The sequence below is a fragment of the Providencia sp. PROV032 genome, assembly GCF_028484875.1.
GTDB lineage: Bacteria > Pseudomonadota > Gammaproteobacteria > Enterobacterales > Enterobacteriaceae > Providencia > Providencia rettgeri_E.
Genome location: NZ_JAMPSX010000015.1, coordinates 57,672 through 173,014, shown reverse-complemented (window position 1 = coordinate 173,014; position 115,343 = coordinate 57,672). Strand labels below are relative to the sequence as shown.

General features: G+C 42.4%; 112 protein-coding genes and 2 tRNA genes (1 of these 114 only partly in view). 46 read left to right on the top strand and 68 right to left on the bottom strand.

What is annotated here, in order from left to right:
- Positions 1 to 176 precede the first annotated feature (176 nt).
- Positions 177 to 1,400: a D-alanyl-D-alanine-carboxypeptidase/endopeptidase AmpH gene (gene ampH / locus PSF42_RS11675; protein ID WP_272680050.1), complete on the top strand. Its 1,224-nt coding sequence runs from the start codon at positions 177 to 179 to the stop codon at positions 1,398 to 1,400.
- Positions 1,401 to 1,603: 203 nt separating this feature from the next.
- Entirely contained in the window at positions 1,604 to 2,050 is a 447-nt protein-coding gene (locus PSF42_RS11670; RefSeq protein ID WP_213913346.1) for a hypothetical protein, read from the top strand.
- Positions 2,051 to 2,110: 60 nt separating this feature from the next.
- On the opposite strand, the gene lptG is transcribed toward PSF42_RS11670, so the two are convergent.
- Positions 2,111 to 3,187 carry an LPS export ABC transporter permease LptG gene (lptG, locus tag PSF42_RS11665; RefSeq protein WP_125890626.1) on the bottom strand — a complete coding sequence of 359 codons (1,077 nt, stop codon included), beginning with the start codon at positions 3,185 to 3,187 and terminating at the stop codon, positions 2,111 to 2,113.
- Positions 3,187 to 4,284: an LPS export ABC transporter permease LptF gene (gene lptF, locus PSF42_RS11660; RefSeq protein WP_125890627.1), complete on the bottom strand. Its 1,098-nt coding sequence runs from the start codon at positions 4,282 to 4,284 to the stop codon at positions 3,187 to 3,189. Before lptF ends, lptG begins: the two co-directional genes overlap by 1 nt.
- Positions 4,285 to 4,623: 339 nt before the next feature.
- On the opposite strand from lptF, the gene pepA reads away from it, so the two are divergent.
- From pepA to PSF42_RS11640, 4 genes are all read left to right on the top strand, one after another.
- The gene (gene pepA / locus PSF42_RS11655; protein WP_102138169.1) at positions 4,624 to 6,135 is read left to right on the top strand and encodes a leucyl aminopeptidase; all 1,512 of its coding nucleotides are present in this window, start codon (positions 4,624 to 4,626) and stop codon (positions 6,133 to 6,135) included.
- Positions 6,136 to 6,355: 220 nt separating this feature from the next.
- Positions 6,356 to 6,805, top strand: a complete 450-nt coding sequence (locus PSF42_RS11650) for a DNA polymerase III subunit chi (protein WP_125890628.1) — start codon at positions 6,356 to 6,358, stop codon at positions 6,803 to 6,805.
- 37 nt (positions 6,806 to 6,842) lie between these two features.
- Entirely contained in the window at positions 6,843 to 9,713 is a 2,871-nt protein-coding gene (locus PSF42_RS11645) for a valine--tRNA ligase (RefSeq protein WP_272680055.1), read from the top strand.
- A 158-nt stretch (positions 9,714 to 9,871) separates the two neighbouring features.
- A complete protein-coding gene (locus PSF42_RS11640; protein ID WP_125890630.1) occupies positions 9,872 to 10,366 on the top strand; it encodes a GNAT family N-acetyltransferase in 495 nt (164 codons plus the stop codon).
- 97 nt (positions 10,367 to 10,463) lie between these two features.
- Here PSF42_RS11640 and PSF42_RS11635 read toward each other — a convergent pair whose 3' ends face one another.
- A complete protein-coding gene (locus PSF42_RS11635) occupies positions 10,464 to 10,634 on the bottom strand; it encodes a hypothetical protein (RefSeq protein ID WP_185746833.1) in 171 nt (56 codons plus the stop codon).
- Positions 10,635 to 10,884: 250 nt separating this feature from the next.
- Here PSF42_RS11635 and PSF42_RS11630 point away from each other — a divergent pair, with 250 nt between their 5' ends.
- The gene (locus PSF42_RS11630; protein ID WP_272680049.1) at positions 10,885 to 12,726 is read left to right on the top strand and encodes a glycerophosphodiester phosphodiesterase family protein; all 1,842 of its coding nucleotides are present in this window, start codon (positions 10,885 to 10,887) and stop codon (positions 12,724 to 12,726) included.
- A gap of 42 nt (positions 12,727 to 12,768) precedes the next feature.
- Here the strand turns inward: PSF42_RS11630 and PSF42_RS11625 are convergent, their stop codons facing one another.
- Genes PSF42_RS11625 through PSF42_RS11615 form a run of 3 tightly spaced genes read right to left on the bottom strand, consistent with a single transcriptional unit; the run spans position 12,769 to position 15,576 of the window.
- Positions 12,769 to 13,479, bottom strand: coding sequence for an MgtC/SapB family protein (locus PSF42_RS11625; RefSeq protein WP_125890633.1), 711 nt, complete (start codon positions 13,477 to 13,479; stop codon positions 12,769 to 12,771).
- A gap of 14 nt (positions 13,480 to 13,493) precedes the next feature.
- Entirely contained in the window at positions 13,494 to 14,744 is a 1,251-nt protein-coding gene (locus tag PSF42_RS11620) for an MFS transporter (protein ID WP_272680048.1), read from the bottom strand.
- Positions 14,745 to 14,754: 10 nt separating this feature from the next.
- Positions 14,755 to 15,576 carry an MBL fold metallo-hydrolase gene (locus PSF42_RS11615; protein WP_125890635.1) on the bottom strand — a complete coding sequence of 274 codons (822 nt, stop codon included), beginning with the start codon at positions 15,574 to 15,576 and terminating at the stop codon, positions 14,755 to 14,757.
- A gap of 299 nt (positions 15,577 to 15,875) precedes the next feature.
- Here PSF42_RS11615 and PSF42_RS11610 point away from each other — a divergent pair, with 299 nt between their 5' ends.
- Complete coding sequence (locus tag PSF42_RS11610) at positions 15,876 to 18,056, top strand: extracellular solute-binding protein (protein ID WP_272680047.1); 2,181 nt, start codon at positions 15,876 to 15,878, stop codon at positions 18,054 to 18,056.
- A gap of 38 nt (positions 18,057 to 18,094) precedes the next feature.
- Here PSF42_RS11610 and PSF42_RS11605 read toward each other — a convergent pair whose 3' ends face one another.
- Positions 18,095 to 19,144, bottom strand: a complete 1,050-nt coding sequence (locus tag PSF42_RS11605) for a UDP-glucose--hexose-1-phosphate uridylyltransferase (protein WP_272680046.1) — start codon at positions 19,142 to 19,144, stop codon at positions 18,095 to 18,097.
- 8 nt (positions 19,145 to 19,152) lie between these two features.
- Entirely contained in the window at positions 19,153 to 20,190 is a 1,038-nt protein-coding gene (gene galE, locus PSF42_RS11600) for a UDP-glucose 4-epimerase GalE (RefSeq protein WP_272680045.1), read from the bottom strand.
- Between the two features lie 390 nt (positions 20,191 to 20,580).
- Between galE and PSF42_RS11595 the strand changes: the two genes are divergently transcribed.
- A complete protein-coding gene (locus PSF42_RS11595; RefSeq protein ID WP_272680044.1) occupies positions 20,581 to 22,149 on the top strand; it encodes an LprO protein in 1,569 nt (522 codons plus the stop codon).
- Between the two features lie 229 nt (positions 22,150 to 22,378).
- On the opposite strand, the gene rraB is transcribed toward PSF42_RS11595, so the two are convergent.
- Positions 22,379 to 22,792 (bottom strand): ribonuclease E inhibitor RraB, encoded by a 414-nt coding sequence (gene rraB, locus PSF42_RS11590; protein WP_125890640.1) that lies wholly within the window; start codon positions 22,790 to 22,792, stop codon positions 22,379 to 22,381.
- Positions 22,793 to 22,961: 169 nt separating this feature from the next.
- On the opposite strand from rraB, the gene argF reads away from it, so the two are divergent.
- Complete coding sequence (argF, locus tag PSF42_RS11585; RefSeq protein ID WP_272680043.1) at positions 22,962 to 23,987, top strand: ornithine carbamoyltransferase; 1,026 nt, start codon at positions 22,962 to 22,964, stop codon at positions 23,985 to 23,987.
- A 48-nt stretch (positions 23,988 to 24,035) separates the two neighbouring features.
- On the opposite strand, the gene phnX is transcribed toward argF, so the two are convergent.
- The gene (phnX, locus tag PSF42_RS11580; RefSeq protein ID WP_125890642.1) at positions 24,036 to 24,845 is read right to left on the bottom strand and encodes a phosphonoacetaldehyde hydrolase; all 810 of its coding nucleotides are present in this window, start codon (positions 24,843 to 24,845) and stop codon (positions 24,036 to 24,038) included.
- A 10-nt stretch (positions 24,846 to 24,855) separates the two neighbouring features.
- Complete coding sequence (gene phnW / locus PSF42_RS11575) at positions 24,856 to 25,959, bottom strand: 2-aminoethylphosphonate--pyruvate transaminase (RefSeq protein ID WP_272680042.1); 1,104 nt, start codon at positions 25,957 to 25,959, stop codon at positions 24,856 to 24,858.
- A 138-nt stretch (positions 25,960 to 26,097) separates the two neighbouring features.
- On the opposite strand from phnW, the gene phnR reads away from it, so the two are divergent.
- The 13 genes from phnR to nrdG all read left to right on the top strand — a co-directional run bounded on the left by phnR (position 26,098) and on the right by nrdG (position 37,605).
- Entirely contained in the window at positions 26,098 to 26,817 is a 720-nt protein-coding gene (gene phnR / locus PSF42_RS11570; protein WP_125890644.1) for a phosphonate utilization transcriptional regulator PhnR, read from the top strand.
- Between the two features lie 127 nt (positions 26,818 to 26,944).
- Positions 26,945 to 27,958, top strand: a complete 1,014-nt coding sequence (gene phnS / locus PSF42_RS11565; RefSeq protein WP_213913357.1) for a 2-aminoethylphosphonate ABC transporter substrate-binding protein — start codon at positions 26,945 to 26,947, stop codon at positions 27,956 to 27,958.
- A 6-nt stretch (positions 27,959 to 27,964) separates the two neighbouring features.
- Complete coding sequence (gene phnT / locus PSF42_RS11560) at positions 27,965 to 29,074, top strand: 2-aminoethylphosphonate ABC transport system ATP-binding subunit PhnT (protein ID WP_272680041.1); 1,110 nt, start codon at positions 27,965 to 27,967, stop codon at positions 29,072 to 29,074.
- A 1-nt stretch (position 29,075) separates the two neighbouring features.
- The gene (phnU, locus tag PSF42_RS11555; RefSeq protein WP_213913359.1) at positions 29,076 to 29,936 is read left to right on the top strand and encodes a 2-aminoethylphosphonate ABC transporter permease subunit; all 861 of its coding nucleotides are present in this window, start codon (positions 29,076 to 29,078) and stop codon (positions 29,934 to 29,936) included.
- Between the two features lie 2 nt (positions 29,937 to 29,938).
- Positions 29,939 to 30,736, top strand: a complete 798-nt coding sequence (gene phnV, locus PSF42_RS11550) for a 2-aminoethylphosphonate ABC transport system, membrane component PhnV (protein WP_125890648.1) — start codon at positions 29,939 to 29,941, stop codon at positions 30,734 to 30,736.
- A gap of 403 nt (positions 30,737 to 31,139) precedes the next feature.
- The gene (locus tag PSF42_RS11545; RefSeq protein WP_206276274.1) at positions 31,140 to 31,643 is read left to right on the top strand and encodes a fimbrial protein; all 504 of its coding nucleotides are present in this window, start codon (positions 31,140 to 31,142) and stop codon (positions 31,641 to 31,643) included.
- Positions 31,644 to 31,752: 109 nt separating this feature from the next.
- Positions 31,753 to 32,268 (top strand): hypothetical protein, encoded by a 516-nt coding sequence (locus tag PSF42_RS11540; RefSeq protein ID WP_125890650.1) that lies wholly within the window; start codon positions 31,753 to 31,755, stop codon positions 32,266 to 32,268.
- Positions 32,269 to 32,461: 193 nt separating this feature from the next.
- Complete coding sequence (locus PSF42_RS11535) at positions 32,462 to 32,593, top strand: hypothetical protein (protein WP_272664528.1); 132 nt, start codon at positions 32,462 to 32,464, stop codon at positions 32,591 to 32,593.
- Between the two features lie 34 nt (positions 32,594 to 32,627).
- Positions 32,628 to 33,563, top strand: coding sequence for an aspartate carbamoyltransferase (pyrB, locus tag PSF42_RS11530; protein ID WP_125890652.1), 936 nt, complete (start codon positions 32,628 to 32,630; stop codon positions 33,561 to 33,563).
- Positions 33,564 to 33,576: 13 nt separating this feature from the next.
- Entirely contained in the window at positions 33,577 to 34,041 is a 465-nt protein-coding gene (gene pyrI, locus PSF42_RS11525; RefSeq protein WP_102138191.1) for an aspartate carbamoyltransferase regulatory subunit, read from the top strand.
- A gap of 162 nt (positions 34,042 to 34,203) precedes the next feature.
- Complete coding sequence (gene ridA / locus PSF42_RS11520; RefSeq protein ID WP_213913362.1) at positions 34,204 to 34,590, top strand: RidA family protein; 387 nt, start codon at positions 34,204 to 34,206, stop codon at positions 34,588 to 34,590.
- Positions 34,591 to 34,997: 407 nt separating this feature from the next.
- Positions 34,998 to 37,136: an anaerobic ribonucleoside-triphosphate reductase gene (nrdD, locus tag PSF42_RS11515; protein WP_272680040.1), complete on the top strand. Its 2,139-nt coding sequence runs from the start codon at positions 34,998 to 35,000 to the stop codon at positions 37,134 to 37,136.
- A gap of 4 nt (positions 37,137 to 37,140) precedes the next feature.
- Complete coding sequence (gene nrdG, locus PSF42_RS11510) at positions 37,141 to 37,605, top strand: anaerobic ribonucleoside-triphosphate reductase-activating protein (RefSeq protein ID WP_272680039.1); 465 nt, start codon at positions 37,141 to 37,143, stop codon at positions 37,603 to 37,605.
- Here nrdG and PSF42_RS11505 read toward each other — a convergent pair.
- Positions 37,602 to 38,039: a YhbP family protein gene (locus PSF42_RS11505; RefSeq protein ID WP_272680038.1), complete on the bottom strand. Its 438-nt coding sequence runs from the start codon at positions 38,037 to 38,039 to the stop codon at positions 37,602 to 37,604. The genes nrdG and PSF42_RS11505 overlap by 4 nt on opposite strands.
- Positions 38,040 to 38,329: 290 nt before the next feature.
- On the bottom strand, positions 38,330 to 38,581 hold the full coding sequence (bhsA, locus tag PSF42_RS11500) for a multiple stress resistance protein BhsA (RefSeq protein WP_125890656.1): 252 nt from the start codon (positions 38,579 to 38,581) through the stop codon (positions 38,330 to 38,332).
- A gap of 270 nt (positions 38,582 to 38,851) precedes the next feature.
- On the opposite strand from bhsA, the gene PSF42_RS11495 reads away from it, so the two are divergent.
- Positions 38,852 to 39,190 (top strand): GIY-YIG nuclease family protein, encoded by a 339-nt coding sequence (locus PSF42_RS11495; RefSeq protein ID WP_272680037.1) that lies wholly within the window; start codon positions 38,852 to 38,854, stop codon positions 39,188 to 39,190.
- Here the strand turns inward: PSF42_RS11495 and PSF42_RS11490 are convergent.
- A complete protein-coding gene (locus PSF42_RS11490; RefSeq protein ID WP_272680036.1) occupies positions 39,163 to 39,666 on the bottom strand; it encodes a GNAT family N-acetyltransferase in 504 nt (167 codons plus the stop codon). The genes PSF42_RS11495 and PSF42_RS11490 overlap by 28 nt on opposite strands.
- Complete coding sequence (ubiT, locus tag PSF42_RS11485) at positions 39,660 to 40,184, bottom strand: ubiquinone anaerobic biosynthesis accessory factor UbiT (RefSeq protein ID WP_272680035.1); 525 nt, start codon at positions 40,182 to 40,184, stop codon at positions 39,660 to 39,662. Before ubiT ends, PSF42_RS11490 begins: the two co-directional genes overlap by 7 nt.
- Positions 40,185 to 40,697: 513 nt before the next feature.
- Here ubiT and ubiU point away from each other — a divergent pair.
- Both ubiU and PSF42_RS11475 read left to right on the top strand, forming a co-directional pair.
- Entirely contained in the window at positions 40,698 to 41,693 is a 996-nt protein-coding gene (gene ubiU / locus PSF42_RS11480; RefSeq protein ID WP_125890660.1) for a ubiquinone anaerobic biosynthesis protein UbiU, read from the top strand.
- Positions 41,694 to 41,710: 17 nt separating this feature from the next.
- Entirely contained in the window at positions 41,711 to 42,586 is an 876-nt protein-coding gene (locus PSF42_RS11475) for a U32 family peptidase (RefSeq protein ID WP_125890661.1), read from the top strand.
- Positions 42,587 to 42,625: 39 nt separating this feature from the next.
- Here PSF42_RS11475 and PSF42_RS11470 read toward each other — a convergent pair whose 3' ends face one another.
- The 5 genes from PSF42_RS11470 to PSF42_RS11450 form a co-directional block, all read right to left on the bottom strand.
- Positions 42,626 to 42,943, bottom strand: coding sequence for a type II toxin-antitoxin system YafQ family toxin (locus PSF42_RS11470; protein ID WP_125890662.1), 318 nt, complete (start codon positions 42,941 to 42,943; stop codon positions 42,626 to 42,628).
- Positions 42,924 to 43,217 (bottom strand): type II toxin-antitoxin system RelB/DinJ family antitoxin, encoded by a 294-nt coding sequence (locus tag PSF42_RS11465; RefSeq protein ID WP_125890663.1) that lies wholly within the window; start codon positions 43,215 to 43,217, stop codon positions 42,924 to 42,926. Before PSF42_RS11465 ends, PSF42_RS11470 begins: the two co-directional genes overlap by 20 nt.
- 129 nt (positions 43,218 to 43,346) lie before the next feature.
- On the bottom strand, positions 43,347 to 44,501 hold the full coding sequence (locus PSF42_RS11460; RefSeq protein ID WP_125890664.1) for an ABC transporter permease: 1,155 nt from the start codon (positions 44,499 to 44,501) through the stop codon (positions 43,347 to 43,349).
- Positions 44,501 to 45,646: an ABC transporter permease gene (locus PSF42_RS11455; protein ID WP_272680034.1), complete on the bottom strand. Its 1,146-nt coding sequence runs from the start codon at positions 45,644 to 45,646 to the stop codon at positions 44,501 to 44,503. Before PSF42_RS11455 ends, PSF42_RS11460 begins: the two co-directional genes overlap by 1 nt.
- A gap of 11 nt (positions 45,647 to 45,657) precedes the next feature.
- Positions 45,658 to 46,629 carry an HlyD family secretion protein gene (locus PSF42_RS11450; RefSeq protein WP_125890666.1) on the bottom strand — a complete coding sequence of 324 codons (972 nt, stop codon included), beginning with the start codon at positions 46,627 to 46,629 and terminating at the stop codon, positions 45,658 to 45,660.
- A gap of 515 nt (positions 46,630 to 47,144) precedes the next feature.
- Here PSF42_RS11450 and PSF42_RS11445 point away from each other — a divergent pair.
- On the top strand, positions 47,145 to 48,830 hold the full coding sequence (locus PSF42_RS11445; protein WP_125890726.1) for a sensor histidine kinase: 1,686 nt from the start codon (positions 47,145 to 47,147) through the stop codon (positions 48,828 to 48,830).
- A gap of 19 nt (positions 48,831 to 48,849) precedes the next feature.
- Positions 48,850 to 49,566 (top strand): two-component system response regulator BtsR, encoded by a 717-nt coding sequence (gene btsR / locus PSF42_RS11440; RefSeq protein WP_125890667.1) that lies wholly within the window; start codon positions 48,850 to 48,852, stop codon positions 49,564 to 49,566.
- A gap of 4 nt (positions 49,567 to 49,570) precedes the next feature.
- On the opposite strand, the gene PSF42_RS11435 is transcribed toward btsR, so the two are convergent.
- From PSF42_RS11435 to rlmE, 18 genes are all read right to left on the bottom strand, one after another.
- Entirely contained in the window at positions 49,571 to 49,900 is a 330-nt protein-coding gene (locus tag PSF42_RS11435) for a helix-turn-helix domain-containing protein (protein WP_004905885.1), read from the bottom strand.
- Positions 49,890 to 50,279 carry a type II toxin-antitoxin system RelE/ParE family toxin gene (locus tag PSF42_RS11430; protein WP_232062930.1) on the bottom strand — a complete coding sequence of 130 codons (390 nt, stop codon included), beginning with the start codon at positions 50,277 to 50,279 and terminating at the stop codon, positions 49,890 to 49,892. Before PSF42_RS11430 ends, PSF42_RS11435 begins: the two co-directional genes overlap by 11 nt.
- Before the next feature lie 153 nt (positions 50,280 to 50,432).
- Positions 50,433 to 52,352: a DEAD/DEAH family ATP-dependent RNA helicase gene (locus PSF42_RS11425; RefSeq protein WP_125890668.1), complete on the bottom strand. Its 1,920-nt coding sequence runs from the start codon at positions 52,350 to 52,352 to the stop codon at positions 50,433 to 50,435.
- Between the two features lie 170 nt (positions 52,353 to 52,522).
- Entirely contained in the window at positions 52,523 to 53,440 is a 918-nt protein-coding gene (gene nlpI, locus PSF42_RS11420; protein ID WP_254879849.1) for a lipoprotein NlpI, read from the bottom strand.
- 93 nt (positions 53,441 to 53,533) lie between these two features.
- Positions 53,534 to 55,657, bottom strand: a complete 2,124-nt coding sequence (pnp, locus tag PSF42_RS11415; RefSeq protein ID WP_125890669.1) for a polyribonucleotide nucleotidyltransferase — start codon at positions 55,655 to 55,657, stop codon at positions 53,534 to 53,536.
- Positions 55,658 to 55,937: 280 nt separating this feature from the next.
- Positions 55,938 to 56,207 carry a 30S ribosomal protein S15 gene (gene rpsO, locus PSF42_RS11410; protein WP_004905890.1) on the bottom strand — a complete coding sequence of 90 codons (270 nt, stop codon included), beginning with the start codon at positions 56,205 to 56,207 and terminating at the stop codon, positions 55,938 to 55,940.
- Between the two features lie 112 nt (positions 56,208 to 56,319).
- Entirely contained in the window at positions 56,320 to 57,273 is a 954-nt protein-coding gene (gene truB, locus PSF42_RS11405) for a tRNA pseudouridine(55) synthase TruB (RefSeq protein WP_125890670.1), read from the bottom strand.
- The gene (gene rbfA / locus PSF42_RS11400; protein WP_125890671.1) at positions 57,273 to 57,683 is read right to left on the bottom strand and encodes a 30S ribosome-binding factor RbfA; all 411 of its coding nucleotides are present in this window, start codon (positions 57,681 to 57,683) and stop codon (positions 57,273 to 57,275) included. The genes truB and rbfA overlap by 1 nt, the downstream gene beginning before the upstream one ends.
- An 86-nt stretch (positions 57,684 to 57,769) precedes the next feature.
- A complete protein-coding gene (gene infB, locus PSF42_RS11395; protein WP_125890672.1) occupies positions 57,770 to 60,508 on the bottom strand; it encodes a translation initiation factor IF-2 in 2,739 nt (912 codons plus the stop codon).
- 23 nt (positions 60,509 to 60,531) lie between these two features.
- Positions 60,532 to 62,040 (bottom strand): transcription termination factor NusA, encoded by a 1,509-nt coding sequence (nusA, locus tag PSF42_RS11390; RefSeq protein ID WP_125890673.1) that lies wholly within the window; start codon positions 62,038 to 62,040, stop codon positions 60,532 to 60,534.
- Positions 62,041 to 62,063: 23 nt separating this feature from the next.
- Entirely contained in the window at positions 62,064 to 62,516 is a 453-nt protein-coding gene (gene rimP, locus PSF42_RS11385; protein WP_125890674.1) for a ribosome maturation factor RimP, read from the bottom strand.
- A gap of 252 nt (positions 62,517 to 62,768) precedes the next feature.
- Positions 62,769 to 62,845 (bottom strand) — tRNA-Met (locus PSF42_RS11380).
- A gap of 59 nt (positions 62,846 to 62,904) precedes the next feature.
- Positions 62,905 to 62,994 (bottom strand) — tRNA-Leu (locus PSF42_RS11375).
- Between the two features lie 115 nt (positions 62,995 to 63,109).
- On the bottom strand, positions 63,110 to 63,454 hold the full coding sequence (gene secG, locus PSF42_RS11370; RefSeq protein WP_125890675.1) for a preprotein translocase subunit SecG: 345 nt from the start codon (positions 63,452 to 63,454) through the stop codon (positions 63,110 to 63,112).
- 219 nt (positions 63,455 to 63,673) lie between these two features.
- The gene (gene glmM, locus PSF42_RS11365; protein ID WP_125890676.1) at positions 63,674 to 65,011 is read right to left on the bottom strand and encodes a phosphoglucosamine mutase; all 1,338 of its coding nucleotides are present in this window, start codon (positions 65,009 to 65,011) and stop codon (positions 63,674 to 63,676) included.
- A 4-nt stretch (positions 65,012 to 65,015) separates the two neighbouring features.
- Positions 65,016 to 65,852 (bottom strand): dihydropteroate synthase, encoded by an 837-nt coding sequence (gene folP, locus PSF42_RS11360; protein ID WP_125890677.1) that lies wholly within the window; start codon positions 65,850 to 65,852, stop codon positions 65,016 to 65,018.
- Between the two features lie 67 nt (positions 65,853 to 65,919).
- Entirely contained in the window at positions 65,920 to 67,911 is a 1,992-nt protein-coding gene (gene ftsH, locus PSF42_RS11355) for an ATP-dependent zinc metalloprotease FtsH (protein WP_125890728.1), read from the bottom strand.
- Positions 67,912 to 67,968: 57 nt separating this feature from the next.
- Entirely contained in the window at positions 67,969 to 68,598 is a 630-nt protein-coding gene (gene rlmE / locus PSF42_RS11350) for a 23S rRNA (uridine(2552)-2'-O)-methyltransferase RlmE (RefSeq protein ID WP_102138213.1), read from the bottom strand.
- Positions 68,599 to 68,733: 135 nt separating this feature from the next.
- Here rlmE and yhbY point away from each other — a divergent pair, with 135 nt between their 5' ends.
- Complete coding sequence (yhbY, locus tag PSF42_RS11345) at positions 68,734 to 69,027, top strand: ribosome assembly RNA-binding protein YhbY (RefSeq protein ID WP_004905914.1); 294 nt, start codon at positions 68,734 to 68,736, stop codon at positions 69,025 to 69,027.
- Positions 69,028 to 69,145: 118 nt separating this feature from the next.
- Here the strand turns inward: yhbY and greA are convergent, their stop codons facing one another.
- Positions 69,146 to 69,622, bottom strand: coding sequence for a transcription elongation factor GreA (gene greA, locus PSF42_RS11340; protein WP_125890678.1), 477 nt, complete (start codon positions 69,620 to 69,622; stop codon positions 69,146 to 69,148).
- Between the two features lie 244 nt (positions 69,623 to 69,866).
- On the opposite strand from greA, the gene dacB reads away from it, so the two are divergent.
- Entirely contained in the window at positions 69,867 to 71,315 is a 1,449-nt protein-coding gene (gene dacB, locus PSF42_RS11335; protein WP_213913373.1) for a serine-type D-Ala-D-Ala carboxypeptidase, read from the top strand.
- A 60-nt stretch (positions 71,316 to 71,375) separates the two neighbouring features.
- Here the strand turns inward: dacB and cgtA are convergent, their stop codons facing one another.
- From cgtA to rplU, 3 genes are all read right to left on the bottom strand, one after another.
- Positions 71,376 to 72,551 carry an Obg family GTPase CgtA gene (gene cgtA, locus PSF42_RS11330; RefSeq protein ID WP_125890680.1) on the bottom strand — a complete coding sequence of 392 codons (1,176 nt, stop codon included), beginning with the start codon at positions 72,549 to 72,551 and terminating at the stop codon, positions 71,376 to 71,378.
- A 165-nt stretch (positions 72,552 to 72,716) separates the two neighbouring features.
- Entirely contained in the window at positions 72,717 to 72,974 is a 258-nt protein-coding gene (rpmA, locus tag PSF42_RS11325) for a 50S ribosomal protein L27 (RefSeq protein WP_004905922.1), read from the bottom strand.
- Between the two features lie 19 nt (positions 72,975 to 72,993).
- Positions 72,994 to 73,302, bottom strand: a complete 309-nt coding sequence (gene rplU / locus PSF42_RS11320) for a 50S ribosomal protein L21 (RefSeq protein ID WP_004905925.1) — start codon at positions 73,300 to 73,302, stop codon at positions 72,994 to 72,996.
- A 334-nt stretch (positions 73,303 to 73,636) separates the two neighbouring features.
- Here rplU and ispB point away from each other — a divergent pair, with 334 nt between their 5' ends.
- Complete coding sequence (gene ispB / locus PSF42_RS11315; protein WP_125890681.1) at positions 73,637 to 74,608, top strand: octaprenyl diphosphate synthase; 972 nt, start codon at positions 73,637 to 73,639, stop codon at positions 74,606 to 74,608.
- Between the two features lie 40 nt (positions 74,609 to 74,648).
- On the opposite strand, the gene PSF42_RS11310 is transcribed toward ispB, so the two are convergent.
- Complete coding sequence (locus PSF42_RS11310) at positions 74,649 to 75,011, bottom strand: DNA-binding protein (RefSeq protein ID WP_125890682.1); 363 nt, start codon at positions 75,009 to 75,011, stop codon at positions 74,649 to 74,651.
- 130 nt (positions 75,012 to 75,141) lie between these two features.
- Positions 75,142 to 75,489, bottom strand: a complete 348-nt coding sequence (locus PSF42_RS11305) for a DNA-binding protein (RefSeq protein ID WP_125890683.1) — start codon at positions 75,487 to 75,489, stop codon at positions 75,142 to 75,144.
- A gap of 516 nt (positions 75,490 to 76,005) precedes the next feature.
- Between PSF42_RS11305 and PSF42_RS11300 the strand changes: the two genes are divergently transcribed.
- Positions 76,006 to 76,278 carry a helix-turn-helix domain-containing protein gene (locus PSF42_RS11300; RefSeq protein WP_115168092.1) on the top strand — a complete coding sequence of 91 codons (273 nt, stop codon included), beginning with the start codon at positions 76,006 to 76,008 and terminating at the stop codon, positions 76,276 to 76,278.
- A gap of 142 nt (positions 76,279 to 76,420) precedes the next feature.
- On the opposite strand, the gene mdh is transcribed toward PSF42_RS11300, so the two are convergent.
- Positions 76,421 to 77,359 (bottom strand): malate dehydrogenase, encoded by a 939-nt coding sequence (gene mdh, locus PSF42_RS11295; protein WP_125890684.1) that lies wholly within the window; start codon positions 77,357 to 77,359, stop codon positions 76,421 to 76,423.
- Positions 77,360 to 77,852: 493 nt separating this feature from the next.
- On the opposite strand from mdh, the gene argR reads away from it, so the two are divergent.
- Both argR and PSF42_RS11285 read left to right on the top strand, forming a co-directional pair.
- Complete coding sequence (argR, locus tag PSF42_RS11290) at positions 77,853 to 78,323, top strand: transcriptional regulator ArgR (RefSeq protein ID WP_004907450.1); 471 nt, start codon at positions 77,853 to 77,855, stop codon at positions 78,321 to 78,323.
- Positions 78,324 to 78,408: 85 nt separating this feature from the next.
- Positions 78,409 to 78,870, top strand: coding sequence for a DUF6122 family protein (locus PSF42_RS11285; protein ID WP_272680033.1), 462 nt, complete (start codon positions 78,409 to 78,411; stop codon positions 78,868 to 78,870).
- Here the strand turns inward: PSF42_RS11285 and mpl are convergent.
- The gene (mpl, locus tag PSF42_RS11280) at positions 78,867 to 80,249 is read right to left on the bottom strand and encodes a UDP-N-acetylmuramate:L-alanyl-gamma-D-glutamyl-meso-diaminopimelate ligase (RefSeq protein ID WP_125890685.1); all 1,383 of its coding nucleotides are present in this window, start codon (positions 80,247 to 80,249) and stop codon (positions 78,867 to 78,869) included. The genes PSF42_RS11285 and mpl overlap by 4 nt on opposite strands.
- A gap of 163 nt (positions 80,250 to 80,412) precedes the next feature.
- Here mpl and fbp point away from each other — a divergent pair, with 163 nt between their 5' ends.
- On the top strand, positions 80,413 to 81,420 hold the full coding sequence (fbp, locus tag PSF42_RS11275; protein WP_004905947.1) for a class 1 fructose-bisphosphatase: 1,008 nt from the start codon (positions 80,413 to 80,415) through the stop codon (positions 81,418 to 81,420).
- Positions 81,421 to 81,607: 187 nt separating this feature from the next.
- Positions 81,608 to 82,138 carry an inorganic diphosphatase gene (gene ppa / locus PSF42_RS11270; RefSeq protein WP_102138224.1) on the top strand — a complete coding sequence of 177 codons (531 nt, stop codon included), beginning with the start codon at positions 81,608 to 81,610 and terminating at the stop codon, positions 82,136 to 82,138.
- A 146-nt stretch (positions 82,139 to 82,284) separates the two neighbouring features.
- On the opposite strand, the gene PSF42_RS11265 is transcribed toward ppa, so the two are convergent.
- Genes PSF42_RS11265 through tamA form a run of 3 tightly spaced genes read right to left on the bottom strand, consistent with a single transcriptional unit; the run spans position 82,285 to position 88,151 of the window.
- Positions 82,285 to 82,632 carry a gamma-glutamylcyclotransferase family protein gene (locus PSF42_RS11265; protein WP_004907442.1) on the bottom strand — a complete coding sequence of 116 codons (348 nt, stop codon included), beginning with the start codon at positions 82,630 to 82,632 and terminating at the stop codon, positions 82,285 to 82,287.
- Positions 82,633 to 82,635: 3 nt separating this feature from the next.
- Positions 82,636 to 86,412 carry an autotransporter assembly complex protein TamB gene (gene tamB / locus PSF42_RS11260; RefSeq protein ID WP_272680032.1) on the bottom strand — a complete coding sequence of 1,259 codons (3,777 nt, stop codon included), beginning with the start codon at positions 86,410 to 86,412 and terminating at the stop codon, positions 82,636 to 82,638.
- Positions 86,409 to 88,151: an autotransporter assembly complex protein TamA gene (gene tamA / locus PSF42_RS11255; RefSeq protein WP_125890687.1), complete on the bottom strand. Its 1,743-nt coding sequence runs from the start codon at positions 88,149 to 88,151 to the stop codon at positions 86,409 to 86,411. The genes tamB and tamA overlap by 4 nt, the downstream gene beginning before the upstream one ends.
- Positions 88,152 to 88,284: 133 nt before the next feature.
- Here tamA and msrA point away from each other — a divergent pair, with 133 nt between their 5' ends.
- Both msrA and PSF42_RS11245 read left to right on the top strand, forming a co-directional pair.
- A complete protein-coding gene (gene msrA / locus PSF42_RS11250; protein WP_213913376.1) occupies positions 88,285 to 88,926 on the top strand; it encodes a peptide-methionine (S)-S-oxide reductase MsrA in 642 nt (213 codons plus the stop codon).
- Positions 88,927 to 89,179: 253 nt separating this feature from the next.
- Positions 89,180 to 90,547: a hemolysin family protein gene (locus PSF42_RS11245; RefSeq protein WP_125890689.1), complete on the top strand. Its 1,368-nt coding sequence runs from the start codon at positions 89,180 to 89,182 to the stop codon at positions 90,545 to 90,547.
- Positions 90,548 to 90,622: 75 nt separating this feature from the next.
- On the opposite strand, the gene PSF42_RS11240 is transcribed toward PSF42_RS11245, so the two are convergent.
- The gene (locus PSF42_RS11240; RefSeq protein ID WP_004905964.1) at positions 90,623 to 90,829 is read right to left on the bottom strand and encodes a DUF1107 domain-containing protein; all 207 of its coding nucleotides are present in this window, start codon (positions 90,827 to 90,829) and stop codon (positions 90,623 to 90,625) included.
- Positions 90,830 to 91,119: 290 nt separating this feature from the next.
- Here PSF42_RS11240 and PSF42_RS11235 point away from each other — a divergent pair, with 290 nt between their 5' ends.
- Positions 91,120 to 91,680 (top strand): YtfJ family protein, encoded by a 561-nt coding sequence (locus tag PSF42_RS11235; RefSeq protein ID WP_272680031.1) that lies wholly within the window; start codon positions 91,120 to 91,122, stop codon positions 91,678 to 91,680.
- 169 nt (positions 91,681 to 91,849) lie between these two features.
- On the opposite strand, the gene qseC is transcribed toward PSF42_RS11235, so the two are convergent.
- Positions 91,850 to 93,211, bottom strand: coding sequence for a quorum sensing histidine kinase QseC (qseC, locus tag PSF42_RS11230; RefSeq protein WP_272680054.1), 1,362 nt, complete (start codon positions 93,209 to 93,211; stop codon positions 91,850 to 91,852).
- On the bottom strand, positions 93,211 to 93,873 hold the full coding sequence (gene qseB, locus PSF42_RS11225) for a quorum sensing response regulator transcription factor QseB (RefSeq protein WP_213913377.1): 663 nt from the start codon (positions 93,871 to 93,873) through the stop codon (positions 93,211 to 93,213). The genes qseC and qseB overlap by 1 nt, the downstream gene beginning before the upstream one ends.
- Positions 93,874 to 94,050: 177 nt before the next feature.
- Here qseB and PSF42_RS11220 point away from each other — a divergent pair, with 177 nt between their 5' ends.
- The 4 genes from PSF42_RS11220 to mqo all read left to right on the top strand — a co-directional run bounded on the left by PSF42_RS11220 (position 94,051) and on the right by mqo (position 97,368).
- Positions 94,051 to 94,455, top strand: a complete 405-nt coding sequence (locus tag PSF42_RS11220; RefSeq protein WP_213913421.1) for a YgiW/YdeI family stress tolerance OB fold protein — start codon at positions 94,051 to 94,053, stop codon at positions 94,453 to 94,455.
- A 115-nt stretch (positions 94,456 to 94,570) separates the two neighbouring features.
- Positions 94,571 to 95,161, top strand: coding sequence for a GDP-mannose pyrophosphatase NudK (nudK, locus tag PSF42_RS11215; protein WP_125890692.1), 591 nt, complete (start codon positions 94,571 to 94,573; stop codon positions 95,159 to 95,161).
- Positions 95,162 to 95,476: 315 nt separating this feature from the next.
- Positions 95,477 to 95,866 (top strand): cupin domain-containing protein, encoded by a 390-nt coding sequence (locus tag PSF42_RS11210; RefSeq protein ID WP_125890693.1) that lies wholly within the window; start codon positions 95,477 to 95,479, stop codon positions 95,864 to 95,866.
- 8 nt (positions 95,867 to 95,874) lie between these two features.
- Positions 95,875 to 97,368 (top strand): malate dehydrogenase (quinone), encoded by a 1,494-nt coding sequence (gene mqo / locus PSF42_RS11205; RefSeq protein ID WP_125890694.1) that lies wholly within the window; start codon positions 95,875 to 95,877, stop codon positions 97,366 to 97,368.
- A 44-nt stretch (positions 97,369 to 97,412) separates the two neighbouring features.
- Here the strand turns inward: mqo and cysQ are convergent, their stop codons facing one another.
- Positions 97,413 to 98,153 (bottom strand): 3'(2'),5'-bisphosphate nucleotidase CysQ, encoded by a 741-nt coding sequence (gene cysQ / locus PSF42_RS11200; protein WP_272680030.1) that lies wholly within the window; start codon positions 98,151 to 98,153, stop codon positions 97,413 to 97,415.
- Between the two features lie 124 nt (positions 98,154 to 98,277).
- Positions 98,278 to 98,898: a peptidylprolyl isomerase gene (locus PSF42_RS11195; RefSeq protein WP_125890696.1), complete on the bottom strand. Its 621-nt coding sequence runs from the start codon at positions 98,896 to 98,898 to the stop codon at positions 98,278 to 98,280.
- 218 nt (positions 98,899 to 99,116) lie between these two features.
- Here PSF42_RS11195 and PSF42_RS11190 point away from each other — a divergent pair, with 218 nt between their 5' ends.
- Together PSF42_RS11190 and PSF42_RS11185 are read left to right on the top strand one after the other, a co-directional pair.
- The gene (locus PSF42_RS11190) at positions 99,117 to 99,716 is read left to right on the top strand and encodes a LysM-like peptidoglycan-binding domain-containing protein (RefSeq protein WP_125890697.1); all 600 of its coding nucleotides are present in this window, start codon (positions 99,117 to 99,119) and stop codon (positions 99,714 to 99,716) included.
- 132 nt (positions 99,717 to 99,848) lie between these two features.
- On the top strand, positions 99,849 to 100,598 hold the full coding sequence (locus PSF42_RS11185; protein ID WP_272680029.1) for a CDP-diacylglycerol diphosphatase: 750 nt from the start codon (positions 99,849 to 99,851) through the stop codon (positions 100,596 to 100,598).
- 90 nt (positions 100,599 to 100,688) lie between these two features.
- Here the strand turns inward: PSF42_RS11185 and rplI are convergent, their stop codons facing one another.
- From rplI to nsrR, 7 genes are all read right to left on the bottom strand, one after another.
- Positions 100,689 to 101,138, bottom strand: a complete 450-nt coding sequence (gene rplI, locus PSF42_RS11180) for a 50S ribosomal protein L9 (protein WP_125890699.1) — start codon at positions 101,136 to 101,138, stop codon at positions 100,689 to 100,691.
- 38 nt (positions 101,139 to 101,176) lie between these two features.
- Entirely contained in the window at positions 101,177 to 101,404 is a 228-nt protein-coding gene (gene rpsR, locus PSF42_RS11175) for a 30S ribosomal protein S18 (RefSeq protein WP_000135199.1), read from the bottom strand.
- 4 nt (positions 101,405 to 101,408) lie between these two features.
- Positions 101,409 to 101,726, bottom strand: coding sequence for a primosomal replication protein N (gene priB / locus PSF42_RS11170; protein ID WP_125890700.1), 318 nt, complete (start codon positions 101,724 to 101,726; stop codon positions 101,409 to 101,411).
- Between the two features lie 8 nt (positions 101,727 to 101,734).
- Positions 101,735 to 102,130, bottom strand: a complete 396-nt coding sequence (gene rpsF / locus PSF42_RS11165; RefSeq protein ID WP_125890732.1) for a 30S ribosomal protein S6 — start codon at positions 102,128 to 102,130, stop codon at positions 101,735 to 101,737.
- Between the two features lie 156 nt (positions 102,131 to 102,286).
- Positions 102,287 to 103,036, bottom strand: coding sequence for a 23S rRNA (guanosine(2251)-2'-O)-methyltransferase RlmB (gene rlmB, locus PSF42_RS11160; protein WP_125890701.1), 750 nt, complete (start codon positions 103,034 to 103,036; stop codon positions 102,287 to 102,289).
- Between the two features lie 88 nt (positions 103,037 to 103,124).
- Entirely contained in the window at positions 103,125 to 105,587 is a 2,463-nt protein-coding gene (gene rnr / locus PSF42_RS11155) for a ribonuclease R (RefSeq protein WP_272680028.1), read from the bottom strand.
- A 42-nt stretch (positions 105,588 to 105,629) separates the two neighbouring features.
- Entirely contained in the window at positions 105,630 to 106,052 is a 423-nt protein-coding gene (gene nsrR, locus PSF42_RS11150; RefSeq protein WP_125890703.1) for a nitric oxide-sensing transcriptional repressor NsrR, read from the bottom strand.
- A 501-nt stretch (positions 106,053 to 106,553) separates the two neighbouring features.
- Here nsrR and PSF42_RS11145 point away from each other — a divergent pair.
- A complete protein-coding gene (locus PSF42_RS11145) occupies positions 106,554 to 107,756 on the top strand; it encodes a mechanosensitive ion channel family protein (protein WP_272680027.1) in 1,203 nt (400 codons plus the stop codon).
- Between the two features lie 106 nt (positions 107,757 to 107,862).
- Here the strand turns inward: PSF42_RS11145 and PSF42_RS11140 are convergent, their stop codons facing one another.
- The 7 genes from PSF42_RS11140 to mutL form a co-directional block, all read right to left on the bottom strand.
- Positions 107,863 to 109,161: an adenylosuccinate synthase gene (locus PSF42_RS11140; protein WP_125890705.1), complete on the bottom strand. Its 1,299-nt coding sequence runs from the start codon at positions 109,159 to 109,161 to the stop codon at positions 107,863 to 107,865.
- 280 nt (positions 109,162 to 109,441) lie between these two features.
- The gene (hflC, locus tag PSF42_RS11135; RefSeq protein WP_109912137.1) at positions 109,442 to 110,443 is read right to left on the bottom strand and encodes a protease modulator HflC; all 1,002 of its coding nucleotides are present in this window, start codon (positions 110,441 to 110,443) and stop codon (positions 109,442 to 109,444) included.
- 2 nt (positions 110,444 to 110,445) lie between these two features.
- Positions 110,446 to 111,651: an FtsH protease activity modulator HflK gene (gene hflK / locus PSF42_RS11130; protein ID WP_125890706.1), complete on the bottom strand. Its 1,206-nt coding sequence runs from the start codon at positions 111,649 to 111,651 to the stop codon at positions 110,446 to 110,448.
- A gap of 117 nt (positions 111,652 to 111,768) precedes the next feature.
- Positions 111,769 to 113,049 (bottom strand): ribosome rescue GTPase HflX, encoded by a 1,281-nt coding sequence (gene hflX / locus PSF42_RS11125; protein WP_213913383.1) that lies wholly within the window; start codon positions 113,047 to 113,049, stop codon positions 111,769 to 111,771.
- A gap of 92 nt (positions 113,050 to 113,141) precedes the next feature.
- Positions 113,142 to 113,435 (bottom strand): RNA chaperone Hfq, encoded by a 294-nt coding sequence (hfq, locus tag PSF42_RS11120; RefSeq protein WP_102138247.1) that lies wholly within the window; start codon positions 113,433 to 113,435, stop codon positions 113,142 to 113,144.
- A gap of 107 nt (positions 113,436 to 113,542) precedes the next feature.
- A complete protein-coding gene (gene miaA, locus PSF42_RS11115; protein ID WP_125890708.1) occupies positions 113,543 to 114,484 on the bottom strand; it encodes a tRNA (adenosine(37)-N6)-dimethylallyltransferase MiaA in 942 nt (313 codons plus the stop codon).
- Positions 114,477 to 115,343 carry the final stretch of a DNA mismatch repair endonuclease MutL gene (gene mutL / locus PSF42_RS11110; RefSeq protein WP_125890709.1) on the bottom strand. Its footprint extends 1,104 nt past the window's final position, so only the last 867 of its 1,971 coding nucleotides appear in the window; its start codon lies beyond the right edge, outside the window — the gene reads right to left on this strand; its stop codon occupies positions 114,477 to 114,479. Before mutL ends, miaA begins: the two co-directional genes overlap by 8 nt.

Here is a 115,343-nt window from a genome sequence, read left to right as displayed (position 1 = left end):
AGTTTATCTGCAATCTAATGTCAATATTTAAGGTTTAATCATGGGTTTTGTTGGGTGGATAGCAACAGGTATCTTTATTGGCATCTTAATTGGTGTCGTAATGAAGATTTTCGCTAAGAAAAAATAATATTGGCTGAAAGGCTATTTGCAAACAATCATATCGGCTGGCTTCCAACATGAAGAAATCATTTCTAAAAGTTCTGTCTGTATCTGCATTATCTTTAGTGTTAATCGCATGTTCAAGTAAGACAGAAAAAGCACCAAAATTTCTGCAAAGTAATGATGTTGAATCCTCAGACTGGCAGGTTTTTGAGGGAGATAGAAGGACTTACGAGCGCGTCGCTAAGATTGTCGATTTATATGCTAATCGCATTTTTAATGAAAGCAATGCACGGGGCATGGCTATCATTGTTATTGATAATAATCAGGCGTTATCGCGCTATTATGGTGAAACCGCACCGGGTAATGGTAAAAAACCGGGCCCTAATTCATTAATTCGTATTGCATCAATTACCAAATTAATGACAAGCGAAATATTAATTAAGCTCGAGCAAGATAAGAAACTGTTAATTACTGATCCGTTGCAACAATATGCCTACCACGGTGTTACTGTTCCTGATAATGCCAGTGGGCAACCTATTCGCTTATACCATTTAGCAAGCCATACCAGTGGGTTACCTCGCGAACAACCCGGTGGGAAATGGGGGCGCCCTGTTTTTATTTGGCCAACTCAAGATAACCGCTGGACATGGCTAAAAACAGGCAAGTTAGATGCAACACCGGGGACAGAAGCGTCCTACTCCAACCTTGCATATGATTTACTCGCTGATGCGATGGTTAAAGCATCTGGGCACTCCTATCCGCAGTTATTTAGCCATTATGTGACGTCTCCGGCTAAGATGACAAATACCACTTACACGCCAAATAATGCTCAATGTGCCCGTTTAATGGAAGGAACGAAACCCAGCCCTTGCCATAACACACTCGCAGCAGCAGGCAGTGGTGGTGTGTATTCTACCCCTGCAGATATGCAAAAATGGATGCAACAATTTTTATCGACAGACAGTAACTTAAGAAAAGTCACAGCAGCCCGTGAACAAGGTATCTATTTCCCACGTGAAAAGCTTTTAGAAATTAAAGGGATGGATGTTGCAGGACATGCTGATGGGCTCGGCCTTGGGTGGGTGTATATGAAACCTAAAAATGGCACTCCGGGAATTTATCAGAAAACCGGTGGTGGTGGCGGGTTTAATACCTATATGGCAATGATCCCACAGCAAAATATTGGGGTATTTGTAGTAATGACCCGCAAAGATAACAGTAAATTCAGTAAATTAACGATTGGCGTTAACGAACTAGTAGCCTCATTGTCTACTAACCACGCTTATGGGAAACATTGAAGGAGTACCGCCGAAGCATTACAAACAATGGCGAGTTACACCCCGACCTTAAAACGTGGATTTACCCGTATTATCACGTTAATTGCGACAACAGCCTGAGATATTCAGGCTGTTTTTAATAATTTCACTATTCATTTTTAGAATCAATTATCTAATCTTCTCGGTAATCTTTTAGCTACTTTATCCACAACTGCAAAGCTAAAATGAGAACTAAAAATTACGCGACATCACCCAGTAGCCATCCCACTCTGGCCCATAAAACAAGTCAATCCGAATTGACGAGTATCCTCAATAACATTAAAAACCACAAAGTTAAATATTCCCAACACATCGAAGAGAAACCAATTAGCCCTCTATTTCCTTGTAAGTATTTAGGCGATTTTGAAATGCAGGCTATTCGAGCTTATCGGCAAGAAGAGAGGCGAATTTATCGTGAAAAATGTCAGAAAGCGTTTAGATTCAAAGCCCATAGTAGTCTGTGTGGGGGAATGTTTTCCCTTGCTCAACAACTGGCTAATCGCAGTGGCGAAAATATTTTAGCAATTATTGATAACCCAGCAAATACATCTATCGTCAGGAAAAAGTTATTCCAACCACAAACTGGGTTATTAACCTATATCAGCGCTCTAGGTTACGCACTGTTTGGCTAATAATAAAAAACGGTAGACTGTTCAAGTTACTACCGTTTTTTATTTTTCATTGGCCTGCCATTATTTTCGTTTGACTAGTAAAACAATACTCACAATCAAAAACAGCAAACTCGGTAAAACAGCGGCAATGATAGGGGGGACCGAATAAACCAAACTCCAGTTACCAAACCCTTGGTTAAGAACGTAAAACAAGAACCCACCCACAATACCTGAAATAACCCGCACTCCCATCGGTACGGTTCGCAGTGGCCCAAAAATAAATGAGACGGCCATTAGCATCATGACGGCAGCGGATAATGGCGCTAATATTTTTTTCCACATACTGAGTTCATAAACCGCAGCGACTTGACCACTCTCTTTTAAATACGAGACATATTGATACAAGCCCCGAATGGATAACGAGTCAGCATTCAGTGAAACTATACCCAGTTTTTCTGGGGTCAGATTGGTTTTCCAATCTACAGTGAGTCGCTGTGAACCTGTGATTTTTTTCTCACTACTTAAAATTGACTCATCCACTTGAGATAAAACCCAAAGTTGATTTGTTGCGTCATACTCACCGTTTGCGGCAAACATGACTGACTTCAACTTACGTTGATCATCAAAGCGGTAAACCGAAACATCTTGAATCGAGGTCGCATTATTAATCCGCTGAATATGGATAAAATCATTAGCATCTTTTGCCCACATCCCCTCATCGGTCACCACTAATGAGTTACCCACAATTTTTTCTGCGCGGTAGTTTCTTGCCCACTGCTCACCCGCCGGCGCAATCCACTCACCGATAAACATAGCGACAATGACCAATGGAACTGCCGTTTTCATCACTGATAATGCGATTTGTAAGCGGGTAAAGCCGGAAGCTTGCATGACCACTAGCTCACTACGTGAAGCCAGTGCGCCTAGCCCCATGAGTGCGCCCAACAATGCCGCCATTGGGAAGAAAATATCAATATCTTTTGGGACAGTTAATAAGGTGAATACACCTGCGCTCAATGCCGTATAGTCACCATCGCCTACTTTGCGAAGCTGCTCGACAAATTTAATGATCCCTGCCAGTGAAACGAGCAGAAATAGCGTCACTAAAATCGAATTTAAGATGGTTCGACCGATATACCTATCTAAAACACCAAACATCAGGCAACCCCTTTACTCAATTTAAGACGCATACGGCGCACTGGGACGGTATTCCACGCATTTAAAACGATCGCCAATATCAAATACCCCACATTCACCGCCCACATGGTATACCTTGGGTCGAGATCGCCTTTATCGGCACTATTACGCAATGTGCTCTGTAATAGAAAGAAAATAAGGTACAGCAGCATTGCAGGAAGCATACTCAACACCCGCCCCTGACGTGGGTTAACCTCGCTTAACGGCACAACCATCAAAGCCATGACAACAACGGAGAAAACAATCGTTAAACGCCAATGGAACTCTGCGTTCACTTCAGGTGTATTTTCAGACCACAGCTGCAACATATTTTTTTGCTCGACTCGGTCACTACGCGTTTCTGCCGTTTGGTGATCAACAATGGCTTGGTAATTAACAAAGTCAGTTATGCGAAAATCGCGCAGTAGCGCTGTTCCTTCATAACGAGTTCCTTCATTTAGAACAACGACTTGACGGCCATCTGGGTCTTCTTTCATATAGCCGCTATCCGCAACTACAACAGAAGGCCGTTGTTCATTTGCAGCACGTAGTTGAGCAAGAAATACGTTTCTAAAGTTATTCCCTTTTACATCACCGATGTACAGCACATAGTTGCCATCTTTAGTGGTTTTAAATTGCCCTTCTACCATGGCCGCTAGCCCTGGGTTCGCTTTCGCATCCGCCAATACTTGCTCTTGATATTGAGAAGACCATGGCAGCATCCACGTAATGTTAGCAACCGCGACCATCGCAGTAATCACGGCAAGGACCAACGCGGCTTTCACTAAAACACTTTTGCCTAAACCGCAGGCGTGCATTACCGTGATTTCACTTTCAGTATAAAGTTTACTGTAGGTCATCAAAAGCCCAAGGAATAGGCTTAAAGGTAAGATAAGCTGCGCCATTTCAGGCACACCTAACCCCAGCAAAGGAAGTACTAAGTTTGAGGGAATATTGCCCTGAACCGCTGCGCCAAGAATATCTATCGACTTCTGACTAAAAAAGATTAGCATCAATACAAAAAGTATGGCTAACTGACTTTTCAGGGTTTCCCGTACCAAATATCTAATAATGATCACGCTTATTACGCCTGTGAAAACTTGTCTTTTGGGAAGAAAATGGCTAAGTTCGTTCGATGTCTGCCATTTACTAACATATACTCTAGTTTATTGTATGGCTACAATGATATAAAAGCATTCTCTGTACTGATAGAAATATCAGAACATGCTTAATATTCGAGAAACCAGATATACCCGCCATACTTCATGGTGTATTGCGATTAACAGCATACAACGTGAGCTATTTCGCGTATAGATGGTTAGTTTAACATAAAGAGTTCATTCTCTATGAGGTAGATCATGCGAAACGCTAATTTTAGCGGGAGCATCGGCCTTTGTCTTTAAGATTCAGGAGAACGCATGGAGTTTAGTGTAAAAAGTGGTAGCCCGGAAAAACAACGCAGTGCGTGTATTGTTGTCGGAGTCTTTGAACCACGCCGTCTGTCCCCAATTGCTGAACAGCTGGACAAAATAAGTGACGGATATATCAGCGCCCTGCTGCGCCGCGGCGAACTTGAGGGTAAAGTGGGGCAATCCCTGCTACTCCATCATGTACCCAACGTTCTGTCTGAACGCATTTTACTTATCGGTTGTGGTAAGGAACGCGAATTAGATGAGCGCCAATTTAAACAAATTATTCAGAAAACAATCAGTACGTTAAATGAAACGGGCTCAATGGAAGCCGTCTGTTTCTTAACTGAATTACATGTCAAAGGCCGCAATAACTACTGGAAAGTTCGTCAAGCTGTCGAAACAGCGAAAGAATCGCTGTATGTGTTTGATCAACTGAAAAGTAATAAAACAGAACATCGCCGCCCATTGCGTAAACTGGTATTCAATGTACCAACACGCCGTGAATTAACCAGTGGTGAGCGTGCTATTTCTCACGGGTTAGCTATTGCATCCGGGGTGAAAGCAGCGAAAGACTTAAGTAACATGCCGCCAAACATCTGTAATGCAGGTTATTTAGCGTCCCAAGCACGTCAATTAGCCGATATTTCAGACAGCAAACTCACCACTCGAGTGATTGGTGAAGAGCAAATGAAAGAGTTAGGAATGAACGCCTATCTCGCGGTGGGTCAAGGTTCACAAAATGAATCGCTAATGTCCATCATGGAATATAAAGGCAGTTCAGACCCTGAAAGTAAGCCAATCGTTTTACTTGGTAAAGGTCTAACCTTTGACTCTGGCGGTATTTCAATCAAGCCATCCGAAGGCATGGATGAAATGAAATACGATATGTGTGGTGCCGCAAGTGTGTATGGCGTCATGCGCTTTATCACTGAGTTGCAACTGCCAATCAACGTGATTGGGGTACTAGCTGGCTGTGAAAACATGCCAGGCGGCCGCGCTTATCGTCCGGGTGACATCCTAACGACGATGTCAGGGCAAACCGTTGAAGTCCTCAATACCGATGCCGAAGGCCGTTTAGTTCTATGTGATGCTCTTACCTATATTGAGCGTTTTGAGCCTGAGCTGGTTATCGATATTGCGACCTTAACCGGGGCTTGCGTGATTGCATTAGGTAGCCACTATACTGGTTTGATGTCAAACCATAACCCACTGGCTCACGAACTGTTAAATGCATCTGAGCAAGCGGGTGACCGTGCATGGCGTCTACCATTAGCGGATGAATATTTTGACCAAATCACACCGAATTTTGCGGATTTAGCCAATACGGGTGGGCGTCCAGCAGGGGCTATCACTGCAGGTTGCTTCCTGTCTCGTTTTGCCACGAAATATAACTGGGCACACCTTGATATCGCAGGGACTGCTTGGCGTTCTGGCGCAGCGAAAGGGGCAACTGGTCGCCCTGTTTCCATGCTCGCACAGTTCTTATTGAACCGTGCTGGCCTTAATGGTGATGATTAATCCCATTTAGTGATTTAGCGGTATATCACTCGTAAAAATATCCCGATGAGCAATAGCGATTCGGGATATTATTTTTGGTTTTTTGATACGCCAAGAAAGCCATTTTGAGCCAGCTATAAAAAAGGTTATAATTCAGCATAGAAATAATCTGGCTTTCAGTCACCAAAAGAACATAACCAACAACCCTGCAAACTGAAGTATGACGGGTATAGACGGGCATATGAAAAAAGGTACATTTTACCAGTTACAGCAGCCCTCACCACAAGCGGAATATGAAGCCCATGAATGGCTTGCTTGTGAGCTTGCGGCTCAGCTATGGCGCAGTGGAAAGCGCGTTTTGATTGCTTGCGAAACACAGCAACAAGCTGAAAAGATTGATGAAGCCCTGTGGCAACGCGATCCGCACCAGTTTGTCCCGCACAATTTGGCGGGTGAAGGGCCACGTTATGGTGCACCGATCGAAATTTGCTGGCCAGCTAAACGGGGAAATACTCCTCGTGATATTCTGATTAATTTACAAAATCAATTCGCAGATTTTGCCACGGCTTTCCATGAAGTGGTAGACTTCGTACCTATTGATGAAACTTTAAAACAGTTGGCGCGTGAACGGTATAAAACTTACCGTAGCGTCGGCTTCAATTTGACTATGGCGGCGCCGCCAACTTACTGAATATAAAAAGATAATGGAAAAGAAACCAGATAGCCCAATGAATGAGCCTTCGCTCGATAAAACGTATAACCCCGCTGAAATTGAGCAGTCTCTGTATGCTCACTGGGAGAAAAGCGGTTATTTTAAACCTAATGGGGATACCACCCAAGACAGCTTCTGCGTCGTCATTCCCCCCCCGAATGTCACCGGCAGCCTGCATATGGGGCACGCCTTCCAGCAAACTATCATGGACACCATGATCCGCTACCAACGTATGCAAGGTAAAAATACCTTATGGCAAACGGGAACAGACCATGCGGGTATCGCAACTCAGATGGTTGTAGAGCGTAAAATCGCGGCAGAAGAAGGTAAAAACCGTCACGACTACGGCCGCGACGCGTTCATTGATAAAATCTGGGAATGGAAAGCAGAATCTGGCGGTACCATTTCACAACAAATGCGTCGTTTAGGAGACTCTGTTGATTGGGAACGCGAACGTTTCACCATGGATGAAGGCTTATCTAAAGCGGTTAAAGAAGCTTTCGTTCGCCTTTATAAAGAAAATCTAATTTATCGTGGCAAACGCCTCGTTAACTGGGATCCAAAACTGCACACGGCAATTTCTGACTTAGAAGTTGAAAACCGTGAAGTTAAAGGGTCTATGTGGCACCTGCGTTATCCACTGGCTGACGGCGCAAAAACCGCTGAAGGCAAAGACTATTTAGTGGTCGCGACCACCCGTCCTGAAACCATGTTAGGGGACACCGGTGTTGCCGTTAACCCAGAAGATCCACGCTATAAAGATTTAATTGGCAAAGAAATTATTCTGCCAATTATCAATCGCCGTATTCCAATTGTGGGTGACGAACACGCCGACATGGAAAAAGGCACCGGTTGTGTGAAAATCACCCCTGCTCATGACTTTAATGACTACGAAGTCGGTAAACGCCATCAGTTAACCATGATTAACATGATGGACTTAGACGGTAACGTCCGTAATGAAGCAGAAATTTTTGATACTAACGGTAACCCATCGACTGCATATAGCAGTGAAATCCCAGAAGCTTACCGTGGTATGGAACGTTTTGCTGCACGTAAAGCTATCGTGGCAGAATTCGAACAACTCGGCCTGCTGGTTGAAGTTAAACCGCATGACTTAACTGTGCCTTACGGTGACCGTGGCGGCGTAGTTATTGAGCCAATGCTGACTGACCAATGGTATGTACGTACCGAACCATTAGCGCGTGATGCGATCAAAGCCGTAGAAGACGGCCGTATTCAGTTCGTTCCACGTCAATATGAAAACATGTATTTCTCTTGGATGCGTGATATTCAAGACTGGTGTATTTCTCGCCAACTATGGTGGGGTCATCGCATCCCTGCATGGTATGACGAAAAAGGTAACGTTTATGTGGGCCGCGATGAAGACGAAGTTCGTCGTGAAAACAACTTAAGTGCAGATGTTGCGCTGCGCCAAGATGATGACGTACTGGATACGTGGTTCTCTTCTGGCCTGTGGACATTCTCTACTTTAGGCTGGCCAGAAAATACCGATGCACTGAAAACTTTCCATCCAACGGATGTATTAGTCAGCGGCTTCGATATTATTTTCTTCTGGATCGCACGTATGATCATGATGACCATGCATTTCATCAAAGATGAAAACGGCGAGCCACAAGTGCCATTTAAAACCGTCTACATGACAGGCCTGATCCGTGATGAAGAAGGCCAAAAAATGTCGAAATCCAAAGGGAACGTTATCGACCCACTGGATATGATTGATGGTATTTCTCTGGAAGACTTACTCGAAAAACGTACTGGCAACATGATGCAGCCACAACTGGCTGAGAAAATCGCTAAACGTACCCGTAAAGAGTATCCAGAAGGAATTGAAGCCCACGGTACTGACGCCCTGCGCTTTACTTTAGCAGCACTCGCATCAACAGGCCGTGATATCAACTGGGATATGAAACGTCTGTCAGGCTACCGTAACTTCTGTAATAAGTTATGGAACGCAAGCCGCTTTGTATTAATGAATACCGAAGGACAAGATTGCGGCCAAAACGGTGGCGAAATGAGCTTCTCATTGGCTGACCGCTGGATCATGGCGCAATTTAATCACACAGTAAAAACTTACCGTGAAGCGTTAGATACTCACCGTTATGATATCGCAGCAGGTATTTTATATGATTTCACATGGAATGAATTCTGTGACTGGTACTTAGAGCTATCTAAGCCCGCGGTTCATAAAGGTAACGAAGCGCAAGTCCGTGCAGCACGTTTCACGCTGATTGAAGTGCTAGAAGGTTTACTGCGTCTCGCTCACCCAATCATTCCATTTATCACTGAAACCATCTGGCAGCGAGTGAAAGTGGTTAAAGGCATTGATGCCGATACCATTATGTTGCAAGCGTTCCCTGAGTTCGATGTGGCTAAAGTGGATGAACTTGCGCTGAGCGACCTTGAGTGGATCAAAGAGGCCATTATTGCCGTTCGTAATATTCGTGCGGAAATGAATATTTCTCCGGGTAAACCACTGGATGTGATGCTGCGTGGTGCTTCTGCTGATGCGAAACGTCGTATCGAAGAAAACCAAAGCTTTATCAAGTCGATGGCGCGTTTAGAAAGCATCCGCGTGCTGGCTGAAGGCGAAGAAGCGCCAGTTTCTGTCACCAAACTGGTTGGCGGTGCTGAGCTGCTGATCCCAATGGCAGGCTTAGTGGATAAAGATGCGGAACTGGCTCGTTTAGATAAAGAGCTGGAAAAAGTGGTTAAAGAGATTGAAACCATTGAAAGCAAGCTCGCTAACGAAGGTTTTGTGAGCCGTGCGCCTGCTGCCGTTGTTGAAAAAGAGCGTGAACGCTTAACTGCCAATATTGAAGCAAAAGCGAAAATTGAAGCACAAAAAGTGACCATAGCCTCTTTATAATTATTCATTAGCTAATCATTTTTAAGCCCTTATCGATTCGTTGATAAGGGCTTTTTATTCGAGTATCATCAAACGACTGCGTTCGCAGTTCTCAGATTGAAGTTCCCTTCTGGTTCTCTCTACACTGAGTTGTACACAATAATAATCAAGAGTTTCACATGACAACACAAAACTACAAAATTCGTCTTATCGAACAAAAAGATAACGCAGGTATTGCCGCAGTGATCCGCGAAGTTTCCGCTGAGCATGGCTTAACCGCAGACAAAGGATTTGCCGTTGCAGACCCTATTTTAGATACCTTATTTGACGTTTATAGCAAACCGCGCAGTGCTTACTGGGTGGTGGAAATGGATGGTGAAATTGTTGGCGGTGGCGGTATTTCGCAAGTTGCAGGTGGTGATAGCCAAACCGCTGAGCTACAAAAAATGTACCTGTCTTCTGTACTCAGAGGCAAAGGCCTAGCTAAGCAAATCGTACTGATGTCCCTCGAGTTTGCTAAAGCTCATGGCTACACCCGCTGCTATTTAGAGACAACCAAAGAGCTCCAAGCAGCCATTAAGCTGTATGAAAAATTAGGTTTTGAATTTATTGATGAGCCATTAGGGAATACCGGCCATAGCGACTGCGAAATTCGGATGTTGAAAGCACTATAATTCTTTTATAAGTAAAACAGCACCTCTAGAAGAGATAGCTTTAAGTTCAGCCCCTATAAAGGGGCTATATTCTTTATTAATCTTCACGTAATTTCATTTATTGGTCGAGTTCCTGAACGACTTTATCCTGATCCCTTATAACACCTGATAACCGTTTCATTAACCTCACCGTATCAGACCTAGCCCCAAAATAGTTATCCATTGTGTTCATTACTTTTAAATCAGTGCTAAATACGCCTAAGGTTGGGATAATTCTAACCAAGCTCATGCCATATAAACCAACTTTGCTGATTTATATGTCCCTACGGTTTGTTAACCTTTTTTAAATGCCCATTAACTAAACCCAATAATAACGTGAGCCATGTCACCTAACTAAAATTTCCTCCTTCCCCACGACCAATGCGGCTGGTTGTTCAGTTTTTCCGTGCTGTACTGAATAGACCAAATACTCGGAGGTAGTGAACTATCGATTTATCTCAATCGTTTAATTGTGCAATATCTAATAATTAAGGAAAGGAATGAATCTGCAATTTGCTAATTTCAAAAAAAACACATTGTTCTTACTCAGCACAGCTATATTGGCTTTAATTCCCATTACAGCAAATGCAACATGCCCTACAGGGCAAGAACAATATGATCGTTTAGATTTCATAGGTAAAGATGATACCGTCGTCAGTGTTGATCACCGGGGAGATATGAATGGTGAGGTTCCCGAAAATAGTCTGCTTGCGTTCCAAGGCTCATACAAAAAATGCAGGCACGCGATAGAAACGGATGTTCGCTTATCTAGGGATGGGCTCCTCATGGTCTTTCATGATGCCAATATCGGCCGCGTGCTTGAAATGAACTACAATCCTGATAAAAACACAGGCCCAAATCCATCAGTATCGAGCCTTTCAGGAGAAGAAATTAAATCAAAAAAAATGCTGACAGTAAACCGGGCTGTCACTAACCAAGTCGTGCCTACCGTTGAAGAGGTCATCGCAGACTACATCAAAAATGAAGGCCAATCGTTCGTTTATTTCGATGTTAAAGAAAAAGAAGCGATTGGAAAAGTTGCAAGAGCCATTACTGTTGCCGCAGAGAAAAAACCTGACGTTTTGAAGCGGTTCATTGTTAAGTTCGATATGGCACATGCGCCTACTTATGAACATTGGCTGAAGATGATTAAGAGTGAATATGCAGACCCATCTGTTATGGCAAACCCTTACATAAGCCCTTGGGGTTCTGAAAAAATAAATAAGATGGATATTCCTAACCCTCCAGGTGAAACATACAGTGACAATACAAGTCGAGCGGTAGCCTCATGGGCACGGCAACCCGCAAAACTTGTACCCAATGTAGAGGTTGTTATAAAAAACTCGCAAGACTTTATCTCAACCATCAAAAACCAATCTGAACAAGGGATATTTGAAAAGCCAGCCTCACTGAAACCCGATAACACATTTGACGGTTCAATGGCCAGAATGATTACCATCATAAAATCAAAACAAAAAGCGCTCGGCTTATTTGTCCCAGATCCTGATTATATTCAATGGCGTAAAGATATAGTAACTCAAGGAGTAACCGTTAAAAATTTGGATAACAATAGACAAATAGATATAGAAGAGGCCTATTTCTATAACACTGGCTACTGTTGCTACACCATGACGGATAGGCTTGGGCCCGATGAAAAAGACGATATTCGCATGAATCTCTCCTGGGCTAGGGGAATTGGAGCGAATGTCATAACCGTTGATGACCCTGACACTGTAGATACTTTTTTCAAAATGCGGTCAGAGCTTGATACCGTCGCCATTCCTGTGACGGTTAAACCCACTCTCGCGATGAACTCCGTGCTCTCTCGACAACTAAAATTAGTCGATTTCCCTACAGAAAATAGTTTGAACATTAAACCGTGGATGGGTGAGCCCGCTTGGGGTTGGGGCGGGGTCGTGTGTCTTTGGGATAACGCCAAAAGCAACCATTATGCATGGACGTATCATTGTGATTATTCAACTGATAAAGAAGGTGAATATAAAAAGCTAATGCATACTCGGTTAGTCAAAAAATACATCTATCAGGGCGCTTTTGGTGATGCTATTCAAGTCTATAATTTCGATTATAGCTATTGCTTAACAAACAATAAGGACGATGAAGGGTTGTACCTTTGGAAAAAAGATTGTTCAGCTTCTGATATTCATACTCTGTTCATTTTTGATTTTAATAGACTTCTTCCTGTCTCAGACGGTGGCAAGAAAATGGTAACATCAGGAAATGAAGCTATGTGGTGGGGAAAATACTACGGTACTTTGTTTGAAGCTGACCTTTCAGACAACGATACATGGGCTCAATGGGGCATTTTTAACGCTACTTATTGAATCGTGGAGTCCATTAAGCCAGACAATTTGTCTGGCTTAATATTAATGCTCTAAAGTCACCGCGTGCACATGTGGGAGTTGCTTGAGTGCAATGTAAAACTCAGTTAAAGTCATTTTTTGCCTGACATTAACCCTTAAGTTAACTTCCACACGCTCCTTTTTCAAATCCCGAATATTTAAACTATCTATTATATTTTTGTTCGCTTTCAGGTAATCAATCATTAGCTGCAAGCCATCTTCATCATTGAACAACATTCGGACATTCAACTTACCCAGTTTTCTGCTCTTTGCTTGATAGAGCAAGACCTGCGGACTAATCCATATTGCAACAAAAAATAAGCCAGTCACTGCTATGGCATGGATATAAAAACCATTTCCTGACGCGATACCAATCCCTGCTGAAGCCCACACAATTGCAGCGGTCGTTAAGCCAGAGATAGCATCATCGCTACGATGCATGATGACGCCCGCACCTAAAAAACCAATCCCACTAATAATTTGTGCAGCTAACCTCATGGGATCGCTACGGATATTGTCGGATATCCCCGCGTAGTATTCAGCGGATTGGATTGAGACAACCGTTAACAGGCAGCTGGCAACCGAAATGATAACACACGTGGTAAAGCCAACAGGCTTACCTTTTGCTTCCCTTTCTAAACCAAGGAGGCCACCTAAGACAAAGGCGACCGTCAACTTGATTAATATTGGAGGGAAGTTGCTTACCTGATCATATAAATAGGTTAAGCTTCCCATTTACCTTACTCCATTTATTTATCTATAACAGCGCCCACATTGTCGTCACCTTGCTGCGTGGCTTTCTTTTTCGAAACATCATCTTTAAAGAAGAGAAGAAAGAAGACCAATACAACGGCGGCAACCACTGTCGGATAGTGCCAATAGTTAACCCATTGAGGTAACGATTCCGCTCCGGTCTCTGTAACTGTATGATTGAAAATATATCCACAGACGGTTGAAGCAAACAATAAGCCTGCACCATTAGAAACGATAAAGCGGATCCCTTGGGCTTGAGCGCGGATTTCTGGGCGGGCCTTTTTATCAACATAGATGTCGCCGGCCGTAAAGAAAAAGTCCCAACACAAACCTTGCAGTAGCAGACCGATAACAATAAACATCGTGCCTGTATCCATTGCCGCATAAGAGAACAGAATGGTGCGGATAATCCAAGAACCAATACCTAATGCTAATGTAATTTTAAACCCGAATTTTAACAGCACGAATGATAGCAAAAACATAAAGACGATTTCACAAGCCACCCCAATCTGCATCATAGATGCAGCGTTATCGAACCCAAGCGCCTTAATGAATACAGGAATATAAGCAGAATAGGCTGTTTTCGGGATCATGAGCACAAAAATGCTCAACATAAGGATTGCAAAATAACGGTCTTTGAACAACGAGAGAGCGTCAAGGCATAGGATATCTCTAGGCTTAAATGGCTGGTCTTTTGCTTTTGGCGGGGTATCCGGCAAAGTTAAACAATACAGCGCCAACACAACACCTGCACCCGCTGCAATGTACCAAGTCATGGTGCTACCAGAGAAGCCCATTTCACCCATGATGAACCCAACGACCATGAAACCGAAATTACCAAACACGCGGATGACTGGGAACATTTTCACGCCATTAATATGCGAGAAAGTAATGCTGTTTGAGAGAGCCGTGGTAGGGTAAAACAATAAACCGACGATGAAAATCAGGAATAATGTCATTCCGACATTCTGTGTTTCCACAAATTGAGGCACCATTAACAACACACCTGCGTTGACAATGTGAAGCACCGCCATGACCTTTTGCGATGAAAAAAATCTGTCCGCAATCATTCCGATGAAAAGTGGTGACATGATAGTCGCCAGCCCCAACAAGGCATATGCATTACCAATAATGTTAGCCATCCCATAAGAACTCAGAACAAGCCCCATCGTCATATTCCATGCGCCTTGCATGAAATATTGGACAAACATCATAATTAACAATCTGGAAGTAATATTCGCGTTCATAGTGATCTCCTTAGTTTGCTTCAACCGTGAGGCTGTCAGAAGCAACTAAAATGTTATGTTCTGCGCAAATGCTTTCCAGATTTTCATGTAATAAGCGTGCGCTATGCGAGATATGGGAAACCAACGTTTTTGTTTTCGCGTGAATACACCCTTGAGCTTCCAGTTTTTGTTTGGCGGCAAACACGGTTTCCAAACTCATATGGTTATCCGTTCTGTCATCACCATTCAAACCATAGGTACATTCTAAGACAATAATATCCAGAGGCTTATCGACAAGCCAATTCCAAGTCAATTCAGGGAACCAACCTGAGTCATGTCCATAAAAAATACATTTTCCATCTTTCTCAATATGATACACAAAGCAATATTCCCACTTTGCATGATTCGCCAACAAAGGTGTGATTTTATAACCATTATGTTCAACAGTTTCATAGGGAACCATACAATGAAAACCAAAGCGTTCTTTGGTATAGCCAGGTAAAACACTGACACAACCATTAATCGCTCTATCATTACCAAAAATGTGTAGAGGATGACAGATTTCGTAGCCATACCCTTCCATACGGCTATATAAATCACCAACATTAAAGTGGTCCGGGTGAGTATGCGTAAAAAGAAGCGTTTCAATATCTGTCGCATCACGCTCATCTCGCAATAATTGATGGCTGAACGTCGGAGACATATCCACCAGAATAACATCATCAATGATAGCGGATGACTGAGTTCGAATGTTTTTTCCACCAAGCCGACGAGCCTCTATACAGTGTTCACATCGGCAAAATGGATTAGGGATACCTTCGGAAGCCGCAGTGCCTAAAAAATGGATTTTCATAATGAATTCCTATTATTTGTAATTATCTTGTTTATTTGCATTTGATACGTATCAATATATATAATTTAAGATAATCACAAAGCGTTTATAGTAAATTAAGTGATCTTGTTCAAAATAAAACCCACTAGCACTAAGATATTAATGTATTAGATCACAGTTCATTAGGCATGAAAGAAAGAATTTAATATATACTGGCCATACTATGAGCAGTAATTGATGATACGAATCAATTCCATTTGGCTTTATATAACCTCAAATTAAGGTATTATTATTGGCAGTCAATTTGGAGGGGTTAATCAATGGCAACGATGAAGGATATTTGTAGGATTGCTGGCGTTTCACACGGCACAGTCTCTAATGTGTTAAATGGGCGTGGTAACGTCAGCGTAGAGAAAATGGAAGCGGTCTTAAATGCAGCCAAGGAACTGGGCTATAGCGTTAACACACAAGCACAATTACTCAGAGCAAACACAAATATTAAAATTGCTATCGTACTTCCCCATCTAACATCAGAAAAATACACCATACTGTTCAATTCAATTCGCCAGACGATTGAAGATTGTTCAGATCTCCCTTTTGATGTCTTTCTGACCGATGATATAAAATCTAAAGAATTGAAAGTATTACAAAAAATAGCCTCCGGTGGATACCAAAGCGTGATCTCTGTTAGTTGCCTTGATGACGCTACAATTTATTTTGATACGCTTCAAATTGCCCCTGAGAATGTCGCCTTTGTCTATCGAAAGCCCCAAAATGCAAAAGTCTATTTTGGTCTTGAGTATGCCCAGGCAGCTAAAGCCATTGTAGACCAGATAGCAAAAGACTCATGTGAGAGAATTGGAATTTTTGCCGAAGCCTCACATCATTTGAATAGTGAGGAATTTGTCCGAGAAATGCGGCTATCCTTACAAAAAACCGTACCAAATGCCGAAATTATTGTGTGTTATTCAAGCGATCTCGAATCCTACAATACCGCTTTTGATTTTTTCGCTAATAATCAAAAGTTAGACGCCATCATTACGCAAGACCTTGAAAGAACACGATATATCACTCAGGCTTGTTACTTCGGAAGCTCAAGAGCTGCTCCTCGTATTTTTTCATTAACAGGCAGCACACCACCAATGGTTAGTGGGATCTATTGCTCCCCGATTAATTACGCCCAGCTTGGTCAGGATGTGGCCATTCACTTATTTAAAAATAAAGCAGCAAGGTTAGAACAAGAGCAGCAAATTTCCAACCCTTGTAGCCGTGTTTACACCAAAGAGGTCAGAGATAATGAGCGCCCGCGAATTGACACGCTTAATTTACTCACCATACCAAGCCCCTCAACCGATGCATTACAAAAACTACTTCCTAACTTTTTCGCCCAAACAGGGGTTCACGTTAATATCTCTGTTCGCCCCTTTGGAGAGATATTCAATATCCTCAATACAATAGAAGAATATACTTTTTACGATTTATTGCGCGTTGATGTCGCTTTCTTTCCTTGGTTTGCAGAAAAAACACTCGTTCCGCTTAATGACATAGGTGGTGGGTTAACAGATTTACAATCAAAGTACACAGAGCAAAAGCAAAGCCGCTTCTGTTTGGTTAATGGCACGGCTTATGCGATGCCATTGGATGCAAGTGTGCAGCTTATGTTTTACCGAAAAGATCTGTTCGAAGACCCAATTACAAAACGCATGTACTTCGAATCAACAGGTAAAGAGCTGAAAGTCCCTTCTACTTTTGAAGAATACGACAGAATAAGCCAATTTTTCTATACTCATCGAGAAGTTGGTAACCCAAGTAAACCTTATGGTTCATCTTCGACAACAGGCAGTGCAGGGATAATTTCATCGGAATATCTGCTACGCTATTATGCCGCAGGTGGGTGCTTGTTTGACTCCTGCACAGAGCCTCGCTTAAATCCATTAATCGCTGAGAAAGTGCTTACTGACTATATGAACCAACTCTCTTACACCGACCGGATTAACAGTGAATGGTGGGGAGAGTCGATAAAACGGTTTGAATCAGGCGGTCTCGCAATGAACATCGCGTATATGAATTTATTTAATGATGTCGCTCACAGCCCCATGTCCAATAACATTGGATACGCTCCTGTGCCTGGAGGTAAGCCTCAAATTGGCGGTGGGGTTTTAGGAATGTCACGCTATAGTGAAAAAACAGAGTTAGTGGCGCTCTTTTACCGCTGGCTGTACTCTGATGTCATTCAAGATCATATACTGATGCTTGGAGGGAACACCATTCAGCGTAACTATATTTACATGCAAGAAGTTAGGCAACGTTATCCTTGGCTCTCGCTTTCATATAACGAAATTAAGACAGGAGTCCGTGAATCCACAATGCCTAATGGCATGGCATTTAATCTTCGCCAAGCTGAAAATATCATTGGTCGAGGAGTCATTGACGCTTTAGATGGGCTAATGACCATCCAGGAAACCATTCAGAAGATAAATATAGGGTTAAAAAACCTTTAAAAACTACAGACCACAGCCTCTCAAGGCTGTGGTCTCATTCAACTTTTATAATGTATATCACTAACGGCTCTTAACTTCTCTGCAGCCTGCTCTGGTGTCAAATCTCGTTGTGTTTCAGCCAACATTTCATATCCCACCATAAATTTTCGCACTGAAGATGAACGTAACAGAGGTGGGTAAAACTGAGCGTGTAACTGCCAATGTTCAATACTCCGGCCGTCTTTGAAAAAAGGCGCAAAGTGCCACCCCATCGAATAAGGGAAAGACGTTTTGAACAGATTGTCATAGCGCGAAGTGAGTTTTTTTAACGCAAGCGCGAGATCACCCTGCATTTCTTCAGTTAATTCATCCATACGATGAATGATTGCTTTTGGCATCAGTATTGTTTCAAATGGCCATGCAGCCCAATATGGAACCACGGCAATCCAATGATCTGTCTCTACCACCGTTCGGCTTCCATCACTCATTTCAAGTACAGCATAGTCCAAAAGTAAATTGCTTCCGTTTTCGCTGTAATAACGCTGCAAATTGTCGTCTTTTCGCTTTATTTCATTCGGAAGAAAGTCACTAGCCCAAATCTGCCCATGAGGGTGTGGTTGTGAGCACCCCATCATTTCACCTTTGTTTTCAAACGCTTGAACCCACAAATAATCTTCCCCGAGTTCAGATAGTTGTTCACGCCAGGTTTTCACTACGTTTTTGATTTGTGGAATACTCAGTTCTGGCAAAGTTTTACTGTGATCTGGAGAAAAACATATCACTCGACTAAGCCCCCTCACTGCTTGAGTGCGGATCAGTCTGCTTGTATTTTCAGGTTGTTCAGAACCTTGTGGAGTAAGGGCTGAAAAGTCATTTTGGAAAACAAAGGTTCCCTTGTAGCCTGGGTTTTTTTCACCCGAAACTCTTTTATTCGTCGGACATAAAAAACACGTTTCTTCATATTTAGGCAATTTTGTGGCTTCTGGGGTTTCATCCATTCCATTCCACGGCCGTTTGGCACGATGAGGCGATACAAGCACCCACTGGTCAGTTAACGGATTGTACCGGCGATGCGGCACTTCTGTTGGGTCGAATTTTGGTAAGTTCATCCTAGTCCTCACTTATTATTAGAATTGTTGTAGCCTTTCGGGTTATTTCTTTGCCAACGCCAAGCATCATCAGCCATATCCTGAACGCTTCTTATCGCCTTCCAATTGAGTTCACGCTGAGCTTTCTCTGGGGTCGACCAATACTCGGCAATATCACCTTGACGCCGTTCTTTAAATTCGTGGGCAATAGGCTTACCACAAGCAACCTCAAATGCATGAAGCATTTCTAAAACACTGGTGCCTGTACCTGTTCCCAAATTAAAAATATGCGATCCAGGCTTCTTGCTCACAACGTCTAGAGCAGCAATATGTCCATCCGCCAAATCCATGACATGAATGTAATCGCGAACACCAGTACCATCAATCGTGGGATAGTCATGACCAAAAATTGATAGGAAAGGACGCTTACCAATAGCAACTTGCGTAATGTAAGGGGTTAAATTATTTGGAATACCTAATGGATCTTCTCCCATCTCACCAGATGGGTGGGCGCCGACAGGGTTAAAATATCGCAACAAAGTTGTTGACCATTCAGGAGCAGAAATCTGCAAATCCGTTAATATACGCTCAACCATGTACTTGCTCGTGCCATAAGGGCTAGTCGTTGCCCCTGTACTGAACGTTTCATCAATAGGAACTGTGTCAGGCTCACCATATACTGTCGCTGACGAACTAAAAATAATGCTGTTAACCCCATATTCTTGCATAACATTAAGTAAGACAAGCGTACCGTTAACATTGACATCATAGTAGCTAAGCGGCTTCTCAACGGACTCACCTACCGCCTTCAAACCCGCAAAATGGATAACAGATTGAATATTGTGAGCGCTAAAAATACAACGAAGCATACTTGCTTCTCTAATATCCCCTTCAAAAAATACAGGGCGAACACCAGTCAATTTTTCTATTCTGTTTAACACTTCTATATTCGAATTTATCAGGTTATCCAGTATTACAGGCGTATAACCAGCCTTAATTAGCTGTACGCAGGTATGACTACCGATATACCCCATGCCGCCAGAAACTAAAACTTCTAATTTTTTCATATTGACCTCAAGGAATAGATTTTAGTAAATCATACAATTTGAACGTATCAATTTCATGGATTGATATCAAAAACTAAACAGTGATCACAACATATATTCGATAACTTTATATTTAAATATAAAATCAATGGATTACAAAATTAAAGTATAAACTCCCTATTTTTCATATCGACTTCATTCCAATGAGTTTTATTCCACCACCTTACTTTGTTAATGATACGTTCCAATCATTAACAAAGTAAGTTTGAACTCTTTTTTTTTACATCTACACTGTAATCAAGTGAATCGAAGTAATTGATATTGTTTAATTTGTAATAATATCAACCGCAGTAATCACAGAAGAAACAAACGGATTTCATCATCAAATTCGAAAAACTTAAGGCGTCCAACATGAGAAACACAGTTAAGTTAACAAAATCATTGTTCTGTATGATGTTAGTACTTATTTTTTGTGGGTTTTCAGTGCATGCAAATGAGATGGCAGACTCAGAATCATGGGAAAAATGGGGGGTAAAATCCATCAGTATGGGTAGCCCTCCAATATATAGTTTTAAAGCTAAAAGTGACGTATGGGTGAGAAATAACGAAAGGCCTATGTGGGTTGACGTCTACTTGCATGATATGAAATATCAAGGACCTAGTTACAACCAGACACGGATCCGAGTAGTCGCATCAGCTAAACACCGAATTTCCGGCAAGATAGAGCATCAAGAATCAAACGAAATATTTGGCAAAATCAAAGAATTTCAAACGCGGCTCAAATTCCCGGCTATCCGCTCAGGGGATTACGAAATCGATATTAAAATGATAAGCATTGAATACCTCGATGACGGTTATCCTGTCTGGTCCTTTATCATTAAAGGAGCGGATAGCCGACAAGGTACTTCATTCATTTCAGGACAGGCAGCCTACGAGGCAAATCTAATTCATATAGCGGCATCCGAGGTACAAAAAAACAAAAAACCAGGTCAATATGTTTTCGGTCGAAAAAAAGATTACACAGGCTATAACGAAGTGCCTATCATTCTCGGTTCAGAAAGCTACACGGTTAGACTAACCGGTAGCATACTGATGATCCCTAAACTAATTGACAGAGTTCGTTATGTGTATCCACATCTGCTAGGCGATACACATGAGGGAACCGCTAGCCGTTGTGAACATAACGTTTATGCAGTTGTAGAGTATAAACATCAAAACGCAGAGGTCTATACACCGTATGAAGCATGGCAAGAGCTTGATAGCCCTTTAGTGGCACTCAGTGCCAATTTTTTTGATGTCCGCAAGCAAGAAGCGCATACCAATTGGAAAATGAATCGGTGCTCATCTCCAATGGGTATGTATTATGACAATGTGACAAAAGGCCCAACTCAAGGTACTCATAATTCCCCAAATAAATATCTCGCGGGTTTACCTTATTTTATAAATCCTAATAACAATAAATCAATCAAACTCGATACCATGCTTTGGCTCGACGATGTTTACTCCCATCGAATGCTGATCCATGCTGACTCACTTGAAGCAAAAAATGTAGAGCAACAGATGAAGGAGCTGGATCGTGATGGATTCAAATACATTGCGGTTTCAGGTGTAGGAATTAACGACAGAATGGATGACGCCTCCATTACTCCAACATATGCAGAGAGAGGGTTAGGCCGAGTAGCAATGAGTTTTGATGAGGGTGAAAATCTGATTTATATCTATCAAGGAGGCGAAGTGAATGATGGTCTCGACCGTCGTGAGTTATATGGTCTGTTCAAGGCATTACACGTAGATAACGCCATTGAGTTTTCTGGTGGCCCATACGCCGCTATCGCAATCAAAAACGATAGTTTTACTGTTTACGGAGGAATAAGAGCGGTATCGTCTTGCCCTAATTACCGCGTATGGTGTTCAGAGCCTACAAACGAAAAAGGTCAGCCTGGCGCAACCCCAGCTTGGTTAGGCATCTCAAACCGTTAATTTCCTTTCAACCCGAAGAAATGGCACTGTATTTGCTATGCTGTTTCTTCACCAATTTTTAAACCTACGATACGAAAGCCCCCGTAACTCGCGACACAATAGATGTTATAGGTCACATCAAACTGAGGCACAGCAGAGTTAAGCACCATCTCCTTAAGGAATGGCTTAGACAACAAAAAAGGATAACTTTTAGCTATCCTTTTAAATAATTATATGATGCGACTAATAATTAATGGACGCGATCTTCAGGGCCGATATCGTCACCGTCTTCATCGTCATACTCTGCATCTGGGTCTTCAAAATATGTGCCCCAACCATCATAGTTGATGCCCATTTTCTCAGCCAGTTTCATTAATTGCTCAACCTGTGCGTCAATCAGCTCTGCATTTAATGCACTTTCACTGATCACATCACAGCACATCAGGGTTTCACCCGTTTCAATTTCGAGTTCTTCCGCATCCGTGACTTCGTAGCCGAGTTTAAAAGCTTCAACCGCCGCTTTTTCTAACAGCGCAAAGTTGTCCGCAGAGAAATGATGCTCAATTGCATACAATGCATCAGGATCGCTGCCATCTTCCAGTAATTCCTCGATAATCAAGCGAGTTTCTTCGTACTGCGCATCGAGTTCAGCTTTATCTACCATATCCACACCCCTTTTGTTTCTTTGTCGCTCATCTTTCTTTGTGCCATTCTCCCATACGGTTGACAGTGAAACCATATATTTAAAGATAAATTCTTTTACATTGGGGGTTGATTTTGAATTTTTATGAATATAAATTGAATATTAATTCAAAACAAAAAGGCTGCCAATTATGAATCCCCTATATAATAAACCTTTTATGAGGTTACTTGATTTTACTTCTAGCGAAATTCATTCACTTTTAAAACTCTCTTCTTGGTTAAAATCAGAAAAAAAAGCGGGCACAGAACAACCCCTACTTTCAGGTAAAAACTTTGCGCTTATTTTTGAAAAAGATTCAACACGGACACGCTGTGCATTTGAAGTTGGCGCATTTGACCAAGGGGCTAGAGTCACGTATTTAGGGCCTTCCGGCAGCCAAATCGGCCATAAAGAAACCATGAAAGATACCGCTCGAGTTTTGGGCAGGATGTATGACGGCATTCAATACCGTGGATTCGCCCAAAACACAGTAGAACTCTTAGCTGCGCACTCGGGAGTGCCTGTATGGAATGGACTAACTAACGAATTCCATCCCACACAGTTATTAGCCGACCTGCTGACCATCCAAGAACACCAACCAAATACGCCATTCTCAGACATTAAATTTGCCTATTTAGGCGATGCCCGTAACAACATGGGTAATTCGATGATTGAAGCCGCCGCACTTACAGGCTTAGATCTGCGTTTAGTCGCACCAAAGAGTTGCTGGCCAGATGAAGACTTAGTGAAAACTTGCCAAGCACTGGCTCAAAAAACGGGGGCTAAAATCACACTCACGGAAGATGTCGCCGAAGGCGTTAAAGATGCCGATTTTCTCTATACCGACGTGTGGGTATCGATGGGCGAAGCCAAAGAAGTATGGGCGCAGCGCATTAATTTATTGAAGCCATATCAAGTAAATATGGATGTAATTAAACTCACTGGCAACCCGAATGTGAAGTTCCTACATTGCTTACCTGCATTTCATAATGAAGACACCACATTAGGTGCGCAATTAGCTAAAGAATTCAATATGTTTGGCGGCTTAGAAGTTACGGAAGAAGTCTTTGAATCCCCGTATAGCATTGTGTTTGACCAAGCAGAAAACCGCTTACACACTATCAAAGCGGTGATGGTAGCGACATTAGCGCCAGAGCTTCCTATTAATATTTTTTAATATTTATCTCCCCTCAACTTAATCAAATGCGTTGAGGGGAACCTATCATTATGGGCGTTCACCTTTTGCCAAACGCTCATTGATACAATCAATAACTGATGGTAAATCAGCCAAAGTATCAATCACATAATGAGCACCCGCAGCATACAATTTCTCTGCAGCTTGCTGTTTCAATAAATTCACCGCATCAATCGACATCCCTTGATATTCTTCCCATGTTTTACCGAATTCATTACCCGAAACCGATAACCCGATACTCCACATTCCTGCATTGCGCCCTTCTTCAATGCCGGGAACAGCATCATCCACTTTGATACAGGCGAATACGGAACCAACACCCAGTTCAATGACGTTCTGTAATGCCATCCAAGGTCCCGGGCGACCACCAGCAAGTAGGTCATCACTCGCGACCCAATAGTCGGGTTGGTAGCCCAACGCCTTTGCTGCTGGCACTAATTTTTCCATCACGGCACGAGGGTAACCCGAACAAGAGCCAATCTTAATATTTTGGCTGCGTAATGTATCGATTGTGTCGACAACGCCAGCGATTGGTGCTGCAAAATCGACAACCTTCGCAATTTGCAATGGCATAAAGGCCGCATAGATTTTATCAATGTCTTCACTGTTCATTGAGCGACCAAATTTTGCTGTCCACAACCTATCGACTTCTGGTAATTTTCCTAATGCTTCAATATGTTGCCATTTACCCAATCCCATAGGAATACGTGCTTGAGCCAATGTAATGTCCACATCAAACACAGATTTAAATGCTTCGATGAAAATCTGAGTAGGTGCAAAAGAGCCAAAATCTACAGTGGTTCCTGCCCAATCAAGAATAACGGCTTCAATACGGTTCATTTCTTTTTCCTTATATTTCCCAGTAAATGGCTTTTTCTATTGCTAACAACAATGCATCGATGTCTTTTTCATAAACCTCACCAATGTTTCCAATACGAAAACAGTCGCTTTGCGAGACCTTACCCGGATAAATAACAAAGCCTTGTGATTTTAAATTTTGATAAAATTTCTTAAATTGGTAATCAGGTGAATTTGGTGAATAAAATGCAGTGATAATCGGCGAATGGAGGCTATCTTCTAACAATGTGGTAAAACCTAATTCACGCATACCAGACACCAACTTATGTTGATTTCGCTGATAACGTTGAAACCGAGCAGCAACCCCGCCTTCTTGCATGAGCTCCTTAAGTGCTTGAGCAAACGCTAATACAGTATGAGTTGGTGAAGTAAATCGCCATTTACCGTTGAAATCTTCCATACAACGCCACTGCGCGTACAAATCTAACGATAACGAACGGGATTGCCCTTTACAGTATTCAAGTGCCTCAGTACGAGCGATAACAAAAGCAAACCCCGGAACTCCTTGAATACATTTATTTGCTGAACTAATTAAAAAATCAATGTTAAGCTCAGCAATATCCATGGGGATCCCACCAAAACTACTCATTGCATCCACGATATAGCGTTTTTGATACTGCTTCGCTAATTTTGCAACTTTCTCTATTGGGTTTAAAATTCCTGTCGTCGTTTCACAATGCACCATCGCAATATGCGTGATCTGGTTATCTTGTTGTAATATCTGCTCAATCCGCTGTAGATCAGGCAGTGACACTTCACCACAATCATAAATACAATGGGAAATACCTAAACCTTCAGCCATTTGCGCCATTCGAGCCCCATAGGCACCATTACTGATAATAAAAATTTTCTCCTTAGCGCCAATCGCGCTACCTAAAACAGCTTCAACCGCATAACTCCCACTTCCCTGCAGTAACACCGACGAATACCCCTTTTTGTCGGTTGCCAATGTGACTAACTGTTGGCGGATGTTTTGGACAACACCTAAATTGTAATCATCATCCCATGTGCAGCTATCAAACAGCATAGCGTCCTTTACCGTTTTAGACGTTGTGAGCGGCCCCGGCGTTAATAGCAAATAATGGTTGTTTGTCATTCGATTCACCTTTGGTCTATACCAGATTGCCATTATAATGGTCGCAGGCTGCCCAAAAGGTCAAAGGAAAAGTGCGCGTGAAACAAAAAATTCATATAACTATGTATAATATGGTGGAAACAATGATAGGAAATAACCATGAAATTATCAGCGGATGAGACCCCACAATACCTGCTTATCAAAGCCCAATTACAGGGAAGAATTCAAAATGGTGAGCTAAAATGTGGTGATAAACTCCCTTCAGAACGCGAACTTTGTGCTATTTTTAATACAACACGCATCACTATTCGTGAAAGTTTGGCACAGTTAGAGTCCAGTGGGGTAATTTACCGCTCTGAGCGCCGCGGTTGGTTTGTCACACCTGAGCGCCTTTGGTTAGACCCAACCCAAAATACTAATTTTCATAAACTTTGCCTCGAACAAGGTCGCCAACCGAAGACAGTTTTACTGGATGGAAAAGTTATTACCGTTCCTCTCGAAGCTATGGAGCCGTTAAAACTTCAATCATTTGAACAAATTTATTTACTCACCCGCCTACGTTTTGCTGATGACAGACCCGTTTGTTACTGTGAGAACCATTGTTTACCTGCTCGCGTTCCTGAACTGCTACGACACGACCTCAACGGCAGCCTAACGGAGGTATACGAAACCCATTTCAATTTAATTTATACCAGTATGCACTTGTCTTTCTATCCCACTGCAATGCCAGCTCAAGCCGCGCAAGCACTGGGGGTTACTGTTGGTCGTCCAGCCTTATTATTACAGCGTTTAAACTATGACCAACATGGGCGAATTTTAGATTATGATGTTGAGTATTGGCGCCATGATAGCTTGCGCATCGAAGTCGATACGTTGTAATTTTTTCTGCTTATAAAAAATAATTTTAGCTATTTAGCTGTATTTCATCTTTTTGTCATATAAACCCGTTAGCGTAAAAAGCATCTGGTATATACCAGAATGCATTTTACCTTAACAGGAGAACACGATGAAACGCACCTATTTAGCAGGCCTATTAATGGCAGCCTTTTGCTCTACCTCTGTTTTTGCCGCTGATGTTGTCACTGTTTACTCCGCTGATGGACTACACGATGGCAATAATAGTTGGTATAAAAATCAGTTCGAGGCATTCACCAAGCAAACAGGTATCAAAGTACAGTATGTTGAAAGTGGTTCAGGGGCGATCGTTGAAAGACTCTCTAAAGAGCGCACCAATCCACAAGCGGATGTACTCATCACCGTTCCGCCATTTATCCAACGTGCAGCAAAAAACCAACTATTAGCTGAGTTTACCCCCGAAACTGCGGCTAATATTCCTAATTCAAACCACTATTACACACCATTGGTCAATAACTACCTGACCTTTATCTACAATGCTAAGCTGCTGAAATCCCCACCTGAAAACTGGAACGCCCTACTCGATCCCCGCTTTAAAAATAAACTGCAATATTCAACCCCAGGACAAGCTGGAGACGGTACCGCAGTGATGCTACAAGCTTTCCACAGTTTTAATAGCAAAGATGCAGGGTTTGATTACCTCGGCAAATTGCAAGCAAATAACGTTGGCCCATCGGCTTCCACCGGTAAGCTCACTGCATTGGTCAATAAAGGGGAACTTTATGTCGCGAATGGCGACTTACAAATGAATTTATCTCAAATGGCACGTAACCCTAATGTCCAAATTTTTTGGCCGAAAGATGCCAACGGGGAGCGTAGTGCGCTGGTTTTACCCTATGTTATCGGCCTAGTTAACAATGCTCCCGAAACAGAAAACGGTAAAAAACTGATTAATTTCCTTTTGGATAAACCATCACAAAGCCGTGTTAGTGAGCTTTCATGGGGCATGCCTGTTCGTTCCGATGTCACACCATCCGATAAACAGTATCACACTGCTCTTCAGAAGTTAGAAGGTGTGAAAACTTGGCAACCTAATTGGGATGAAGTTGAGGTCTCCCTATCCGATGATATTTCACGTTGGCAGAAAGTCACTGACGGTGAGTAACTTAAGATGTTGATGAAACGAAAAGTCACTACAGCAATACAGCAAACCGAACACTCTGGGATCACATTAGAGTCTTTACGTGTCTCTTATCATAATAATGTCGTGCTTAAGCCCCTAGACTTAACCATCGACCCCGGGGAAATATTGGTGTTGATTGGCCCATCAGGTTCAGGGAAAACCACGGTATTGCGTGCTATTGCAGGGTTCGCTCAACCAGATAGCGGGCGCATTTTATTGGGTGATACGGATATCACCCACCTTCCCCCGTACCAACGCGGACTCGGCATGGTCGTGCAAAACTACGCACTTTTTCCCCACATGAAAGTGGAAGAGAATGTCGCATTTGGCTTGCGAGCACAAAAACAGCCCAAAGTACTGATTAATGAGCGAGTCGTTGAAGCCCTTAAAATTGTCGGAATGACGGATTACGCAACTCGCTATCCTCACCAACTCTCAGGGGGGCAGCAACAGCGGGTTGCGATTGCGAGAGCAATTGCCGTAAGACCTCGAGTCCTGTTACTCGATGAACCGCTTTCCGCACTCGATGCACAGATCCGCCACAATATGGTCGAAGAAATCGCCCGTTTACACCGTGAACTGCCTGAATTGACCATTCTTTACGTCACCCATGACCAAACGGAAGCGCTTGCTCTCGGTGACAAAATTGGCATCATGAAAGAGGGCTATTTAGTCGCTCACGGCGAAAAAAATGCCTTATACCATCGTCCACCCAACCGCTTTGCCGCTGAGTTTTTAGGCCGAGCCAATATTCTAGCCGCTACCGCGCTCGGTTTTTCAACAAGCCCTGGGAAAGTGAATGTCAGTTGTGGTGGAACATTGCTGGAAGCCCATACATTAGGTATGAGAGCGGGTACACACAAATGGGTGTGCATTCGCCCGCAACACCTCACTCTATTGCCAAATACCAATACCACTAATCAGCTACAAGCCACATTAACCTCTATTCGCTGGCAGGGAGATTTAACCCATTTAATTTGTGATGTTGCCGGGGAAACCGTGAGTGTTGCCGTTACCCATTTGGCCTCACCACCTGCAGTAGGCGATAAACTCACTTTATGGTTTTCACCTGCAGATACCGTTTTAATTGAGGAATAACATGTCACATATTAGCGTGCCAAAAGGTTCATCAATAACGATAAAGCCCATTTATTGGATATTGCCCCCATTGCTGGTGTTAGCTACGCTGTTTTTTTATCCCTTATTGTTGATAGCCCAACAAGCACTGCAAAATGAAACCGGAGGATGGGGGTTAGATGCATTTTGGCAACTGATTGAGTCAAAACGCTTTATTAATGGGTTATGGAATACTCTCTACATTGCCATTTTTGCCACCTTAGGCTGCCTTGTGATAGGCAGTGTTTTATCGCTGATCTTGGTGTTTATTCCTTTTCCGGGAAGCCGTTTTATCACTCAAGTAATTGATACTTTTATTGCCCTACCGACTTTTTTGATCACCCTCGCTTTCACCTTTATTTATGGTTCTGCTGGGCTACTCAATGGCACCTTGATGGCATTGTTTGATTTCGAACTGCCCCCCGTTGATTTCCTTTATTCCATTCATGGGGTGATCTTGGCAGAAATTACCGTTTTTACCCCTCTGGTCATGCGCCCTCTCATGGCAGCACTGCGCCAAATAGACAAGAGCCAGTTAGAAGCCGCCAGTATTTTAGGTGCGCACCCTGCGCGGGTGATCGCGAAAGTCATTTTTCCTGCAGCACTTCCCGCTCTATTAGCCGGTGGCAGCCTGTGCCTACTGCTAACCACCAATGAATTTGGCATCGTACTGTTTATCGGGGCGAAAGGCGTCAATACCTTGCCGATGATGGTCTACAGTAAAGCGATATTAGAGTCAGATTATGCGGTGGCATGCATGATTGCCTTAATTAACATCTTGCTTTCACTCGGGTTATTTTTCCTATACAGAATGGCGACCACTCGCCTTGGAGTAAGGAATTAATTATGTTGATATGGTCTAAAAAAGGGCGAGCAATCGCGACTATCATTGCCATCAGCTTATTTTGTTTATTATTTTTGCTGCCTTTAGTGATGATTTTAATGTCAAGTTTCAGCCGACAATGGAATGGTATTTTACCTTCAGGCTTCACTTTTGAACATTTTGTGAACGCGTTTAGTGGGCCTGCTTGGGATGCTATATTATCGAGCCTAGTGGTTGGTTTTAGTGCCAGTCTATTTGCACTGTTTTGTGGGCTTTGGGCTGCGTTAGCATTAAGAAGACACAGCGGGAAAATACAAAAGTGGCTGAGTATCGCATTCTATCTACCCAGTGCAATTCCTTCTGTTTCTATTGGGCTTGGGATCCTTGTGGCATTCAGCCAAGGCTATTTACAAATGAATGGTACCTTTTGGATTGTATTTAGTGCTCATTTTGTGTTGATTTCTGCTTTTACGTTTAGCAATGTTTCCACTGGGTTAACCCGTATTTCTCCCGATATTGAAAATGTGGCTTTTAGCTTAGGCGCTTCCCCTTGGTATCGCCTCTGCCATGTGACCTTACCACTATTGATGCCATGGATGATTTCAGCATTAGCATTAAGCCTATCACTGTCCTTAGGGGAACTTGGTGCCACGATGATGTTATATCCCCCCGGTTGGGCCACTTTACCCGTATCTATTTTCAGTTTGACCGATAGAGGCAATATTGCAGATGGTTCGGCACTGACGATTGTGTTAGTTTCAGTAACATTATTCCTAATGTTTAAACTCGAAAAAATAGCAATAAAATTAGGGCAAAAATAAATACCAAGCCAGATAAAAACCCATCATGGGTTTTTATCTATTTTCTCATAACTCTAAATTTTATTAACGATAACACTCTCACATCAACACTATTATTTAATTTAAAACTAACAAACTATATTCTTAAAATTAAATTAGAAACCAATCATAAAAAAACACGCAGATTACTTAAGTAAAAAAACATAGCTATTAAAATATATAACTATTAAATAAAATATATTAGCTACGTATTTACCCCCAAACACTTAAATATGATAAACCGCCACGGTTTAAAAAAAGAGTTTTAACTCAAATTGAAATTCAAAAGCAAGATTAAATAGTTATTTAATCTCCATCTATTTAATAGAATTAATATATTTATTAGAATATAAAACTTCTCAAAATCAATAAAAGGATTTTTATTATGCATTTGCTAAAAAAAAGTGGTTTAGCACTCTTACTGTGTGTGTCTTTACCTGCTCTATCCGCCGTTCAAAATATGCCAATCAATATCAAAGGGACGTTCTCAAACGTGACCCAGCCTTGTAATGATGCCAAGCTTGAAAATACAACAAATTTTGGTGCTATCAATACATTAGAAAAAGTGGGTGATGAAACCGCATACCGTAACTCGGGTTATTTAAGTTTTTCATGCGAATTCCCTGCAGATGCGAAACTCACTTTCGTCGCCAACAATGCGCCAAATTCACCTGAAGCATTTAAAACCTCAAGTGATGCATTTGGTGTGAAATTAAAATATAACAGCACCGAAATTAAACCTGGTCAATCTGATGATATTAAAGTAGTTAAAGGCGGAAATACTATTTACTTCTATACCAGTGTTGCTCGTTTATCCGCAAATGGCCCTAATGACTTTGGTAATCACACTTTTGATATTACTGGTAACTTAGCGATTACTTACCAGTAACAGATAGAAAAAAGATATTCGTGGCTGAGCAAGATTATTCCTCAGCCACACAATAATGGTTTAATAATATAAAAATAGATAAAGCATGATTTATCATTTGAGAAATACTATGAGTTATGTCGTTCCTTTAAAAACACTATTATCCTCCGTATTATTATTCGGCACGGTTTCTATTTCTCAAGCGGTAACACAAAATATGCCTATTCATATTAGTGGCTCATTTTCAGCAACAACCGCAATATGCCATATGTCGAGTAATACAGTATCGAGCTATCGTGTATTAGCTGTTGGGAGAAATAGAAATATAGGTCAAGAAATCGCACCACATAAAATTGAGCTCAATATTGATTGCAATACGAACGCCAAAGCACAATTATCCTTTAATGCTCCATCAACGTCTTATTCAAGCCATTTATTTCAAACTTCCAGTAATGCATTCGGCGTTAAATTAAGCTGGCAAGGGGAACCTATTTTCCCTAATGAAAGTGTCGCCATTGCCATGACACAGAATCAAAAAAGCTACTATCTCGATGCTGTATTAGTCAGAGTTGCCCCTAATGGACCCGGAGATTATGGCGAGCACTCGTTTAATATTGCTGGAAACTTAGCGGTAGATTACCCATAGATACTGGCTGGTTTCTACCAGCGCTCAATTTTCCGTCATCTTGTTGATTTTTTCCACTTTTATCTCATCGTCTAGTTTTTGTACAAAATAGAAACGTAAGTGCAAAAATAAAAAAAATGTATTTTTCTTTATGCAAACGCTTGCGTCATGGAATGAGATGCGTATAATGCGCCACAATTTGCCGGGAGAAACCATGAACGCTGCTGCTCTATTTTTTACAGAGAACACCTCCACTGCACTGCCTTCTGGTGGTCTGGACAGCCTGTTTTTCCCCTTCTTATTTATAAAAAAGCCCCTCAATGAGGGGCTTTTTTTTGGCCTATAGACCTAATATGTCTTGCTGACACAGGAGAACAACAATGCCGAACCCTTTATACCACCGCGATATCATCTCAATTAATGATTTAGACCGTTCAGACCTTGAGTTAGTGCTTAACGTCGCTGCTTCATTAAAAAAACAGCCACAACCTGAGTTTCTAAAGCATAAAGTCGTCGCAAGTTGTTTCTTTGAAGCCTCTACACGCACACGTTTGTCATTCGAAACGGCGATTCATCGCTTAGGGGCGTCTGTTGTTGGTTTCTCTGATAGCACCAACACTTCACTCGGCAAGAAAGGCGAAACTCTGGCAGATACCATCTCTGTCATCAGCCAATACGTGGATGCAATTGTCATGCGCCACCCTCAAGAAGGCGCCGCTCGCCTCGCTAGCCAGTTTGCAGGCCAAATCCCTGTCATTAATGCAGGCGATGGATCAAACCAACATCCCACACAAACGTTACTCGACTTGTTTACTATCCAAGAAACTCAAGGCCGTTTAGAAAACCTGCAAATTGCCATGGTCGGTGACCTAAAATATGGCCGAACCGTGCATTCCTTAACCCAAGCGCTGTCTAAATTTGACGGTAATCACTTCTACTTTATTGCCCCTGAAGCGCTTTCAATGCCAAACCATATTCTGCACATTTTAGAAGAAAAAGGCGCAACCTACAGCCTCCATAATAATATTGATGAAGTGATGCCAGAACTCGACATCCTGTATATGACCCGCGTACAAAAAGAGCGTCTCGACCCTTCTGAATACGCGAATGTTAAGGCGCAATTTATTTTAAGTGCCGCTGACCTGCATTGTGCAAAACCGAATTTAAAAGTCTTACACCCACTGCCTCGTGTTGATGAAATCGCGGTAGATGTAGATAACACACCGTATGCTTACTATTTCCAGCAAGCAGGAAATGGGATTTATGCAAGGCAAGCATTGTTATCTCTGGTTTTAAATAAAGAATTGGCTATCTGAGGAGGAAATTACCATGACACACGACCATAAATTACAAGTTGAAGCAATCAGCCACGGTACCGTTATTGACCACATTCCTGCTCAAATTGGTTTCAAATTACTAAAATTGTTTAAGCTAACAAAAACAGACGAACGCATCACGATTGGCTTAAATTTGCCATCAAGCAATCTAGGCAAAAAAGACATTATCAAAATCGAAAATACCTTTTTAACCCCAGAACAAGCTAATCAATTAGCCATGTATGCCCCTGAAGCCACCGTTAACCGTATTGAAGATTACCAAGTGGTAGAAAAACTTGAACTCACACTGCCTCACTATATCGATAACGTGTTAATTTGCCCAAACAGCAACTGTATTAGCCATAATGAACCTGTATCAAGCAGTTTCCGCGTGAAAAAAATCGGCAAAGAAGTCGCACTGACGTGTAAATTCTGCGAAAAAGAGTTCGATAGAGACGCTGTGATCAATAACCAATAGGTTGTTTTTGCGTAGACTGCGGTGTTGTCTAGGAGCAATCCATGTTTATAATGGCGCCTAACACCCCATAAAGTTATACTCAACATCATACCAAACTACAGAAACCGCTGTGGCTTGCCATATGATGAGTATTTTCTCATTACGTGATGAAACGGAGTAGTTATGTCATACGAAATCAATACAGAAAACGCACCAGCAGCGATCGGTCCTTACGTTCAAGGCGTAGATTTGGGTAGTATGGTTATCACATCAGGGCAAATCCCTGTCGACCCTAAAACGGGTGAAGTGCCTGAAGATATCGCAGCACAAACTCGCCAATCACTGGCTAACGTCAAAGCAATTTTAGAAAAAGCTGGCTTAAGTGCGGCTAATATCGTGAAAACAACGGTATTTGTAAAAGATTTAAATGACTTTGCGACCGTGAATACGACCTATGAAGAGTTTTTCAAACAGCATAATGCCCCATTCCCAGCTCGTTCTTGCGTTGAAGTTGCTCGTCTGCCAAAAGACGTAAAAATTGAAATCGAAGCAATCGCTGTGCGTAAATAATAATGACGTAAAGCCAAGCACCCCATGAATTAAATGGGGTGTTTTTCATTTTATTCCTTTTATTCCTTTTATTCCTTTATACACAAGCTCACACATTCCTCGTTCTCCTCATGTTTCTTGATAACAAAAGCATGCCACACATTTATTTATTCGATTAAAATTAACATCGCTGACTAAAAGATTTATTTCCTCTGCGCTTTTGATATTCATACAAATTATTTTTTTCCTTGTTTTAAATCAAATAGTGGTGATCTAAAAAAAAGCAAAATACCACATATTGTGCTTTAATTACACCTAATGACACAACATATAGTATTTATTCACATTTTATCCACAGATTAGTACCCGTGATAAACATGGCGAATAGCTGAAGTCGCATTGTGGATAACTTAACAAGGAGAATGCCCGTGGGAACGGTTGTTATAAAAAGAGATGGTTGTCAGGTCGGTTTTGACCTTCCACGAATTCAAGAAGCCGTTAAGCGTGCAGCGGCTGCTGTGAATGTTAAGGATGACGATTATTGTCTTCAGGTTGCATCTGTTGTTACAGAGCAACTTTGCAGCCGTGACCGAGTGGATATCGCTGAAATCCAAGACGCTGTAGAAAACCAATTGATGGCCGGACCTTATAAAGACTTAGCTCGTGCTTATATTGAGTATCGCCATGATAGAGACAGCGAACGCGAAAAACGCAGCCAATTGACGCATGACATTCGTGGGCTAATCGAACAAAGTAACGTCTCTTTACTCAATGAAAATGCCAATAAAGACAGTAAAGTGATCCCGACACAACGCGATTTACTCGCAGGTATCGTCGCTAAACATTATGCAAAACAACATATTTTGCCAAGAGATGTCGTTATTGCACACGAACGAGGCGAAATTCACTATCATGACCTCGACTATGCGCCTTTTTTCCCGATGTTTAACTGTATGTTAATTGACCTTGAAGGTATGTTAACTAATGGTTTTAAAATGGGAAATGCCGAAATAGAGCCACCAAAGTCTATTTCAACCGCAACAGCCGTTACCGCACAAATTATCGCACAAGTTGCTAGCCACATCTATGGTGGTACAACCATTAACCGCATTGACGAAATTTTAGCGCCATATGTCGCAATCAGCTATGAAAAGCACCTAAAAGTCGCCAAAGAGTGGGGAGTTGCAGATGCGGAAGGTTATGCACACAACCGTACAGATAAAGAGTGTTATGATGCTTTTCAGTCCTTAGAGTATGAAGTCAATACACTCCACACTGCAAATGGCCAAACCCCCTTTGTGACTTTCGGTTTTGGCCTTGGCACTTCTAAAGAAGCGAGACTCATTCAGCAATCTATTCTGAAAAATCGCATTGCTGGCCTTGGCAAAAACCGTAAAACAGCGGTTTTCCCGAAACTCGTCTTTGCGATTAAAGATGGTTTAAACCATAAACTGGGTGATCCTAATTACGACATCAAACAACTCGCTTTAGATTGCGCCAGTAAGCGCATGTACCCTGACATTCTTAACTATGATCGCGTCGTTGACGTGACGGGGTCATTTAAGACCCCTATGGGCTGCCGCAGCTTCCTTGGCGTCTATGAAGAAAATGGGCAACAAATCCATGATGGGCGCAACAATTTAGGGGTTATCAGCCTAAACCTGCCTCGCATTGCTATCGAAGCGCAAGGCAATGAAGATGCATTTTGGGCATTACTAGATGAACGCCTAGCAATTGCTAAGAAAGCATTAATGACCCGGATTGCCCGTTTAGAAACCGTAAAAGCACGTGTTGCGCCAATTTTGTATATGGAAGGCGCCTGCGGTGTTCGGTTAAAAGCTGACGATAACGTTGCAGAGATCTTTAAAAACGGACGTGCTTCTATTTCCTTAGGTTACATTGGGTTGCATGAAACCATCAATGCGCTTTTTGGCACACAAACTCATGTCTATGATGACAAAAAATTACGTGAAAAAGCGGTCGAAATTGTCAGCCGCTTACGCCAAGCCACTGATGAGTGGAAAGCCCAAACAGGCTACGGTTTCAGCTTATACAGCACACCAAGTGAAAACTTGTGTGACCGTTTTTGCCGTATCGATACCGCTGAATTTGGGGTAATACAAGGTGTTACCGACAAAGGTTATTACACCAACAGCTTCCATTTAGATGTTGAAAAACAAGTCAATCCTTACGATAAAATTGATTTTGAAGCCTCTTACCCAGCTATCGCGAATGGTGGTTTTATCTGTTACGGCGAATATCCTAACTTACAACATAATGTTAGAGCCTTAGAGGACGTGTGGGACTACAGTTATCAACATGTGCCTTATTATGGGACTAACACTCCAATTGACGAGTGCTATGAATGCGGTTTCTCCGGTGAGTTTTCTTGTACTAGCAAAGGCTTTACCTGCCCTGCTTGCGGTAATCATGACACAAATAGAGTTTCTGTTATTCGTCGAGTTTGTGGTTATTTAGGTAGCCCAGATGCCAGACCATTCAATGCAGGAAAACAGGAAGAAGTTAAGCGTCGTATCAAACACTTAGGTAACGGACAACTAGGTTAACACGATGAATTATCACCAATATTATCCTGTTGATGTGGTCAATGGCCCCGGAACTCGCTGTACGCTGTTTGTGGCAGGGTGTGTTCATCAATGCCGTGGTTGTTACAACCAAAGTACATGGAGAGTGGATTCTGGCATACCATTCACCCAAGAAATGGAAGACCAAATTATCCAAGATTTGCAGGACACGCGAATCCATCGGCAAGGGCTTTCCCTTTCAGGCGGAGACCCGCTGCACCCAGCCAATTTACCTGCGGTGCTCAAGTTGGTAAAACGCGTAAAAGCAGTTTGCCCAGATAAGGATATCTGGCTTTGGACAGGATACACATTGGGTGACTTCACGCTTGAACAGCAAAAAGTGGTGGGCTTTGTCAATACCGTGATTGACGGCAAATTCGAGCAAGATTTACATGACCCGCGCTTAATTTGGCGCGGCAGCTCAAATCAGGTGATCCACAAACTGCGTTAAATTTGCCGCTCCCAATATAGTTTGGTGCCAAAACCTAATTTATTATCCACCATTTTGACATTATCTAAGTGAAGCTGCCAAACCGGCAGTTTCGCTGTTAGTGCGACAGGAAAACGACGGCAATACTGAGCTCTCACCAATTGCTCTTTCTCCCCCTCGAGTCTCTCAATGAACCCTTTAAACTGGATACCTTGTATCTGACTAACCGCTTTCGATTGTGTGGAAATAGTACCGGCAACTTGTGGATTAGCCACCATAAGCTGCCCATGTTTTGAACTTGAGTCAGTCATTAAAATCAGTGACATACTTTTCGCATCAAATGCATAGTAACAACTGGCAGGCCAGATATCATTGTGATGGTGAGTAAACAGGGAAAAAACGTGTTGGCGGGCAATATAGCGTTGGATGTGTTTTAATGTTTGTTCAGGCGTCATAGCGGTTTCCATATAAACCCGTTCAGAACAAGCTTTCGGGTTACCCCTAAGCTTGCTTAAACTGTTCTGAACGTAGGTATAAAATTCGCTATTACTATACTCTAACTAGCTGAAATATTAACCTAAATATTTTTAGGCTTATATGCCAACTAAATTCGAGTATTTATTCTAAATAATTCGTGGTACAGCTAGGCGGCAAGTGAACGAGACGCTAGGAACATACATAAGTATGTGACTAGTGCGAGTAAACGTAGCCAACAACGCTGTGACGTGAATTATGACGAATAAATTTATTTATAAATAGCTGCTGTACCACTCATGCTATTCTCACCGCCAGCTGAAATCACACGGAATGAAGTTGCACCAGCTTCATCAGCTTTTTTGGCTAATTGTGCGGTCAGGTCATTGACACTCACAGCACCCGTTACTGAGACATAACCAGCTGCAGGCTGACTAGTATGTTGAACTTCTTCAGCAGCCATTGAACCAAATGAAACAGCACCTAAAGCTAAAGCAGCAGCAAATAATGTTGATTTTTTCATCGTATATACCTTCTTATAAAATTGATTTTTAGCTGGGATTTTTACTGTCCCTCTGTGATATGGATCATATTATGCGCTTTATTTTGAAAAGAGAATTAGCTAATTTTGCTATAGTCATTCAAATATTTTGAATGATAACTTAGGTTGAGGTTACAAATTTGTGACAGTTTCATATCATTTTTTATTTATATTTTAATATGTTATAAATATCTTACTTAACGAATATATTCGTCGTTAACCTAATATTTTCTTCTTATAAATCAGCACAGAATGATAAAAACGACACTAGAAAAAAAACAATCAAAACAAAGTGATTGGTATCTTTACTTAGTAAGAGAGAGAAATAACGGCTTGTATTGTGGTATCACCACCGATGTACAACGTCGTTTTGAGCAACATAAGGTAGGAACAGGGGCAAAAGCATTGAAAGGAAAAATGCCTCTAGAATTGGTATTTTCGTGCTTTATTGGTTCTCGTTCGGCAGCTTCAAAAATGGAATATCAAGTTAAGCAACTAAATAAAAAAATAAAAGAAAGGCTGGTCATTGACCAGCCTGATGACTTAGTTAGCTACTTAGCTAGCTATAAATTATTGAAGTGTGAAGAGTAAGTCACCAAACCTTGGTGTTCTTCAATCTCGCCATTTTCTAAGCCACAAACCAAAAAGTGAGCCTGTTGTTCAGGCCATTGGCAACTTATACCGTGGGTTGCAGCGGGTTCAAAACCGAACCGTGAATAGTAGCGTTCATCGCCCAGTACAACGACCGCACCGTAACCAAACTCATTAAGGCTATCTAACCCTTCATAGACCAGTTTTTCTGCGATCCCTTGGCCTTGATGCACTTTACTTACCGCTAATGGTGCAAGACCGACCCATTGTACGTCTTCCTCGTTAACGTCCACAGGCGTGAAGCCAACATAACCAATCACTTCACCATCATCGTTTGTTGCCACAACCCCGAGCGTTAGCAAACCATCTTCACGCAAATGTTGAACAAGGTTAGCTTCCGCTTCAGTTGGAAAGGTTTCTCTCAATAATTTATCAATACCCATTGCGTCGACAGGGATTTCAACTCGGATTAGCATGATGTTAACACAGGCGATTTATGCTCTGTGTCCTCACTTTCATGCACCGTTTTAATCACATCGGCTAATTGTAGCAAAGCAAAACGCAGTGGCGCTGGCATGTTTTCAAGCTCGAAAGCATCCATTAAATTCTTCACATAGAGGCCGAGTTCGGTGTCCCCTTCAATCACCAATCTACGTTGGAAAAAGAGCGTATCGGGGTCTTCTTTACGCGCGGCGATCAGTACCAGATCATTCGCGTTACCACTCACACTAACATCAGCCTCTGCATGCTGTTTTACAGACAGTTGGCCATCTTGCAAACTGATAAACCAGACTAACGCTAAGTCACGGACCTCAACCTTTAGCCATTTGTCTTCAAGAAAATCCAGCTCCCCTTCCTTCACTGACTCACGAAATTGCCAGCTTAGCAACTGTTCAAGAACCTGACGCTGCACTGCGAATGGGGTCACTTTCAAAGGCAGTTTTAAAAATGAAGGGCCTTTTGTGATGAGTTGAGAACGAATTTTACTTAACACAGTACTGACTCCCGTAGTAATTGTCTGCCCGTTTTCGTGTAACTACTTAACCGCAGTAGCAGCTCGAATTATTTAGGGTAACATATTGCATATTTAGATGATTGAATTTTCAACGCTAATAACTCCATTTATTGAAGTCATTAACCTAACATTTGACTCACGATGAGTTATATTGCCAAAAAATGATATTATTGGATTGATCCTATATCAACTTTTACACATCCAGCCAATATTTATTTTTCACATCCCTTTGATAAAAACTATCTCTAATTACCTATTTTCTCCAATAAACAATCAAAAGTCAGTCAAAAATAACGCATACCTTCCATTTACAAAACTTATTCTCTGTCATTTAATGAAGTCCCTTTATTACCCACCAGCCCTCTTTTTTCCTTAACGACCTTAATTAACGAATACTGATATCCATTAACAATTTCTCTGCTCTAAATCAAAATCTATAACAGTTCTGTTGACTAGAATGTCAGCTGTTAAATTTGATACAGGGATAGAACAATGGAATTACTCTGCCCCGCAGGGAATTTGCCCGCGTTAAAAGCGGCTGTCGATAACGGTGCTGATGCCGTTTACATTGGATTAAAAAATGATACCAATGCGCGCCATTTCGCAGGACTTAATTTTACGGAAAAAAAACTGCACGAAGCAGAGCGCTATATTCATAACCGTAAACGAAAATTACACATTGCGATTAATACGTTTGCGCATCCTACTGGTTACGAACGTTGGCAAAACTCCGTTGATCTTGCAGCAGATCTCGGTGCCGATGCGCTGATCTTAGCCGATATCGCAATGTTGGAATACGCGGCAAATAAATACCCACATATTGAAAGGCATGTTTCTGTTCAAGCCTCTGCCACCAACACAGAAGCCATTCGCTTTTATCAACGCAATTTCGATGTACATCGCGTCGTACTTCCTCGCGTGTTATCCATTCATCAAGTCAAACAACTGGCTAGAAATAGCCCTGTACCACTTGAGGTATTCGCCTTTGGTAGCCTGTGCATTATGGCAGAAGGACGTTGCTACCTTTCTTCTTATCTTACAGGTGAATCACCCAATACCGTAGGCGCATGCTCCCCAGCACGCTTTGTTCGCTGGCAACAAACGGAAGAAGGCATGGAATCTCGCTTAAATAATGTGCTGATAGACCGCTACCAAAAAGATGAAAATGCAGGCTATCCAACGTTATGTAAAGGACGTTATCTTGTCGATGATCAGAAATATCATGTCCTGGAAGAGCCTACCAGCCTCAACACCATTGAATTATTACCTGAATTGATGGCAGCAAATATTGCCTCTGTCAAGATTGAAGGCCGCCAACGTAGCCCCGCTTATGTCACGGAAGTGACCCGTATTTGGCGGCAAGCCATCGACCGCTACAAATCCAACCCTAATCACTTTGTCACCGACCCGAAATGGCTAAAAGCATTAGGTGGGCTTTCTGAAGGAAGCCAAACCACGTTGGGCGCTTATCATCGTAAATGGCAGTAATTTAAAAGGTAAATATCATGCAGTACTCGTTAGGATCTGTTCTTTATTATTGGCCAAAACAGACGCTGGAAGATTTTTATCAACACGCCATGCAAAGTGACGCCGATATTATTTATCTCGGTGAGACGGTGTGTAGTAAGCGCCGAGAAATGAAGCCCAATGACTGGATAGAACTCGCCCAGCAACTCACTAAAAGTGGCAAACAAATTGTCCTGAGCACCCTTGCTCTCCTTCAAGCACCTTCAGAACTTAAAGAGATCAGCAAGTTAGTTGATAATGGTGAGTTTCTCGTTGAAGCCCATGATTTTGGTGTGATCAACATGTTAGCCGAAAGAAACCTGCCTTTTGTCGCGGGTCATGGTTTGAATTGCTATAACGCACAGACCTTAAATATTCTCTTACGCCAAGGTATGACCCGCTGGTGCATGCCTGTAGAGTTATCGCGTGACTGGCTCGTTAATTTGCTAAATCAGTGTGATGACATCGGCATTCGTGGCAAATTTGAAGTGGAGGTCATGAGCTATGGGCACTTACCACTTGCCTATTCTGCACGCTGTTTTACTGCACGCTCTGAAAATAAGCAAAAAGACGAGTGTGAAACCTGTTGTATTAATTACCCCCAAGGGCGCAAAGTACTCTCCCAAGAACAACAACAAGTGTTTACGTTAAATGGCATTCAAACGCTCAGTGGCGCTTGCTATAACCTCGGCAATGACCTGCATTCAATGCATGAGCTTGTGGATATTGTACGCATTTCCCCTGAAGGTATTGAATCTCTTGAAGTTATCAAGCAGTTTAAAGCCAATGAAAGTGGGGATACCCCGCTAAATATAGCCAATCAAAACTGCAATGGTTACTGGCGACAAATTGCAGGGTTATCGCTAGTGCCTTGATATACAATAGGTAATGAGTTCGAACTATAGCTCATTACCTTAACCAAATAATTCGCTGTGCGAACCAATATCAACGAAAGTGATTAAATTACCTTTATCTGACAAGCGATAAACCAGTAAGAAATCACCACCAATATGAAGCTCCCTAGCTCCTTGCCATTCATGACCTTCTAATTCGTGGTCAAGATATTCTTTTGGTATCATTTTTTGAGAAAACAGTATTTCCATAACGAGAACAGCCGTGTTCATATCCCTACGCCCCGCTCGGTTATATCGTTCCCATGACTTCTTAAACGTTGGTGTATAAGCAACCTGCCTTGGTTGCTTAGCTCGCTTATTACTTGGCTTCTGAGTCAACTTTGCTTAACTCCACCATCATTTCGTTAATTGAATCGTAGTGCTGCTCAATAGCTTTAGCTTCTTTCAACGCTAGTGTAGTTTTCAGTGAAGGTTGCTTACGTTTGATTTCAAAGGGAACTCTTTGCTCTTGAACTACTTGCTCTAAAAACAAACGAATAGCTGCGCTAATAGTCAAACCACAATCTTGTAATACACTTGTGGCTTCCGCTTTTAATTGTTCATCAATTCGACTACGAACATCTGTTGTTTTCATTTTCAATAGTGTTGACATATCATCCCCCCACACACATCAAACGTAGCTACATTGTGACTACATTGTGTTGAGTTTAGCATTTGTCGATTAATTAGTCATTATTTCTTTAGGTCGCCTTTTCTAATAGACCATAAACACGATTAAATATTAATGCCGATGCCTGCGCCAACGGTTAAACATATGGCTAATATGGCGCAATTCGCCATCTCGAAGCATACCGATGAATACCCCAATAACCGTATAAATAACCCCTAGAATCAACATCATCACGATATCCATCAGGACATCGCTAAACGGTAGCCCCATTTGATTAAGGCCTGCCATGGCATTTGTGGCCCATGTTGATGGCAATGCTGAGGCAATCATACGTACCCAATCAGGCATCGCCTGCAGTGGCCAAATCGTGCCTGACATGTAAAACACTGGGGTCGTAATAAATGCCAAGGTTAAATAGATCATTTCGACACTGCGCAAACATTCCGTCACTAACTTACCAAGCCCTAGAACCGCTAATAGGAATGGGAACGTGAACATCCAAATAACATATAGTGGCGCTTCTTGCCGATAACCCAATACCCACGGCCAAAGGGCGAAAAATACGGTAGATAAAAATAACCAAATCGGAATTAAAGCGGATAATGCCCCTAAATAAACCGCTAATGGTGGTTTTCCTTTAGGCGTAGAACGAACCGCGATACTCACTCGCACGCAGGCAATTAGCAGGGAGTGCTGCAGTAACATCACCAATAGGCCAGGAAAAACAATCGCCGCAAAGCTAATCCCTGGGTTATACAATGGCTCAGTTTCACTGCGGATAGGGGTAATAATCACTTTAGCCTGTTCTGGGCTATAACCTGCTTTAGTGAGTAGCTGAGTATTATAAGCATTGAGCAGTGTTTGATAGGCTTTTGATAACTCTTGCTGAATTTGCCCACTCGCTAGCCGGTTGGTCCCATCACCATACACTGGCACTGTGATATTTTTACCGCTCAATAAATGTTGTTGGAAATCCGTTGGAATGATAATTATCGCAAATAGCTTTCTCGCGATCATATCCTGACGCGCTTGAGCAAGGTTGTCATAACTCTGCAACTGCACTTTTGGTGTTGCATCGAGATCACGGATTAGCTCGCGGCTTGCAGTGCTGTGGTCCATATCAATCACTGCAACAGGTAAATCCCAAAGAACGGGCTTTGCATAAACTAAGCTCATGACGCACAGAGAAACCAACAATAACAACCACATCGGTTTTTCCAGCATCCCCAGCAGCACTTTACGAAAGGTTGCAAAATAGATAGCCATCAGACACCCCCCCCTTGGTTTTCTAAACGTTTGATTAGTCGCTTACGGATTAAAAAGCCAATTACAAAGGGGTAAATCAATAAAAATAGACACACTTGAACAATGCGAGCAAAAGAAATTTCCCGCAAGAAAATATCAAACATAGCATTCAATGTATGTGTAAGTGGTTCAATGTTCGAAATGATTTTTGCAGGCAATATCATTGACAGCTCGGGTACCGCCATGCCCGAAAAGGCCAAAGCAATACTCACCAGCATCCCTATCAAGCTATATGCCATGATGGCACTTGAGGTAAAACTAAACAGTAATAAACCGATACTTTGTGCTGCTATCACATAGAAAAACCCTAATATAATCATATACAATGGGTTACCAACCACTTTAGCATCAAAGATGGTAACCAATGCCGCAATCTCTACAGCAAGTAATATACTGAAAAATAAGGTGTAAGGAGCTAGCTTCCCGAGTAGCGCCATGATAAACGGTTTAACACTTTGTAAGGTGGAACCCCGTGACATCGTATAGATTGTTGCAGTAACAACAAATAGCTGCAACATATGAATAGTTGCGGCAAACTGTTGATAATAAATATAACTACCACTCGGGTTGAATAAGCTGTCATAAGAAAGTGTCACTTGAGCTAACGGTGGCAATGCCTTTCCCATTGACTTCGCCATTTCTTGTCGATACTTCGCATTCAGCTCTGCTACCAGCCCACTAAAATCTTGAATGGCATAACTACCCGATGCATAAAAGAGCGCATTATAGTACATACGAAGTTCAGGCTGACGGCCCCGTAAAACATCTTCTTCAAAGTTATGAGGAATGTACAATAATGCGTAATCTTTTGAACTACCTAGCCTTTTTAATGATGTGCTTAAATTATCATCTATCGTTTTTACGTCTGCATGCGGGCCTGCGTTGAGGTCGCGAATAATTTGCCGAGACACAGGGCTATGGTTGTCATCCACTACAGAAACAGGTAAATCCATTAATGTCCCCTCTGAAAAGTTAGCGCTAACTAACGTAAACAGCATTAATGGAAACAGCCAACTTAACCAATGAAAAACAGGGCTACGTATAGCCATTTGAGTTTCACGGCTAAAAGCATGCTCAAAACCGTGCCAAGCGAACTTAAATTTCATGGCAACACCTTTTACTTATCCCAGTGCCATAACACACTCATGCCAGGCCTTAGTCCTTCAATCGGCTCTACAGGATATAAGCGAATTTCAAATGTTTTTAAATCGAAGTCACCCGTTGCACGTGTTGCTCGTTTTGTCGCATAGTCACCTTTCGGTGCAATATAGCGAACCTCAGCTTCAATCAACTTGTTCCCCAAAGCAGGTACATCCAGCTGTACTTTGTCGCCTTTTTTCACATCAACTAAAATATCTTCACGTAAGTTATAGACAAAATAAGCTTGCGGTAGCCGGATTAATGAAACGAGTGGGCTTCCTGCATTAAATAACTCGCCAATTTCCGCGGGGATAGGTCCTACCTCACCATCAACAGGAGCTTTAACTTGCAAATCATCAACTTGTACTTGTAATTCAGCCAATTTTTGTTCTGCCTGATTAAGTGCAGCTTCATATTGATGGCGTAATTCAATACGGTCACCATTCTGGCCTTCTTCTAATCGTGCTTTTGCCCCTTGCACTTGCGAAAATGCCACTTCTTTGGCCTTACGTGCATTATCTAGCTCATTCGCCGAAACATACCCTTTATTTTTTAAATTACTCAAACGTGCATATTCACGAGATGCATTTTGATATTGGGAGTTAGATTGCGCTAAAGTAGCCTGAAGATCACGAATGGTTTCTTCGCGAGTACCATTAATAGAGAGTTCTAACTGTGCTTTTGCTTGGTCTCTTGCCGCTTTCGACGCTTCATATTGTGCTTGCAGCTCAGGACTTTCTAATGTTAATAAGAGTTGCCCTTGTTTTACATCATCACCACGCTCAATATGACGTTCAACCACCCGCCCTTTTGCTTTCGACGTGACGATCACTTCGGGTGCATCTACCTCCCCCTGTAACAATAAATATTGGTTGTGAGAATGAAAAAGTGCCGCTGCTGCTATTAAGATAAGCATCAGCAAAATCAGTGCTATTGTTCTTTTTTTCATTATTTATGTGAACCTTAAATAATAACGGGGGAAACTATCATCCCTTGAGTATGACAAGAAAATTAAATACAGCGTTAATAAATTCGTGCGCAAGATCACGAAAAGGTAGGACATTGATTAATATTGAAACGATTTTGGCCTTATGTCAAATAATGATGAACGTACTTTTCCCAAATGTCGATTACTTAACCAATGGCTTACGGTATAATAACCAGCCAAATAAAAACTAATAAAAGATAGTTAAAGTGAATAACTCTCCCCCAATGCAGCGCTAAAAAGTAATTCAGTAAGATAAAAAACGACAAAAGAAGATAGCTTGGGGAGCATACACAAGTATGTGACCCAAGGAGCTGAACGCAGTCAACACCCCACAATGTGAAACATGACGAGCCATGCTCTAAATAGTTCGCATTATGGGTAGGCGACAAGAGAAGATAGCTTGGGGAGCATACACAAGTATGTGACCCAAGGAGCTGAACGCAGTCAACACCCCCAGAATGTGAAATATGACGAGCATGTACGAATTTGACTTAATATTACTCCTCCTCCAGCAAATGTGCGTCTACTTAGTGATCGCATGGGTCCTCAGTCGCACCCCGCTGGTTATCCCCTTACTTAAAGTTACTATCCGATTACCTCATAAGGTAATGTGCTACCTGATTTTCTCCGTATTTTGCATTATCGGGACTTATTTTGGTTTACATATCAATGATTCTATTGCAAATACTCGCGCTATTGGTGCCGTACTTGGCGGATTATTAGGTGGCCCTGCGGTAGGCTTTGCCGTCGGTTTTACTGGCGGATTACATCGTTACTCATTGGGTGGCATGAGCGCCTTTGCCTGTATGGTCTCAACGATTGTTGAAGGGTTAATTGGTGGATTAGTTCATCGTCACTTTATGAAACGTGGCGAAATTAATAAAATTTTTAACCCTGTGATCGCCAGCTGTGTCACTTTTATTGCTGAAATCATACAGATGCTAATTATTTTGTTGTTAGCAAAACCTTTCGATGAAGCCCTCGAACTCGTTAAAAATATCGCGGCACCAATGGTCATCGCGAATACGATTGGCGCAGCCATGTTTATTCGTATTTTACTCGACCGCCGTGCTATCGTTGAAAAATATACGACTGCATTCTCTGCTCAGGCACTAAAAATCGCCTTAACGACTGAAGGTATTCTGCGTAAAGGCTTCAATGCTGACAACAGTATGAAAGTCGCTAAGATTATTTATCAAGAGTTAGAAATTGGCGCCGTTGCCATTACTGATCGTGAAAAAATCCTCGCGTTTATTGGTATTGGTGCTGACCACCACCGACCCGGAACACCGATCTCATCCATTCAATCAAGACAAGCTATTGAAAACAATGAAGTTGTATATGCTGACGGCAATGAAACTCCATATAAATGTTCATTAAGCCCAACCTGCAAACTCGGCTCTGCATTAGTGATCCCATTACGTGGGGAAAATGAAAAAGTCATTGGTACAATAAAACTGTATGAAGCGAAAAATAGCTTGTTTAGTTCCATAAACCGGACTCTCGGTGAAGGGATCGCTAGCTTATTTTCTGCACAAATTTTAGCGGGCCAATATGAACGTAATAAACAATCATTATTGCAATCTGAAGTTAAGCTACTTCACGCCCAAGTCAATCCTCATTTTTTGTTCAATGTGCTCAACACGCTACAAGCAGTGATCCGCAAAGATAGCCAGCAAGCCGGCCAGCTTGTGCAGTATATCTCGACTTTTTTCCGTAATAACCTAAAAAGACCAGAACAAAATGCCACGCTCGGTGAAGAAATTGAACATATCAACGCCTATTTGCAGATAGAAAAAGCCCGTTTTCAAGAAAGCTTACAAATTCATATTGAGATCCCTGATGAAGTCAAACAGGTTGAACTTCCAGCATTTACTCTGCAGCCCCTTGTTGAAAATGCAATTAAACACGGCACCTCACAGTTATTAGAAACAGGATATATTACAATACGTAGTTATATCGGCAGTGAACATGTCTATATCGAAATAGAAGATAACGCGGGGCTATACAAGCCCACTAAAAAATCCGATGGCTTAGGAATGGGGCTAGTCGATAAACGCTTACGTTTAAAATATGGTGAGCAATATGGTATCAGCGTAGAACATGAGCCAGAAAAATTCACTCGAATGAAAATTCGCCTGCCTTATTTGGCGACAACATAATAATGATTAAATTACCTCTATGAATGTATTGATTGTTGATGATGAACCTCTGGCACGTGAAAACGTGCGTTGCCTACTAGAAGAACACGATGATATTGAAATTATCGGTGAATGCGCCAATGCAATTGAAGCGATTGGGGTCATTCACAAAAAAAAGCCTGATGTGGTTTTTCTGGATATTCAAATGCCACGCTTAACAGGCCTTGAAATGGTGCGCATGTTAGATCCAGAAGACCGTCCCTATATTGTCTTTCTTACCGCTTTTAATGAATTTGCCATTCAGGCTTTTGAAGAGCATGCATTTGATTACTTATTGAAGCCTCTTGAAACAGAACGATTGGAAAAAACCTTGAACCGCCTACGTCAAGGTAAGCAAAAACAGAACCTTGAACTTCTAGTCAATAACGAACCACTAAAATTTATTCCATGCACGGGACATAGCCGCATTTACTTGATGAAACTTGATGAAGTGCTATATGCCACTTCGCGTATGAGTGGTGTGTATGTCATGAGTACACAAGGGCAAGAAGGCTTCACTGAGCTCACCTTGCGCACATTAGAAATGCGCACACCCTTGGTGCGCTGCCATCGTCAATATCTGGTCAATATGACTCAGCTAAATGAAATTCTGTTTGGTGATAGTGGGCAAGCGGAGTTAGTACTGAGTTCCGGTGAACATATACCTGTCAGCCGCCGTTACCTCAAACCACTGAAAGAGGCATTGGGGTTAGTTTGAGTGGTTAAATAATTAAAATCTCTGGCCCTCGCTGCTCTATAAGATGTAGCATTCTTAGAGCTGGGCCACTGGGTTTTTTTTCTTCTCTTTCCCACTTAGATACGCTTTCCTTAGACATGCCCAGCGCTAAAGCTAACATGGCTTGTGACATTCCATATTGAGCACGGAGTTGTTTGATTTGCGCACCGCTCATCATAGGTACTACCTTGATTTTATTATTTATTTTACGATTGCCAACCTTCTGTTCTAAATCAGTAACTAAACTTTTTGGTGCAGCATCAACCTGATGTAACTCTTTCGCTAGCTCAAGCATGTTTTCTAGTTTATTGCTCATCAGTAAGCTCCTCCAAAATATTATGTAAAACTAAATCAGCAATTTTATCATCCGTATAATTAAGAAAAAGTCGAGATAAATTCTTATACGCATCTAGTTCATCATCTTCAATTTCTTTTACTCCTTTAGCAGCTATATTGCATTTCTCCCAACCATCGGCAAAAAAGAGATGATGGCTAACTTTGAAGAATATAATAACCCTGACCCCACCACTTTTCCCTTTTCCATTAATGGCAATCCTTTTTTTAATTACACCACTTCCTAAGTCTGCTTCATAAACCCCCGCTAAGACTTCATTTGCAGCCTTAAGCAAGTGTTTATCCATTATCTTAATTTTTTTGGTGCTTCGCTTAAATGAGGAAATTTTATAGAACGCCACAACTACTCTCCATGTAGTACCTATTACTATAGTAGCAAGTGCCATTTTTGAAGACAATATATATTGTTCATTTTTAAAACAACAAAAAACCCGCATTTCCAAGAAATACGGGTTTTCATTTTATTAGGGAATAACTTCCCTAAAACCTAACAATTACGCGTTATGGCTGCTGCTACGACGACGAGGTGCTGCATTAGTGCCATCTTGGCGTGGTGCAGAGTTACCACGGTCACGGTTACCACCGCCACGACGTTCACCGCCGCCACGACGTTCACCACCACGGTCATTACGACGACCTGCACCGAAACCACCTTCGCTGCCGCCATCACGACGACCACCACCACGACGCTCACCCCCGCCGCGACGTTCGAACGGTTGTGCATCACCGATCAGCTGCATTTGAGTTGGTTTATTCAAAATGCGTGCGCGACTTAAATGCGTTAACACGTCAGTTGGCATGCCTTTTGGTAATTCAATTGTCGAATGTGTTCCGTACAATTTGATATTACCGATATAACGGCTGCTGATATCCGCTTCATTAGCAATCGCACCAACAATGTGACGAACTTCCACACCATCATCACGGCCAACTTCAATACGGTACATTTCCATATCACCCACATCACGACGCTCACGACGACCGCCACGCTCACCACGTTCTGCACGGTCAAAACCATTGCCGTTGCTGTTGCGGCGATCACCTCGGCGATCATCGCGATCATTAAATTCACGACGTGGACGACGTGGCGCATCTGGTGGCAGGATCAGAGCACGTTCACCTTGTGCCATTTTCAGTAATGCTGCGGCTAAAGTTTCCATATCCACATCTTCTGATGGAGACATTTTCGCTAACAGTGAACGATATTGGTCTAAATCGCTGCTTTCTAACTGCTGCTGAATTTTCTCAGCGAATTTCGCCTGACGACGTTGGCTCAGCAGATCTGCATCTGGCAATTCAACTTCAGGGATAGTCAGTTTCATCGTGCGTTCAACGTTACGCAGCAGACGACGCTCACGGTTCTCAACGAACAGTAACGCACGACCTGCACGGCCTGCACGGCCTGTACGACCAATACGGTGAACGTATGATTCCGCATCCATTGGGATATCATAGTTAACAACTAAGCTAATACGCTCAACGTCTAAACCACGCGCTGCAACATCTGTTGCAATCAAGATATCTAAACGACCATCTTTTAAGCGCTCTAAGGTTTGCTCACGCAGTGCTTGGTTCATGTCACCATTCAGTGCCGCACTGTTGTAGCCATTGCGTTCTAACGTTTCAGCCACTTCTAATGTTGCATTTTTGGTACGAACGAAAATAATCGCGGCATCGAAGTCTTCAGCTTCTAAGAAACGCACTAATGCTTCGTTTTTGCGCATGCCATACACAGTCCAATAGCTCTGAGCAATGTCTGGACGAGTGGTAATGCTAGCCTGAATACGAATTTCTTTCGGGTCTTTCATAAAACGACGTGTAATACGACGAATTGGCTCAGGCATTGTTGCAGAGAACAGCGCAGTTTGGTGCTCAGCTGGAATTTGGCTCATGATGTTTTCAACATCTTCAATGAAGCCCATACGCAGCATTTCATCAGCTTCGTCTAAAACTAAGCCTTTTAATTTAGAAAGATCTAACGTGCCACGTTTTAAGTGATCAAGGAGGCGACCCGGTGTACCCACAACAATTTGTGGCCCTTGGCGCAGTGCACGTAATTGTACGTCATAACGTTGACCACCATACAGGGCAACAACGTTAACGCGGTTCATATGTTTAGAGAAATCGCTCATTGCTTCCGCTACCTGAACAGCCAACTCACGAGTTGGTGCCAGTACTAAAATTTGCGGAGCTTTTAAATCTGGGTCGATGTTATGCAGCAATGGCAAACTGAATGCAGCCGTTTTACCGCTACCCGTTTGTGCCATACCTAAAACATCATTGCCATCCATTAACAATGGAATACATTGTTGCTGGATTGGAGATGGTTTTTCGTATCCCAGGTCATTTAGTGCTGTCAAAATAGATGCTGATAAACCTAACTCAGCAAAAGAAATATCGGTCTCAGTAGTCATGTAAAGGTGCCTCATACTTAATGGCAGCCAGTTTACATAACCATGGGAAAATCATTTCGGTCATTTTCATTTAAAATGTGAACTGGCTCAAATTGTGTTTATTAAACGAACAAATAGGCCGTCACCCCTAAGGATGATGACTTAAAAAAATATTGTGAAATGTTCGTCAGCTATTGCTGGCCCGATTCTAAAAGGTCGTCTTGTTCTTGGCCTAACAGCGCCAATTCCAACAATGCATAGCGGTGTTCAACAAAGCTGTGAGCGTTGTTAGCCACCGTCAGTTTGAATAACGCAGCTGCGCTATTCTTATCCCCCAGACTTAGGTAATGCTTACCTAAATAGAAGTTAGTTTCACTGAGATGCTCAGCGAGCGAAGTGTTATCCGTAGATGTTTCTTTCAAACGCTCCATCAATGTCGTTTCACTGATATTGCCAAGATAGAATTCTACGATATTCCAGCCCCATTGCCCTTTCTCCGCTTGGTTGTAGCGGGCGGCAAGATTATCTTGCGCCATACGCGGGTCTATGTCTTTCTCTACGAGATAAAGCCACAGAGTACGAAAAGGATCATTTGGATCTATCTGATAATACGCCAGCAGATCATCCTGCGCTAGTTTGTACCGTTCACCGTAATATAATGCGATGCCACGGTTCATTCGCGCGAAATTGTAAGTTGGATCAAGCTCTAAAACAGAATCAAACGCTTCATAGGCAGCATCATAATTCCCTGCCTGCGTAAAATATATTCCTAAAAAATTAAAAACTTCAGGAATATCAGGACGAATGGCTAACGCAGTTGAAAAATCATTACGTGCCAGCGCCCTTAAACCTAGACTATCATACAACACACCGCGCTCATATAAAAGCTGTGCGTATTCATCATCGGTTAAAGACCGGCTCGCAAGGATTTGTTCCATACGAGCCAGTATCACTTCTTGTTGCAATGAAGGTTGAAGTGGAACGGCAAATACCTCGTTCTTTCGCCAATCTTTGCTACTACATCCAATAATAACAAAAAAGATAAGCGCCAAGAGTACACGCGGTAACGTGCAATAATCTCTCACCCGAAGACAGATACTGTTCAACATACTCCGCCCTTACATTACCACGCTTTACAAATTATGGTTTCAGCAAATTTAGGCTGATAGCGCCCTAACTTAATAGAGCGCTGTTAGGTCAGCTTACTCTGCTGAGTCCTGCGGTTGCGCTGCTGGCTCTTCAGTTGCTACCGCTTCTTTCATGCTAAGACGGATACGGCCTTGACGGTCGATTTCCAAGACTTTAACAGGAACTTCTTGACCCATTTGCAGGTAATCAGTCACTTTCTCAACACGTTTGTCCGCGATTTGAGAAATATGAACCAGACCTTCTTTGCCACCACCGATAGCAACAAATGCACCAAAGTCGACGATACGAGTGACTTTACCTGGGTAAATGCGGCCTACTTCAACTTCTGCAGTAATGTCTTCAATACGACGAATCGCTTCTTTCGCTTTTATGCCATCCGTTGCTGCAATCTTCACAGTACCGTCATCTTCGATTTCGATTGTTGTGCCTGTTTCTTCCGTTAACGCACGGATCACAGAACCACCTTTACCGATGACATCTTTAATTTTGTCTGGATTGATGCGGATAGTGTAAATACGTGGAGCAAATTCAGAGATTTCTTCACGTGGACCATTGATTGCTTGTTCCATCGTACCAAGAATGTGCAAACGCGCACCTTTTGCTTGGTTTAATGCAACTTGCATGATCTCGCTAGTGATACCTTCGATTTTGATATCCATTTGCAGTGCGCTGATACCTTCACGGCTACCCGCTACTTTAAAGTCCATATCACCTAAGTGGTCTTCATCACCTAAGATATCGGACAGAACAACGAAGTCGTTGCCTTCTTTTACCAAGCCCATTGCGATACCCGCAACCGCAGCTTTAATTGGTACACCTGCATCCATCAGTGCTAATGACGCACCACAAACCGACGCCATTGAAGATGAACCGTTAGATTCAGTAATCTCAGACACCACACGTACTGTGTATGGGAAATCTGCGTGGTCAGGCATAACCGCTAACACACCGCGTTTCGCTAAACGGCCATGGCCGATTTCACGACGTTTTGGTGAGCCAACCATGCCAGTTTCACCGACAGAGTATGGAGGGAAGTTATAGTGGAACAAGAAACGGTCAGTGTACTCGCCCATTAATTGGTCGATAACCTGTGCATCACGCTCTGTACCTAATGTTGCAGTCACTAACGCCTGAGTTTCACCACGAGTGAACAACGCAGAACCGTGAGTACGAGGCAGAACACCAGTACGTACATCCAGTGCACGGACCATATCTTTTTCGCGGCCATCAATACGTGGCTCACCACGAATAACACGGCTACGAACCACTTGTTTTTCTAAGTTAGCTAAAATATCAGCCACTTCAGAAACATCAACGTTTTCATCTTCAGCAACTAATACCGCAGTGACTTCTTCTTTGATTAAGTCAACTTGTGCGTAACGTTCTTGTTTCTCAGTAATGCGGTAGGCATCACCCATACGGCTTTCAGCTAATGCCGCGACACGGTCATTAAGAGCTTGATTAACTGGCTCTGGCTGCCAATCCCATTTCTCTTTACCGGCTTCTTTCACTAACTCATTGATATTCTGAATAACAATTTGCTGTTGATCGTGGCCAAATACCACCGCACCTAACATTTGTTCTTCACTTAACAAATCAGCTTCAGATTCAACCATTAATACTGCGTTATCAGTACCTGCAACCACTAAATCTAAACGGCTGTTTTTCAGTTCGTCTGCTGTTGGGTTCAGAACATATTGGTCATTGATAAAACCAACACGAGCCGCCCCAATTGGGCCATTGAATGGAACACCAGACAGCGCTAATACCGCAGATGCGCCGATCATCGCAACGATATCAGGGTTAACTTGTGGGTTAACAGAGACAACGGTAGCAATGATTTGAATTTCGTTGTAAAAACCTTCTGGGAACAGAGGACGTAGAGGACGGTCAATCAAACGTGCGATTAATGTTTCGCCTTCACCAGGACGACCTTCACGACGGAAGAAACTGCCTGGGATGCGGCCTGCTGCATATGTACGTTCTTGATAGTTAACCGTTAAAGGGAAGAAGTCTTGGCCTTCTTTCACTTTTTTCTGTGCAACCGCAGTAACAAATACTGCAGTGTCATCCATGTTAACCATAACAGCTGCAGATGCTTGGCGTGCAATCATACCTGTTTCAATCGAAACAGTATGTTGACCATATTGGAATTTACGAACAATAGGATTTAACACTATATTACCCTTTTTGTAAGGCCCCTTGAGATTCTCAGGGAGCATTGGCTTACTCTTCCTACTACAGCCTCGCGACTAATGAGAATACTGATATTCCCGTGATCAATTCTCTCATTAGCCGCGCGAATCGGATGTAGCGAAGAGGCATAAATAAAAACAACTTACTACGATTTACAGCTTAGCATTTAAGTTAAGTATAATTCGAGTATTACTTCAACTTTCAAAATAACTTTTAGAAGAAAAGGGGCCATTTGGCCCCTTTCCTCTGAAACTGACAAGATTAGCGACGCAGACCTAAACGCTCGATAAGAGCAGTGTAGCGCGCGATATCTTTACCTTTCAAGTAAGCTTGTAAGCGACGACGCTGAGCAACCATACGCAGCAGACCACGACGGCTGTGGTGATCTTTTTTGTGCTCTGCAAAGTGGCTTTGCAGGTGGTTGATTTGTGCAGTCAGCAGAGCGATTTGAACTTCGCTTGAACCAGTGTCATTTTCACCGCGGCCGAACTCAGCAACGATTTTAGCTTTCGCTTCATTACTTAGAGACATAATAAACTCCAAAATGATTAATGTAAGTGATGAGAGCCAATCTCTAATTTAGCATCTCAAGATTAAGCGCCGCTATTCTACGCTGCTTAAGGCAGCAAAGCAATAAGCGCCACTATGCGGACGGTTCATTTTCCACGACCAAACGCTTCGGTGCAAGTCGGCCATCTTCGCTGATAAGAGCAATACCGATAAATCGTTGCGCTTCACCGCAAGTGACACGTACCATACACCCCTCTTCAAGGGCTTGGACTGCGGCTCTCACAGGTTGACCCTGTTTGAAATAAGCCGCTGTTTCTTCTGTAATATTTACTGCTGGAAAATGAACAACTGCGGTATCCATTGGCAATAATAAAGCGTCAAGCAAGGACTCAAAAGAACCTTCACCCTCATCGACTTTTGCCCGTAAAGCGGCTAGTTGCTCCAATGTTACCATTCGCTCATAAGGATAGTTAGCCACTTGCACTCGACGCAGGTAAATGACATGCGCACCACAGCCTAACATCTCACCTAAATCATCGATAATTGTACGAATATAGGTGCCTTTAGAGCAGTGTATTTCCAGTTCTAATTCATTATTTTCTAAACGAATAAACTGTAATTCATACACTGTAATTGGACGAGCTTCACGTTCAACGGTAATACCTTTACGCGCATATTCATACAATGGACGACCTTGGTGTTTCAACGCTGAATACATTGAAGGAACTTGTAATGTATCACCACGGAAAAATTCTAAAGCATCATCCAGTTGCTGCTGTGTAAACTCTACGTTACGCTCACTGATAATTTCGCCATGTGAATCTGACGTATCAGTACGCTGCCCAAGACGAGCAATGACGCGATAACGTTTATCTGAATCGAGTAAAAACTGGGAAAATTTCGTCGCTTCGCCGAGACAAACAGGCAACATACCGGTTGCGAGAGGGTCAAGTGCCCCTGTGTGCCCAGCTTTGTTGGCATTAAAAAAGCGCCGCACTTTCTGCAGCGCATCATTTGAAGAAATATCCGTGGGTTTATCCAGCAGCACTACACCGTCAATATTACGGCCGCTACGACGACGCCCCATTATTTTTCCTCTTTACTATCTGTATCAGCACGACGCTCTTCGTCATGGCGAATGACATTCGATACCAAGTTAGACATACGCATACCATCGACTAATGAGTTATCATATTCGAACGTTAACTCAGGAATGATACGTAAGCGCATCGCTTTCCCAATTAATGAACGAATGAAACCCGCTGCTTCATTTAATGCTTTGATACCATCAGCAACCATCTCTTCTTCGCTTTTATCGTTCGCGATATTAAAGAAAGTCACAAAGACTTTACCGTACGCAAGATCGCGAGATAACTCGACACCTGAAACAGTCGCCATACCAATGCGCGGATCTTTAATCTCACGCTGTAAAATGATCGCAATTTCTTTTTGCATCTCTTGCGCAACGCGCTGAGCTCGGCTGAATTCTTTTGCCATCGTCATGTCTCCTGACAATAAAGGGGGCAATCGCCCCCTTATTAACACTATTTTGTAGTCACGATGCTTCGTGGGTTCTCACAAAATTAACCGTCGATAGAACGCTTAACTTCAATGACTTCGAAGACTTCGATCATATCGCCAACGCGAACGTCGTTGTAGTTCTTAACGCCGATACCACATTCCATACCGTTACGAACTTCACTGACGTCATCTTTGAAGCGACGCAGTGATTCTAACTCACCTTCGTAGATAACAACGTTATCACGTAATACGCGGATTGGGTTATTACGTTTGATGGTGCCTTCAGTAACCATACAACCAGCAACTGCACCGAATTTTGGTGATTTAAACACATCACGGACTTCTGCAAGACCAATGATTTGCTGTTTGTATTCAGGCGCTAACATACCGCTCATCGCTTGTTTGATTTCATCAATCAAGCTATAGATAACAGAGTAGTAGCGTAAGTCAACGCTTTCACTTTCAATGACACGACGTGCAGAAGCATCAGCACGGACGTTAAAGCCTAAAATGATAGCATTCGATGCCGCTGCTAATGTTGCGTCAGTTTCAGTGATACCACCAACACCAGAACCGATGATTTTAATTTTAACTTCATCAGTCGACAGCTTCATTAGAGAGTCAGTAATCGCTTCACAAGTACCTTGAACGTCGGTTTTCAGAACGATGTTCAGCTCAGAAACTTTACCTTCTTCCATGTTAGCAAACATGTTTTCCAGTTTAGATTTCTGCTGACGAGCGAGTTTAACATCACGGAATTTGCCTTGACGATACAGGGCAACTTCACGGGCTTTTTTCTCGTCGCGTACAACGGTCGCTTCATCACCTGCCGAAGGCACGTTAGATAAGCCTAAAATCTCAACAGGCATTGAAGGCCCTGCAGACTGAACGTCTTTACCTAATTCATTACGCATAGCACGAATACGACCGTATTCGAAACCACACAGGACGATATCGCCTTTGTTCAGTGTACCTTCTTGAACTAAGATTGTCGCAACTGGGCCACGACCTTTATCCAGATAAGACTCAACAACCACGCCACTCGCCATACCGGTATAAACCGCTTTAAGTTCTAATACTTCAGCTTGCAGCAACAGCGCATCAAGTAAATCGTCAATACCTGTACCCACTTTCGCAGATACACCAATAAATTGAGTATCACCGCCCCATTCTTCAGAAATAACACCGTACTGAGACAGTTCATTTCTAACGCGGTCTGGGTCAGCTTCTGGCTTATCAATTTTATTCACTGCAACTACGATTGGAACACCCGCTGCTTTTGCGTGCTGGATAGCTTCGATAGTTTGTGGCATTACACCATCGTCCGCTGCAACAACCAGTACAACGATATCCGTTGCCTGGGCACCACGAGCACGCATGGAAGTAAACGCGGCGTGACCTGGGGTATCTAAGAAGGTAATCATACCTTTGTCAGTTTGGACGTGATACGCACCAATGTGCTGAGTAATACCGCCCGCTTCACCTGACGCCACTTTCGTTGAACGAATGTAGTCAAGTAAAGAAGTTTTACCGTGGTCAACGTGACCCATGATGGTGACAACTGGTGCGCGAGGCTCTTGCGCTGCAGAACCAGTATCACGGTCATTCATTACTGATTCTTCTAACTCGTTCTCACGACGCAGAATCACTTTATGACCCATTTCTTCTGCGACTAGCTGTGCAGTTTCTTGGTCAATCACTTGGTTGATAGTCGCCATTGCGCCCATCTTCATCATCGTTTTGATGACTTGAGAACCTTTTACTGCCATTTTATTAGCAAGTTCACCAACCGTGATTGTTTCACCAATCACAACATCACGGTTAACCGCTGCAGCTGGCTTAGTAAAGCTTTGTTGCAAAGAACTGCCTTTACGTTGTTTACCTTTACTGCGACCTGAACGGCCCGCGGCGCGTTCTTCTTCGCGATCTGCCTTCTCAGAAAGTTTATTACCTTTCTTTTGGCGAGGTGCTTTTGCAGTACGATTACGTGAACGACGGCCTTCTTCTTTCTCATCACTTTCATCTTCAGCCGCGCGAGCGTGCGTCGACGTTGTGGTGTGATAATCGCTGTCTTCGTCAGTTTTCGTTTCAGCAGTCCACTTTTCACCGTTTTCTTCTGCCATTTTGCGTGCTTCTTCAGCTACGCGACGCGCTTCTGCTTCAACTTTGCGCTGAGTTTCTTCTTCAGCTTTACGTTTTAGCTCCGCAGCTTCAGCTTCACGGCGTTGTTTGTCGGCATTACTTTCTACAGCTTTGCCTGGTTTTTGTTGATTTTCGCTTGGTTTCACTTTTTCTCTTTCCGCTGCTTCGCGCGTAGCTTTATCTGCTGCTTCACGTTTTGCTTTCTCTTGGGCTTCACGTTTTGCCTTTTCTTCCGCTTCACGTTTAGCTGTTTCTTCTGCTAATCGTTTAGCTTCTGCTTGACGTTGTGCCAGTTCTTCAGCTTCGCGCTGTGCCTGCTCTTCCGCCTCACGCTGCGCCTGCTCTTCCGCTTTTGCTTCTTCAGCATCACGGTTCACATAAGTGCGTTTTTTGCGGACTTCGACATTTACCGATTTGCTTTTGCCACCGGTGACGGGGACACTCAGCGTACTACGAGTTTTGCGCTGTAGTGTCAATTTGCTTGGCTGACCCGTTGCACCGCCTTGTTCACGGTTTAAATGGCTCAGTAAAGCTTCTTTTTCTGACTGGCTAACAGAGTCATTCTCACCTTTTTTGATCCCTGCTTCAGCAAATTGCTGTACCAGGCGATCAACTGTGGTTTGAATTTCCGTTGCCAATGTTTTTACAGTTTCTGTCATGCCGTTCCTTCCTGCTACAGTGTTTACGCATCGTTACCGAACCAGCAAATATTACGTGCGGCCATGATGAGCGTACCTGCTTTCTCATCATCCAGACCTTCAATATCAATCAGGTCGTCGATGCCCTGCTCAGCAAGATCTTCCAGTGTACAGATTCCACGTGTAGCCAAATTATAGGCAAGAGTATGATCCATACCTTCAAGATTCAACAAATCTTCTGCTGGCTGATTATCACCGAGGCTCTCTTTTTGAGCCAATTCTATTGTGGTGAGGGCCGCTTTCGCTCTTTCACGTAGAACTTCAACAGTCTCTTCATCAAGACCATCAATTTCCAGAAGTTCATTAATAGGCACGTAAGCCAGTTCTTCTAACGTCGAGAAGCCTTCTTCAACAAGTGCAGTGGCAAACTCTTCATCAATATCAAGATGCTTGGTGAATGTATCAATAGAAGCATGTGCTTCTGCCTGATGTTTTGCATTGAGCTCTTCTGCGGTCATGACATTTAATTCCCATTTGTCATCACCACGGTGTTTTTTCAGTAACTGAGCTGCCAGACGCACGTTTTGACCGTTACGCCCAATGGCTTGTGCCAAGTTACTACTTTCTACGGCAACATCCATCGTACATTTGTCTTCATCGACGACAATAGATGCAACATCAGCCGGAGCCATAGCATTAATAACGAACTGAGCTGGGTTATCATCCCATAACACAATATCAATTCTTTCGCCGCCTAGTTCACTAGAAACGGCTTGAACACGTGCGCCACGCATACCAACACAAGCACCAACTGGGTCAATACGCTTGTCATTAGTTTTTACTGCGATTTTTGCACGAGAACCTGGATCACGGGCAGCGGCTTTGATTTCAATAATTTCTTCGCCAATTTCTGGCACTTCAATGCGGAATAATTCAATCAACATTTCAGGGCGAGAACGCGTAACAAAAAGTTGTGCGCCGCGTGCTTCAGGACGAACATCATACAGGACTCCGCGGATACGGTCACCTGGACGGAAGTTTTCACGTGGCAACATATCTTCACGCAGAATAACCGCTTCCGCATTATTGCCTAAATCTAACGTGATATTTTCACGGTTCACTTTTTTTACCTGAGCAGTGATAATTTCACCTTGTTGCTCACGGAATTGGTCAACAACCATAGCACGTTCTGCTTCGCGCACTTTTTGCACGATAACTTGCTTAGCTGTTTGAGTGGTAATACGGTCAAATACAACAGACTCGATTTGGTCTTCGACATACTCTCCAAGCTGCAGCGCAGGATCTTCGTATTGAGCCGCTTCCAACGTAATTTCACGTGTTGGCATTGTGACTTCTTCCACAATTAACCAACGACGAAACGTGTCGAAATCACCTGATTTACGGTCAATTTCCACACGGACATCAATTTCTTGCTCGTATTTCTTTTTAGTCGCCGTCGCTAATGCAGTTTCCAGAGCCTCGAAGATTTTTTCACGAGGGAGGGATTTTTCGTTAGAAACCGCTTCTACAACAGCCAGAATTTCTTTATTCATCCTAGTTGCCTCATTGAACTTTATTAAAAGTGGGGTACCAAGTTAGCTTTCTGGATGTTGCCGAGGGCGAACACCTCATCCTTACCATCTACAGTAACCGTAATCATTTCACCGTCTATGGCCTTAATAATACCTTGCCACCTACGGCGGTTCTGCATTGCTATACGCAAAGTCAATGCTACCTCTTCACCCATAAAACGCTCGTAATGCGCAATTGTGAATAATGGGCGCTCAAGCCCTGGTGACGAGATTTCCAGGTTATAAATGACAGAAATTGGATCTTCAACGTCCAATACTGCACTGACCTGATGGCTGACATCAGCACAATCATCAACAGTGATGCCTTCTTCACTATCGATGAAGACACGCAGTGTCGATGTGCGACCACGGATAAACTCTAAGCCAACAAATTCAAAGCCTAGCGCCTCCACCGGTGCTGAAATCATCTCTGTTAATTTCTGTTCTAATGTGGACAAGGCCACCCCCAGACATAAAAAAAGGGCTATAAAAGCCCAGTTAATTCGATTGTCAAATAACAAAAAACCCCGAAATTCGGGGCTTTATGCAACTGGACCCTGTAGTGCACGGGTTCACCATATTCTTATTATACCTGTAAAATCTAGAGAAATCGATGAGAAATTTTGAGAGCTATTAGATAACTACACTTGATTACTACACCGGATAACTACTATAGACCACGATACTGACAAGGTATGTTGAATAAGAAATGGTTGCGGGAGCCGGATTTGAACCGACGACCTTCGGGTTATGAGCCCGACGAGCTACCAAGCTGCTCCATCCCGCGTTCGAAAACGTGTCATATTCTACACAGATAACCTGTAAATCACAAGCCATCTTAAATAATGGTGCCGAGGACGGGACTTGAACCCGTACGCCCGTTTTGTAGGCACTACCACCTCAAGGTAGCGTGTATACCAATTTCACCACCTCGGCACTGAGGCGAGGTTATCAATACTTAATCAATAACCTCAAATTTTAACTTCTTACTCATCGCTGAGTTTACTACTTAATGATGGCATTAGTCGCCTTCATTCGGGATCTTTCACACTTAACGAGGAATGTCGCTCGTTGGTGTAGCTGGTGCCGCCGGAACGTCTGTTGGTTGCTCGACTTTAGTAGGTTCACTAATGTTTTCCCACTTACTACCACTACCAGTTCCGTACTTGTTGGCAGTCATGTTGCCAAGTATTAAACTGATGATGAAAAACACAGCAGCCAAGATCCCAGTCATACGGGTCATGAAGTTACCTGAACCCGATGAACCAAACAGTGTTGCAGAAGCGCCCGCACCGAATGATGCTCCCATGTCAGCACCTTTACCTTGCTGTAACATGATCAGAGCAATAAGCCCGATAGCCGCTAGCAAGAATATAATTAAAAGAGCTACATACATTTGAGTTACCTATTCAGTTGCGGTGCATAGCGTAATGCTATGACCTTTATCACTGCACACCTACTCATTCGACCGTGAAGAAACACTCTTACGGGATTGAGCAGGTGCGAATACTAACCAAAGCTGAGCAGACAAGCAAGTCTATTTTAACTCCATTTGATTATTTGCAGAAAAAAACAACAAATCATCAAAATATTGCTCAGCTTCCCCAATAACAACTTAGCCAGCTGCTTTTACAGCATCAGCAATGCGGTTTGCCATTGCAGTCACATCAGCTTCGTTTTCACCTTCAACCATGACACGGATTAACGGTTCTGTTCCTGATTTTCTTAGTAACACACGGCCTTTTCCTGCCAATTGTTTTTCAACCTCTTCGTTTGCAGCAACGACCCCATCACTCTGTAATGGGTCATGTTGACCTTTGAAACGAACATTGACTAACACTTGAGGCAATAATTTCATGCCACTACATAAGTCATGCAAACTCATATGGTTGCGTACCATCGCACTTAATACCTGCAAGCCCGCAACAATACCGTCGCCGGTAGTCGTTTTATCTAATAAAATCACGTGACCTGAGTTTTCAGCCCCCATGCGCCAGCCTTTTTCCTGTAATTTTTCGAGCACATAGCGGTCGCCCACTTTTGCACGCTCGAAAGGAATTCCGAGCTGTTTTAGAGCGATTTCTAACCCCATATTACTCATTAATGTTCCCACTACGCCGCCTTTAAGCTGGCCTTGACGTAGCGCTTCACGAGCAATAATAAAGAGAATTTGATCACCATCGACTTTTTCACCGAGGTGGTCGACCATAATAATGCGGTCACCGTCACCATCAAATGCTAAACCGACGTGGGCTTTTTCTTCTAATACTTTTTGTTGTAGCTGACGAACATCCGTTGCACCACATTCTTCATTAATGTTGATCCCGTTCGGATCGCAACCAATAGTGATGACTTCAGCCCCTAATTCACGGAACACATTTGGTGCGATGTGGTACGTCGCTCCGTTTGCACAGTCAATCACAATCTTTAAACTAGCCAAACTTTGTTCGTTCGGGAATGTGCCTTTGCAGAATTCAATGTAACGTCCGGCAGCATCTACAATACGGTTTGCACGACCTAACTCAGCCGACTCAACGCAGGTAATCGGTTTTTCCATTTCAGCTTCAATGGCTTCTTCCACTTCATCTGGCAGCTTAGTTCCATCAATTGAGAAGAATTTAATCCCATTATCATAATATGGGTTATGAGATGCAGAAATCACAATCCCTGCTTCTGCACGGAAAGTGCGTGTTAAATAAGCGACTGCAGGGGTTGGCATTGGGCCTGTGAAAGAGGCAGATAGACCTGCTGCTGCTAAGCCCGCTTCTAATGAAGATTCCAACATATAGCCAGAAATACGCGTATCTTTACCAATGATAATTTTACGTGAGCCATGACGTGCAAGGACTTTTCCTGCCGCCCAACCTAATTTTAAAACAAAATCAGGGGTAATTGGGCTATCACCCACTTTGCCACGAATACCATCAGTACCAAAATATTTACGGTCGCTCATACGCTTATTTTTCCTTTTCTGACAGAGTCATCTGTACCACTTGCATCGCTTGCACGGTTTCTTTGACATCATGAACTCGAATGATGTGCGCACCTTGCATCGCAGCAATCACTGCACAAGTTAGGCTGCCGGCGAGGCGCTCTTGCGGTGGAACATTTAATAATTGTCCAATCATAGATTTACGTGACATCCCTGCCAATAGCGGTAGTCCGAAATTATGAAATTGTTCTAAGTTTGCCAATAACTGGTAATTATGCGACAAGTTTTTGCCAAAGCCAAAGCCTGGATCAAGGATAATTTGCTGTCTATCTATGCCTGCAGTCACGCATCGGGTGATTTCAGTGTTAAGATAGTCTTTTACTTCACGCACCACATTTTCATAATTCGGTGCTTCTTGCATTGTCCTTGGCTGACCTTGCATATGCATAATGCATACGGGTAAACCTGTTTTCGCAGCGACGTCTAGTGCATCCGGCTCATGAAGCGAGCGAATATCATTGATGATATGCATGCCTGCATTTGCGGCTTCCGCCATGACTAGTGCTTTAGATGTATCGACTGAAATCCACACATCAAAACGTTGTGCTATCGCTTCAACCACGGGGATAACCCTATCAAGTTCCTCATTCACAGAAACTTCGGCAGCGCCAGGGCGGGTTGATTCGCCACCAATATCAATGATAGCCGCACCGTGTTGGACCATTTTGGCCACATGTTCAAGCGCATCCTGATAACGATTATGAGTGCCACCATCTGAAAATGAATCAGGAGTAACATTCAAAATCCCCATCACCTTAGGCGTTGATAAGTCAAGGACACTGCCTCTCGCTTTGATCTGCATTGTTATTTTTCCTTAACGAAAAAAAACCCCAGCGAACTGGGGTCTTCGTATTTTATTTCACGACCGCTTATTGTGGCTTGCTGTCGTTATTGTCTGATGGGTTTGATTCATCAGCATTATTACTATTATCTGTCTTATTTGCTTCTTCAGTACTGTTTTTCGGCTCTTCAGATTGAGGTTTTTCAGCTGCGTTTGCTGCACCTTTACCAAATGTACCGGTCACATTACTGACTTTTTTGTCTTCATCCCAACCTGCAGGCTCACGAACTGGCCGACGATTCATTAAATCATCAATCATTGGCATATCGATAGTTTCATATTTTAACAATGCATCTTTCGTTGCATGTAGAATATCGATATTGTCTTCCAACGTTTTGTAAGCCAGTTGGTAACAGTAGTCTAAAATCTTCTTAATTTCTTCATCAACAATACGTGCTGTTTCATCAGAAATTCCAGAACCATTACCTGAAGAACGACCTAAGAACGCAGGGCCCTCTTCTTTCGAGTATTGCATTGGACCTAAACGGTCTGAGAAGCCCCATTGCGTTACCATGTTACGTGCAGTATTGGTTGCGAACTGAATATCGGAAGAAGCCCCCGTAGTGACTTTATCACGCCCATAAATCAGTTCTTCGGCAATACGACCTGCATAGGCTGTCGCAATCATACCTTCAAGTTTCAAGCGACTACGACTAACTTCATCACCTTCAGGTAAAAAGAATGCTACACCCAGCGCTTGGCCACGAGGAACAATGGTAACTTTGTGAACAGGGTCATGTTCAGGCATTAAATGACCGACAATCATATGGCCACCTTCATGGTAAGCCGTTGATTCTTTTTGTTCTTCGGTCATCATCAGAGAGCGACGCTCTGCACCCATCCAAATTTTGTCACGCGCTTTTTCGAATTCCACCATGGAAACAACACGCATATTTGCACGTGCAGCAAATAATGCAGCTTCGTTAACCAAGTTCGCCAATTCAGCACCTGAGAAGCCCGGTGTTGCGCGTGCAAGAATGAAAGTATCCACATTTGGGTCGATAGGAACACGACGCATATGCACTTTCAGAATTTGTTCACGACCGCGAACGTCTGGTAAGCCAACGACTACCTGACGGTCAAAACGACCTGGACGTAATAAAGCAGGGTCAAGTACGTCAGCACGGTTAGTTGCTGCGATTACAATGATCCCCTCATTACCTTCGAAACCGTCCATCTCAACCAGCATTTGGTTCAGTGTTTGCTCACGCTCATCGTGACCACCACCAAGACCTGCACCACGTTGACGACCTACTGCATCGATCTCATCAATAAAGATGATACAAGGCGCTGCTTTTTTCGCTTGTTCGAACATATCACGAACACGAGAAGCACCAACCCCCACAAACATTTCCACGAAGTCTGAACCGGAAATAGTAAAGAATGGGACTTTAGCTTCACCTGCGATAGCCTTCGCCAGTAAGGTTTTACCTGTACCAGGAGGCCCTACCATCAGGACGCCTTTGGGAATTTTACCACCAAGTTTTTGGAAACGAGCAGGTTCACGCAGAAACTCTACGATTTCGCCCACTTCTTCTTTGGCTTCATCACACCCAGCAACGTCCGCAAATGTAGTTTTGATCTGATCTTCTGTCAGCATGCGGGCTTTACTTTTGCCAAATGACATTGCCCCCTTGCCGCCACCGCCTTGCATCTGGCGCATGAAGAAAATCCAGACACCAATCAACAGAAGCATTGGGAACCAGGAAATAAAAATAGATGTCAGTAAGCTAGGTTCTTCTGGTGGTTCACCAACAACCGTCACATGCTTATTCAGCAAAGTATCTAACAGCTTCTCATCCTGCATAGGAAGATAAGTTGTATAGCGGCTATTATCAGCCTTTCTGACGTTAAGTTCACGACCGGTGATACGAACTTCACGTACCTGATCCTGGGCTAACTCATTGATAAACGTTGAATAATCAACTCTGCGACTATTCGAATCGCTTGGGCCAAAACTCTGGAACAAGGACATCAGAACAACTGCGATGACTAACCAGAGAATCAGGTTTTTCGCCATGTCACTCAAGGGATTAACCTCATATTACAACTGTGTTAACAAATAACGCTCAGGGTACTATAGTTTTAGCCCTGTCGCTACAATGTATACTTCACGCGATCGTGCCCGCGAAGATTCAGGTTTACGAACTTTTACTTTCGTAAACAGGGAGCGGATATCCCTAAGGTAATCGTCAAAGCCTTCTCCCTGAAACACTTTAACAATGAAACTTCCCCCAGGAGCCAATACAGAACGGCACATATCCAATGCTAATTCAACTAGATACATAGAGCGAGGAATATCAACCGCTGGTGTCCCACTCATATTTGGCGCCATGTCAGACATGACCACCTGTACTTTTTTGTCGCCAACGCGTTCTAACAAAGCGGCGAGAACGGCTTCATCGCGAAAATCCCCTTGCAGGAAATCAACACCAACGATTGGGTCCATCGGCAATAAGTCACAAGCAATAACCCGCCCATTATGACCTATTTGGCTAACAACGTATTGCGACCAACCACCAGGGGCTGCTCCTAAATCAACAACGGTCATACCTGGTTTAAAAATTTTATCACCTTGCTGGATTTCCTCCAGCTTAAACCATGCACGTGAGCGTAGCCCTTTTTTTTGTGCTTGCTGAACATATTTATCACTAAAATGCTCTTGCAACCAGCGACTTGAGCTTGCCGAACGTTTTTTATTGGCCATTGTGCTTTCCAACTATACTAAAAGAACTTCACCTAACTTGCTGCTTCTTTACCACCAAAAAGATATAATTGATGGTGATAGATATCAGATGGCGGTAGAATAAGCCATTTTCAATACTAACCAAGCAAAAAATCAATGAATCTTAATAAAAAACAAATTCAGCACCTAAAAAGTCTCGCTCACCACTTAAACCCTGTTGTTATGATCGGCAACAATGGTTTAACCGAAGGTGTTTTAGCTGAGATTGAACTCTCATTAGCGCATCATGAGCTTATCAAAGTCAAGATCGCAGGCGAAGACCGCGATACTAAAAATTTGATCGCTGATGCGATTGTTCGCGAAACTGGTGCAGTAAATGTACAAATCATCGGTAAAATTCTTGTTATCTACCGTCCTTCGGCAGACCGCAAAATCATTTTACCTAAATAATCCCCCATCATTTATATAAAAATGCCATTGAAAGCATGTTTTATATGGTGAAAAAGGCCGCCTGCGGCCTTTTTCTTTAAATCAGGGAAATAATATAACCAATTCAGGCAAATAGGAATCAGATATACTCAACTTTAAGAATTTCGAACTCGACATCGCCACCTGGGGTTTTAATCGAGACCGCATCATCAACTTCTTTGCCTACTAAGCCGCGTGCTATCGGTGAGTTCACTGAAATCAGATTGATCTTAATATCGGCTTCATCATCACCAACAATACGATACGTTAGCTCTTCGTCAGTATCAACATTCAATACTGTTACCGTTGAGCCAAAGATAACACGACCGTTATTGACCATTTTAGTGACATCGATCACTTGAGCGTGAGAAAGTTTACCTTCAATTTCTTGAATACGGCCCTCACAGAAACCTTGTTGCTCACGTGCTGCATGATATTCTGCATTTTCTTTTAAGTCACCGTGCTCACGCGCTTCCGCAATAGATGCAATAATTTCTGGGCGACGGACAGATTTAAGGAATTCAAGCTCTTCTCTTAGCTTATCCGCACCAAGTACCGTCATCGGGATCTGTTTCATTAATAAATACCTCGGTTCAATCCTATCTAAAAACAAGTATCTTCCTGATTTTGTAACAACAGTACACCGAACACCTACGTAAAACGGGGGTGTTCTAGTAAAAAAACGCAATCAGACTCATGTACTCATTTATCTTATCATAATGTACGCTATTTTAACTGAGACTTAATAACGGGTCACCGTTTACTTTCTTAGGCATTACACTTTAGTATGTATTATATGTCCACCCTAATGCGTGAAATATATGTCATTATTAACTTTAACCAGAAAATGGATAATCTCTTTAGGAATAACCTTAGCCAGTGCGCAAGCTCTAGCTATTCCTATTGATGAGTACAAACAATATTTACCTGATGGCACTAACCTTGCTCTGGTCGCGCAAAAAGTGGGAAGTAGTACTCCATTAATTGATTATAATGCGCAGCAAATGGCATTACCTGCAAGTACGCAGAAGGTTGTGACCGCTCTTGCTGCCCTGTTACAACTGGGGCCAGACTACCGTTTTATCACCAATTTTGAAACTGATGCAAAACTTAGCAACAACACGCTGACGGGTGATTTAGTGATCCGCTTCAGTGGTGACCCGACATTAACCCGCCAACAAATTCGCAATATGGCTAATGCATTAAAGCAGCTTGGGATCCATAAAGTGGATGGCGATCTCGTTGTTGATATTTCAGCTTTTACTAGCCATGACAAAGCACCCGGTTGGGTTTGGAATGATATGACCCAATGCTTTAGTGCGCCACCTGCAGCGGCTATTATTGACCGAAACTGTTTTTCCGTTTCTCTTTACCCCGCTGAAAAAGCAGGAGATTATGCATTCATTAAGGCGGCTAGTTTTTATCCTGTCAATATGTTCAGCGAAGTTAAAACATTAGCTAAAGGCTCCCCAGAAGCACGCTATTGCGAGCTTGATGTCGTCCCTGGTGAACTGAACCGCTACACCCTAACAGGTTGTTTAACTCAACGCAGTGACCCTCTACCACTTGCTTTTGCTGTACAAAACGGAGCGAGTTACTCTGGAGCGATTGTCAAAAATGAGTTAACCACCGCTGGCATTGAGCTAACAGGCCATGTAAAAAAACGTACATTCCAAGCACCTCAATCACAGGTATTAGTCAAAACTGAATCTAAGCCACTGCATGACTTGCTAAAAGTGATGCTAAAAAAATCCGATAATATGATAGCGGATACCGTTTTTCGTACTATTGGTCGAGAATATTATGGTGTTCCAGGAACTTGGCGGTCAGGATCTGACGCGGTAAGGCAAGTACTGAAGCAAAAAGCGGGGATCGACCTTGGCAATACCGTGATGGTTGATGGATCTGGTTTGTCCCGTCATAATTTGATCACGCCAGCAACGATGATGGAAGTTTTGCAATTTATCGCAAAAAACGATCAACAGCTTGATTTTATCTCCATGCTTCCGCTTGCAGGCCATGATGGCACATTGCGTTATCGCGGTGGCTTTGATGAGGCAGGAGTCAATGGTAAAGTTTCCGCCAAAACCGGGGCATTACAAGGGGTCTATAACCTCGCAGGCTTTATTACCACGGCGAGTGGGCAGCGAGTTGCCTTCGTGCAGTTTATTTCTGCGTATGCGGTACCACAAAACCAGCAGCGTACTCGTCGAGTTCCATTAGTACGGTTCGAAAGCCGCTTGTATAAAGATCTGTATCAGAAAAACTGATCACATCGATTTTAGACAGTAAAAAGGCGCTTTCGCGCCTTTTTACATTTCTAAGATAAACTATTTTTGGTAAATGATTTCGACACCTTCGTCGTCATCTTCATCCCAATCGTCATCCCAGTCATCATCAATATCATCAGCACCAGAAAGTTGCTCTTTGTGGTAGTCATCCCACATGAATTCAACTTTTTCAGGCTGCTGTGCATCTTCAGTGGTTGCCATATCACGCGGTTGAGTATTCATAAACTCCATGATATCCCAACACAGTGCTTTCACACCCTCGTGGTTAACCGCTGAAATCATGTAAAATTTATCTTCCCAGCCCATCGCTTTGGCAATTTCTGCTGCGCGCTCCGCTGACGCCTCTTCACCTAAAATATCAATCTTATTGAAGACTAACCAACGTGGTTTTGCTGCCAGCTTTTCACTGTATTTCTCTAACTCACTAATGATGATCTTCGCATTTTCGACAGGATCAGACTCATCGATAGGACAAATATCAACTAAGTGAAGCAAAACACGGCAGCGCTCTAAGTGTTTCAGGAATTGGATCCCAAGACCTGCACCTTCAGCTGCACCTTCGATCAACCCTGGAATATCGGCAACCACAAAGCTTTGTTCGTTATCCATACGCACAACGCCCAAGCTTGGGACTAAAGTGGTAAAGGGATAATCGGCAACTTTTGGCTTAGCGGCTGATACTGAACGAATAAATGTTGATTTACCCGCATTTGGCATACCAAGCATGCCCACATCCGCTAACAGCATTAACTCTAACAGTATTTCGCGGGTTTCCCCTTTTGTCCCCATTGTACGTTGACGTGGAGCACGATTTACTGAAGATTTAAAACGAGTATTTCCAAGACCATGGAAACCGCCCTTAGCGACCATGTGACGTTGTTCGTGACGCGTCATGTCACAGAGTATTTCGTTAGTCCCTAAGTCGCGTACACGCGTTCCTACAGGCACTTTCACTGTGATATCTTGACCACGCTTGCCCGTGCATTCACGGCTCTGGCCATTTTGACCACGTTCCGCACGAAATGATTTTTCAAAACGGTAATCGATTAACGTGTTGAGGTTTTCGTCCGCTTGTAAGTAAACGTCCCCACCATCGCCACCGTCACCACCGTCCGGTCCCCCTTTCGGGATGTATTTCTCACGGCGGAAGCTGACACAACCATTGCCACCATCTCCTGCCACGACCAATATTTTGGCTTCATCTACAAATTTCATAATTCTCTCTCCGCTTCTGAGCCGCATAACGCTGGATGGCTGTTCTACTCAGAGATGGTGCATCTTTAATACGTGTGTAGTTCATTAAAGATCAAATATCTGAATATAAAAAGCCCCGCAAAAGGTTTTTGCAGGGCTTTAATTCTGAATTAAAGGTCAGAAAACTTATTCAGCTTCGATGCTGATAAATTTACGATTGTTTGGACCTTTAACTTCAAATTTAACTTTACCGTCCGCTAATGCGAACAGAGTGTGGTCACGGCCACAACCTACGTTGTTACCTGCGTGGAACTTAGTACCACGTTGACGAACGATGATGCTACCTGCTAATACAGCTTCACCACCAAAACGTTTAACACCTAAACGTTTTGCTTCTGAGTCACGACCGTTACGAGTCGAACCACCAGCCTTTTTGTGTGCCATTAATCTGCTCTCCTAAATCTTAAGCGATGACAGTGATCTTAACATCAGTGAACCACTGACGATGACCCTGTTGTTTACGGCTATGTTTACGACGACGGAACTTGACGATTTTAACTTTTTCGCCACGACCGTGTGCAACCACTTCCGCTTTCACTTTAACGCCTTCAACGACAGGAGCACCGATTTGGATCTCATCGCCATTAGCAACCATTAGAACTTGATCAAATTCAACAGTTTCACCTGTTGCGATGTCCAGCTTTTCTAGGCGGACAGTTTGACCTTCGCTAACTCGGTGTTGTTTACCACCACTTTGGAAAACCGCGTACATATTAACTCCGCTTTCCGCGTACCCGTTAAATATTTCAATTCCAGAGCACGCTATAAAATATTCACAATAGGGCGCGAATTCTACGCAAAAAAGCATCAGAACACAAGCCAATAATGCGGTTAGATGACAAAAAATACGACTTTTTTCTCAATAACCGTTTTTGAGCATTGATTTAGTGCCTATTCACTCAATTGTTACTTATTTAAACATTTTTTGCATCACACCTGATAATCTTATAATTAATAATGTTATGCTAGAAAGATAACTGTTCTATCGGTCTCCCATTTTTTTATTTCGGGAATGAACCAAAAACTAATAATATGAATAAATTACAATGAATTTAGAATCTATCATTGAACTGACAACTGAGGATATGTCAGCGGTAAACGAAGCCATCCTCAGTCAATTGAATTCGGATGTTGCACTCATTAATCAGCTTGGTTATTACATCGTCAGTGGTGGCGGTAAAAGGATCCGGCCGATGATCGCAGTGCTTGCAGGTCGATCTTTAGGCTACTCGGGTCATAAACATACTCAAGTTGCTGCATTGATCGAGTTCATTCATACCGCAACGCTGCTACATGATGACGTCGTTGATGAGTCCGATATGCGTCGTGGAAAACAAACTGCAAATGCGGTTTTTGGTAATGCAGCGAGTGTCCTCGTGGGTGATTTCATTTACACTCGATCATTCCAGATGATGACGGATCTCGATTCAATGCGGGTGCTAAAACTGATGTCTGAAGCGACGAATGTGATCGCTGAAGGGGAAGTTTTACAGTTGATGAACTGCAACGATCCCAATATTACTGAAGAAAACTACATGCAAGTCATCTACAGTAAAACTGCACGTCTTTTTGAAGCAGCCGCCCACGCATCTGCGATTTTAGCGAATGCAACACCGGCACAAGAAAAAGCGCTACAAGATTATGGTCGCTATATTGGTACCGCTTTTCAGTTAATTGACGATCTTCTCGATTATGATGCAGACAATACTCAATTGGGGAAAAATACGGGTGATGATTTAGATGAGGGTAAGCCTACACTTCCCCTACTTCACGCTATGCAAAATGGTAATGAAGAAGAGTCCGCGTTGATCCGCCAAGCGATTGAGCAAGGCAATGGGCGCCACCTGTTAGATACGGTTCTGGCAACCATGAAACGCTGTGGTTCCCTTGAATATACCTATGCAAGAGCCCAAGAAGAAGCACAAAAAGCGATTGATGCCTTGAATGTAATTGAAGATTCAATTTATAAAGATGCATTGATCGGCTTAGCTTATATTGCAATCCAACGCCATTCTTAGTCACTAGAAAAGACAAAGTAGATCAAGAAAAGGGGAAACGTTATTTTTCCCCTTTGTCTTCTTCATCGATTTGAGCAAGTAGTGACGATAAGCCATAACGCAGGATATATTTGACTATTTTATTGCGCTCGGACTCTGTCAGTTGATAATACGCTTCTGACCAAATTTGCAATGCATCTGTTCTTTGGCTTTGGTAAATTACCGAAGGCTCATGTAAGCTAAGCTGCCCTTGGATTTCTCCCGGTAAGCTTTCAAAATAATACTCAACGGCTTTACCCTGTACCCCTCTTTTACGGCGGTTTTTCCAACCTTCTCGTCTTGCCATTAGGTTAATTCCCTGAGGAGATGTCGGGAGTCCTTCTAACCCAGCTAATTCTTTGGCAGTGAACCACAATTTTTTCATTTTTCAATTCACACTTATATTATGAAACCTGCTTTTCAGCCTACTAAAATGTCATCTGTTAAACCGTTTTTTAAATTCAATATAATATTATTTTTATATATTAATTATTTACACCTTAAGTAATTGTAAATTATTTATTATTAATTAAATTTATTAGCGCTAATGCCCCTTCGCGCATAATAAATGTCAGGATAATGTCTCGTTCTTGGCTGGAAAGCTGGTTATAAGCCTCTTGCCAAATAAAGGCATTATCATTTCGTTTTGCTTGATAAGGTGGTGAGGTTTCGTTAGCAAACTGACTTTCAAAAATATCGATAGGTAAAGAACTTATATGGTATTCCAGCGCTTTACCTTGAATACCTCTTCTTTTACGGTTGACCCAGTTTTCACGCCTTGCCATAGCATTAATACCTTGGGTTGTCATGGGAAGCCCTTGTAACCCAACCAACTCTTTTGCCGTTAGCCATTCCTTGTACATGCTGACCCTCCTAGTCATGATGACAATTTGATTTTCAGTTGTTGAAAACTATCTCTATTTTCTCAAAACCCCATTAACCTATTCGTTTTATTTATACCTATAAATAATAATATACAAATTATATTTGTTATTAGAATTCTAATTTCTTTTAATAACAGACAATTAAATAATTTACTCTCTAATAATTTAACTAATTTTATTAATTAATCTAGATATATTATGAGTTCAAGTAAAAAGTAGCATTAAATATGTTATTCCTATCCCTAACTAGAAAGAGTTAGTTTTAATAACAAAGATTTATCCTAACTCACAGTTATTCATTCTGACTTTCCATTTAATTTCATAAAAACCACGACAGTTTCATAAAATGAATTTTTAAGAAAAAATCAGAAATTATTTTGGGAAATTTCTGTTATTTTATTTCCAATAACGAAACGGATGTACTGAATGTACCATAATTTTCTGTTACTCGTACCATTAACTCTACATGATTCTAAGTGAAAAAAGGACTAAAAAATGATTTTACGGAAATCGGACTGGCACCCTGCAGATATCATTGCTGCTTTACGTAAACGTGGAACAACACTTGCTGCAATTTCACGTGAGGCTGGACTAAGCTCTTCAACGTTAGCTAATGCACTATCACGCCCTTGGCCTAAAGGGGAATGGATCATTGCAAATTTCTTAGCCATTCACCCTGCTGAAATTTGGCCAAGTCGTTATTACGACCCAATTACGGGGGATTTATTAGAAAGAAAAGTCAGAGTTAAAGCACCAGTGGAAGATTAGAAACTGCATGGGATATAGCGATAAGGCCGTGAAAAATCAATCAATGTATTCACGGCCTTATCTTTTGATAACAACCAAATAAAAAAGGTTGAGTTCCGAACGAAACTCAACCCTTCACAATTAGAAAAAGCGTTAATTGGCATTAGCCATTAATGAATTTTTCACCTAATTCGATATCTGCTTTTAATACATCTAGCATGTCTTTCAGCGCTTTTTCTTCAAATGCACTTAATTTACCAATTGGTAAATGTTTTTCGATACCGTTTCTGCCTAAAACGACTGGTTGTGCAAAGAAGCGAGCATATTCACCATCACCTTCAGTGTAAACACATTCAACCACATTGCTTTCACCTTGGAGACCACGAATTAACGATAAGCCTAAACGTGCAGCAGCTTGGCCCATCGATAAAGTTGCAGACCCACCACCCGCTTTCGCTTCAACGACTTCTGTACCTGCATTTTGAATGCGTTTAGTTAACGCTGCAACTTCTTCATCAGTGAAGCTAACACCTTCAATTTGAGATAACAGTGGCAGGATAGTCACACCAGAGTGGCCACCAATTACAGGCACTTCGATATCATTAACATTTTTGCCTTTTAGCTCAGCAACAAATGTATTAGAACGAATGATATCTAATGTCGTCACACCGAATAAACGGTTTTTATCATATACGCCTGCTTTTTTCAGGACTTCCGCAGCGATAGCAACGGTGGTATTCACTGGGTTAGTGATAATACCGATCAATGCTTTAGGACAGGTTTCAGCAATTTGTTGGATCAGATTACGGACGATACCCGCATTGATGTTAAATAAGTCAGAACGATCCATGCCTGGTTTACGTGCAACACCCGCAGAAATAAGAACAATGTCAGCACCTTTCAATGCAGGTTTTGCATCTTCGCCGGCAAAGCCTGTCACTTTAACATCAGTTGGGATATGGCTTAAGTCAGCAGCAACACCTGGAGTGACTGGTGCGATGTCGTAGAGGGAGAGTTCTGAACCTGCTGGGAGCTGGTTTTTGAGAAGAAGGGCGAGAGCCTGACCGATACCACCTGCTGCACCTAGGACTGCAACTTTCATTCTGAAACTCCTTAATTTGTACTTTTAAAAGATATCACTTTATTTGTTATACACTTAACACATTACGTATAAAAAACAATTTGTTAACAGATAGAGAGAGAGTTTAACGCAAGAGAACTTGTTTATTAATTGCCAGTATTCTAAACAAATTCCTTATCTGTTAATGAGATAACGGGCACTTTTTTAACAAATAGTTTTTCTGGGTGTTGCATTTCGCACAATAAGTTGTTTTTAGTGTATATTATTCAATCAAAAATATTTTTATTAACAATAAATTTACAGTAGACATCTGGAAAATTCATTGTTCTATTATGCTAATTTTTCATTTTCGCAATTTACTATAACTTAATACTTTTAACTACCAATCCAAAATGAGACGACTTAACCTTAAGTTATTCGCTGGTTACAAAATCATCATAACGCAATTTTGTTGCATAAAAATGCACTTTTACGGATAATACAACTTAATTCAATGCAAAAGAATGGGTTAATTATGCGCACTCCGTCTAAACAAGAAGACTTGGTTAAGGCTTTTAAAGCCCTACTTAAAGAAGAAAAATTTAGCTCGCAAGCTGAGATCGTCACAGCTTTGCAAGAAGAAGGCTTCGAAAATATTAACCAATCAAAAATTTCCAGAATGCTTACCAAATTTGGTGCTGTTCGCACCCGTAATGCAAAAATGGAAATGGTATATTGCCTACCTACAGAGCCTGGTGTCCCTACCGCTACCAGTCCACTCAAAAACTTGGTTTTGGATATAGACTATAACCCTTCTGTTGTCGTGATCAGAACGAGTCCTGGTGCTGCACAGCTTATTGCACGTTTGTTAGATTCATTAGGTAAAGCAGAAGGAATTTTAGGTAGTATTGCTGGTGATGATACTATCTTCTCAACACCCGCCAACAATTTCACCACAAAAGAATTATATGAAGCGATTTTAGCGTTATTTGAACAAGAGCTTTAATCTATTGATATACATTAGCTTAAGAGGGAAATTGATTTCCCTCTTATTGTTTTTGTCTGTTTCTATTCTATTTTGAGACATCATTTTGCTATTTGATATTTTCCGTAACGTCATACACTACGGTTTTCACTTCCTAATGCCAATTGCCTTTGGTTACCTATTTTGGCGAAAAAATTGGAAACTAGCGGCCCTGATAATGATTGCTACGATGGCTATCGATTTAGATCATCTGCTAGCTGATCCAATTTTCGACCCAGAGCGCTGTGGCATTGGTTTCCACCCACTCCATTCCTTTTGGGCTGCGGTTGTCTATGTCGTATTATTATTCATGCCATCATGGAAACTCAAAGCGATTGCGGTTGGCTGCTTGTTCCACCTTTTCACTGATTCACTAGATTGTTATATGGGAAGTTTAAAAAAAGAGATGAATAGCCCAATAACATTAAGTTTCATCACAGAGCCACACTCATTAAGTACGCCAAACATAAAAAAACCCAGCAATCATAAGGATCACTGGGTAATCGAGTATATCGCTAATAAAGCTTAATCATCTTGTTCTGTTTCTGCCTTTGCTTTCAAAGCTGCGAGCAATTTGCCATGAATGCCGCTAAAGCCACCATTGCTCATCACCAAAATATGATCGCCCGGTTGTGCGGTTTCAATAATCATATTGGTGAATGCCTCAATATCTGCGCTCCAACGAGCTGGTTGAACACATTTTTCAGCGATGTCTGTCACCATCCAAGGAATATTGGCGGGTTGGAAAAGAAACACTTCATCTGCACGGCCAAGCGCAGGCGCAATATCATTTTTATTGATACCCATTTTCATCGTATTCGAGCGAGGCTCGAGTACCGCAAGAATACGTGAAGTTCCGCCAACTTTGCTGCGAAGTGCTTCTAACGTTGCCAAAATAGCAGTTGGGTGATGCGCGAAGTCATCGTAAACACTGACACCATTTTCAACACCACGTAGCTCAAGGCGACGGCGTGCATTGATAAAACTATTCAAAGCGAGGCAAGCTTCTTTTACTGGAACGCCCACATGGTGAGCCGCTGCAATCGCCATCAATGCATTTTGGATGTTGTGGTTACCCACTTGTGACCAAGTGACTTCTCCAACTTTTTCCTGCTGGTAGTACACAGCAAAGTGGCTGCCGTCGTGGCTGAGTTTCTCTGCTTGCCATCCGCCGTGCTCCCCACCCACCAGCTCTTGCTCACTCCAGCAACCCATTCCAATCACTTGTTTTAAATGATTGTCGTTGTCAGGTGTGAAAATTTTGCCGCTGGCTGGCACAATACGTACAAGATGATGGAACTGTTTTTGAATCGCTTCGAGGTTTTCAAAAATATCCGCATGGTCGAATTCAAGGTTGTTCAATACCAAGGTTTTCGGGCTGTAATGCACAAATTTAGAACGCTTATCAAAGAATGCACAGTCATACTCATCCGCTTCAATAACAAAAAACGGGCTTTCACCAATCTTAGCGGAGACATCAAAATTCCCTGGAACACCGCCAATTAGAAAGCCAGGCTTGTAACCACAGTCTTCTAAGATCCATGCAAGCATTCCTGCAGTAGTCGTTTTACCATGGGTCCCCGCCACAGCTAGTACCCAACGTTCAGGTAACACGTGGTCATGAAGCCACTGTGGGCCAGATGTATACGGTAAGCCTCTTTCTAGAACAGCTTCGACACAAGGGTTACCACGCGTCATTGCATTACCAATCACGACCATATCCGGTATTGGGTCAAGTTGAGCCGGATCATACCCCTGAATGAGTTCAATCCCTTGATTTTCAAGTAATGTGCTCATCGGTGGATACACATTGGCATCCGAACCCGTCACTTTATGTCCTAAAGAACGAGCCAATATTGCTAAGCTTCCCATAAAGGTGCCGCATATACCTAAAATATGTATGTGCATTCTTTTTCATCCAATTAGCATGAGGTTGGTCACTATTCTACCCATCAAAAACAGGTTTATAAATGCATTAACCTATTAATCTTTTTTTTATTTAGTTAAACTCTTCCCGCGCGAGGGTAAATGCCCCGCAAAACCTCTGTCAATTTTATTCAGGACCTTCGTCATGAAAACATTAGGCGAATTCATCGTCGAAAAGCAACAAGATTTTCCTCATGCAACAGGTGAGCTGACTTCTTTATTATCAGCTATCAAACTGGGCGCTAAAATTATCCATCGTGATATTAATAAAGCTGGACTTGTCGATATTCTTGGCACTAACGGTGTTTCGAATATTCAAGGTGAAGTTCAGATGAAGCTTGACCTGTATGCAAACGAAAAACTAAAAGCGGCTTTAAAAGCACGCGGAGAAGTCGCCGGTATCGCCTCTGAAGAAGAAGACGAAATTGTCATTTTCGAAGGAGACCGCGCAGAAAACGCAAAATATGTTGTTTTAATGGACCCACTTGATGGTTCTTCGAACATCGATGTAAACGTTTCCGTTGGAACAATTTTCTCCATTTACCATCGTATTACACCGATTGGCCAACCGGTTACAGAAGCGGATTTCCTGCAACCAGGTAACCGCCAAGTGGCTGCGGGCTACGTGGTTTACGGTTCATCAACGATGTTAGTTTACACCACGGGTGTTGGTGTACACGCGTTTACTTACGACCCATCATTGGGCGTGTTCTGCTTGTCTCATGAAAAAGTGATGTTCCCATCAGAAGGAAAAATGTACTCCATCAATGAAGGCAACTATATCAAGTTCCCGATGGGTGTTAAAAAGTACATTAAATATTGCCAAGAAGAAGATAAAGCAACAAATCGCCCGTATACCACACGTTATATCGGTTCTTTGGTTGCAGACTTCCATCGTAACTTGCTCAAAGGGGGAATTTATATTTACCCAAGTACGGCAAGCCATCCCAATGGAAAACTGCGCCTTCTGTACGAATGTAACCCAATTGCATTTTTAGCAGAGCAAGCCGGTGGTAAAGCCAGTGATGGAGCAAACCGCATTTTAGATATCATACCTAGCGAATTACACCAACGTGCGCCGTTCTTTGTCGGAACAGAGTCGATGGTAGAAAAAGCAGAATCATTTATGCGTGAATTCCCTGACACGGAATAATCTAATTCATTAATTATAAGGCGGGGCTTCCCGCCTTTTTTGTTCCTTTTTTTCACCAACTAGTGAGTTTTGCCCCCTTTTACGGCTATAATGTCCCTCACGCTATCTACTCTATTATTTAATTTGCCTAAAAACGGCAACACATTAAAATGAGTAAATTCATTATTCACACAAAGGATACATTTAAATGGGCCTGAACAATGTACCGGCAGGTAAAGATCTGCCAGAAGATATCTATGTTATCATCGAGATCCCAGCGAACGCAGATCCTATCAAATATGAAGTTGATAAAGACTCTGGTGCGCTGTTTGTAGACCGTTTCATGTCAACCGCGATGTTCTATCCATGCAACTATGGTTACATCAACAACACCCTGTCTTTAGATGGCGACCCAGTTGATGTATTAGTTCCAACTCCATACCCATTACAACCAGGCTCAGTCATCCGTTGCCGCCCTGTTGGCGTCCTAAAAATGACTGACGAGTCTGGTGAAGATGCAAAATTAGTGGCTGTTCCGCACACTAAATTAAGCAAAGAATACGATCACATCAAAGATGTGAACGACCTGCCAGAATTACTGCGTGCTCAAATTACTCATTTCTTTGAACATTACAAAGATTTAGAAAAAGGTAAATGGGTTAAAGTTGACGGTTGGGAAGATGCAGCATCTGCAAAAGCAGAGATCATCGAATCTTTCGAACGCGCTGCAAAAAAATAATCACCCTTTAAGGGCATAATGAAAGCACTGGTTAATATCAGTGCTTTTTTATGGGCTCTAATAGGTTGATTAGGTCATAAAGTAAAAACGCCAGCTATTATTGCTGGCGTTTTATATTTTACAACTCGATAGCGAGTCTTAAACCGTTATACTTCTTCATCACGTTTCAACCAGTCGCCACTCTTTATTTGGCGTAGACCATCAACGGAATGTTTATATAGATAAATCCAAGCGTTGCCATACGGCGTTGGGATGAGCTCCCTCACATAGTCTTGAGAATTTTTCTTTAACTCATCTAACTCTGTCAAAATGGACGGGTTGATTCGATACACTTCGCACTCTATCGCCCCATCCCCTTTGACAACTGCTGGATAATATCCAAGATCATACAGTTCATAGCCTTCTAGCTTATGTTCACCGAGTAGCTGAGCATAAGTCATCCAGTGATGATTTCCTTGCTTTTGTCTTAAGCTGCCATAAACAATTACACGCATAATCTAAAACTCAAATTGGTAAAGGAGATCCAATGCCTGATTAACACCAGACACAGCTTCTAAATACAGTTTTGGCATCAACCGATAACGTAAAGTTAACGTCGCCAATGAGTCAAAGATACCAACTCCATACTTCACTTGTAAATCATTAGTGATCTTACCGCTTACAACGACTTGAGAACCATCCCCCACACCTTGGGTATCGACGGCTAAATCAGAGACTCCAAATGTCTCACCAATTTTACCCACGAGTTGCCCACTTTGTGCTACACCTAAGCCTATTAACATAGATGTCATTTGTGAACCATTTGCGTCCCCACTGTCTAAGCCCTCTCCTCTTAATAAGTAAGACAGCGCTTCTTGCTGTGTTTTCGCCGGTTCAGAGAATATTTCTACTTTTGGTTTATCCGCAAGGCCTGTGACCTTCACCCCGGCAATCACGTTATCTGCGGTATTGTCTGGGTTACGAATCGCTTCTAAGTTTAAGAATGGTTGGTCTGCAGGGCCCGAGAACTGAATTTGGCCTTTACGGACAATCAAATCTTGCCCATAAGCACGGAAACGGCCAGCCGGAATATCTACTTGACCATTAATGTGCAAGCCATGGATATTCTGAACCACTTTCAATAAACCGGTCAGACGTGCTTTTAAGCCAAATGCATCTAGTTGCACATCGTTGCCAATTTTAATATCCAAATTGGTCTGAATAGGAATGGATGGCGCTTTTTCCTCAATTGGCTGTAAATTGCTATCTAACATCACCACATCTGAAGACGCGCTTACCGCCGACTCAGGGAGTTCTTGAACAGTAATTCGAGCCCATGGAATATTGACGGTACCCTTTAACGTGAGTACCGAAGGTGATGCATCAAATACAATATCCGGTTGAACATCAATTTGGATCATCGGCGGTAAAGAAACGCGGAGGTTATTACCTCTCGCCATGACTTTTGCCCGCCACGCATCAATATTTCGCCAGTCCGCATCACCATCAATGTTCAGATAGCCCTCTGGCGTATTTATCTGACCATTCATTACTGAGCTTGTGCCGTTGAAATTAATACCTAAATGACCACTTTTGATATCAAATGGGATCATTGCCGATCTCACTTCTAAACTCGAAAGCGCTAAACTACCATTTAATAATGGGTTATTTGCTGACCCACTTAAACGTAAATTCGCACTCAAGCGCCCATTCGCCACTTCCTTCTGGCCTAGCAACGGCTTGATTAAATCTAATGTCACCGAATTAATTTCAACATTACCTGACAGTAAGCGGCGTTTCTCAATATCAGACACTTGGATATTGCCGCGCATTTGCCCATTATTCGTTAGCCCAAACAGCCAGTTAAGGTCTGCCTTGCCATTTTTTAAGCCCGCACTTAACGTTAAGGTATCAAAAGCAATAGGTAAACGAGTACCATCCACAAACTGAACCGCTTTGACATCATTTCCTCGCAAGTCCAGCTTCACTTGTGGCATGCTACCATCTGCTTTCCAAATGGCATTAGCTTTACCCGTAAATACGCCACTGACTCGAGTATCTTGTGGCATAAATGGTTTGATCATGGCGAGATCAAAACGTTCTAGCACGATATCCGCGCTACCACTTTTACCGGCTTTAATCGGTTTTGGTACACACAAACGGGCATTCGGGTTAACCCAACAATGTCTGCCAATGGTCACTTCTTGTGTTTGGTTGGCATAATCGAGTGACATCGCTTGGTTTAAGCGCCATTCACCCACCACCGTATCAAATAAGGTGTTGGTTAAATTCCCTTTCCACACTTCAGTCTGCCGGTCAAAACTGCCTGCTAATGCTAATTGACCCGAAACTGGCTCACCCTTCATATTCAATTTTAACGTATGCTGTTTTTCACTGCCTTTCGCATCTAAAGTCAGGTTACTGACAACAAGGTCACCTTGTTTTAACTGACGCAAAACAACAGATAGGTTCCCTTTAATTTGTTCGCCTGTTGCCACATTTCCTTTGATAACAACATTTTCGATAGCGAGGTCATCCTGCCACTTCACGCCGCGTGCAGTGAGGTCAACAAGCGCTTCTGGCGTCTCTAAATTACCCCGTAATTTCATATCACCGGCAATCACGCCACCTAAGCCAGGCAGCAAACCATTAAGTGCAGGGGCATTAATTTTGGCATCAAGGTTCCATTTATCAGCAAGGGAGCCTTTTATATCGACATTATTTTTACCCAGTGCCAAATTAAAGTTTGGAATATCCCATTGGCCTGCTGCGTTACCTTTGGCTTTGCCGCGCGCTTTCAAGAGATTATTTTTGACATTACCATCCAAAATAATTTCAGGGATATCTAACTGCCAGCTACCACCGTATAAACTTCCACGAGTAGCAATCTTGCCATCCACTTTAGCAGGCCATTCAGGATACTGTTTAGCCGTATTAATACCCGAAAGAGTCAATACCGCATTCCAACTAATCGCCTTACTCCAGTCCGCCACACCTGTAATATCTGCATTACCCTGTAAAGCAGCTAAGCGTAAGCGAGTTAAATTAATTTGCTCTTCATTACCTTTCGCATCTAATAGCAAGGTAGAGGGAGGGAGATCCTGCCCAGTGATCGCTGAACGTACAGACATATCATAAGCCGATGGCCGGCCATTTAGGCGCAGACGAGTCCCATCGAGTTGATATTGCGCCTCCCCCACTAACGGCCACGTTAACTTATCACTTTCTAATGTAAGCAAAATAGGCAGGTCTGCTTGTGACAAATCCGTTTCTGCATCTAATTTCGCATTAATTGGCCCGTGTAAGTTCAATGCCAATTTTAGCTCATCAACCAAACCGCCTTTTAAGGAGAGGTCTATTTTTTGCCCGTCTAAATCCTCTAAACGGCTTTCCCCCACGACCGACAATGAGACTGGCCATTTATCTTGCAATGTTGCTGTGCCAGATAACGCAATATTCCCCTGCGGTGCATCGACTTTTAACTGTTTAACTAAAACTTGTTGCCCTTCATTCGAAAGACTCAAGTGTAATTGGTTAATTTTAAGTTCAGTCGCTCCCGTTAATTGAAAATTCGAAGCATTAATGCCATCAACATTTAAATCAACAGGTAAAATAACTTCTGGTAGTTCAGCGAGTAACGGTTTAGAAAATAGCGCTTTTAATTCGTCCGCTAATGATTTTTGTTCATTAGTCGGCGTTGGCTCTGGCAGTTTCTCTTCAACGACGGCATCTGATTTGGTTTCAGGTAAATTAATTGCCAAATCCATGATATCGGTTGGAATGATAGTGATCGCTTTTCCTTCCCACGTGATCCCTGTGGTAAATTTGGCTAAATCGATGTCCATGCCATCCACATTGACGTGCGTTGAAACCAAAGCCAATTGATTCAAACGAATAGTCAAAGGTGCCTTGAGTTCAGTCAAAGGTTCAGATGGTGGTGTTTCTTCTGAAGGAGGAAACTGCGTGGTATCCACATTGACAGTGACATTTTCTGTGCCTAAGTTGTCGACACAGAGTTCACGACTGGTTAAACAACCTAAACGTACCGCTAAATTTAATTTCCCTGCGTTAACATCAACCCCTGGCATTTGGTATTTAACGCCGCTTAGCGTTAAGTTACTAATATCCCCGTCAATTTTATCAATGGTTAATTCAGGAACAAAGCGTGTCGCTGTATTTAATGCAAAGTGAAGACCAGACTGGGTTCCAATCACCCAACTGAGTGCGGCAACAACCAGAACAAGAATTAATAAAATGGAAAGACTGGTCCATTTTAGCCACTTCAACCACCTCATAACTCAGTCCCCAAGCCGATATAAAACTGTATTTTGTTGTTATCTGGATCACCGATAGGTTTTGCTAAGTCTAATTTTATTGGACCAACCGGTGAGACCCAGCGGATACCAATTCCCGCACCCGTTTTAAAATCATTATCTTTAAAATTATCAACGGCTTCACCACTATCAATAAAGGTTGCTCCCCACCAATTCCCTGTAAAGTTATATTGGTATTCCACAGAGCCTACCGCCAATTTTGATGCCCCTGTTAGTTTACCTTTACTATCTTCTGGCGAGATCTTTTGATAGCCATATCCACGCACGCTGCCGTCACCACCCGCAAAGAAACGCAAGTCCGGTGGAACTTTGTCGAAGTCATTGGTTTCAATCCAGCCGATATTTCCACGAACGACAAAGCGATGACCTTCCCATGGCGTTCTGATCCATACATTTTTGGCTTGTAGTACAGCGAAGTCGATATCTGAACCCCATATTTTATTCGAATAATCAATAGAATAACGTTGGCTATCACCCCATGTTGGCATCACACCGCCGCGTTGGCGAATGCGGCTCACATAGGCCCCGGGATATAGCAACATGGTCGTATTCGTCACGTTGGCTTGGGTAAAGTTACTCAGCATCCAACGCATGTTTACACCATACTGCCAACCGGATGAATAATCCCAATTACGAGACACATTCAAGGTTGTTGTATTCGCTTGGGTATCATTTAAATCTGTCCGTTTAAAGCCCCCTTGAACCGCATAATATTGCTCAAGCGGGTTCGCTTTTAATGGAATTTTATAGCTCGCATCAATTAATTGTTCTGGTTGGGATAAACTAATATTTGACGTTAAACTCTGCCCACGGGAGTTGATCCACGGCTTATTCCATGTCGCTTTAACGCGAGGACCTACATCTGTTGCATACCCCCCACCAAGCTCAATAAAATTTTTGGCTCTAGGCGTCATCACCGCTTCCATCGGCAATTCATAGGAGTTTTCTTTTCGAGCACTCACGATGCGCGGCGTCACAATCGCAGAAGTGAACCAACCTGTTTCTGCTAACCGACGATTAAATTCAGCGAGTTGCTCTGATGTGTAGTATTCCCCTTTTTTGAAAGGCGCAAGGTTGTTCAGGTAATCTTCACGAATTTGTGAGCCTGAATAAGAAATGGCACCAAACCGATAGCGTTCACCACTGTTAAAATCAAAATCCCAATAAGCCGCATGGTGATCAAGAGAAATACCCAATTGGCTTTTCTCCATCATCGCATCAAAATAACCTTTACGAACCGCTAAGCTGTTAAAGCGCCCTTTGAATTCTTCGTATTCGCCATCATTTTGAACAGTATCAAGCTTTGGCGTATATTGTTTGAGCATCTTTTCATAGGCTGGATCCGTTTTTGCTCCACCTTGTAACTCAACATTCACCCCTTTTAATAAAATAGGTTCCCCAGGAGTGACCTTGGCGGTTAAAACGGAACGAGCAGGCGGGGTTTTTTCTTCATAGCTAAACTCAACCGTGGGTTGGTAATAACCTAAAGGCTTTAAACCTTCTTTAATTGCTTTCTCAACACGGGCTCGAAAACGGCCGTTTGGCACAACTTCATCTTGCGATATATTAGATAGCTGTACGCGAACGTTTTGATTAAGTTGTCCTTCAAGGCCTTCAATATTAAGACGAAGATTAGCTGCGAGTGCCACAGGCACTGCCGCAGTTAGGCAGAGAAAACAAATTAGAGGGTATTTCGACACGCCTACTCCTAAGGTGATTGTTCGATTGACTAAATACTTCATATCAATTTATTTTGAGTAAAATTCGCCATAGACACAAGTTTTCATCCCCATTTTTAGATTATTTGTACGGTCAATATATATAGGAATCATTATGCCTTTTAATAAATTTCACTCTGCAAGTATTGCACAACCTCTGCCCGGCAGAGCAACTGCTATGACCTACTCACCATATCATGCACTTAACCATCATTCGATTGAGATTATTCCTAAGAATATGAAAGTTGCTTATTTTGCCATGGGCTGTTTTTGGGGAGTCGAACGACTATTTTGGCAGCAAGCTGGTGTTTATTCAACATCTGTAGGGTATTGTGGTGGTGTGACCCCTAACCCTACCTACGAAGAAGTTTGTTCAGAGCGAACTGGCCACGCAGAAGCGGTTCGTGTTGTTTTTGACCCGAAAATTATCAGTTACACCCAATTATTAGCTTTATTTTGGGAAAACCATGACCCCGCACAAGGTATGCGCCAAGGGAATGATATGGGGAGTCAATATCGTTCTGCCATTTATACTGTGTCTGATGAACAAGACCAACAAGCGATGGAGACACTGCAAGCTTACCAAGAGGCAATGAAAGCACAACATGACCCTCGTGCAATCACAACCGAAATAGCGCCATTAGACACTTTCTATTTCGCAGAAGATTACCACCAGCAGTATTTATACAAAAATCCAAATGGATATTGTGGATTAGGAGGAATTGGTGTTTGTTTACCACCTTCATTAAAAAGCTAAATCAATAGGTTAGTGCTGTAAATTCACTTTACAAATCGTTCAGGCTGTCTATCTATATTACTTAAGGCAGTTTGAATGATGATGAATATCTAGGCAGATAAATCACCTCAGTGCTATACTCATGCAACATATCAACAATTTGCGCATATTGCGCAACATATATTTGCATACTCAATATATTAAAATACACGAGACTATGCCTTCAGAGATCTTTGAATTTAATGGATTCTCCCTTTGATTGGCTGGATAACTTATGCTCAACAGTTTATTAATCGTTCTATTATTATGTGCAATCAGCGCATTCTTTTCTTTGTCAGAAATTTCTCTGGCAGCTTCCCGCCGTATTAAACTTAAGCTCATGGCCGATGAGGGCAACATTAACGCGGCTCGCGTGCTTAAATTACAAGAAATGCCGGGAATGTTCTTTACCGTCGTTCAAATTGGTTTAAATGCCGTTGCTATCCTTGCAGGTATTGTCGGGGAATCTGCGTTTTCTCCTGCTTTGTACGATATCTTTATTCAGTTTTTATCCCCAAGCTGGGCCCAACAAGTTTCATCCATCCTATCGTTCACCATTGTCACGAGCTTGTTTATTTTAGTGGCTGATTTAACGCCAAAACGTATCGGTATGGTAAAACCTGAAGCCATTGCTATTCGTATCGTGAATCCGATGCGCTTCTGCTTAGTGATACTGGGCCCATTCGTTTGGTTTTTTAATGGTCTCGCTAACCTAATTTTTAAATTATTCAAATTACCTACATCACGTAATGAAGACATCACTTCTGATGATATTTTTGCGGTTGTTGAAGCGGGTGCTGTCGCGGGTGTGTTACGTAAGCAAGAACATGAATTAATTGAGAATGTCTTTGAACTAGAATCACGTACTGTACCATCGGCTATGACCCCGCGTGAAAGTATCATCTATTTTGACAAAAACGAGTCAGAAGAAAGTATCAAACATAAAATATCAACCCAGCCACATTCTAAGTTCTTGGTCTGTGCGGGGGATATTGACCATGTTATCGGCTATGTTGATTCAAAAGAATTACTTAATCGTGTACTCAATGGGCAAAGTTTAAGCTTAAAAGAAGGTGCTCACATTAGAAATACGCTAATGATCCCTGACACCTTATCACTATCAGATACCTTAGAAGCCTTTAAAGCAAATGCGGTCGATTTTGCTGTTATTCTCAACGAATATGCATTGGTCATGGGTATCATTACCATCAATGATGTAATGATCACTTTAATGGGTGATTTAATTGGTCCAGGGCAAGAAGAGCAAATCGTGGTCCGTGATGAGAATTCTTGGTTAGTTGAAGGTGGAACGCCAATCGAAGATGTGATGCGCATTTTGGATATTGATGATTTCCCTGACTTTAGCAACTATGAAACCATCGCAGGGTTTATGATGTACCGGTTAAGAAGAATGCCGAAGCGGACAGATTATGTGAAATATGCGGGTTATAAATTTGAAGTCGTCGATATCGATAATTACAAAATTGACCAACTACTCGTAACTCGCCTTACTACGGTGCCATCACCTGTGGTTGTACAGCCCGGAAAAAATACTATTGAAACGGCTGACGCAAAACAACAAACAAAAGATACTGAACATTAGTGCTTGATAGCGAAGCCGTTTCTTTCAATGCGCCACCCATGTGGCGCGTTGTTAACCAAAACCTTCTTGATTAACCTAACCCAGTTCCGCCTGCAATAATGAAACCTGTTTATTGACCTCACTCATCACATTGTAATGGCGCTTATCACTGATTTTAGGTGGTAGAATTTTCCCATAATTAAACTCAAATGCCCCAAAATCCTTAATATAGAGCCTGCCACGGAATAGCGTTTTGACGTAAAGAGCAATCTTCGATGGGTTATAACGGTTAAAAATTTTCATTAGAACTTTGCCTCCCCTTTGTTCTTACGATATTCAATAACTCATACCGTACAATAATCATAGACCAGAAATTTTTACTTTGGTTCTAAAATTGCAGTTTTATTCAATTTGCTGACATAACATGACACTGTAAATTAACTGTTAAAACCCCATAAACTTTGCTTTTATTCTAAATTTTAAAAAAATGTTAAATTACCTCTTGAAACTCATCCGATGAGCTATGCTATAAATAGTCTTCATCAGACAAACCACTAGGCTCACATGGCAAAATCATCAATCAAGGGGCTTTTATGATAAGAAATTATTTACTTTTAATATGTTTGCTTGGGGTATCAGCAGTAGCTTCTGCAGCAAATATTCAATTAAACCAATCTGTTCCTGCTATTTCCGTCACCGATAAAGGTGAGCTTGTGATGAATAATGAAGGGAAGTTGGAGTATCAACCGTGGAAAAGCCAACAACTCGTTGGGAAGGTGCGTACTATCCAGCACATTGCAGGCCGCTCTTCAGCAAAAGAGCTCAATGCCCCCTTAGTTGAAGCTATCAAGCAAGCCAAATTCCCTCATGATACCTATCAGACAACGACAATCATTAATACCGATGATGCAATTTTTGGTACTGGTGTCTTTGTTAAAAATAGCGTTGAAGATAGCAAAAAAGAGTTTCCTTACTCACAATTTATTGTTGATAATGAGGGGACAGTAAAGAACGCATGGGGCTTGAAACCAGAAAGCTCGGCGATTATCGTATTGGATAATCAAGGAAAAGTGTTGTTTTTCAAAGATGGTGAATTAAATACCCAAGAAATTCAAAAAGTCATTAGTTTATTAGTCTCATCGCTAAACCAATAAGGGCAAACTTTTACTATGTCGTCGTGTGGGTCACTTCGCACACGACGTCTGTAATTAACCCTATCTCGCTTGAGCTAGAAATAGTGAGTTATGCTAAAATACCCTTACACTAAATATGCATAATTATGATTAATTTTTTCATAAACAAGCATGGCTAATGTGCTCATTATCACGTTTTTATTTCATTCCAATAGACTTTGGCACAAAATCCACCATTAGTACCGTGAGTAAAAATAACCTGCAAATGATGCAATTGTGCAACTCGCTTAACAATAGAGAGCCCTAAGCCACTCCCTGTCTTTTCTTGCCCCGGCGGACGATAAAAACGTTCACCTAGGCGCTGTAAAACCTCAGGTGTCACGCCATCACCATCATCTTGAATTTCAAGATGATCTGTATACAAAATAATTTCGACTCGCCCCGCTATTTTTCCATAACGTATTGCATTATTGAGTAAATTTCTCAGTAACGCGTTGAGTAGTAATGGTTGGCCTTGAAAATCAGGGGGGCAACTAACTAACGTGTTTATTATCGTTGTTTGCTGCTCTTGAGCTTCGGGCTCCACATCTTTTATCGCCGATTCAATTAATGCGGGCCAAGATACAACTGTAATATCATCGAGTTGCGTGGATGATTCTAGCCGAGACAACATGAGTAGTTGGTCAACAAGCCTAGTCGCCCTATCAATACCTTCCGATAAATTCGCCACTGCATGGTTACGGATCGCGTTATTATTCCCCGCAATTTGTACCACTTCCGCCTGCACCCTTAACGCTGCGAGTGGGCTACGTAATTCATGAGCAGCATCCGAGGTAAATTGTCGCTCGCGAGCAAACATGTCATTAATACGGCCAAACAACACATTCATAGAGTCAATAATAGGTCTGACTTCACTAGGAATACGCGTTACTTGTACTGGGGTTAATTCATCGGGTTTTCGGTGATACAACTGCTTTGCTACATCCTTCAATGGACGTAAAGCTCGTGTAAGCAGCCATAAAAATAGCAATAACATAATTGGCAAAGCAATTAACCAAGGCATAAATTGTGCCACCATAATATCGGTTGCCATTTCTTGCCGGTATTCCCACTCCTGCCCTACCGCGATAACATATTGACCATCTTGAGATTTTAGCCATACAAAGCGCCAAGGATCGTCACTTCCTTCGATCATTCCATCCGTAAAACCTTCTCGTTTAAATTGATAGACAATATCTCTACCATTATCACCGTCGTTTAAAACCATTTCACCAACAGGTGTAAAGATAGCAAATGCCAGTGCATCGTCATCCTGATGCCCGCGGTTCTTGCGTAATAATTTTTTGGTTTTAGTCAGTGAAGGCCGGCTCAATTCGAAGTCTGATGGCAAAACAGATAACCGTTTAGCAAACGCCATTTGCTGGGTATCAAACAGTTCATTGATCGTTTTATAGCTTTGATACCAGGCTAGCGAACTGGCGATCCCCCATGTCAGCAAAGCTAATAGGAGTAGCATTAACGTGAGTTTCAGCCTAAGACTAAATGTCTTCATCATGTATCATCACCTAACCGATAGCCTACACCGTGAATAGTTCGAATAAATTTATTACCTAATTTACGTCGTAAATGGTGGATGTGTACCTCAACCGAGTTACTAGAGACTTCCTCATCCCAGTTATATAATTTTTCTTCAATTAAAGGGCGAGAAAAAACTTTATTTGGGTTATGCATAAATAAAGACAGTAAAGCGAACTCTTTGCCTTTTAGCTGTACAGGCTCACCTTGCTGTGTCACCGTCATTGCAATTGGGTCCATTTCGACATCGCCATGCGTAAGTTTAGAAGACAGCTGCCCACTTCTGCGGCGGATCAACGCTTGCAAACGCGCCATGACTTCCATTAAAGCGAATGGTTTACACAGATAATCATCAGCCCCTTGCTGAAGCCCTTGAACACGTTGATCCAATGCATCTCGTGCCGTCAAAATCAAGACAGGCTCATCACGCCCTTCTTTGCGCCAATGTTTTAAAATATCCATGCCATCAATATTGGGTAACGAAAGGTCGAGTACAACAGCATCATAAGGTGCATCAAATACAGCCAGTTGTCCTTGTTTACCATCCATAAACCAATCAACCGTAAACCCTAGCTGCGTTAAACCCACTTTTAAACCGTCACCAATTAACCGGTCATCTTCAATTAAAAGAATTCGCATAATCTCCCCCACAACAGAATATTATTATATTTATCCCATCAGCCTTAAGATGACTAGCTATTATTAATGAAATTAAAAATATAATTCGTTAGTTAAGTTTCTTAAGATCCTGTTAAGATTTACTTGGTTTAATACCCTCCATACAAACAAATTCATGTCCATTTGGAGATACTGATGATGAAAAAATTACCTATAATCGCTTTAGTCGCTGCACTCGCAAGTGCACCTGTTTTCGCTGCAAATGGTGGATTTGACGGCCCAGGCGCGGTCACAAATACAACAACTCAAACCTCTAAAACGGGTGGTTTTATCGGCCCAAATAGTGGGGAAATGACGGTTGCAAAAGCGCTTGATATGTCAGATGACAGCTGGGTTATTTTACGTGGGAATATCGTCAAACAACTCGACCATAAACATTATGAATTCACCGATGGTACTGGCACTATTAATTTAGAAATCAGCGAAAAGCGTTGGAATGGTGTAAATGTGACGCCAAAAGATAAAGTTGAAATTCGCGGTAAAATTGATAAAGACTGGAACTCAAGAGAAGTCGAAGTTAAACAAATCCAAATTATTAAATAATTCACCACGTTTACAATGGGGCCTGCTTTAAAGCAGGCCCCATCTAAATCCTATTTTATACAGAAATTAACAGTGCTACATTAACAAAATCATTTTTGTTTTTTAAGGCTGCTTAATGACTGTAAAACGTCCTAACATACGAAATATTCAAGAGAAACTACTTTCAGATAATTGGTATATTTTAAAAAAATATACTTATGAGTTACAACGACAAGATGGTAGTTGGCAACAGCAAGAGCGCGAAGTCTATGACAGAGGGAATGGCGCTGTTATTTTGTTATATAACAAAATAAAGAATAGCATTATCTTAATTCGGCAATTTCGCATGCCAGTTTATGTGAATGGATATTCTGATTTCCTAATCGAAGCCGCCGCTGGCTTACTCGAAAACGCCTCACCAGAAGCTCGTATTATTGCTGAAACAGAAGAAGAAACAGGTTTTAAAGTCGATAAAATTCAGAAAGTTTTTGAAGCCTTTATGAGCCCTGGCTCAGTCACCGAGAAACTCCACTTTTACATCGCTGAGTACAGTGATAATAACCGTCAAAATGCAGGTGGCGGGCTGGAAGAAGAAGGGGAAGATATTGAAGTGTTAGAGTGGCCTTTCCCTAAAGCCATTGATGCGATAAAAACGGGAGAAATTGTTGATGGTAAAACCATCATGCTGATCCAATACCTCGCTCTAAACTCTATTCTAAAAAGCTAATCCTTTTTTCATAGCTCATAATGATAAAATAACATCATGGTGAGCTTTTCTACTTTTTACCCATCATTAAACGAATAATGAAAATAAAAATAAATCATAAAAAGATAATCAATTTTTATGATTTTGTTTTTTAATTAAAAATTAAAACCATAAAACTAAGATAAAACATATTTCGCTTTGACCTCTTCATTAAAAAACCTTAAATTTGAATAATATTAATTTTATTTATCATCACTTTAAGAGTCTTATTTTTGCATCCAATAAATATCAAATAATTGTTATATATTACAGTCAGTGATTAAGGAGCTAAATAAAATGATACGCTGCGTTCGTATGTGGACAGGAGAAGATGGGAATTCTCTTTTTGAAGAAGGCACTCTTGAGCTCAATAATGTCACAGGTGGAGATAGCCAGACCTCCCCCATTGCAGTTAGCGAGCTGACCTTCCGTGAAACAGTTTCCGGTGGCTCTTTTGATTGGCATCAAGACCCAGTCCCTCGTTATGTCATTACCCTTTCAGGCACTTTAGAATTCGAAACTAAAGATGGCTCTAAATTTATCATCAATCCAGGTGATATTTTACTGGCACAAGATAATACCGGAACCGGCCATAAATGGCGGCTTATTGGTGATGAACCTTGGCGTCGTGCTTATGTTGTCTACCAAGAAGGCACCGACCTTAGCTTCACTCCAACACAAAAATAGAGGCCATCATGAATAAACCGATTGCTGAAAATGTCGATATAGCCCTCATTGGCGCAGGGATCATGAGTGCAACACTGGGTACATTTCTCAAAGAACTTGAGCCATCACTGACGATCGCCGTTTTTGAAAGGCTAAACGACTGTGCTCAAGAAAGTTCCCACCCGTGGAACAATGCGGGAACAGGGCATGCTGCAAACTGTGAAATGAACTACACACCACCAAACCCAGATGGTACGGTGGATATTAGTAAAGCGCTTGAAGTTAATACAGAATTCGACCTCTCTCGCCAGCTCTGGTCTTACCTAGTCACCAAAGGAAAAATTAAAGATCCACGTGACTTTATTCACCCATGCCCACACATGAGCTTTGTTTGGGGTGAAGACAATGTAAAATTCTTAAAACAGCGCTACCAGCAGATGTCTGCTCACCACTGTTACCACAACATGGAATACAGTGATGATCCAAAACAGATCAACGAATGGGCGCCACTGATCATGGAAGGCCGCGACCCTAAAGAAGCAATTGCAGTCACCCGTGTTAATACAGGCGCTGATGTCGATTACGGTGCGCTAACGCATTTATTAATCGCACAATTAAGCGAACAATCCGGTTTTTCTATTCACTATAAACATGAAGTCATTGATGTTAAAAAAACCGCCGATGGCAGATGGAATATTGAAGTTAAAAACCTTCTGACCCATGAAAAAACGATCACTTCCGCAAAGTTTGTGTTCGTGGGTGCAGGTGGTCGGGCGATCGAGTTACTACAAAAATCGGGGATCCCAGAAGGAAAAGGGTATGGTGGGTTTCCCGTCAGTGGGATCTGGTTGCGATGCGATAACGAAGAAATTGCCTCTCGCCACCACGCTAAAGTTTATGGTAAAGCAGACAAAGGCTCACCACCAATGTCTGTTCCACACTTAGACACACGCATTATTGGGGGGAAACGCTCTCTCTTATTCGGGCCTTATGCCGGTTTTTCGAGTAAATTCCTTAAGCACGGCTCGTATTTAGACCTGTTTGAATCGGTGAAATTGAATAACCTTGAACCAATGCTTGCAGTAGCGAAAGATAACTGGTCACTTGCAGAATACTTAGTAGGCCAAGTCCTGCAAACATCTGCTCACCAATTTGCCATGCTGCAACAATTCTACCCAGAAGCTCAGCATGAGGATTGGAAAGAGGTGGTTGCAGGGCAACGAGTACAAATTATTAAACCTGACCATGATAAAAAAGGGGTCTTAGAGTTTGGTACAGAATTGATTACCAGTGCGGATAAATCATTTACTGTATTAATGGGTGCATCTCCAGGGGCATCGACAGCGGCATTTATTGCATTAAATGTATTAAAAACTTGTTTTGATGAGCAACTCAAGGCCGATGGCTGGGAAGCACGCTTAAAAGAGATCATTCCAACCTATGGAATTGATTTAAAAACGGATGCAAAAGCCTGTTTAGATATTCGTACTGCGACTGCTAAAGTTCTAAAACTAGATAATTAGTAACTAATTAGGTTGGGAAATAACTTCCCAACCTTTATTAAGGTTTAGAATAGAATCACCCGAAAGCCTGGGTTCAAAAAAGACTCCTTCGGTGTGTAATCAAGCGTTTTCCCATTCCAATCAACCACTTTAGCACCTGCAGCAATCGCAATCGCATGTCCAGCCGCGGTGTCCCAAATATTCGTCGGCCCAAAACGTGGATAAAGCTGCGCTTTTCCTTCTGCGACTAAACAGAACTTGAGTGAAGACCCAATTTCGACTGTTGTGTGTTCACCCATTTGTTTTAAATAATCCATTAATTCACTATCTTGATGGGAACGGCTAATAACAATAACCGGTGGTTTAGCATCATTTACATGAATAAGTTGCTTATGACCACCTTCTTCCTTCCATGCCTGATTGCCTTCAGCGTAATACAGCAACCCTTTGGCCGGGGCATATACCACCCCCATTATTGGCACACCATTCTCGATAAGTGCGATGTTAACCGTAAAATCCCCATTACGATTAATAAATTCTTTCGTTCCATCCAATGGGTCAATCAACCAATAACGTTGCCAATTCTGCCTAATTGGCCATTCTGGCGGGTCTTCCTCGGACAATTGCGGGATATCAGGAGCAATACGAGCAAGACCCGCAGTGATCACATTGTGGGCGGCAATATCAGCCTCGGTAACAGGCGAATTATCACTTTTGTGTTCAACCTGTAAAGGTTCTTGCGCATTATACGTTTCCATAACCGCATAACCCGCTTCTTGAGCTAATTCGCAAATTTGCTGTAGCATATTATTCACCTCTCTGATAACCCTTTACAGCAAGAGTAGCAATTGTGTGAAATTAACGCCATAAAAAAAGCCCCAAAGTCCAAAGACAATGAAGCTTTTTAGCTGTGAATTAAACTAACAGAAATTATAAAATTTCAAGTAATTCAACTTCAAATACTAATGTGCTGAATGGCGGGATTGATGCACCTGCGCCACGCTCACCATAAGCTAATTGATGAGGAATATATAATTCCCATTTAGAACCAACAGGCATCAGGGTCAATGCTTCAATCCAACCCGGGATAACACCGCTTACAGGAAACTCTGCTGGCTGCCCACGCTGTACTGAGCTATCAAACACAGAGCCATCAATTAAACGGCCTGTATAGTGAACACGAACGCGATCTGTACGTGAAGGAATAGCACCATCACCTTGGTTAACGACTGAAAATTGTAAGCCAGACTCAGTCGTTGAAACACCATCACGCTTTTGGTTTTCATCTAGGAATTTTTGGCCTTCTTCCGCTAATGCTGCCTGACGCTCAACACGAACGGCATCTGCACGCTCATGAATTTCACGCAGTGCTTTATGCAATGTTTCAACAGGCACTGATGGCATATTGCCTTCTAAAGCGTCAACGAGGCCGGCTAAAATTGCATTTGGCACTAAACCTTCTAGCCCTGACTCTAATAATTGCTGCCCAACCTGTAGACCTATGCCATAACTCGCTTGAGCTTCTACCGAATCGAAATTTTGGTTTGCCATGAAAACACCCATATGATTTTGAGAAAAACCAAGAATAGCAGCCCCATCCTTATGGGTAAACCCAAACAATGAATCTAAAGAATAAAACTGATTGATTCCCGACAAATTTATTCAGTGTTCTCTGAAAAATTCAGCCAAACGCTAAAAATGTCTAAAAAGGGTGCTAGTATGCGTATAAATACAGCCTAATTTACTCATTGCCTCATCAAGGAGGAGTGATGCTTAAACTTTCAAAATTTCATCGCTATGGCATTGCACTGCTCGCCCTAATTGTTGTGGTCGCTTTCTTTTGGCCTGCTAGCGATAAGTCCCCTAGCGATATTGTCCAAAACCAGCCTATTGTCATTCCTCCACCCACAGCTCCTGAGGTCATGCCTGAACCTACGGTTACACCACCAATACCTGAACCAGTACCGGCACCTGAAGGTAATCCCCCACTTTTACCTACTGAGCCTGAAATTATCCCAGAGCCTATTGAGCCTGAGCCCAATCAGCCTCCGGCGGTGACTTCACCAGAGAACACGCCAGAGCCCAAAGCTCCCCGTCCTTCCGCTAATGAATGGCAAAGCTACCAAGTACAAAAAGGGAAAACGCTTGCGCAACTGTTCCGCGATAATAACTTACAAGCCAATGACGCTTTTATTATGGCTCGCGTTGAAGGTGCCGAAAAACCACTGAGTAATTTGCGCCAAGGGCAAAAAATTCGTTTAAAGGCGAACAAAAAAGGTGAAATTCAATTGCTAGAAACAACTGCATCTGATGGGAAAACATATAGTTTCGCGCGGTTAAGTGATGGCAGTTACTACCGGACTCCGTAGTCATTTTAGGGTGGCTTGCGTCAGAGCTGCCCTAAAACTTTGTCTGAATCATCGCTATATGCATTGATTTTTACCTAGCAACGAATAACTAATATTGTCTTTCACTACAATGCTAGGTAACTGAAAATTATTATGTTAATAAAAAAATGGATTAACGCTTTTTTAGGTACTGTTTTATTATTACTTACCGCTATTATTGGCTATGTTTCATGGGTTAAACTCAATTCAAATGCACTTTGGAACATGATAAATGAACAATGTATACCACCGCAGCAAGCTGCGCTATCTTGTCTAAAAGTCGATAGAGATCAACAGTATGTGCTGTTTAAAGATAAAAAAGGGCCATTACACAACTTAATTATCCCAATGGAAAAAATCACAGGGATAGAATCCGCACGATTACTTGAGCGAAATATACCAGACTATTTTGATATTGCTTGGCAAGAACGGAAAAGCGTGTCGTCACAAGCGAACATCTCAATTTCTGATGATTTGCTCGCTGTTGCAGTGAATTCCCAATATGGCCGCTCCCAAGACCAACTGCATATCCATATTGCGTGTTTGAAACCTGAAATTAGTCAACAACTTAATCAAGTTTCATCGGAGATAACAACCGGCTGGGCTAAGTTATCAACTGAACTGATCGGCCATCACTATTTAGCCAAGAAACTCCAAAAATCCCCTGCCAAATTCGATAATGCATTTAATCAGCTCAATGAATACGTTGTAAAACATCATGATGAAATGGGCAATTATGGCCTAGTGATGGTGCAGCTGAAAGACGGTTCAAAGGTGCTGCTCGCAAACCGTTTTAGCATATGGGATTTGAATTTAGGTTCAGCGGGGGAATTACTCGACTACGAATGCTTGGCAAATCAATAAACTAAATACCAGAAAACAAAAAACACCGGACTTAGCCGGTGTTTTTATTTGCACCATGGATAACCCAATGATGCATATCATCATTATTGATTACTCAGCAACGATGATAACGTTCAGCTCTGCGAAAACATCGCTGTGTAACTGGAAGTGAACTTCATGGTCACCAGTAGTACGCAGAACGCCGTTTGGCAGGCGAACTTCGCTTTTCGCAACTTGAACGCCAGCCGCAGTAATTGCGTCAGCGATGTCACGAGTACCGATTGAACCGAACAGTTTACCTTCGTCACCAGCTTTAGAAGCTAAAGTCACAGAACCCAGAGCAGTAACAGCTGCTGCACGAGCCTGTGCTGCTGCTAGAACTTCAGCTAATTTAGCTTCCAGTTCAGCGCGGCGTGCTTCGAAGAATTCGATGTTTTTCTTAGTCGCAGGAACAGCTTTGCCCTGTGGAACTAAGAAGTTACGAGCATAGCCCGATTTAACGTTAACCTGATCACCCAGGCTACCTAGGTTAGCTACTTTATCAAGCAGAATAACTTGCATTACCTTATCCTCTATTAGTCGTTAATGGACTGTACCAATTACTGATGACGATCAGTATATGGTAACAGAGACAGGTAGCGAGCGCGCTTGATAGCACGAGCGAGCTGACGCTGATATTTTGCACGAGTACCAGTGATACGGCTTGGTACAATTTTACCACTTTCAGTGATGTAGTTTTTCAGCGTTGCGATATCTTTATAGTCGATCTCTTGAACGCCTTCCGCTGTGAAACGGCAGAACTTGCGACGACGGAAATAACGTGCCATATGGCTAGTCTCCAGAATCTATCAAATCAATCTGCTCGGCATGGAGGACTATCTTGCTGACCCCATTACGCCCTTGATGGGTACTAATGAAACCGCTTACTGTAATCCAACTGCCGACCGTTATACTGTGAGTATGGGCTTGTAAGGTTTGTCCGCTGGCAATAATGGGCATTCTGCACCATGCTTGCCTAGACAACCCCGCTTCCTGTTGTTGTGAACGATGTTCTAAAACAAACTGGCAGTGAGGAATGCCTGACGGACTCACTTTTCGAATCAATGCTTTACAGACTGTGCCTGTCAGCACCAAACGATTAGTGGTCACCTGCGCAATTACTCTTCAGAATCCCCAGCTTCTTCAGCTTCTTCTTCCTGATATTCATCAGACATGTCACGGCCACGACGTTCGTCTTTAGCTTTGACCATTGGAGAAGCTTCAGTTACTGCGTGTTTTAAGCGCATAACCATGCTGCGGATAACGGCATCGTTGAAGCGGAAGTTAGTTTCCAGCTCATCAATCGCTTCCTGTGGAGCTTCTACGTTCAGAAGAACATAGTGTGCTTTGTGCAGTTTGTTGATTGGGTAAGCCAGTTGACGACGGCCCCAGTCTTCCAGACGGTGGATCTGACCTTGTGCGTTAGTGATAACAGCACTGTAACGCTCGATCATGCCCGGAACCTGTTCGCTTTGGTCAGGATGGACCATAAAAACGATTTCGTAATGACGCATTAGTAGTTGCTCCTTACGGATTATTAGCCTCCTGTCTGGGTTAACCGCGGCCCGCGGAGGCAAGGAACTTGTTGAGTGCGGCTAAAAAATTGACGCGTAACTATACCCATCCCTGAGATAAAACTCAAGAGATGGATACCGTTTTACACTAAAATATTATTTTTCTGCGGAAACGGATAAGCGTTGACGCACGGCTTCAAATAAACAAACCCCTGTCGCCACTGACACATTCAATGATGACACCGAGCCTGCCATAGGAATACTGATTAACTCATCACAGTGTTCACGCGTTAAACGACGCATACCTTCGCCTTCAGCCCCCATCACTAGCGCTATCGGGCCCGTTAGTTTGCTTTGATATACGTTATGGTCAGCTTCACCTGCCGTTCCCACAATCCATACATTATATTCTTGTAGCAAACGCAATGTCCTTGCTAGATTCGTCACGCGAATAAGAGGAACATTTTCTGCCGCACCACAAGCCACTTTTTTCGCGGTCGCATTGAGCTGGGCAGATTTATCTTTCGGGACAATCACAGCATGAACACCTGCTGCGTCAGCACTACGTAAGCACGCACCTAAGTTATGTGGATCTGTCACGCCGTCCAATACCAATAAAAATGGCGAGGGTGTGCTTTCCAGCAAATCAGGCAAGTCACCTTCTTGATATTGTTTTCCCGGTAATACTTTCGCAATAATACCTTGGTGAACTGCGCCTTCGGTTTGGCTATCCATCCATTGACGATTTGCCACTTGAACGACAATCCCTAGCGCTTCAATTTCGTGCACCAGCGGCATTAAGCGGCGATCTTCACGGCCTTTTAGAATATAGACTTCTTTAATGCGTTGCGGTGAACGCTCAAGTAAGGCTTTCACTGCGTGAATGCCATAAATCATTTCGCTCATAAATTTCTTATTTATTAATATAAATAGTAAAGTGGCGTATTAACGCCACTTTGGTTAATCACTATGGTTAATAACTACAGCAAAAACATTATCCCTCTTGTTTTTGGGATTTTTTTGCAACGCGTTTAGCTTTTAATTTTGCTGTAATTTTACGCGTTTTATCAGAGGGCTTTTTGCCTTTTCCTTTCGCCTCTGATTTGGCCTCGGCTTTTTTTCCTTTTTTCTCGGAACGACGAAATGCAGAATCAGGCTCGAAGTTTTTATCTTTGCTCACATCGGATTTTCGACGAGCAGAACGTGTCGCATTTTTTACTTCTTGCTTCATTTTGTCCCGAGCAGTTTTGCCTGGGTTTTTCGCTTTACGGGTGGTTGAAATTAATGCGAAATCAATGGTGCGCTCATCCATATGCACCGCTTCAACGCGAATTTCAACTTCATCACCAAGACGGTAAGTCGTACCTGATGATTCACCAATTAAACGCTGACCAACTGCATCATAACGGTAGTAGTCATTATCCAACGTTGAAATATGCACTAAACCATCAATAAATAAATCATTAAGGCGCACAAAGAAGCCAAAACCGGTCACACTGGTAATTAAACCTGTAAAGGTTTGGCCAACTTGGTCTTGCATAAAATCACATTTCAGCCAGTCAGCCACATCACGCGTCGCTTCATCAGCACGGCGTTCAGTCATTGAACAGTGCTCACCCAGCTGTAACATGCTGTCCATGTCTGAATGCCAACCACCGGTTTCTGTCCAGCGCTTATCTCCATGGCCATGCTCTTTAGCCAGCAAATATTTTATTCCACGGTGTAACGTCAGGTCAGGGTAACGACGAATTGGCGATGTAAAGTGAGCATACGATTTCAAGCCTAAACCAAAGTGACCGCGGTTTTCAGGATCATAAATCGCTTGCTTCATCGAACGTAAAATCATAGTTTGCAGTAATTCATGATCGGGGCGTTCAGCCACTTCATTCATGACTTGCGCATAATCTTTTGGTTCTGGCTTCATTCCGCCCGGCAGAGTCAGGCCTAATTCACTGAATACTGAGCGTAAATTCATCACGCTTTCTTCTTTAGGGCGGTCATGCACACGGTACAACGCAGGCTCTTCGTTTTTCTCAACAAACCGAGCCGCTGCAATGTTAGCTAAAATCATGCATTCTTCAATCAATTTATGTGCATCATTTCGCTCTACAGGTTCGATACTTTCAATACGGCGTTCTGCGTTAAAAATAAATTTCGCTTCTTCGGATTCAAAAGAAATCGCACCACGTTCAATACGTGCAGCATCAAGTGCTTTATATAATTGATGCAAATGCTCAATATGTGGCACTAATGTTTTATAGTGCTCACGCAGTTCTTCGTCTCCTTCCAAGATTTTCCATACTTTTGTATAGGTTAACCTTGCATGCGAATTCATAACCGCTTCATAAAACTTATATGAAGAAAGCTTCCCGGAAGCCGACACCGTCATTTCACATACCATACATAGGCGGTCAACACCTGGGTTAAGTGAGCACAGGCCGTTCGATAGGACTTCCGGTAGCATAGGAACAACTTGAGATGGGAAATATACCGAGTTACCACGGCTACGGGCTTCTGTATCCAGTGCCGTTTGCTGGCGAACATAATAGCTTACATCTGCAATCGCAACCCATAAGCGCCATCCCCCACCTTTTTTCGGTGCGCAGTGAACGGCATCATCAAAGTCGCGAGCATCTTCACCATCGATAGTTACCAATGGTAGATCGCGTAAATCCATACGCCCTTTTTTCGCAGACTCAGGGACATGCTCACTCAGGTCAGCGACTTGCTTTTCAACCTGTGGTGGCCATGAATGTGGGATTTCATGAGTACGTAAAGCGATTTCAACCGCCATACCCGTTCCCATGGTTTCGCCTAATACTTCAATGATATTCCCCACCGCTTGAGAACGACGCTGTGGACGAGTCACTAACTCTACAACTACAACATTCCCCATGCGAGCGCCACAAATGCGGTCTTTTGGGATCAAAATATCAAAGCTTAAACGGCTATCATCCGGTACGACAAACCCCATACCCGATTCGATAAAATAGCGACCAACAATTTGGTTATTCCGTGGTTCTAATACACGAACAACCCGAACTTCTGTACGTCCTTTACGATCTTGCCCATAAGGTTGCGCAAGAATAACATCGCCATGCAGGGCGCGTTTCATTTCATCTTGAGATAAATAGTAATCTTCTTTTTTACCATCGACGCGCAGGAAGCCGTAGCCATCACGGTGGCCAATGACTTTCCCTTTTAATAAATCTAAACGCTCCGGTAATGCATAACACTGACGGCGAGTAAAAACTAATTGCCCATCACGTTCCATCGCTCTTAGTCGACGGCGTAAGGCTTCTAATTCATCTTCTGTCGATAAATTTAATAACTGTGCGATTTCTTCGCGATTGGCAGGCGCTGTACGTTTTGAGATAAGATCAAGAATATATTCTCGACTTGGAATTGGGGACTCGTATTTTTCTGCTTCTCTTTCCTGAAAAGGATCTTGTGACATCGTTACCTCCGTTGTCATCAGAATTCATAACTACCGCAAATGCTAATCGAGCAGTAGTTGATAGAGCGGGCTGTTGTCTTTCACCATGTCCGCCAGCGTGTATTGATCAAGTTCTTGTAAAAACTGCTGTATTGCTTGGTGTAGCACACCTTTTAAACGACACGCAGGTGTAATGTGGCAAAACTCGCCACTACAATTAACAAGGGTTAGGGGCTCTAGTGATCTAACGACATCCCCTATACGGATAGATTCTGCTGGTTGGCCTAGTGTGATCCCGCCATTTTTGCCTCGAGTGGCTTTAATATAACCAAGATGACTGAGCTGATTAATAATCTTAACCATATGATTACGAGAGACACCATAAACTTCAGTGACTTCTGTGATACTGGTCATTTTCCCTTCTGGGAGAGATGCCAAATAGATCAACGCACGTAATCCATAGTCTGTAAAACTTGTTAGCTGCACAATCACCTCAAAATTTTTTGGCTAAGCCAATCGCTATCTCATCATATCTGTCTTAATAATCTCAAATTATAGACAAATTACTTTCTATCTTTTTGTCTTAGGCCAATATTTAGGAACAAGATAGTGAAATTTACTGAGACTAATTTCGCCTCAATTTGACATCACAAGATAGCATTTTATTAGCGTTTAGCTTATCTACTCTACAAAGAAAAAGCAGTTCTATCATGGAGTAACCAAATGACCTGTTACCGTTATAGGGTATTTATTGCTCAACCTTTCTGCTATACATTTACAACAAATAATATCAAAGAACAATCGAACACATAATAGCACATATTTTTTGGCGACTCGTGTTTCTTGAGCTTACTCCTCTTTATCTATACTGTTTAAAAAGGTTTATAAAGAAATAGCCACTGACTTATCACTTTTAACATCAAATCTTTTTATTTGATTCGCTATACAATAAAGAGCCAGTATCATAAAGAGGTGACTTAGGGGAATATGGAACAAATCATTGAAATATATAATGATATATCAGAAAACACTTTCTTAATGGCCTCTTTTCTAGTCATCATATTGCTATTAACGTGGTTTGTAGGAAAAGTCATTTTTTTACGGGTTGCGAGAAGGTTATTACCATTATTCACGAATTTAAGTGACGATGAGTTAATTGATGGCATCGCTCGAAAAATTGCATCGATCGTCGCGGTAACGCTTGTACTTTATATCAACCAGATGCTGCCTTCCCTTTCTGATGAAGTAAACATTACGTTTAAAACTATCTGTTGGGCACTGATTATTATTAATGTTGCCGCATTAGTAAACGATGGCTTAGATGTGTTTATTATCCGTCAGTCAAAAAAAATATTACATCGTAATAATTCGATAAAAGGCTATATCGAAATAGCGAAAATTATTGTTTGGATAATTTCCTTTATCTTAATTATTGCGCTGATGACCGAACAGTCCCCGATCATTATTATTTCCAGCTTCGGTGCTATCGCTGCAGTATTAATGTTTGTATTTCAGCACACGCTATTATCGTTTGTAGCCAATATATTAGTATCAAATGGAAAAGTGTTAAAACTGTATGATTGGATTGAGCTCCCAAGCAGTAATATCAGTGGTGAAGTCATCGATATCGCGCTACATACTATTACGGTTAGAAATTGGGATAACACCATTTCACGCATTCCAACTAAAGATTTTTTGACTGAAAAATATACCAACTGGCAGCCCATGTTTTCCTCAGGAGGCCGCCGCATCAAACGTAGCTTTTATATTGATCAATCGTCAATTTCCTTTGCGACAGAAGATCTCTTTAATGAATTAAAAAATACCCCTCCCTTACGTCAAAGCATAGAAAGCATGTTAGAAGAACGAAGTGAAATTGAGGATATAAATGAATGGATGATAAATAATGGTGTCACTAACCTACAGCTGTTTAGAAAATACATTCTGAATTGGATAAAGCTGCGTGGCGATGTCAGAACGGATATGTATTTGGTGATACGAACAATGCCACCGACACCAAATGGATTACCTGTTGAAATTTATTGTTTTACACGCTCAACCACTTGGGTTGATTATGAAGAGGTTCAATCCGAAATTTTTGAGTATGTTAATGCATCTGCCAACTACTTTAAGCTACGAATTTATCAACACCCAGCAGGAAGTGATATCGCTAATTTAAAATACCATTAGCCTATAACAAAAAACACCGAACAAATCGGTGTTTTTTCATCTAATTAAAATACTTGCTAATACATACTATGAGCAGGCTACTAGCAGTACCTAATCAGCCATTAGGCTATACGTCAAACGGGTCACGTAGAACCATGGTTTCTGAACGATCTGGGCCCGTTGAAATAATATCAACTGGAATACCCGTTAGTTCTTCAACGCGTTTGATGTAATCCAGAGCGGCCTGTGGCAATAATTCTCTTTGTTTCACACCAAAAGTCGTTTCTTTCCAACCTGGCATTGATTCATAAACTGGCTCTAAACCATCCCACTCATCTGCAGCTAAAGGGGTTGTTTCAAGCACTTTGCCATCTGGACGACGGTAACCTACGCAAATTTTAACTTCTTCTAAACCGTCTAAAACATCCAGTTTAGTCATGCAGAAACCTGACAGTGAGTTAATTTGCACTGCTCGATTGATCGCAACGATATCTAACCAACCAGTACGACGTTTACGGCCAGTAGTTGCACCAAATTCTTGGCCTTTTTCACGCAGGAATTCACCCACTTCGTCAAACAGTTCAGTTGGGAATGGACCTGCACCAACACGTGTTGAGTAAGCTTTGATGATACCCAATACGTAGTTGACATAACGAGGACCTAAGCCAGAACCTGTCGCCACACCGCCAGCAGTCGTATTTGAAGAGGTTACATAAGGATACGTACCGTGGTCGATATCTAATAATGTCCCTTGTGCGCCTTCAAACATCACGAATTCATTCTTCTGACTTGCTTTATAGAGCAGATCAGAAACATCAATGACCATGCCAGTCAGGATATCAGCCACAGCCATGATATCATCTAACGTTTTTTGGTAATCTACAGCAGGTTCTTTATAGTAATGAACAAGTTGGAAGTTATGGTATTCAACGATTTCTTTTAATTTTTCTGCGAACGTTGCTTTATCGAATAAATCACCAACGCGTAAACCACGACGAGCAACTTTATCTTCATAAGCAGGACCAATACCACGACCTGTTGTTCCAATCGCTTTGGAACCACGTGCTTTTTCACGCGCATTATCTAGTGCGATATGATAAGGCAGGATCAGTGGGCATGCTTCAGAAAGACGTAAACGTTCCCGAACAGGAACACCGCGGTCTTCCAATTCTTTCATCTCTTTCATTAATGCGTCTGGCGCTAAAACGACGCCATTAGCAATAATACTGATGACATTTTCACGAAGAATACCGGATGGAATTAAGTGGAGAACGGTTTTTTCACCGTTTACAACAAGAGTATGGCCAGCATTATGGCCGCCCTGATAGCGAACTACGTATTTAGCACGCTCTGTCAGCAAGTCAACGATCTTGCCCTTCCCTTCGTCACCCCATTGGGTGCCCAGTACGACAACGTTCTTACCCATTTTGAAATACACTCGGTTGCTTAAAAATGAATTCTACCATCAAAAATGAACTGTTCCAGTGATATTTTGGCAATACAAAAATTTTTTTCTGGAAAGCAAGTAAAATGGTATTTTTTATTTCTGCCGTAAACTCAAAATGAATGCCATCAGTTGAGCAGCTCAAATTTTCCCTGAAAAATCCTACACTTAAAACGACAGGCGAAAAAAAGCCCACCGAAGCGGGCTTTTCTTTAATAGATTAACAGTTATTTTGCTAGGTTGCACGCAACTTAACTTGTTATTAATCTGTCGCGCGAAGCTTAGTTGGCGCCTTCATAAAGCGGAAGAAGTCAGTGTCTGGACTCATGACCATCACGTCGTCACCACTCTTAAAGCTCTGTTCATAAGCACGTAAGCTACGAATAAACGCATAGAACTCTGGGTCTTGGTTAAATGCATCAGCAAACAGTTTTGTTGCCATTGCATCACCTTCACCTCGGTAAGTCAGCGCGGTACGTTCAGCTTCAGCCAACGTTTCTGTTACTGTTTTATCTGCAACAGCGCGGATTTTCGTTGCTTCTTCTTGACCTTGTGAACGGTGCTGACGTGCAACTGCTTCACGCTCTGCACGCATACGCGCATAGATAGCCTCAGAAACTTCGTTTGGCAGTTCGATACGTTTAATACGCACGTCAACAACTTCAATACCTAACGCCGCCATACTGTTTGCATTCACAACCAGTGGCTTCAGGTTCGTTTCTTCTTCAACACGTTTTGCGGCATCTGCAATCGCTGCATCCGCTTCTTTGGTCGCGTCGTCGGTTGCAGTACCTTTGTTCAAGGCATCACGGACATCGATAGTCAAACGACCACGTGAGTCAGTAATGATATCTTTCACGCTTAAGCGACCAAACTCAGAACGTAAACGGTCACTAAATTTACGTTTTAATAGGGTTTCCGCTTGGAATGGGTTACCGCCCCCCGTCGCTACATAGTAGCGGCTGAAATCAGTCACACGCCATTTCAGGTAGGAGTCCACCATTAAGTCTTTGTTCTCACTTGTCAGATAGCGGTCGGCTTGAATTTCAAGAGTCTGAATACGTGCATCCAACATTTTCACAGTTTCAATAAATGGAACTTTGAAATGCAGACCCGGCTCATAAATGATCGGCTTGTTTTCAGAATCACGCAGAACCTTACCAAAACGTAAGACAATGCCACGATCAGTTTGAGGAACAATAAAGATGGATGCGTATGCAACTGCCAAAATGGCCAGAACGATAACAATTAGCGATTTACGCATGATTATTGTCTCCCTACTCTAACTGCATCACCACGAACAGCACTGTTTGGCTGAGCGGATGTTGCGCCATTAGATGACGCGTTATTATTTGGCGTCGCCATTCTGGCTGATGGACTGACTTTCGGTGCTGACGTCGCGTTCGTATTAGCGCCACGCATGATTTGATCAAGCGGCAGCACTAACATGCTGTTGCTCTTATCATTTGCAATTACTTTACGTGTATTACCTAATACGCGTTCCATCGTTTCGATATACAGACGCTCACGGGTAATCTCAGGTGCAGCACGATATTCAGGCAACATTTTTGCAAAGCTTGCCACCTCACCCTCTGCTTTGAAGACCACACTAGCTTTATAAGCTTCAGCTTCTTCAATTAAGCGTTGTGCATTACCTTTTGCCAGAGGAAGAACTTCGTTTCGATAAGCATGTGCTTCACGAATGGTTTTTTGTTCTTCTTCCCTTGCTGCAATTACATCATCAAACGCTGCTTTAACATCTTCAGGTGGACGAGCCGCTTGGAAGTTGACGTCAAGCAGGGTGATCCCCATCTTGTATGGCGCAATTGTTGCTTCGAGCTCTTTTTGTGTAACATCACGGATAAAAGCACGATTCGTAGTCAATACTTGCTCCATTGCAGATTGACCAATTACACCACGCACAGCACTATCTAGCGCCTGACGCAGGCTATTGTCTGGGTTTGTGACACTAAATAAATATTGTGCAGGATCTGTAACACGATACTGGACGTTCATTTCAACGCGGATCACGTTTTCATCTGACGTTAACATCATGCCATTTGTCGCTTGCTCACGCACAGTTTCCACGTTGACAGGGATGACCCTATCAATGAAGGTTGGTTTCCAGTTCAAACCAGGCCCAACAACACCACTGTATTCACCAAAACGCAATACTACGCCACGGTCACTTTCTTTGATGGTGTAGAAGCCAGAACCTGCCCATACAACAACGATAGCAGCAAGAGCTAACATACCTAAACGGCCGCTGATTTGTGATGGTTGTTTATTATCACCATCACCACCGCCGCCTTTGTTTCCACCAAGCTTGCTGCCTAGTTTACGAAAGAGATCGTCGAGATCATAAGCCCCACGTTTTCGACCACCTTTGTTCCCGCCAGAGTTGCCGCCTTTATTGCCGCTTCCCCACGGATCGCGGTCTTGTCCGTCATTACCGGGCTGATTCCACGCCATGTTTTAGCTCCATTCTTTATGATTGATTTTCAGGGCTAAGAGCGATAGGGCTCTTAATATCAATTCCATTGCCTAACTATATTATTAATGGCCAAAGCATTATAAAAACCAAAGCAACTAAATAACGTAGTCAGGTAATTGCTGCTCTTGTTTGCACAGACGTCGCCAATCCACCATTGGCATACGCACCTCAAGGCCAATTGAGCCGTCCTCTTCCAGCCATTCACGTTCGATTGACTGAAGTTGATAGAAACGGCTACGTAAACGACCTTCATTCGGCGGTAAACGCAATTCAACATGTGCGATTTCACCTGAAAGACGTTCCGTCAATGCCTGCAGCAACAATGGGATACCATCGCCCGTTTGTGCTGAAACCCAGACACGAACCGGCTTGTTATCCTCATCTCTGTCAATACGCGGGACAAACCCCTCCAGCATATCGACTTTGTTCATCACTAAAAGTGTTGGTATTTCATCCGCTTCGATCTCTTCTAATACGCTTTCAACTGCATGAATATTCTCATCCAAGCGATTATCAGCTGCATCAATAACATGTAGCAATAACGTTGCTTCACGTGTTTCTTGCAGGGTTGCTTTAAAAGCAGCAACCAAATCATGAGGTAAATGACGAATAAAACCCACAGTATCTGCAAGCACTACAACACCCACATCTTCTACATCAATACGACGAAGCGTTGGGTCAAGTGTTGCAAATAACTGGTCAGCAGCATAAACATCAGCGGCCGTCATGCGGTTAAACAAGCTTGACTTACCAGCATTGGTATAACCGACAAGCGAAATGGTCGGGATATCGGCCTTACTTCTCGCTTGACGTCCTTGTTCACGCTGTTTTTCCACCCGACTAAGACGAGATAAAATTTGTTTAATTTTATCCCTTAATAGCCGGCGGTCGGTTTCAAGTTGAGTTTCACCGGGACCTCGTAAGCCAATCCCGCCTTTTTGTCGCTCTAGGTGCGTCCATCCCCTCACTAAGCGAGTCGATAAATGCCTTAACTGAGCTAATTCAACTTGAAGCTTACCTTCGTGTGTACGTGCGCGTTGAGCAAAAATATCTAAAATTACCCCTGTACGGTCAACCACCTTACATTGGCAAATCCTTTCGAGATTACGTTCTTGAGCAGGGCTTAGAGTATGATTAAACAGCACCACATCTGCACCACTTTCCTCAACAGCTTGGGCAATTTCTTCTGCTTTACCTTCCCCAACAAAAAACTTTGGATGAGGAGCTTTACGACTGCCCGTGACTATTTGTACTGGTTTCACGCCAGCAGATGTCACAAGTGACTCAAATTCCGCTAGATTATCAACGTCTTTCTCTTGAGAAAAAAAGACATGGACCAATACAGCTAGTTCACCGCCTTCATACCTATCAAACAAGGTGTAACCTCTTAGGCTAAACAATTATTGCAAAGGAAAAACACAGGTACAGTCTCCCTACCCATGCTTTCCTTGTCTTTTAGCGTACAAACTTACTCAGTTACTTCGCCATCTTGCGCTGCTGGGTTACCTGACTGGTAATTACCATTACCTGTGCTACCAGTAGTACCGCTATGATGAGAAACAGGGCGAGCAGGGACAACAGTCGAGATAGCATGCTTATAAACCATCTGGCTAACTGTATTTTTTAATAAAATAACAAATTGGTCAAAAGACTCAATTTGCCCCTGCAATTTGATGCCATTAACGAGATAAATAGAGACCGGAACCCTTTCACGACGTAATGCGTTCAGGAACGGATCTTGCAAAGATTGCCCCTTAGCCATTCTATGTTTTCCTTATTTTGTTGTTTTTAAAAGAGAATCTTTTAGATTCCAAAAAGTAACTACTCAAAAATTGCGCTTAACGTTCTAATTGTACACAAACATCAGTCCTATGCACGCATAACCTGCATAACGGTGCTAAGCGCTTGCTGTGGTTGTTCACTATCTAGCCAATGAACATTCTCCCAGCCTCTTAACCAGGTAATTTGACGTTTTGCCAATTGGCGAGTTGCACAAATTCCCCGATAAATCATATCATCATGGCTAATTTCACCATCCAAATATGACCACATTTGCCGATACCCCACACAACGAATTGAAGGGAGATCAACATGTAAATCATTTCGTTGATGCAATTTGCGAACTTCTTCTTCAAAGCCCGCCGCTATCATCAGATGAAAACGTTGTTCTATGCGCTCATGTAAAATTTTACGATCTTGTGGCGCAATAGCAAACTGAAACACATTATAAGGCAATTCTTCCCCGGCTGTTTGTATCATTTCAGTCAAAGTTTGTCCCGAAATGAGATATACCTCTAAAGCACGGGATAATCTTTGTGGATCGTTAGGGTGGATCCTTGCAGCTGCAACTGGGTCAACCTCAGTAAGACGGCGATGAATTTCCCCCCACCCTTGCTCTTTCGCAATGTGTTCAATTTCAGCACGCACAGTTGGATCCGCTGAAGGAAGTGGCGAAAGTCCTTCTAACAAAGCTTTAAAATACAACATTGTGCCGCCAACTAATAATGGAATTTTACCTTGCGAAGTAATTTCGGCCATGGCATTTAATGCGTCATGGCGGAAATCAGCAGCACTGTATGGTAGAGACGGATCGAGAATATCAATCAGACGATGGGGAGCTTGGCTGAGTTCTTCTGCTGTTGGTTTTGCTGTGCCGATATTCATCCCTCGGTAAATTAATGCCGAATCGACACTAATAATTTCCACAGGCAAATGCTTGCGAAGTTCTATCGCCAAAGCGGTTTTACCTGAGGCCGTTGGACCCATTAGGAATATTGCATCAGGTTTTTTTTGAGTTGCTAAATCACTCATTTGTTAGTGTAGCTACCACGGATTGTAAATTAATTAATTGTAATAATGTTGGTGGGGGATTTTTCACCCACTGCGGACACACCCGCTCAACATCTGCCAGCAACTGAATAGCCTGTGCTAAACTCCAACTTTCTTCTGTTTTAACCTGTGAAACAGCTTTAGCAAGCCATTGTGCTATCTCTTCGTCAGTTACACTTTCTTTTCCCGATAAAAAACCGAGTAATTCAGAAAAAAGCTGTGATAAATTTTGTGTTCTTAATGGTAACGATACCGTATGAATTGTGACTTTTCCATGTAATATCGTGGCTTCGATACCAAATATTGTCAATTGTTCCTTGTACCGCTGTAAAACCTCTATTTCATCATTTTTAAGTGACACTTTTAGAGGTATTAATAATGGTTGGGGCTTTAAGGCTCCACCACTCGGTGATAACTGTGACAATTTCAATAAATAATTAGCTTCCGTTAAGGATAACAGGATTAGCCCTAACGAAGACTCAATTAATGCAAAGTTTTTTGCGTAAATTGTCAATACTTTGCCAAAAAGGTAGTTATCCGCATTTTTTGCTACAGGTTGTGAGGATATTTGCGGTGAACTGATTGGGTTACGTTCAGGAAAAAGCGGTTTTTTATCTTCAGGGGCAACAGGAATAGACATTAAGCTCTGATACAGTTCACCGGCTTTTTTGTCATAAGTTGAACCAAACGCTTTTGCTGGTACATTTTCTGAAAAACCTGACGTTGATTTCGGCGAAGAGAAGGCGTGATTTACCGCATTGTCCATTAAGTGACTAGCTTGTTTATTCGATGTCTTAGACTCTTGAGCGGTATTTTCGATTCGCGTATGGTTTTCTGTCTT

Excerpts from the sequence above, each read along its gene's own strand:
- ampH (WP_272680050.1), top strand. The coding sequence starts at position 177 with ATGAAGAAATCATTTCTAAAAGTTCTGTCTGTATCTGCATTATCTTTA.
- PSF42_RS11670 (WP_213913346.1), top strand. The coding sequence starts at position 1,604 with ATGAGAACTAAAAATTACGCGACATCACCCAGTAGCCATCCCACTCTG.
- lptG (WP_125890626.1), bottom strand. The coding sequence starts at position 3,187 with ATGTTTGGTGTTTTAGATAGGTATATCGGTCGAACCATCTTAAATTCG.
- pepA (WP_102138169.1), top strand. The coding sequence starts at position 4,624 with ATGGAGTTTAGTGTAAAAAGTGGTAGCCCGGAAAAACAACGCAGTGCG.
- PSF42_RS11650 (WP_125890628.1), top strand. The coding sequence starts at position 6,356 with ATGAAAAAAGGTACATTTTACCAGTTACAGCAGCCCTCACCACAAGCG.
- PSF42_RS11645 (WP_272680055.1), top strand. The coding sequence starts at position 6,843 with ATGAATGAGCCTTCGCTCGATAAAACGTATAACCCCGCTGAAATTGAG.
- PSF42_RS11640 (WP_125890630.1), top strand. The coding sequence starts at position 9,872 with ATGACAACACAAAACTACAAAATTCGTCTTATCGAACAAAAAGATAAC.
- PSF42_RS11635 (WP_185746833.1), bottom strand. The coding sequence starts at position 10,634 with ATGAGCTTGGTTAGAATTATCCCAACCTTAGGCGTATTTAGCACTGAT.
- PSF42_RS11630 (WP_272680049.1), top strand. The coding sequence starts at position 10,885 with ATGAATCTGCAATTTGCTAATTTCAAAAAAAACACATTGTTCTTACTC.
- PSF42_RS11625 (WP_125890633.1), bottom strand. The coding sequence starts at position 13,479 with ATGGGAAGCTTAACCTATTTATATGATCAGGTAAGCAACTTCCCTCCA.
- PSF42_RS11620 (WP_272680048.1), bottom strand. The coding sequence starts at position 14,744 with ATGAACGCGAATATTACTTCCAGATTGTTAATTATGATGTTTGTCCAA.
- PSF42_RS11615 (WP_125890635.1), bottom strand. The coding sequence starts at position 15,576 with ATGAAAATCCATTTTTTAGGCACTGCGGCTTCCGAAGGTATCCCTAAT.
- PSF42_RS11610 (WP_272680047.1), top strand. The coding sequence starts at position 15,876 with ATGGCAACGATGAAGGATATTTGTAGGATTGCTGGCGTTTCACACGGC.
- PSF42_RS11605 (WP_272680046.1), bottom strand. The coding sequence starts at position 19,144 with ATGAACTTACCAAAATTCGACCCAACAGAAGTGCCGCATCGCCGGTAC.
- galE (WP_272680045.1), bottom strand. The coding sequence starts at position 20,190 with ATGAAAAAATTAGAAGTTTTAGTTTCTGGCGGCATGGGGTATATCGGT.
- PSF42_RS11595 (WP_272680044.1), top strand. The coding sequence starts at position 20,581 with ATGAGAAACACAGTTAAGTTAACAAAATCATTGTTCTGTATGATGTTA.
- rraB (WP_125890640.1), bottom strand. The coding sequence starts at position 22,792 with ATGGTAGATAAAGCTGAACTCGATGCGCAGTACGAAGAAACTCGCTTG.
- argF (WP_272680043.1), top strand. The coding sequence starts at position 22,962 with ATGAATCCCCTATATAATAAACCTTTTATGAGGTTACTTGATTTTACT.
- phnX (WP_125890642.1), bottom strand. The coding sequence starts at position 24,845 with ATGAACCGTATTGAAGCCGTTATTCTTGATTGGGCAGGAACCACTGTA.
- phnW (WP_272680042.1), bottom strand. The coding sequence starts at position 25,959 with ATGACAAACAACCATTATTTGCTATTAACGCCGGGGCCGCTCACAACG.
- phnR (WP_125890644.1), top strand. The coding sequence starts at position 26,098 with ATGAAATTATCAGCGGATGAGACCCCACAATACCTGCTTATCAAAGCC.
- phnS (WP_213913357.1), top strand. The coding sequence starts at position 26,945 with ATGAAACGCACCTATTTAGCAGGCCTATTAATGGCAGCCTTTTGCTCT.
- phnT (WP_272680041.1), top strand. The coding sequence starts at position 27,965 with ATGTTGATGAAACGAAAAGTCACTACAGCAATACAGCAAACCGAACAC.
- phnU (WP_213913359.1), top strand. The coding sequence starts at position 29,076 with ATGTCACATATTAGCGTGCCAAAAGGTTCATCAATAACGATAAAGCCC.
- phnV (WP_125890648.1), top strand. The coding sequence starts at position 29,939 with ATGTTGATATGGTCTAAAAAAGGGCGAGCAATCGCGACTATCATTGCC.
- PSF42_RS11545 (WP_206276274.1), top strand. The coding sequence starts at position 31,140 with ATGCATTTGCTAAAAAAAAGTGGTTTAGCACTCTTACTGTGTGTGTCT.
- PSF42_RS11540 (WP_125890650.1), top strand. The coding sequence starts at position 31,753 with ATGAGTTATGTCGTTCCTTTAAAAACACTATTATCCTCCGTATTATTA.
- PSF42_RS11535 (WP_272664528.1), top strand. The coding sequence starts at position 32,462 with ATGAACGCTGCTGCTCTATTTTTTACAGAGAACACCTCCACTGCACTG.
- pyrB (WP_125890652.1), top strand. The coding sequence starts at position 32,628 with ATGCCGAACCCTTTATACCACCGCGATATCATCTCAATTAATGATTTA.
- pyrI (WP_102138191.1), top strand. The coding sequence starts at position 33,577 with ATGACACACGACCATAAATTACAAGTTGAAGCAATCAGCCACGGTACC.
- ridA (WP_213913362.1), top strand. The coding sequence starts at position 34,204 with ATGTCATACGAAATCAATACAGAAAACGCACCAGCAGCGATCGGTCCT.
- nrdG (WP_272680039.1), top strand. The coding sequence starts at position 37,141 with ATGAATTATCACCAATATTATCCTGTTGATGTGGTCAATGGCCCCGGA.
- PSF42_RS11505 (WP_272680038.1), bottom strand. The coding sequence starts at position 38,039 with ATGACGCCTGAACAAACATTAAAACACATCCAACGCTATATTGCCCGC.
- bhsA (WP_125890656.1), bottom strand. The coding sequence starts at position 38,581 with ATGAAAAAATCAACATTATTTGCTGCTGCTTTAGCTTTAGGTGCTGTT.
- PSF42_RS11495 (WP_272680037.1), top strand. The coding sequence starts at position 38,852 with ATGATAAAAACGACACTAGAAAAAAAACAATCAAAACAAAGTGATTGG.
- PSF42_RS11490 (WP_272680036.1), bottom strand. The coding sequence starts at position 39,666 with ATGCTAATCCGAGTTGAAATCCCTGTCGACGCAATGGGTATTGATAAA.
- ubiU (WP_125890660.1), top strand. The coding sequence starts at position 40,698 with ATGGAATTACTCTGCCCCGCAGGGAATTTGCCCGCGTTAAAAGCGGCT.
- PSF42_RS11475 (WP_125890661.1), top strand. The coding sequence starts at position 41,711 with ATGCAGTACTCGTTAGGATCTGTTCTTTATTATTGGCCAAAACAGACG.
- PSF42_RS11465 (WP_125890663.1), bottom strand. The coding sequence starts at position 43,217 with ATGTCAACACTATTGAAAATGAAAACAACAGATGTTCGTAGTCGAATT.
- PSF42_RS11460 (WP_125890664.1), bottom strand. The coding sequence starts at position 44,501 with ATGGCTATCTATTTTGCAACCTTTCGTAAAGTGCTGCTGGGGATGCTG.
- PSF42_RS11455 (WP_272680034.1), bottom strand. The coding sequence starts at position 45,646 with ATGAAATTTAAGTTCGCTTGGCACGGTTTTGAGCATGCTTTTAGCCGT.
- PSF42_RS11450 (WP_125890666.1), bottom strand. The coding sequence starts at position 46,629 with ATGAAAAAAAGAACAATAGCACTGATTTTGCTGATGCTTATCTTAATA.
- PSF42_RS11445 (WP_125890726.1), top strand. The coding sequence starts at position 47,145 with ATGTACGAATTTGACTTAATATTACTCCTCCTCCAGCAAATGTGCGTC.
- btsR (WP_125890667.1), top strand. The coding sequence starts at position 48,850 with ATGAATGTATTGATTGTTGATGATGAACCTCTGGCACGTGAAAACGTG.
- PSF42_RS11435 (WP_004905885.1), bottom strand. The coding sequence starts at position 49,900 with ATGAGCAATAAACTAGAAAACATGCTTGAGCTAGCGAAAGAGTTACAT.
- PSF42_RS11425 (WP_125890668.1), bottom strand. The coding sequence starts at position 52,352 with ATGACTACTGAGACCGATATTTCTTTTGCTGAGTTAGGTTTATCAGCA.
- nlpI (WP_254879849.1), bottom strand. The coding sequence starts at position 53,440 with ATGTTGAACAGTATCTGTCTTCGGGTGAGAGATTATTGCACGTTACCG.
- rpsO (WP_004905890.1), bottom strand. The coding sequence starts at position 56,207 with ATGTCTCTAAGTAATGAAGCGAAAGCTAAAATCGTTGCTGAGTTCGGC.
- truB (WP_125890670.1), bottom strand. The coding sequence starts at position 57,273 with ATGGGGCGTCGTCGTAGCGGCCGTAATATTGACGGTGTAGTGCTGCTG.
- rbfA (WP_125890671.1), bottom strand. The coding sequence starts at position 57,683 with ATGGCAAAAGAATTCAGCCGAGCTCAGCGCGTTGCGCAAGAGATGCAA.
- infB (WP_125890672.1), bottom strand. The coding sequence starts at position 60,508 with ATGACAGAAACTGTAAAAACATTGGCAACGGAAATTCAAACCACAGTT.
- nusA (WP_125890673.1), bottom strand. The coding sequence starts at position 62,040 with ATGAATAAAGAAATTCTGGCTGTTGTAGAAGCGGTTTCTAACGAAAAA.
- secG (WP_125890675.1), bottom strand. The coding sequence starts at position 63,454 with ATGTATGTAGCTCTTTTAATTATATTCTTGCTAGCGGCTATCGGGCTT.
- glmM (WP_125890676.1), bottom strand. The coding sequence starts at position 65,011 with ATGAGCGACCGTAAATATTTTGGTACTGATGGTATTCGTGGCAAAGTG.
- folP (WP_125890677.1), bottom strand. The coding sequence starts at position 65,852 with ATGCAGATCAAAGCGAGAGGCAGTGTCCTTGACTTATCAACGCCTAAG.
- ftsH (WP_125890728.1), bottom strand. The coding sequence starts at position 67,911 with ATGGCGAAAAACCTGATTCTCTGGTTAGTCATCGCAGTTGTTCTGATG.
- rlmE (WP_102138213.1), bottom strand. The coding sequence starts at position 68,598 with ATGGCCAATAAAAAACGTTCGGCAAGCTCAAGTCGCTGGTTGCAAGAG.
- yhbY (WP_004905914.1), top strand. The coding sequence starts at position 68,734 with ATGAATCTTAATAAAAAACAAATTCAGCACCTAAAAAGTCTCGCTCAC.
- greA (WP_125890678.1), bottom strand. The coding sequence starts at position 69,622 with ATGAAACAGATCCCGATGACGGTACTTGGTGCGGATAAGCTAAGAGAA.
- dacB (WP_213913373.1), top strand. The coding sequence starts at position 69,867 with ATGTCATTATTAACTTTAACCAGAAAATGGATAATCTCTTTAGGAATA.
- cgtA (WP_125890680.1), bottom strand. The coding sequence starts at position 72,551 with ATGAAATTTGTAGATGAAGCCAAAATATTGGTCGTGGCAGGAGATGGT.
- rpmA (WP_004905922.1), bottom strand. The coding sequence starts at position 72,974 with ATGGCACACAAAAAGGCTGGTGGTTCGACTCGTAACGGTCGTGACTCA.
- rplU (WP_004905925.1), bottom strand. The coding sequence starts at position 73,302 with ATGTACGCGGTTTTCCAAAGTGGTGGTAAACAACACCGAGTTAGCGAA.
- ispB (WP_125890681.1), top strand. The coding sequence starts at position 73,637 with ATGAATTTAGAATCTATCATTGAACTGACAACTGAGGATATGTCAGCG.
- PSF42_RS11310 (WP_125890682.1), bottom strand. The coding sequence starts at position 75,011 with ATGAAAAAATTGTGGTTCACTGCCAAAGAATTAGCTGGGTTAGAAGGA.
- PSF42_RS11305 (WP_125890683.1), bottom strand. The coding sequence starts at position 75,489 with ATGTACAAGGAATGGCTAACGGCAAAAGAGTTGGTTGGGTTACAAGGG.
- PSF42_RS11300 (WP_115168092.1), top strand. The coding sequence starts at position 76,006 with ATGATTTTACGGAAATCGGACTGGCACCCTGCAGATATCATTGCTGCT.
- mdh (WP_125890684.1), bottom strand. The coding sequence starts at position 77,359 with ATGAAAGTTGCAGTCCTAGGTGCAGCAGGTGGTATCGGTCAGGCTCTC.
- argR (WP_004907450.1), top strand. The coding sequence starts at position 77,853 with ATGCGCACTCCGTCTAAACAAGAAGACTTGGTTAAGGCTTTTAAAGCC.
- mpl (WP_125890685.1), bottom strand. The coding sequence starts at position 80,249 with ATGCACATACATATTTTAGGTATATGCGGCACCTTTATGGGAAGCTTA.
- fbp (WP_004905947.1), top strand. The coding sequence starts at position 80,413 with ATGAAAACATTAGGCGAATTCATCGTCGAAAAGCAACAAGATTTTCCT.
- ppa (WP_102138224.1), top strand. The coding sequence starts at position 81,608 with ATGGGCCTGAACAATGTACCGGCAGGTAAAGATCTGCCAGAAGATATC.
- PSF42_RS11265 (WP_004907442.1), bottom strand. The coding sequence starts at position 82,632 with ATGCGTGTAATTGTTTATGGCAGCTTAAGACAAAAGCAAGGAAATCAT.
- tamB (WP_272680032.1), bottom strand. The coding sequence starts at position 86,412 with ATGAGGTGGTTGAAGTGGCTAAAATGGACCAGTCTTTCCATTTTATTA.
- msrA (WP_213913376.1), top strand. The coding sequence starts at position 88,285 with ATGCCTTTTAATAAATTTCACTCTGCAAGTATTGCACAACCTCTGCCC.
- PSF42_RS11245 (WP_125890689.1), top strand. The coding sequence starts at position 89,180 with ATGCTCAACAGTTTATTAATCGTTCTATTATTATGTGCAATCAGCGCA.
- PSF42_RS11240 (WP_004905964.1), bottom strand. The coding sequence starts at position 90,829 with ATGAAAATTTTTAACCGTTATAACCCATCGAAGATTGCTCTTTACGTC.
- PSF42_RS11235 (WP_272680031.1), top strand. The coding sequence starts at position 91,120 with ATGATAAGAAATTATTTACTTTTAATATGTTTGCTTGGGGTATCAGCA.
- qseC (WP_272680054.1), bottom strand. The coding sequence starts at position 93,211 with ATGAAGACATTTAGTCTTAGGCTGAAACTCACGTTAATGCTACTCCTA.
- qseB (WP_213913377.1), bottom strand. The coding sequence starts at position 93,873 with ATGCGAATTCTTTTAATTGAAGATGACCGGTTAATTGGTGACGGTTTA.
- PSF42_RS11220 (WP_213913421.1), top strand. The coding sequence starts at position 94,051 with ATGAAAAAATTACCTATAATCGCTTTAGTCGCTGCACTCGCAAGTGCA.
- nudK (WP_125890692.1), top strand. The coding sequence starts at position 94,571 with ATGACTGTAAAACGTCCTAACATACGAAATATTCAAGAGAAACTACTT.
- PSF42_RS11210 (WP_125890693.1), top strand. The coding sequence starts at position 95,477 with ATGATACGCTGCGTTCGTATGTGGACAGGAGAAGATGGGAATTCTCTT.
- mqo (WP_125890694.1), top strand. The coding sequence starts at position 95,875 with ATGAATAAACCGATTGCTGAAAATGTCGATATAGCCCTCATTGGCGCA.
- cysQ (WP_272680030.1), bottom strand. The coding sequence starts at position 98,153 with ATGCTACAGCAAATTTGCGAATTAGCTCAAGAAGCGGGTTATGCGGTT.
- PSF42_RS11195 (WP_125890696.1), bottom strand. The coding sequence starts at position 98,898 with ATGGCAAACCAAAATTTCGATTCGGTAGAAGCTCAAGCGAGTTATGGC.
- PSF42_RS11190 (WP_125890697.1), top strand. The coding sequence starts at position 99,117 with ATGCTTAAACTTTCAAAATTTCATCGCTATGGCATTGCACTGCTCGCC.
- PSF42_RS11185 (WP_272680029.1), top strand. The coding sequence starts at position 99,849 with ATGTTAATAAAAAAATGGATTAACGCTTTTTTAGGTACTGTTTTATTA.
- rplI (WP_125890699.1), bottom strand. The coding sequence starts at position 101,138 with ATGCAAGTTATTCTGCTTGATAAAGTAGCTAACCTAGGTAGCCTGGGT.
- rpsR (WP_000135199.1), bottom strand. The coding sequence starts at position 101,404 with ATGGCACGTTATTTCCGTCGTCGCAAGTTCTGCCGTTTCACAGCGGAA.
- rpsF (WP_125890732.1), bottom strand. The coding sequence starts at position 102,130 with ATGCGTCATTACGAAATCGTTTTTATGGTCCATCCTGACCAAAGCGAA.
- rlmB (WP_125890701.1), bottom strand. The coding sequence starts at position 103,036 with ATGAGCGAAATGATTTATGGCATTCACGCAGTGAAAGCCTTACTTGAG.
- rnr (WP_272680028.1), bottom strand. The coding sequence starts at position 105,587 with ATGTCACAAGATCCTTTTCAGGAAAGAGAAGCAGAAAAATACGAGTCC.
- PSF42_RS11145 (WP_272680027.1), top strand. The coding sequence starts at position 106,554 with ATGGAACAAATCATTGAAATATATAATGATATATCAGAAAACACTTTC.
- PSF42_RS11140 (WP_125890705.1), bottom strand. The coding sequence starts at position 109,161 with ATGGGTAAGAACGTTGTCGTACTGGGCACCCAATGGGGTGACGAAGGG.
- hflC (WP_109912137.1), bottom strand. The coding sequence starts at position 110,443 with ATGCGTAAATCGCTAATTGTTATCGTTCTGGCCATTTTGGCAGTTGCA.
- hflK (WP_125890706.1), bottom strand. The coding sequence starts at position 111,651 with ATGGCGTGGAATCAGCCCGGTAATGACGGACAAGACCGCGATCCGTGG.
- hfq (WP_102138247.1), bottom strand. The coding sequence starts at position 113,435 with ATGGCTAAGGGGCAATCTTTGCAAGATCCGTTCCTGAACGCATTACGT.
- miaA (WP_125890708.1), bottom strand. The coding sequence starts at position 114,484 with ATGAGTGATTTAGCAACTCAAAAAAAACCTGATGCAATATTCCTAATG.